The sequence below is a fragment of the Methylobacterium brachiatum genome (assembly GCF_900113845.1).
Classification (GTDB): Bacteria; Pseudomonadota; Alphaproteobacteria; order Rhizobiales; family Beijerinckiaceae; genus Methylobacterium; species Methylobacterium brachiatum.
The window spans coordinates 170,889-281,502 of sequence record NZ_FOQW01000002.1; the positions used below are offsets into that span (position 1 = coordinate 170,889).

Sequence of the window (110,614 nt, forward strand, 5' to 3'; positions counted from 1 at the left end):
CGCCGACATCTACATGGATACGGTGGCGGCCAAGCTGCCCCTGTCCGTCACGACCTTCACCGACGACCTCGGACGCCAGCCGCCCGATCTCGTGGCGGCGATCCAGCGCAATCTTGCGCGCCGCGGCTTCTATTCCGGTCCGGCCGACGGATCGGCGACGCCGCAGACGCTCGCGGCCGTGCGGGCGTTGGCCGGCAAGGCTGCCGGAACGGGCGGCGGAAACACCGGGAGGCCTGTGGGCAACACGCCGCCGGCACCGCCATCCGGGCCGAAGCCGACCGTCGAGGAACTCATCGCGCTCGCCAAGAGCGCGACCACCAACGCTGCCGACGAGGCGAAGCTCCGCGACCTGGCGGAAGGCGGCACGATGGTCGCGCAGTACCTCTACGCGCAGCTTCTGTCCCCGACCAACACGGTTCAGCGGATCACCGCCCCCGATGCCGCCCGGGCGATACAGTATTTCGAGCGGCTGGCGCGCGAGGCGTCCTTCGCCCCCGCCGCGACCTCGGCCGCCTTCCTGTACGATATCGGCGCCCCGAACCTGCCGCGCGATCCCGAGAAGGCGGCGGACATGACGATCCGCGCCCTCGAGCTGAAGGACGCGGACATCCTGAAGAACATCGAAGAGGACAAATGGGGCGCCGGCTTCTGGGCCGCCCTGCAACAGCGCCTCGCCCAGCGAAACCTCTACCAGGGCCGTATCCTCGACCAGCGCAACGACCGGACCGTCCAGGCGGCGCGCAGTCTCCTCGGCAAGCAATAGGCGGCGGGCATCATGGCTCTCGATCGTGTGACGGCTCGGATCCGGACGGCCCGGTATCGGCTCGCCCTGCTGCTCTGCGCCATCGCGGTCGGCCCTCTCCTGCCGGAGGCCGCGCAGGCCCAGATCCGTGTGCGCCAGGCCGATTGCTTCCTCGAGGCCGACGGCAAGACCTACATCGACGGTCCCTGCGAGTTCCTGACCGACCCCCGCAGCTACGGGAATGGCGGCTTCCGCCTCGCCAGCTACGAGAACGGCTATCTGCGCTACGGCGCGGTTGTCACGGTGACGGCTCCCGGCAGCGGCATGGCAAACTGGACCGAGAGGCCCGGATCAAAGCCCGACGATGGCCCCTCCGACATCGTCAGATCCCCCGGCGGCGCCTGCTGGACCGGATCGCGCGTGCGGGCCTGTGCCTGGAAGATCGGGGAAGGCCGTCCGGGCTTCACGGCCGCGGCCGCACCACCCGATCCCGGCACGGCCCGTACCGCCGATTGCCTGCTGGAAGTCGGGGGCGAAACCCGCATCGACGGGCCCTGCCAGTTCCGGCCGGATACCGGGCGCGACGGCGGGCGCGGGTTCGAGGTGCGCTCCTATGTCGGCGGCAAGCTGGACATGATCGCCCAACTCATCCGCGATCCTAAGGCACCGCTGGAGGCCACCGGTTTCTGGAACCGCCGTTCCGGCGCGCTCCGGGCAGCCGATCCCCTCGGCGGCCTATCTCCGAACGGCCCGTGCTGGGAGAACGGCGATGTCCGGCTCTGCGTCTGGCAGCCGGGCCAACCCCGCGGCGCCTGGAACCGGCGCGCCGGCGACCGGTCGGCCGAGGCACGATCGGCGCCTCCCCCGGCGCCGCCCCCGCCTGCGCCCCGCGACACCGCGGAGGCGAAGGATCCGCCGCCCGGCACGTTCCTGAAGCTGTCCTTCATGGGCCGCTGCGAGTCCCTGGTGATGGACGGGGAGGACCTCACCGCCATCTGCGTCCCGGCGGCACAGAACACCTCCGTCATCGGCAGCGCGAAGGCCGGGTTCATCTTCGGCACCACCGACGGCAAAGCCATGGCGTTCATGGCGTCAACGAAGGGCTTCGTCGAAGGCGGCACCCTGCACCAACCCATCGACGAGCTCGTCTACGCCGAGCGCGACCAATCGAAGATCAAGGTCAAGGGCACCTGCGAGATGCCCAATCCGATGGGCGGCCCCGTGGTCATCACGTGCAACGCCCAATCGGCGAACAGCACCTATGCGGTCCGGTTCCGCACCGACGGCAGCAAGCCGACCCTGGAGCAATCCGCACCGAAGTGAGCGTCCCGCCACGGACAGCGAGCACCCCGACCGCGTCACATCCGAGGAGCAAACCCATGGGACGAAGCATCCTGAGGACGGCCGTAGCTGCGGGCGTCTCGGTGGCGCGGTCCGGCCTCGCCGGTGTCCTCGCGCTCAGCCTGACGCTGCCGTCCTGGGCAGAGACCGTGAGCATGAACGCCCGCCCGGGCCAGCGGGCCTTCCTCCAGGGCTTCACCCATTATTTCCCGGATCAGGGCTGCCGCTCGCAGGCGGCCTCGATCGAGCTCGTCGCGCCACCGCGGGGCGGACGGATCGAGCAGCGGCGCGAGTTCAAGGTCCTCAGCGGCAAGCTCGATCAGACCGGCGGTTCGATCGACGTCGTGGACGGCTGCGAAGCCGTCAAGAAGGATTCGATGTCGATCTACTATACGGCGCGGCCCGATTTCTCCGGCCTCGACACGCTGTCCGTCGCCGTGACCTTCGGAGACGGTTCGACGGTCCCCTACACGTTCAGGATCAAGGTGGCGGACGTCGAGCGTCGCCAGGCTCCGGCGGTGACCCGAGCGCCGGCCCCGCGCGACGGCGACCCGGGTCGAGCAGCCCAGACGGCGCGCGAAGCCCCTGCGGAGCGAGCGGCCAGCACGGGCGACTTCCTCCGCGATACGGTTCGCCAGGCAACGCCCACGTCCAGACCCGCCGCGGCTGCCGCGCCTCCGAAGGCGGCCGCCCCGACCGAGACGGACGCCCCGATACCGCAGCCTCCTGCGCCGCGCGCAATGATGCCGCCCCCGAGCCCCCGGCCGCCGGCCATGCCCCAGCTCTGAAAAGCCCGGACCTGCGCCGGATGACGGGGTCACCACTCAAAGTCCGCGAAGATCGCCAGATCTTCGCCCAACCGCGATGTCCGGGCGGCACCGTAGATACCGCGCCATCGAATGGAGCCCGGAGATGTCTGCACGCATTCATGTGCCACCGTGCCAGAAGACCGGATGCGAAAGAATGTGGCCGGTCGTCTTCAAACGAGACGCGGCTTTTGCTGTCGTCCTGCCTGACCGGTCCTGCCTGTTCGCGATGCGGCTCGATCTTCAACGGCGAAAACCCATGACGACGATTCCATGGACGTCTCGACAGAGCGGACGGGTCGAGCGCCAGGGCAAGCAAACGACTCGGGAGGAGGTGACGATGCGATGGTTCGACCGTGGGTCCGGCGCCGCCGTGCTGGGTGCGGTCTTGGCCCTCAACCTCGCCGCCGCGGGGCGGGTCGCCGCGCAGGCCCAGCAATCGGTGCCGCGCGTCGAGTCCGCCGTGACGGATCTGCGCTTCGTCACTTTGAGCGATCTGCCGCGGGCCCCCGAGCGGCGGGCGGCGCGCGACGCGTGCAACGATGTTGCGGTGCCGGCGCGGTCCGAGGCGGCACGATCGGTCGCCGAGCGCGGCTGGTCGATCACGGGGGAGGCTGCGCTCGGCCGCTACCGGGCGGTCAGCTTCGCTGGCCACCTCGGCCGCGGTCCAAGCGGCACCTGCCTGATCGGTGACGGCAATGTCGGCGTGTTCGACGGGCAGCGTCTCGTCGCCCTAATCTACGGACGCGACGGGGCGCAGCGTATCGGCCGTATCGGCGCGCGCGACGACGGCACCGTCCGAATCTGGGACGGTGATGGACAGCGTCTGCCGGTCGGCGACCTGACGGTGCGTGCGGACGGAAGCCTCCTGCTGGCTTCGCTCCCGAGCGAAGACACCGTCTGTGGGGGACGCGGATCGGTTCCCGCCATCACCACCATGCCGATCGACAAGGCGCGGGCCGCCCTGATCGCCAAGGGCTGGACGCCAGTTCGCGGCGCACCGAGCCCGGATTCCCGAGAGCAGGACCTCGCCCGGCAAGGCATCATCGAGGTCGACAGCTGTTCCGGGACCGGACTGGCCTACTGCGCCTTCGCGTATACCGGCCCGGCGGGCAGGCTCTCGGTGACGACCATCGGCGACGCGGAGATGCCAGAAGTGTCTGCCTACGAGGTGACGTGCCGATGAGCCGATCATCCCGCGGCGGATTGCCGATCCTGGTGACGGCCATGCTCCTGTGCGGCCCCGCCGCAGCCGGGTCACCGGTCCAGCACTATAGCAACGACCGCTTCGGCTTCTCGGTCGATCTTCCGGCCGAACTGATCGCCGAAACACCACCCGATAACGGCGACGGACAGGCCTTCCACGCCCCCGACAACACGTTGCGCGTGACGGTCTCGGGCCTGAACAACGCGCTCGACCAGACTCTGCCGGACTTCATCGCGTCCGACCGCGCGCGCTGCCGGCACCAGCCGCCGGACTACCTCCTGGAGCGGCCGGACCGCATCGTCTTTTCCTGCATGACCGCGGACGGCATCCTCTATCAGAAGACCATCCGGTCGGGCCGCGGGACCGACACGGCTTTCGTCAGCCTGCGCATCCGCTACGCTGCCAGCGAAAAAGCCCGGTGGCAGGCGGCGGTTGTCACCGCGTCGAACACCTTCCGGATCCCGGCTTCAGCGCGGGAGCGATGAGGGCGCGACATTCTCAACGGTTGCGGGCGGCTGAATCGCGTCTGCGATAAGCGACCGACACGCGCCAGGTCCGAAATCCGGCGACATTTTCACCGCCCACCCGGTGACCCCTCCCGCAAATGATGCTTAGGCGGATCATCCCGAGCCGCCGGAGGTGCCGATGAAGCAGATTGAGGCCATCATTGCGTGGACGCCCGCGCGATGGGCCGAGCTGAAGCCCGAGACGGCGGGGCAGGTCGTCGTGGTGTCGGTGCCGGACGAAGCCGGCACCTCCAAACGCTACATGATGCGGGCGGGCGCCAGTTCCTCCGCGCTGGCCGCTTTGTCGGACGAGGCGCGGATCGCCCGGCTGTTCATCGATTTCCAGACGCTCGTGGTCCGCGACGGCCTCGATCCGCAGACGGTCCACCAAGCCTTCCTGGCGATCGACGAGTACCGGTTCCGAATCGCGCCGGACACCGAGGGCGCCGAATTCGAGGACCCGCCCGAGGAGGATTGAAGGCGCCGGTGAGATCGCGGTCGGACTGGGCCGCTGCGCGGTCTCGACGGCAGCCGACGGTTTCAGAGGTCTGCCGTCAGCGACAGTTTGAAGGTGCGCGGCATGCCAAGGATCAGTTTGCCGGCGCCGGTCGAGGCGTAATAATCGCGGGCGGCGATATTCTCGACATTGAAGCTCGCGATCAAAGGTGTGTCGTTGATCGTGAACCGATAGCGCATACCCAGGTCGAAGCGCGTCCAATCCGGGATCTTCTGGGTGTTCGCCTGGTCGTAATACTGCGCGGCCGTGTAGAGCACCCGACCCGCCAGCGAGGCGCCTGGAAGCAGATGGCGCGGCAGGTCAACCTCCGCGGTGAGGTTGAGTTGCACCGCCGGAACGCCGGGCGCGACCTTGCCGTCGAACGCACCGCCGGCGGTTTTAACCAGCCGGCCGTCGAGCAGTGTGATGCCGCCCAGGAGGCGCAGGCCATCGACCGGCGAGCCGAAGACGTTGAAATCGATACCGTGATTGTGCTGCTCACCGGTCAGCCCGTAGATCCGGGTGACCGGGTCCAGGAACGGTGACGGCAAGGCGATATCGTAGAAGGCGAGCGTCAGGCCGAGTTCGCCGAGATCGAACTTGGCGCCCGTCTCGAGTTGGGTGGACACGGTCGGCGGGAAGACCGCGCCGGCATTCCGGGCGTCGCTGGGCGCCGTCGGACCGAGGCTCAGACCTTCGGCATAGCTGGCGTAGAGCGACATCCACGGCACGGGTTTGACCACCAAGCCGGCGAGCGGCGTGACGGCACTCTTGGCGTAGGTGGACGCCAAAGCGGCCGTGACAGGATCGTAATTCCTGGTTTCGACGGATTGCCCGCGGACCCCGACGATCAGATCGATGACGTGCGGGACGACCGATACGGTGTCGACCGCCGCCAATCCCTTCAGCTCAGCCGGTTGTTGCGCGACGATTCTCGGAATGTGGGCGAAGTTCGGCGGCAGGCTCGCCAGGGGCCTGTAGAGGTTGGAGACCACGGACGGTCCGAGGCCGGACGCGTACGGATTGTCGTTGCTGTACGCCGTCCCCACGATGGCGACCGCATGGTGGACGGTGCCGGTCTCGAAGCTGCCGCGGATTCCAACCTCGGCCGTGAGCTGCGACTGTCGATCCGGGAAGAGGATCGTCCGCCCGTTCAAGTCCCCGCGGGCATTGGTGATCGTGAATGTGGGAAAGGTGAAGAACTCGCTCGTCCAGGAGCCGCCGCCGGCCGCGAAGAGCGTCCAGTCCGGCGCGACGTCGTATTCCGCCCGGGCCACGGCAAAGCCGGACTCGGAATCCGTGAAAGCCCAGCGCGGCTGCTGGTTGATCGTGAGGTCCGGTGCCCGCGGGACCGCTATGCCGGGCAGGATGCTGAAGGCTCCCGTCGGGCTGCGGTAGGCGAGGTTGTGATAGCCGGCATCCAGGCTGAAGCGGAACGCCTCGCCCCGGTAATCGAGCCCCAGCGTGGCGCCTCCGTTCCGGATCGCCTGCTGATCGATCGGGGTCTGGCCGTCGCTGTAGAACGCGTTGAGACGCACGCCCAGCGCATTGCCCTCGCCGAACCGGCGACCGACATCGACCTGGGTGCCACCGCTGGCGCGCGACATGTAGGTCGTCGTGACCCGCGTGACCGGGACGTCGCCCGCGCGTTTGGAGATCAGGTTCACGACACCGGCAACGCTGCCGTTCGGCGGAAATCCATACAGGAACGCCGCCGGGCCGTGTTGAACTTCGAACCGCTCGATGCCTTCGATGATCGGCTTACGCGCATCGCTGATGCCGTAGAGGCCGTCGAAGGCGAAATCGCGCGAGTTCAACACGACGCCGCGGACGAAGACGATGTCCTGGCTGCCGAACGGGGGTTGGGCTGTGCGGACCGCGGGGTCGTTGGCGAGCACATCGGCGACGGTGCGGGCACCCTGGTCGCGGGCCAGCTCGGCCGCGTAATTGTTCTGCGTGAACGGCGTCTCGAAGATGCTTCGGTTGCCGAGCAGGCCGACGCGGCCTTGCGCAGCCACCTGCCCGCCCGCGTAGAGCGGCGACGGCTGACCGATCGTGCCGGAGGTTGGCGGCCGGCCGATGCCCGTCTGCGTCACGCTGAGTTCGTCCAGCGTCACCGCGTCTGCAGGCTCCTGCGCGACAGCCGGCGTGGCAACGGTCGCCCCGACAAGTATCGCGCACGCCGACGCCATCGAAACGAGATATCCGTGTCGCGATCCAGGTTCCGCAACCATCATGATTCTTGATACTTCGTAATTTTGAGTAAAACGCGCGGAACCGTCGAAATAATTGATCGAACATGCTCGCGGCATGGCGGCGATATCGCGATCGATACGGAATGAGTCAAGAATTTTATTCGTATTATTGAGTTAGAAAATTTCTAATTATCTGATGATTATAAGTTAATCTAGGCAAAATGTGTATTATAACCGATCAAAAACATAAGCCTACTATCGTAAACACGATCCCGATGACATGAATTGCGGTGTGCCGGTATTCACGGAAGCCGCGCCCTATTTCCCGTGGCTCGGATCGCGCAGCGCACATGTCATCTTCGGATCTCGCAGAGGCTTCACGACCTCCTCGCAGCCGACGCTCGCGCAAGGGTGAGAATAACGAATACACTTCTCCCGAGAACCGCCCTATCTTCCGGTTGTGTCCTGACACCGCCGGAGGCCGGCCATGCCTGTATCCCGTCGTGCCGTCATCGCGGCCGCCGCCCTCGCGCCCCTCGGGGGGCGCCTGACCTGGGCCGCGGAGCCGCTGATCCGGCGGCCGATCCCGTCCAGCGGCGAGATGCTGCCGGCGATGGGGATCGGGACGTCCCGGCGCTACGAGGTCGAGCCCAATGCCGAGGCGGTGGCGCCCCTCAAAGCCGCGGTGCAGAGCTTCGTGTCGCTCGGCGGCTCGGTGATCGACACCGCGCCGAGCTACGGCACGGCCGAGGACGTGCTCGGCCTGATCCTCGCAGAGCCCGGCCTGCGCCAGAAGATCTTTCTGGCCAGCAAGGTCGACACTCAGGGCCGCGACGCGACGCTCGCCGAGTTCGAGCGATCCCTGAGGCGCATGAGGGTCGAGAGCCTCGATCTCGTGGCGGTCCACAACCTGATCGACGTGAACGAGAACCTGGCGGTCCTGCGCGACCTCAAGCGGGACAAGCGGATCCGCTATGTCGGCGTCACCGTCTGGCGGGACGGCCAGCTTGACGCGCTCGAAGCCGTGATGAAGCGCGAACCCCTCGACTTCATCCAGGTGAACTACGCCATCGACAACCGGGCCGCGGCCGAGCGCGTGCTGCCGCTCGCCGCCGAGAAGGGCGTCGCCGTGATGACCAACGTGCCCTTCGGCCGCGACCGCCTGTTCAAGGCGGTGCAGGGCAAGGAGCTGCCGCCGGTGGCGAAGGATCTCGGCTGCACCAGCTGGCCGCAGGTCTTCCTGAAATACGTGCTCGGCCATCCGGCCGTGACCTGCCCGATCCCCGGCATGGCCAAGGTCGCCTATGTCGAGGACAACCTCGCCGCCGCCCGGGGCCCGCTTCCCGACCCGGCCCAGCGCAAGCAGTTGGAGAGCTTCATCGATGCGGTCTGATCGCACCACGCGGCGCGCTGCGCTCGCCCTCGCCGCGGGCTTCTCCTTGGCGGCCGCCCTTCCGGCGCTGGCCCAAGACAGTCCCAAGAAGATCCGAATCGGGGTGATCGGGGCCGGCAATATCGGCGGCACGATCGGCACCCTCTGGGTCAAGGACGGCCACGAGGTGATGTTCGCCTCGCGCCATCCGGACACCCTGGCGCCGCTGATCGCCGAGCTTGGGCCGAAGGCCAAGGCCGGGACGCCCGACGAGGCGATCAAGTTCGGCGACGCGGTGTTCGTGGCGGTTCCGTACAAGGCCTATCCGGACCTCTCCAAGGACTTCGCCTCCGCGCTCGCTGGCAAGGTCGTGCTCGACGCCGGCAACGCAACGCAGAAGCGCGACGGCGCGCTCTACGACGAGGTCCAGGCGAACGGGATCGGGGCGACCTCGGCCAAGTATCTTCCGGGCGCCAAGCTGGTCCGGGCGTTCAACGCCGCCAACTACAAAGTGTTCGCCAAAGCCGGCGCCGATGGCGGCAAGGACCGGCCCGGCGGCCGGATGGCGATCCCGATCGCGGGCGACGATCCGGCCGCGCTGAAGGTGGCCGAGGGCCTCGTCCGCGATGCCGGTTTCGACCCGGTCGTGGTCGGTTCGTTGAAGGACGCCGACAAGTTCGCCATGGGCTCCCCGGGCTTCGGCCACGAGGCGACCGCGCCGGAACTGCGCGAGAAGCTCGGGTTGGGGAAGTAAGGGGCGCGTGGCCGAGGCTTCGACTCCCCGCGGCCCACTGGCGCGCCTGATCGACATCCGGCCCGGCGAGGGCCAGGCGCTCGCCTGGTCCTGGGCCTACATCTTCTCGATCCTGGCCGCCTATTACGTGCTGCGCCCGATCCGCGACCAGATGGGCGTGGCCGGGGGCATCGAGAACCTGCCCTGGCTGTTCACCGCCACGCTGATCGGCATGCTCGCCCTCAACCTGCCCTTCGCCTACCTGGTGAAGCGCATGCCGCGGGCGCGGTTCGTGCCGATCACCTACCGGTTCTTCGCGGCCAACATCGTCGCCTTCGCGCTGACCCTGTACCTGGCGCCTCCCGATTGGGGCATCTGGATCGGGCGGGTATTCTTCGTCTGGCTGTCGATCTTCAACCTGTTCGTGGTCTCGATCTTCTGGGCCACCATCGTCGACGTGTTCTCGAACGACCAGAGCAAGCGCCTGTTCGGCTTCATCGCGGCCGGCGCGACCCTCGGCGCCATCGCGGGCTCGGCCACCACGGCGATCCTCGCCAAGAACGTGCCGACCTGGGGGCTGATGCTCTGCGCGGTGGTGCTCCTCGAAGTCGCGGTGTTCTGCATGCGCGGGCTCGCCGCCCTGTCGGCGCGGCTCCACGCGGTGCCGGGCAGCGCCGACATGGCCCATGACGGCCAGGACCGCACCATCGGCGGCAGCGTGCTGGCCGGCGTCACCCGCACCCTGGCGTCGCCCTACCTGCTCAACATCTCCCTGTTCCTGCTGCTGTTTTCCGTCACCTCGACCTTCCTGTATTTCGAGCAGGCCGGCATCGCCAAGAACAGCTTCCCGGACCGGGGCGCCCAGACCGCGTTCTTCGCCAGCGTCGACCTCGCGGTGAACGTGCTGACTTTGGGCGTGCAGCTGTTCCTGACCGGACGGATCGTGAAGCGCCTCGGCGTCGGGGTCACGCTGGCGCTGCTGCCGGCCTTCAGCGTGCTGGGCTTCGCGGCCTTGGCCGTCTCGCCGACCATCGGGGTGATCGTGGCGTTCCAGGTCCTGCGCCGGGCCGGCAATTTCGCCATCGCCCGTCCGATCCGGGAGGTGCTGTTCACCGTGGTCCCCCGGGAGGACCGCTACAAGGCCAAGAGCTTCATCGACACGGTGGTCTACCGCCTCGGCGATCAGGTCGGGGCGTGGTCCTTCACCGGCATCCAGGGGCTCGGCTTCGGCAGCACCGGCATCGCCGGTGTGGCGGTGCCGCTCTCCGTGGCCTGGCTGCTCAACAGCCTCTGGCTCGGCCGTGCCCAGGATCGGCGGCGGGCGGCTCTGGACGTCGATGGCACCGAGCCCGCGCCGGTGCCGGTCGCGACGCCGCGCCCCGCGATCTAGCGGGTCTCATTGCGGCCCGTTCAGGCGTCGGGGCGGGTGTCGACGGCCCGCCGGATGCGCCATACATCGCCAGGATGTTAAGCGGCGGTTTACCATGAGGCGCGAGGTCTCCGGATCGGCTCAGCAGGGGGCGGGGACGGCATGACGTGTGCGGCGCAGCCGGTTGCAGGCCCGAGACTCCGTGCCCTGGCGCTGCTGGCGCTGCTGGCGGCCGCCCCGGTCCCGGCCGTCGCGGAGGAGCCGCTGTTCATCCGCATCCGTCCATCCCCCGAGGGCGAGCGCGCCGCCCGGGAAGCCCTCTGGGCGCGCCGTCAGGCCCATGCCCGCGCGGTGATCGAATCCGTGTGCACCGGCTGCCTCGGGGCCTGGAAACCAGAGCCGGCGCCGCCGCCGGCTGCGACGCCGGGTCCCGTGCAGGCCAGGATTGCGGACCTGACGGCACCCGCAGGGCTTGAAACCGACACCGGCTCCGGGGCATCCGGGCCAGCTTCCGATCCATCGCTTCCCGAGAGCCAACCATGACGCAAGCGCACCCGACCAGCGGCGCCGAGCCCGAAGTCGATTGCCCCGTGAGCCTCGAGGTTCTGGGCGAGGTCTACCGGGCCGACGAGTTCGACCTGCCGATGATCCTGGAGCAGATCCCGCCGCTCAAGCGCGCCCAGCTGGCCGCCTACCTCTACGGCAAGAGCCACATGCACAAGCTCGGCCTCAAGGTCGCCCGGTCCTGCGACCGGGAGGACCTGATCCGGGTCGCCGGCGAGATCGGCTCGGTGATCCACGGCCAGGCCCATCTGAAGCCCGCCAAGCCGGCGCCGGCCGCCGCCCCGGAGCTGCGCGCCAAGACCCTGCCGGGTCAGAAGAAGGTCAGCCTCGCGGGCGCTCCGGCCAAGCCCGCGATCAGCCTCGGCGGCTCGGCCAAGGTCCGCAACTTCGACTGACTCTACCCGCGTCTGGCGCGGGCCTTGCGCGGCGATCCCCAGCCTGAGACGGGCGCATGCGTTGCGTGCGCCCCGACCTTCGGATAATCGCCCGCGATGAACACCGACCACGACAAGATCCTGATCGTCGATTTCGGCTCTCAGGTGACCCAGCTCATCGCCCGACGGGTGCGGGAGGAGGGGGTCTATTGCGAGATCGTGCCCTTCACCAAGGCCGAGGCCGCGTTCCGCGAGCAGAAGCCGAAGGGCGTGATCCTGTCCGGCGGCCCCGAATCGGTGACCGTCGAGGCGAGCCCCCGGGCACCGCAGCTTGTGTTCGAATCGGGCGTGCCGGTCTTCGGCATCTGCTACGGCCAGCAGACCATGGCGGCCCAGCTCGGCGGCGCGGTCGAGGGCGGGCACCATGCTGAGTTCGGCCGGGCCGAGGTCGAGATCCTGGCCGATTGCCCGCTGTTCAACGGCGTCTGGCACAAGGGCGAGACCTACCCGGTCTGGATGAGCCATGGCGACCGCGTCACGAAGCTGCCGGACGGCTTCACCACCGTGGCGATCTCGAAGAACGCGCCCTTCGCGGCCGTGGCCGACGCGGCGCGCAACTACTACGCGGTGCAGTTCCACCCCGAGGTCGCCCACACCCCGCACGGCGCCCTGCTGATCCGCAACTTCGTGCGCGACATCGCCGGCTGCTCCGGCGACTGGACCATGGGCGCCTATCGCGAAGAGGCGATCGCCAAGATCCGCGAGCAGGTCGGCTCCGAGAAGGTGATCTGTGGCCTCTCGGGCGGCGTCGATTCGGCCGTGGCGGCCGTGCTGATCCACGAGGCGATCGGCGACCAGCTCACCTGCGTGTTCGTCGATCACGGGCTGCTGCGCCTCGGCGAGGCCGAGCAGGTCGTGGCCCTGTTCCGCGACCACTACAACATCCCGCTGGTCCATGTGGAGGCGAGCGGCATGTTCCTCTCGGCGCTGGACGGCGTCAGCGACCCGGAGGTCAAGCGCAAGACCATCGGCCGCCTGTTCATCGACGTGTTCGAGGCCGAATCCAAGAAGATCGGCGGGGCGGCCTTCCTGGCGCAGGGCACCCTCTACCCGGACGTGATCGAGAGCGTGTCGTTCACCGGCGGCCCGTCGGTGACGATCAAGAGCCACCACAATGTCGGCGGCCTGCCCGAGCGCATGAACATGAAGCTCGTGGAGCCGCTGCGCGAGCTGTTCAAGGACGAGGTCCGGGTGCTGGGCCGTGAGCTCGGCCTGCCGGACGCCTTCGTCGGCCGCCACCCGTTCCCGGGCCCGGGCCTAGCGATCCGCTGCCCCGGCACGATCACGCCCGAGAAGCTCGAAGCTCTGCGCAAGGCGGATGCGATCTATCTCGACGAGATCCGCCAGGCCGGCCTCTACGACACGATCTGGCAGGCCTTCGCGGTGATCCTGCCGGTCAAGACGGTGGGCGTGATGGGCGACGGCCGTACCTACGACCACGTCTGTGCGCTGCGCGCCGTCACCTCGGTGGACGGCATGACCGCCGATTTCTACCCGTTCGACATGGCCTTCCTGGGTCGCGTCGCGACCCGGATCATCAACGAGGTGAAGGGCATCAACCGGGTGACCTACGACATCACCTCGAAGCCGCCCGGCACGATCGAGTGGGAGTGACGGGCGGGCGTCCTTGATTCGGATCACCTCGGCTGCAGCCGCGAACGTGTGATGCAATCTTATGCGTCGGGGCGGCTCGGTTCACGCCAACAGTTGAGTCGGAATGCCGAGCGCCGGCCCGGCAGCAGCTAACCGTTGGTCGAGCGTATGCACCGTGGCGCCGTGCTCCGACGCAACAGCGAGGTGCAATGCGTCGCCGCCCCGAAGTCCGAGGGAGTACTGGTCCGCGAACTTCGCCGCCAACCGGAAATGGCTGGTCGTCACGCCAAGGACAGTGAAACTCTCGGCGAACAGTTGGGCGAATATGGCGAGTGCCGCCGCACGCTGTTCCAAGTTGACCTGTTTCGTCCGCACCTTGATGGCCATGGCCGAGGACATTTCGGTGATGGTCCAATCACTGATCAGAAGCTCGGCTTGGTTTTGCTCGGCCAGCCACGTCTGAACACGGGACGTCATCGCTTCATTCGAGAGCGCCGCGACGATCAGCGACGTATCGAGATAGATCATCAGTATCGGTCGCTGTCCCGCATCGACCGCACGAGATCGACGGCGCTCTCGGATTGTGGCGGCATCGCTGCCGTCAGCGCTTGAAGCAGCGCGAGGTCGATCGGCTTCCGCGGCTTCGTTACGGCTGTCAGTCGAGCAACCGGCTTGCCGCGACGGGTGATCTCAATCGAATCGCCTGCCTCGACCCGGTCGACCAGGGCGCTCAGTTGGGCCTTGGCATCTGCCAGCGTGATCGCGTCCATGCCGTGCTCCTGCCTATCGCAGTTCAAGTAGCGTGTTGCGCTTCGCAATTCGAGCAGGCCTGATCCGAGCCTGTCCGGAAAGTGCGACCTGTCGTTACGGCCCGCTCAGCAGCAACTCGGCCGCGATCACCCACATGGTGAGCGCGATCACGCCTTCGAGCACGCGCCAGGCGACCGGCTTGGCGAAGAGGGGCCGGAGGATGGCCGCGCCGTAGCCCAGCGAGAAGAAGAACGCGACCGAGGCCGTCATGGCACCGGCCGCGAAGGCGGGTTCCTGGCCCGGGAAGCGCGTCGAGATCGATCCGATCAGCAGCAGCGTATCGAGATAGACGTGCGGGTTGAGCCAGGTCAGCGCGAGGCATGTCGCCAGCGTCCGTCCGAGGCCGGCCGCGGATCCCGGCGCGGGTCGCAGCGCCTCGGTGGCCGCGAAGGCCGACCGGAGGCTGCGCGCCCCGTACCAGATCAGGAAGGCCGCCCCGGCATACAGCATCGCCGGCCTCAACCAGGGGGCGAGGACGACGAGGCTCCTGAAGCTGGTCACGCCCACCAGGATCAGGAGCGCGTCGGAGGTCGCGCAGGTGGCGCAGACCAGCGCCACGTGCTCGCCGCGCAGGCCCTGGCGCAGCACGAACGCGTTCTGCGCGCCGATCGCCAGGATCAGCCCGGCGCTGACGGAGAAACCGGTCAGGTAGACTTCGAACACGCGCTGTCGCTCATCGAGGGTCGAAGGTTCACGCCGCCGTCACTTCACATCGTCGTCTCGAGCGCGGCGAAGCAGACGAGGGCAGCACGCGATCGCGGGACGTAGCGCCACACGGGGTTGCTTCGCTGCGCTCGCAATGACGGTGAGGATGGCAGATCTCTCAAAGCCAAGGCCGCAGGGGAAGCGCGATCGCGTCCGGTGGGCCGGCACAAGCGGTCGCTCTGCAGCCCGACGCCCTGCGCGCTCTGCACGCATCGCTCACCGCCCGCATAGGACCGGCTCCAGGGCTGCCATGGCGGGCCGGTAGGCGGCGAGGTGCAGGCCGTCCCGGAGCGCGCCGGGCTTGGCGTACCCGGTGTCGCCGTCGCGGAGCATCGCGAACGGGTCCGCAAAAATGCAGCCGAGGCGGGTGCACAGGGTGTGCAGGCGTTGCGAGTAATCCGGTACGGCCGCGGCATCGAGGAAGCGAGCGCTCTCGCGACCGATGGGGGGGAGGGCGGTGACGACCACCCGAGGGCTCAAGGCCTGCAGGCGCTTCACGATCGCTTCCGCACTCACCGCGAAGCGTGCCGCCGCCTCGGCCGAGCGCGGATTGTTCTTGAGCAGGATGTCGTTGGTCCCGATCGTCAGCGCAGCGACTTTCGGATCGTGGCGGAAGGTCAGGCCGGCGAGGTGATCCTGATAGGCCGCGGCAGTCGCACCGCTGAAGCCGCCATTGATGAAGTCCAAACCGCAGGGTCGCTGGCCGCCGGGCTGCAGCTCCACCTGGGAGTCGCCGGCCCAGAACATGTAATCGGCCGGCGCCTCATCCAGGCTGACTTGGACGGCGATGCCGCGCATCACCGCGTAGGCGCGGGCATCCGCGGCGGGCTTGTGCAGGTGCCAGCCGGCAAGTCCGCCGAGCGCCAGCAGAACGAGGCCCGCGAGGACTGCGAAAAGGAGCCGCCTCACGGTTCGGCGCCGGCGCGGTCGACCTGCGCCTCGGGCCGCGAATCCGTCGTCGCGTAATACGGCTTGATGTCGAGGAGCGGTGTTCCGTCCAGGCAATCGAGCCCGCGCACGCGTAGACTATCGCCCTCCCGGGCGATCAGCTCGACCACCGACAGGGCGATCGGGTTGGGTCGGGCCGGGGAGCGCAGCGAGAAGGTCCCGCGCGGTCCGTCGGCGTGGCGCGGCTGCTGCACGATGAGGCCCCGGGTCGCCCGATCCATCCAGTAGAGCAGGATCAGATGGGTGCAGCCCGTGATGGAGCGCAGGCCGGGCGCGTAGGCCGCATCCACCTCGACGGTGCAGACAGCATCGCTCTGCAGGCCGTTCTTCGGGCAGTCCTGCCGCGCCTGCCAGGGGGTGCGCAGCCGGCCGATAAAGTGCAGGCCGGCATCGAAGCGCGCGGGCAGCGCCGCCATCTCCTCGCCGGGACGGATCCCGAACTCGTCCGTGCCCATGCATCCTCGCTCCAAGAACGCCGGGTTCTCGGGCAAGCGCCGTCTGGCCGCAAGCCCGGGTCGCGCGGCCGGGCGGGGCGGTGTAGATCCGGGCCGGGGACGGGAGGGTTCATGATCGAGCGGGAATTGCGTCCGATGCGAGCCGTCGCCGATGCCGGCAGCGCGGTCGACCGTCTGGCCGAGCTCTATGACGGCGCCGCCGAGGCCCTCCGGCAGGCGCTGGAGCGCTACCTCGCGGGCGGTCCGCCGCCGGACGCCACCGAGCGGCTCGCCTTCCGCTATCCCGAATTGCGGATCAGCTACCGCCCCGCCGGCCCGCTGCCGCGGGTGCGGCGGGCGACTGCCAAGCTCCAGGCGGCCGGAACCTACGCCACCACGGTGACGCATCCGGCCTTCTTCCGCCATTACCTGACCCGGCAGCTGCAACCGCTGATCGACGATTACGGCATCCAGATCGAGGTCGGCCTGAGCGCGCAGGAAATCCCCTATCCCTACGTCCTGGAGGCGGGGCTCGATGCACGCGGGAGCGCGGTGGACGGCGCCGAGCTCGCCACCTACTTCCCCGTCCCGCTCCTGTCGCTGGTGGGCGACGAGATCGCCGACGGGACCTTCGATCTCGCCCAGGGCGAGCCGCTGCCGCTGGCCCTGTTCGACGCCGTGCGGGTCGATTACTCGCTGCGCCGCCTGGTCCATTACACCGGCTGCGACTGGCGCGAGGTCCAGCCCTGGATCCTGCTGACCAACTATCACCGCTACGTCGACCAGTTCGTCCGCCACGGGCTCGAGCGCCTGGCCTCGGGCGAGGAAGGGTTCGAGCGGCTGGTCCTGCCCGGCGGCATCTCCGTGAGCCGCGCGGAGGCGGCCACGGCCGATCCCGCCGCGGTGATCGCCGCCTCACCGTGGCACCGGCACCAGATGCCGGCCTATCACCTCGTCGCCCGGGGCGCCGACGGGACCATGCAGGGCACGAGCCTGGTCAATATCGGGGTCGGCCCTTCGAACGCGAAGACGATCACCGACCATCTGGCGGTGCTGCGCCCGGATTGCTGGCTGATGGTCGGCCATTGCGGCGGCCTGCGTCAGTCGCAGACCATCGGCGACTACGTGCTCGCCCACGCCTATCTCCGCCGCGACCGGATTCTGGATGAGCTGGTGCCGCCTGACGTGCCTGTGCCGGCGCTCGCCGAGGTTCAGGTCGCGCTCCAGAGCGCCGCCGCCTCGGTAACCGGCGAGCAGGCCGACGCGCTCAAGCGACGCCTGCGGACCGGCACGGTGGTCACCTACGACGATCGCAACTGGGAGTTGCGATTCAGCCAGGAGCGGCGGCGGATCAACCAGTCGCGCGCCATCGCGGTGGACATGGAGAGCGGCACCGTGGCCGCGCAGGGCTTTCGCCTGCGCGTGCCGTATGGGGCGCTGCTCTGCGTTTCCGACAAGCCGCTTCACGGCGAGATCAAGCTGCCCGGTGCCGCCAATGCCTTCTATGACCGGGCGGTCTCCGAGCATCTGCGGGTCGGGCTGGCGGCCCTCGACGCGCTGCGGGCCGACCGGCACGGGCTGCATTCGCGCAAGCTGCGCAGCTTCGACGAGCCGCCGTTCCGATAAAGCGCGTTCCCCCCGCGCATACGGACAAGCTTTCGCGGCCTCTCGGTGCTGCATTGCCGAACAGCGACGGACTGACACGCCACGATCAATCATCGAGCGTGGATACGTGGGATCGATGGCACGTTGAAAAGTCATACTCCTCTCGAGGATTGGACTTTTCAATGAAGCGCTTTGCTTTCGCATCGACGGCACTTTTGGCGGCCTTCGCCTTCGTTCCCGCGAGCGCCGACGCCCGCGGATTCGGCGGCGGCGGCGGGTTTCACGGCGGCGGGTTCGGCGGTGGCGGCTTCCATGGTGGTGGCTTCGGCGGCGGTGGGTTCCGAGGCGGCGGACTGGGCGGTGGTGGACTTGCTGGTGGCGGGTTCCGCGGCGGCGGTCTGGGTGGCGGCGGCTTCCGCGGTGCCGGTCTCGCCGGCGGCGGGTTTCGTGGCGCGGGTGTCGGGGCACCCGGGATCGGTGTCGGCCGGGGCTTTGGCGGTGGCGGTTTCCAGCGCGGCGGAGGCGTCTATGGCGGGCGCGGCGTGATCGGAAACCGCGGCTTCGCCGGTCGGGGCTACGCCAATCGCGGTTATTACGGGCGGGGCTATGGCGGCTACGGGCGCGGCCTCGGTTACGGCTTGGCCGGCGTCGGACTTGGGCTGGGCGTCGGCTACGGCCTGGGTGGTTTCGGCTACGGCTATGACGATAGCTGTGCCGGCGGTTACGGCTACGGCTACGATCCCGCCTATTGCAGCACCTATGGTTACGGCTACTGAGCGCCGCACCTCTTAAAGTGGCCTCTCGACGGAAAAGCCTGGCCGGCAACGGCCGGGCTTTTCCATGTCTGGCTCAGGTCTCCGGACCCGTCAGCCTTCGTCTGCGGCGAAGGCTGCGTCGTGGAGTCCCGAATTGCGAACCATTCCAAACCGGCCCATGCCTGCGGCCGCACGTGGAGCCGGGGGGCGTGGATGAGCGGGGCGGCGACTATTCCGGCGACGGCGGCTTTGCTGGTCCTATGCATGGGTCTGTGGGCGACCGCGCTTCTGCCCGAGATCGTCACCGCGCTGGCCTTCTTCGGGCTGGCGATGCTGCTGCGTCTCGGCAGCGCCGCGACGGTGTTCTCCGGCTTCTCGGCCGCAGCCTTCTGGCTGGTCCTGTCCGGTATGGTGGTGGGTCAGGGCATGACCCGCACCGGCCTCGGCGCCCGGATGGCCCGGGCGCTGGCCGGGCGCCTCTCCGGTTCCTACGCGTACTTCATCGCCGGTCTGGTGACCTTGAGCTTCCTCATCGCCTTCGTAATGCCGTCCAATCTCGGCCGGATCGCCCTGATGATCCCGGTGACGCTGGCGCTCTGCGACGGGTTCGGGCTGGTGCCCGGCCGGCCGGGGCGGACCGGCGCCGTCCTGGCGGTGGGCGTGGCGACCCCGATCCTGTCGGCGGCGATCCTGCCGGCCAACGTGCCGAACCTCGTGATGGCCGGCTCGGCCGAGCAGGTGCTGGGCTTGCACCTCTCCTACCTGTCCTATCTCCTCCTGCACGCGCCGGTCCTGGCCCTGGTCAAGGGCGTGATGCTGGTGGTGCTGATCGTGCGGCTGTTCCCGGATCGCCTCAGCCACGGCGCCCAGGCCCTTCCCGTACTGCCGCCCGTCTCCGCGGCGGAGCGGCGCCTGGCGTTGATCCTGGCCTGCACCCTGGCCCTCTGGGTCACCGACAGCCTGCACGGCCTCGCCCCGGCCTGGGTCGGGCTCGCGGCCGCCGTGATCTGCCTGCTGCCGCGGATCGGGGTCCTGCCGCCCGAGTCGTTCCAGCAGGTGAACCTGCGGACCTGCTTCTATATCGCGGGGCTGCTCGGCTTGGTCGCTCTGGTCAACGAGACCGGGCTCGGGGCGCGGTTGGGCCATGGGCTGCTTGCAGTGGCGCCGCTCACCCCCGATGCGCCGACCCAGAACTTCGTGGTGCTGACCGGCATCAGCACCCTCTTGACGCTGCTGGTCACTGCCAACGGCGCGCCGGCCCTCTACACGGCGCTGGCGGGAGAGATGGTTCAGGCCAGCGGTCTCTCAGCGCTCGCCGTCGTGTCGATCCAGGTGATCGGCTACGCGACCCTGTTCTTCCCCTACCAGGCCCCACCCATCGTCTTCGCCAGCGAGCTCGGCGGCGTGCGCCTGCGGGACGCCACCCGACTCACCCTGGCCTTCGGCCTGGCCTCGCTCGTGGTCGCCGCCCCCCTCGATTACGCCTGGTGGCGGCTGCTGGGGCAACTCAAGTGACAGATCCGCCGCTCTATCAACACGCCCTCTGCATTGCGCCGCAGCATGACACATTGCGGCTTGCCGCCGGAGGCACTAGCGCTACCACCAGATTAGAGACGGTCCAGTTCGCAGCTGCGAGGCTTCAACCCAATGGCACCCACCGCGCGCCCGACAGTGGCACAGCCGCTTTCACCGCATCTCCAGATCTATCGCTGGACCTGGACGATGGCGATGTCGGTGTTTCACCGTATTACCGGCACCGCGCTCTATGGCGGGACTGCGCTGGTGGCGATCTGGCTCGTCGCGCTTGCATCCGGGCCGGTCGCCTATTCCTACGTGGCCGGCTTCTTCGGCTCGATCGTCGGCCGGCTGATCTTGTTCGCCTACACCTGGGTGCTGATGCACCACATGCTCGGCGGGCTGCGCCACCTGGTCTGGGACACCGGCGTCGGGTTCGACCGGGAGAAGCGCCTGAGCATGGCGCGCCTGACGCTGATCGGGTCCGTCGCGCTCACCATCGTCATCTGGGCGGTCGCCCTTCTGGTCCGCTGAGGAGGCCGGCATGGCTAAGGAAGAAATCCGCCAGGACACCCGCGTTTCCATCCGCACCCCGCGCGCCCGCGTCCGCGGCCTCGGCGTCGCCCATCACGGCGCCGGCCATTGGTGGCAGCAGCGGGTGACCGCGGCGGCGAACGTCGTCCTGATGCTGGCCTTCGTGGTGATCGTCGCCAGCATGGCCGGCCGGGGCTACGTCGAAGCGACGCACCTGATTGCCAAGCCCCTGGTCTCGATCATCCTGATCCTGGCGCTGCTGTCGGTGACCATCCACATGCGGATCGGCATGCAGGTGGTCATCGAGGATTACGTGCACGGCCAAGGCACGAAGATCGCCGCGGTGTTCGCCAACAACGCCTACGCGGTCCTGGTGGCCGTGGCCTGCCTCTACGCGGTCCTGCGCATCGGCTTCGGACAGCCGGCCTGAACCCCGCCATCACGCATTTCGAGGAGCCGACCATGGCCGCCAACGGCACAAACGGCAGCGGGCCTGCCTACACCATTCACGATCACGCCTTCGACGTGGTGATCATCGGCGCGGGCGGCGCGGGCCTGCGCGCCACCGTCGGCTGCTCCGAGGCCGGCCTGCGCACCGCCTGCATCACCAAGGTGTTCCCGACCCGCTCGCACACCGTGGCGGCGCAGGGCGGCATCTCGGCCTCGCTCGGCAATATGGGCCCGGACGATTGGCGCTGGCACATGTACGACACCGTCAAGGGGTCGGACTGGCTCGGCGACCAGGACGCGATCGAGTACCTCGTCCGCAACGCGCCGGCCGCCGTCTACGAGCTCGAGCATTGGGGCGTGCCCTTCTCGCGCACGGAAGAGGGCAAGATCTACCAGCGCCCGTTCGGTGGCATGACCACCGATTACGGCAAGGGTACCGCCCAGCGGACCTGCGCGGCGGCCGACCGCACCGGACACGCCATGCTGCACACCCTCTACGGGCAGGCGGTGAAGAACCAGACCGACTTCTTCATCGAGTATTTCGCCCTCGACCTGATCATGGACGAGGAGGGCCGCTGCCGCGGCGTCATCGCCCTCGACCAGGCCACCGGCGAGATCCACCGGTTCCGCGCCCAGCAGACCATCCTGGCCACGGGCGGCTACGGCCGCGCCTACTTCTCGGCGACCTCGGCCCATACCTGCACGGGCGACGGCAACGCCATGGTGCTGCGCGCCGGGCTGCCGCTCCAGGACATGGAGTTCGTGCAGTTCCACCCGACCGGCATCTACGGCGCCGGCTGCCTGATCACCGAGGGCTCGCGCGGCGAGGGCGGCTACCTGACCAATTCCGAGGGCGAGCGCTTCATGGAGCGCTACGCCCCCTCGGCCAAGGACCTCGCCTCGCGCGACGTGGTCTCGCGCTCCATGACCATGGAGATCCGCGACGGCCGCGGCGTCGGCAAGAACAAGGACCACATCTACCTGCACCTCGATCACCTCGACCCGAAGATCCTGCACGAGCGCCTGCCGGGCATCTCGGAGAGCGCGAAGATCTTCGCGGGCGTCGACGTGACCAAGGAGCCGATCCCGGTCATCCCGACCGTGCACTACAACATGGGCGGCATCCCCACGAACTATCACGGCGAGGTGCTCACCCTCCGCGACGGCAACCCCGACACGGTGGTGCCGGGCCTGATGGCGATCGGCGAGGCGGCCTGCGTCTCGGTCCACGGCGCCAACCGCCTCGGCTCCAACTCCCTGATCGACCTCGTGGTGTTCGGCCGCGCCGCCGGCAAGCGCTGCGCCGAGATCGTCGAGCCGAACGGCCGGGCCCAGGAACTGCCCAAGGGCGCCACCGACAAGGCGCTGGAGCGCCTCGACCGCTTCCGTCACGCCAACGGCTCGACGCCGACCGCCGAGCTGCGCGCCGAGATGCAGAAGACGATGCAGAACAACTGCGCCGTGTTCCGCACCGGCGAGGTCCTGGAGGAGGGCAAGGGCCTGATCCACAAGGTCTGGAACGCCGCCGCCGACGTGAAGATCACGGACCGGTCGCTGATCTGGAACACCGACCTCCTGGAGACCCTGGAGTTCGACAACCTGATCGGCCAGGCGGTGGTGACGATGGAATCGGCCGCCAACCGCAAGGAATCCCGCGGCGCCCATGCCCGCGAGGATTTCCCCGATCGCGACGACAAGGAGTGGATGAAGCACACCCTCTCCTGGCTCGACGAGGGCCGGCACCAGGTCAACATCGATTACCGGCCGGTGCACACCTACACGATGTCGAACGAGATCCAGTACATCGAGCCGAAGGCGCGCGTGTACTGAGGCCAACCATCACGATGCACGTGCCGATGCGCGGCGCGTGCATCCCCTCAGACCGGTTTCCGGTTCTGACCGATATTGCCGGATATAATCGCAATGGCCCAGTTCAACCTTCCGAAGAACTCCCAGATCACGCAGGGCCGCACCTGGGCGCCGCCGCCCGGCGCCAAGAACCTGCAGACCTTCAAGATCTACCGCTGGAACCCGGATGACGGGGCCAACCCGCGGATCGATACCTATCAGGTCGATCGCGACGATTGCGGCCCGATGGTGCTCGACGCGCTGCTGTGGATCAAGAACAAGGTCGACTCGACCCTGGTCTTCCGCCGCTCCTGCCGCGAGGGCATCTGCGGCTCCTGCGCCATGAACATCGAGGGCCAGAACGCGCTCGCCTGCACGATGGGCATCGACGAGTGCAAGAGCCCGGACAACGCCCTGCCGGTGATGACCCGCAAGGACAAGGACGGCGCGGTCCGGATCTACCCGCTGCCGCACATGCCGGTGCTGAAGGATCTGGTCCCCGACCTGACCAACTTCTACGCCCAGCACGCCGCGATCGAGCCCTGGCTGCAGACCGAGACGCCCGCCCCCGAGAAGGAGTGGCGCCAGACCCCCGAGGATCGGTCGAAGCTCGACGGCTTGTACGAGTGCATCCTGTGCGCGTGCTGCAGCACGTCCTGCCCGAGCTACTGGTGGAACGGCGACAAGTTCCTCGGCCCGGCGGCCCTGCTGCAGGCCTATCGCTGGCTGATCGATTCGCGCGACGAGAATACCGGCGACCGGCTCGATGCCCTGCACGATCCGTTCCGGCTCTACCGCTGCCACACGATCATGAACTGCGCCAACACCTGCCCCAAGAGCCTGAACCCGGCCAAAGCCATCGCCGAGATCAAGAAGATGATGGTCGAGCGGGTGGTCTGACCGCATACCGGTGAGGCGCCCCGGCCACACCGGGGCGAAAAGGCCGCTCCTCCGCAGCGGAGTCGGGGGCGGCCCAGGCGGTCGCCTTGCGGTCAGCGCATTTGGCACGGAGTCAGGGGTGAAGCGCCATTGCGCGCGCCCCCAAGCCTGATCCGAAGTGGTCCGATGCTGCGCCCGAGCCTGCCGATCTTCGCTGCCCTCTGCCTGAGCGCCACCCTGGGCGCCTGTGCGACGACCCGTCTGGAGAGCCCGAGGGGCCGGGCGCCGTCTCAGGCGTCCCTGGATGCCGTGCAGGCGGTCCCGTCGGGGACCGTGACGGCGGCGCCGCTCGCGCCCCCGCCTGGTGCGAGCGCGAGCCCCGACGCGCCGCCTCCGCCCGGCGCCCAGGCGAATGCCGCGCCGAACGGGCCGACGGTGATCGCTGAGCCGGTGGCGCCCCCCGCGCCGCCGCCGCCGGTGGTCACGAGCGGCCGCGCCTCGGTGGTCGGCAGCTGGGATGCCAAGGACGCCACGGGCGCGAGTTGCAAGGTCACCCTGTCCAGCGCACCGGCCCTCGACCTCTACAAGGCCTCCGCCTCCGGCTGTCCCAACAAGGACCTGGCACGGGTCTCGGCCTGGGACTTCCGCGACGGCGAGGTCTATCTCTACCAGCCGGGCGGCACCGTCGCGGCGCGTCTGCGCCAGGGCAACGGCGCACTCGAGGGGGCGCTGACCAAATCGGGCGCCACGCTCGCTCTGGCGCGCTGAGCCGGACGGCGCGGCCACGCACGTGGAGAGGGATCGGCCGCGACGGGCCGGTCCTGCATAAGGAATATGGTCTGGATTTCCGGCGCCGCGACGACCGCGCGCGCTTGGCGGCCAGCGCACCGCCCTTACATCAGGGCTTCCCACAGCGGTGCGCCCCAAAAATATGTTTTTGAATTGGCTTGAGCGCCGGGTCGATCCGTTCGCGCCCTTCGACGAGACGCGAACCCCGCCGCAGACGGTCCTCGGTTTCGCCGGCTTCTACCTGCGCCCGATTCGGGCGGCCCTGGCGGCCCTGTTCGTCATCGCGGTGGTGGCCGGAACGGTCGAGGCCTCGCTCTACCTGGTGATGCGCTGGTTCATCGACCTGCTCGCCACGGCCGACCGGGCCACCGTCCTGTCCGACCATGCGGTCGGGCTGGGCCTGGTATTCTTGCTGATCGCCCTGGTCCGGCCGCTCTCGATCTGGCTGCACGAGGTGCTGTCCAACCAGCTGATCGTGCCGCAATCGACCAGCCAGATCCGCTGGCGGGCGCATCTCTATACCCTGGGGCACGCGCTCTCGTATTTCCAGGGCGACTTCTCCGGCCGCCTCGCCAACCGGGTGGTGCAGGTCGGCCCGGCGGTGCGGGAGCTGGCAGTCGTGTTCATCGACACGCTGCTCTACGTGGCGATCTACGCCGTGACCGCTGTCGGCCTGTTCGGCTCGATCTCGCCGTGGCTCGCCCTGCCGGTTCTGATCTGGATCGCCGCCTACGCGGCCCTGACGACCTGGTTCGTGCCCCGGGCCCGCGCCCGCTCGCACAAGACCGCCGACACCCGCTCGGTCCTGATCGGCCGGATCGTCGACAGCTACACCAACATCCTGACCGTCAAGCTGTTCGCCCGTGACCGCGAGGAACGGGCCACGGTGCGCGACGCGGTCGAGGTCCATACCGACGCCTACCTGTACCAGTTCCGGCTGGTGACCCTGACCACCAGCCTGCTCGGCCTGCTGAACAGCACGCTGCTGATCGCCACCGGCGCGGCCTGCCTGATTCTCTGGCGCGACGGCGGCATGACCACCGGCGAGGCCTCGGCCGGGCTGGCCCTGATCCTGCGGCTCATCGCCATGTCCGGCTGGGTGATGCAGACGGTCCGCGGCGTGTTCGAGAATGTCGGGGTGATTCAAGAGAGCATGCAGACCATGGCGCGGCCGCACGCGCTGGTCGACGCCCCGGAGGCCCGGGACCTCGTCGTCAGCGGCGGCGAGATCCGGTTCGAGAATGTCGGATTCCATTACGGCCGCGGCGACGCCACCGTGATCGAGGATTTCAGCCTGACGATACGCCCCGGCGAGAAGGTCGGGCTGGTCGGGGTCAGCGGTGCGGGCAAGTCCACCCTGGCGAGCCTGCTGCTGCGCCTCTACGAGGTCGAGAGCGGGCGTATCCTGGTGGATGGCCAGGACATCGCCACCGTGACGCAGCAATCCCTGCGCGAGGCCATCGCCATGGTCAGCCAAGACACGTCGCTGCTGCACCGCTCGATCCGCGAGAATATTGCCTACGGCCGTCCGGGCGCCACACAGGAGCAGATCGAGCGCGCCGCGAAACTGGCCCATGCCGACCGGTTCATCGCCGATCTCATCGATCACAAGGGCCGCCGGGGTTACGACGCCCAGGTCGGCGAGCGCGGCGTCAAGCTCTCCGGCGGCCAGCGCCAGCGCATCGCCATCGCCCGAGTGATGCTGAAGGACGCACCGATTCTGATTCTCGACGAGGCGACCTCGGCCCTCGACAGCGAGGTCGAGGTGGCGATCCAGGACTCGCTCGACACGCTGATGGCCGGCAAGACCGTGGTGGCGATCGCCCACCGCCTGTCCACCATCGCGGCGCTCGACCGCCTCGTGGTGATCGACCGCGGCCGAATCGTCGAGGAGGGCACCCATGCCGAGCTGGTCGCCCGCGGCGGCGTCTATGCCGGGCTCTGGGCCCGCCAGTCGGGCGGCTTCCTGGACGGCGGAGCGGCGCAGTTCGACGACGCCGTGGCGTAGCGATGCGGCCGAACTGGCATTCGGCAACATATGACAACGATCGTGACCTAACCGCCTCGCGAGGCCCTCTCTGGCAGCTTGACTTGGGGGTGGCACACGGTCTCATTGCTCAGATTAGAACGATAATGCTTTGATCGCGGCCCGGCCGGGAAATCAGGGCAGGGCACCTGCGGCCCTCACGCCAACGCACGGAGTTCCGAATCTTGGCGACCACCTCCGCCACTGCTCCCGCGACCCGGGATGGCAGCGCCCGAACGGACGGCCCCCACGAGGGCAGCCGCCGTGATTTCCTGTTCCTCGCCACCGGGGCCGGACTCGCGGTCGGGGCCGCCGCTACGGTCTGGCCGCTGATCTCGTCGATGGCGCCCGATGCCGAGACGATCGCGGCCGGCGCGCCGATCGATGTCGATCTGACACCGATCCAGGACGGCCAAATCATCAACGTGTTCTGGCGCGGCAAGCTGATCTTCGTGCGCAAGCTCACGGCCAAGGAGGTGACCGACATGCAGGCGGTCCCGCTCACGGCCATGATCGACCCCGCGCCCTTCCCGACGCGGGTCAAGAACGGCCACGACCAGTGGCTGGTCGTCTACGGCAACTGCACGCATCTCGGCTGCGTGCCGATCGGCCACCAGGGCAATTTCGAGGGGTGGGCCTGCCCCTGCCACGGCTCGCAGTTCGACGCCGTCGGGCGCGTCCGCCACGGACCGGCACCGATCAACCTGCCGATCCCGCCCTACGCCTTCGAGACGGATACCAAGATCCGGATCGGCGAGGGTGGCAAGGAAGCGGCGTGAGAAGGACGCGGACATGAGCGGAACTGCCAGCACCTACGTCCCGAAGAGCCGCGTCGCCAAGTGGTTCGAGGCCCGGCTGCCGATCGCCGGGCTCGTGCACTCGTCCTTCATCGCCTATCCCGTCCCGCGAAACCTCAATTATTTCTGGACCTTCGGGGCCATCCTGGCCGCCTTCCTGGGGATCCAGATCGTCACCGGCGTCTGGCTGGCGATGCACTACGAGCCCTCGGCGACGGGCGCGTTCAATTCCGTCGAAAAGATCATGCGCGACGTCAATTACGGCTGGCTGCTGCGCTACGCGCACGCCAACGGCGCATCGATGTTCTTCGTCGCCGTCTATCTGCACATGTTCCGGGCGCTGTATTACGGGTCATACAAGGCCCCGCGCGAGGTGCTCTACATCCTCGGCGTGATCATCTACCTGCTGATGATGGCCACGGCCTTCCTCGGCTACACGCTGCCCTGGGGTCAGATGAGCTTCTGGGGCGCCACGGTCATCACCAACATCCTGGCGGCGATCCCGGTGGTGGGCGACACCATCCAGACGCTGCTCTGGGGCGGCTACTCGGTGGGCAATCCGACCGTGAACCGCTTCTTCTCGCTGCACTACCTGCTGCCCTGGATGATCGCCGGCGTGGTCGTGCTGCACGTCTGGGCCCTGCACGTCACCGGCCAGAACAACCCGGCCGGCATCCCAATCAAGTCGGGCAAGGACGCTGTGCCGTTCACGCCCTACGCAACCATCAAGGACGTGTTCGCGACCTGCGTGTTCATGATCCTGTTCGCCTGGTTCCTGTTCTACCAGCCGAACTACCTGGGCCATGCCGACAACTACATCGCGGCCAACCCCGCGGTGACGCCGGCGCATATCGTCCCCGAATGGTACTTCCTGCCGTTCTACGCGATCCTGCGCGCGGTCCCGAGCAAGCTCGGCGGCGTCATCCTGATGTTCTCGGCGGTGCTCATCCTGGCCTTCGCGCCGTGGCTGGATACGTCGCGGGTTCGGTCCTGCAACTACCGGCCGATCTACCGGCAGTTCTTCTGGGTGTTCATCGGCGCGACGCTGCTGCTCGGGTGGCTCGGCTCGCAGCCGCCGGAGGGGGGCTACGTCCTCGCCGCGCAGGTCTGCACGGCCTACTACTTCGCGCACTTCCTGATCGTGATGCCCCTCTGCGGCCTGTTCGAGACGCCGAAGGCGCTCCCCGGGTCGATCCTGGAGAGTGTCACGGGGCCGGGCAAACAGGTGAGTGGATCGGGTATGCCGGCGGGCGCCGCCGCCGCTCCGACCACCAAAGGCTGACGGGCTGACGACGGAACCATGATGATGACCCGCGTCCTCTCGACCACCGCCGCCGTCGCTCTCGCGGCGCTCCTGTTCGGCGCCGCGCCGGCCTCTGCGGAGGACGGGCATGGCGGCCCGATCCCGGGCCGCGTGAACTGGAGCTTCGCCGGCACGTTCGGCCGGTTCGACACCGCGCAGTTGCAGCGCGGCTTCCAGGTCTACAAGGAAGTCTGCTCCTCCTGCCACTCGATGAAGCTGGTCGCCTTCCGCAATCTCGCCCAGGAAGGCGGCCCGCATTTCTCCGCCGCGCAGGTCAAGGCCCTGGCCGCGACCTATCAGGTCAAGGACGGCCCGAACGATGCCGGCGAGATGTTCGACCGGCCGGGCCGGCCGGCCGACACGTTCCCGCCGCCCTTCCCGAACGACCAGGCCGCGGCGGCTGCCAACGGCGGCAAAGCGCCGCCCGATTTCTCGGTGATCGCCAAGGCGCGGACCTATTCCCGCGGCTCGCTCTACTTCCTGACCGACTGGCTGCCGTTCGTCGGATATTCCGAGCACGGGCCCGACTACATCCATGCCCTGCTCAACGGCTACGAGGAGCCCCCGAAGGACTTCTCCGTTCCCGATGGCGGCCACTACAACAAGTACTATCCCGGCCACATCATCGCGATGCCGCCGCCGATCACGGACGGGCAGGTCACCTACGCCAAGGGCGAGGATGGCCAGCCCGTGGTCCCCGAGACCGTGGACCAGTACGGCAAGGACGTCTCGGCCTTCCTGATGTGGGCGGCCGAGCCGCACATGATGGACCGTAAGGCTCTGGGCTTCCGGGTCATCCTGTTCCTGATCGTCATGTCGGGGCTGCTCTACTACGTGAAGAAGAAGATCTGGGCCGATGTCGGCGGCGAGGTCCACGGCCTCCAGCCGGAGCTGCACAAGACCTTCTGAGCCGGCTCCGCACCGACTTTGCCGGATGGGCCTCCTTCGGGGGGCCCATCTTTTTTGGGCGGGGGCTGCGTGCTACCGCTCGGCGAGCGCGGCCGTCCGCCTTCCGGCGGGGCAGATCCCATTCCCCCCTCATCCAGAGGTGCCCGCGCCGGCGGGCCGCGAAGGAGGGGTCCAGGGATCGCTTCGCGCTATGGAGGCTCCTTCGCGGCCTCCGCTTCGCCCCGGCACCTCAGGATGAGGTGGCGGATGGGACATCCGACGCCCCGGCGGCGGCGCCACGACAGTAGGACAAGCGGCATGACGGCAGCGGTGCTCGGGGTGATGGGCGGGTCCGGCGTCTACGATCTGCCGGGGCTCGAGGACGTGCGCGAGGAACGCGTCGCCTCGCCCTGGGGCGAACCCTCGGACGCCCTGCGCATCGGGCGGATCGGGAATACCCGGATCGTGTTCCTGGCCCGCCATGGCCGGGGCCACCGGTTGTCGCCGTCCGGCATCAATTACCGCGCGAATATCGATGCGATGAAGCGCGCCGGCGTCACCGACCTCGTGGCGCTCTCGGCCTGCGGATCGTTTCGCGAGGACTTACCGCCGGGCCTGTTCGTGCTGGTCGACCAGTTCGTCGACCGGACGCATGGGCGCGCCTCCTCGTTCTTCGGCGACGGCTGCGTCGCGCATGTCTCCGTCGCGCACCCGGTCGGCCCGGCGCTGCAGGCGCGGATCGCCACGGCCGCCAAGGCCGAGGACATCGCGGTCCATCGCGGCGGCACCTATGTCTGCATGGACGGGCCGCAATTCTCATCGCTCGCCGAATCCCGCGCCTACAAGGCGCAGGGCTTCGACGTGATCGGCATGACCAACATGCCCGAGGCCAAGCTCGCCCGCGAGGCCGAGATCACCTACGCCACGATCGCGATGGTCACCGACTACGATTGCTGGCACCCCGGCCACGATGCCGTGGACGTCGCCGCGGTGATCGCGGTCGCCCGGACCAATGCCGACAAGGCGGCCCGCTTGGTGGCGCGGCTCGCCCGCGACTTCCCGGCCGAGCGTGAGCCGTGCCCGGCGGGCTCGCACCGCGCCCTCGACGGCGCGATCATGACCGCGCCGACCGCCCGCGATCCGGCGCTGCTCGCCAAGCTCGACGCGGTGGCGGGGCGGGTGCTCCAGGGATAGGGCGGCTTCACCCTTTCCATTCCGGACGAACTCACACTAGAACGCGCTCGCGGCCCCTGGCCGGCCCCGACGCAAAGTCCGAAACAAGATGCGCAGCGCCTCCATCAGCCGGAAGACCGCCGAGACCGATATCGCGGTCAGCGTCGGCCTCGACGGGACCGGGCAGTCGAAGATCGCCACCGGCATCGGCTTCCTCGACCATATGCTCGACCTGTTCGCGCGGCACGGCCTGTTCGACCTGGAGGTCAAGGTCGACGGCGACCTGCATATCGACCAGCACCACTCGGCCGAGGATTGCGGCATCGCGCTGGGCCAGGCCTTCGCCAAGGCGCTCGGCGACAAGCGCGGGGTGACGCGCTACGCCGACATCCACCTGCCGATGGACGAGGCGCTGACCCGGGTCTGCGTCGACATCTCGGGCCGGCCGTTCCTCGTGTTCCGCACCACCTTCCGGGTCGAGAAGATCGGCCAGTTCGACACCGAGCTGGTGCGCGAGTGGTTCCAGGCCTTCGCGATGAATGCCGGGCTGACGCTGCACGTCGAGACCCTGTACGGCGACAACGCGCACCACATTGCCGAGAGCTGCTTCAAAGGGCTGGCCCGGGCCTTGCGGAAGTCGGTGGCGATCGACCCCCGCGAGGAGGGGCGCGTTCCCTCCACGAAGGGCTCCCTGTAGACCAAGGTTTCGTCGCGCTCCCGAATGGTCGTTCCGGCCGTCGGCGAACGCTCTCACCGGGAGTTCCGCGATGCGGATGCGCAGCTACACGCTCCACCTGCCGGCCGATGCGCGGCCGGGCGAATCCATCGGCCTGGAGCGGGCGTTGCTCGTGCGGGACGGATTCTCCTGGCCGGCCTTCGCGTTCAGCGTGCTCTGGTTCCTCTATCACCGCCTCTGGATCGCGGCACTGATCGTGCTCGCCGGCCTGATGGCGCTCGCCGGCCTCGGCCATGCCCTCGGGCTGCCCCCGGGTATCGCCACCCTCGTGACCCTGCTGGCCTCCTGGCTGATCGGCCTCGAGGCGTCGAGCCTGCGCCGCTGGACCCTGACGCGCCGGGGATGGCCGGCGCGGGACGCCGTCATGGCCGCCACCGCCGAGGAAGCCGAAGCCAAGGCGCTGGGCCGCTGGCTCGACGCCACCGCGCCGGCGCCCCGCCCGCCGTTCCCGGCCGGCCCGACCCGTCGCAGCGAGCCGGTGATCGGCCTGTTCCCCGCCCAGGAAATTGCCCGGTGAGTGGCAGGTCGAGACGCGCATGAGCACCGAGACGGTCGCGATCATCGATTACGGGTCGGGCAACCTCCATTCGGCCGCCAAGGCGTTCGAGCGCGCAGCCCGTGAGGCCGGGCGCGACGCGCGCATCCGTCTGACCTCCGACCCGGCCGTCGTGGCCGCCGCCGACCGCGTCGTGCTGCCGGGCGTCGGCGCCTACGCGGATTGCCGGCGCGGGCTCGATTCCGTCCCCGGCATGGTCGAGGCCATGACCGAGGTGGCGCAGGTCGCCGGCCGGCCGTTCCTCGGCATCTGCGTCGGCATGCAGCTGCTTGCGAGCCGCGGGCTGGAATACGAGACGACGCCCGGTCTCGGCTGGATCCCGGGCGATGTCGCGCCGATCCGCCCATCCGACCCGGCGCTCAAGATCCCCCATATGGGCTGGAACACGCTGCGGATCGCGCGCGACCACGCGTTGCTCACCGGCATTCCCACCGGTGAGGACGGCCTGCACGCCTATTTCGTGCACAGCTTCGCGCTGGCCGCGGAACGCCCGGAGGATGTCGTGGCCCAGGCCGATTACGGCGGTCCCGTCACCGCAATGGTCGCCCGCGGCAATGTCGCCGGCACACAATTCCACCCCGAGAAGAGTCAGCGCCTCGGCCTGGCGCTCATCGCGAATTTTCTGACCTGGCGCCCCTGAACGCGCTCCGGATTCGGCGAGAAGGAAGACAGCACCCGTGATCCTGTACCCGGCGATCGACCTGAAGGAGGGACGCTGCGTCCGCCTCGTCCAGGGGGACATGGCGCAGGCCAAGATCTTCGGCGACGATCCGGCCGCGCAGGCCGCGACCTTCGAGGAGCAGGGCTTTCCCTGGCTCCACGTGGTCGATCTGGACGGCGCCTTCGCGGGCGCGCCGCGCAACGCCGCCGCAGTGGACGCGATCCTGGCCCGGGTCGGCATCCCGGTGCAGCTCGGCGGCGGCATCCGCGAAATGAAGACGCTCGAGGGCTGGCTCGCCAAGGGCGTCGCCCGGGTGATCATCGGCACGGCCGCGGTGCGCGATCCCGCCTTCGTCCGCGAGGCGGCGCGCCTGCATCCCGGCAAGATCGCGGTGGGCATCGACGCCAAAGATGGGCGCGTGGCCGTCGAGGGCTGGGCGCAGACCTCCAGCATGACCGCCGAGGAGCTCGGCCGTCGCTTCGAGGATGCCGGCGTCGCGGCGATCATCTACACCGACATCGCCCGCGACGGCATCCTGAAGGGTCTCAACGTCGAGATGACCCTGGCGCTGGCCCAGGCCGTGCGCATCCCGGTGATCGCGTCGGGAGGCCTCGCCTCCATCGACGACGTGCACCGGCTGCTCCAGCCCGATTGCGCCCTCATCGCCGGCGCCATCACCGGACGGGCCCTCTATGATGGCCGCATCGACCCGCAGGCGGCGCTCGCCGCCATCGCGCAGGCCCGCGGCCCGGCGGCGTGATAGGCTTTTGCGATCGAAGGACCTCGACTCGGAGGCTGTGATGGCCTGCCGCGGAACGGCTTACCAAGACGACTTTTACATCTGGACACAGGAGCAGGGCGCCCGCCTGCGGGCGGGCGATGTCGCGGGGCTCGACTGCCCGAACCTCGCGGATGAGATCGAGAGCTTAGGCCGGACTCAGTTCGGGAGCTTGGTCGATGCTCTGCGGGGATTACTAATGACCATGCTGACGATCGATCGCCGCCCCGGTTTGCAGAACCGATGCAAGGCGATCGAGATCGCGATGCACCGGAATCACGTCTCCGACGAACTGCAAGACAGCCCGAGTCTCAGGAACCGGCTGAGCGACGCTATCGAGCGGGCCTATCGCTCCGCCCGCCTCGAAGCCGCGGACGCCACAGGCTTGGCGTTGAGGCACTTCCCAGAAGCCTGCCCGTACACGTATCAGGACATCATGGATCGTCCGTTCGCGATCGATCCCGAATCCTGATCGGACCGCCGAGGGCTCGTGCTCAAAACCCGCATCATCCCCTGCCTCGACGTGAAGGACGGCCGCGTCGTGAAGGGCGTCCGCTTCGAGGGGCTGCGCGATGCCGGCGATCCGGTGGAGGCGGCGAAGGTCTACGACGCGGCCGGCGCCGACGAGCTCTGCTTCCTCGACATCACCGCGAGCCGCGAGGCACGGGGCACGCTGCTCGATATCGTCAGCCGCACCGCCGAGGCCTGCTTCATGCCGCTCACCGTCGGCGGCGGCGTGCGTACCGTCGAGGATGTGCGCGCGTTGCTGCTCGCCGGCGCCGACAAGGTCGCGATCAACACCGCGGCCGTGAAGGACCCGGACCTCGTCGCCCGGGCGGCGGAAAAATTCGGCGCGCAGTGCATCGTGGTGGCGATCGACGCCAAGCGGGTCTCTGGTCCTGGCGAGCCCGCCCGGTGGGAGATCTTCACCCATGGCGGCCGCGACCCGACCGGGATCGACGCCGTCGCCTTCGCCCGCCTGGTCGCCGAGAAGGGCGCCGGAGAGCTGCTGGTGACCTCCATGGACAAGGACGGCACCCGTTCCGGCTACGACTTGGCCCTCACGCGGGCGATCAGCGACGCCGTGACCGTGCCGGTCATCGCCTCGGGCGGGGTCGGCGGTCTCGACGACCTCGTGGCCGGCGTAGCCCAGGGCGGGGCGAGCGCCGTGCTCGCCGCATCGATCTTCCATTTCGGGCAGGCGAGCGTCGCCGAGGCGAAGGCCCATATGGCGGCCGCCGGCCTCGCGATGCGACTCGACGGCCCGGCATCATCCGCGAGGGCGCCCCTGTGACCAGCATTCTTCTCGCCAACGCGACCCTCCTCGATCCCGCGACGGGGCGCGAGACGCGCGGTGCCGTGCTGGTGCAGGACGGCCGCATCGCCGACATCGCCGAGGGCGCCGCGCCCGGGGCTCCGGCGGGCGCCGCCCGGATCGACTGCCGCGGGAGAATCCTGACCCCGGGCCTGATCGACATGCGCGCCTTCGTGGGCGAGCCGGGGGCCGAGCATCGCGAGACCCTGGCCTCGGCCAGCGCCGCGGCGGCGGCGGGCGGCGTCACGACCCTGGTCTGCATGCCCGACACCAACCCGGTGATCGACGGCCCGGCGATCGTCGATTTCGTGCTCCGCCGCGCGCGCGATACCGCCTGCGTCCATGTCCTGCCCGCCGCCGCGATCACCAAGGGCCTGGCCGGCAAGGAGATGACCGAGTTCGGCCTCCTGCAGGAGGCCGGCGCGGTGGCCTTCACGGACGGGCTGCACGCCGTGGCGAATGCCCAGGTGATGCGCCGCGCCCTGACCTACGCCCGGGATTTCGACGCCCTGCTGATGCAGCATGTCGAGGATGCCGACCTCGTCGCCGAGGGGGTGATGAACGAGGGCGAGCTGGCCTCGCGCCTCGGGCTGATGGGCATCCCCCGCGAGGCCGAGACCGTGATGCTGGAGCGCGACATCCGCCTCGTGCGGCTGACCGGCGCCCGCTACCACGCGGCGATGATCTCGACCGCCGATTCGGTGGAGATCGTGCGTCGGGCCAAGCAGGACGGGTTGCCGGTGACCTGCGGCGTCTCGGTCAACAACCTCGTGCTGAACGAGAACGATATCGGCCATTACCGCACCTTCTGCCGGCTCTCGCCGCCGCTCCGCGACGAGGCCGACCGGCATGCCATGGTCCGGGCGCTCGACGAGGGCGTGATCGACGTGGTCGTCTCCGACCACAATCCGCAGGATGTCGAGACCAAGCGGCTGCCCTTCGCGGAAGCCGCCGACGGCGCCCTCGGGATCGAGACCCTGCTCGGCGCGTCCCTGCGCCTGGTCCATACCGGCGACCTCGCGCTGAACAAGCTGATCGCGGCGCTGACCGTGAACCCGGCCCGGATCCTCGGGCGCGAGGCCGGACGCCTGGCGGTCGGCGCGCCGGCCGACCTCGTGCTGATCGATCCCGATCTGCCCTACGTGCTCGACAAGCGCCGGCTGAAGTCGCGCTCCAAGAACTCGCCCTTCGACGAGGCGCGGCTCCAGGGTGCCGCGGTGCTGACCCTGGTTTCCGGGCAGATCGTGCACGCGATCGACGATCTCGCGGCGGCGGCCTGATGCTGGCCGATCTCGCGACGCCGGCCGCCCTCGGTGGCCTGGCCCTCGGCTACGCCCTGGGCTCGATCCCGTTCGGGCTGATCTTCACGCGCTTCGCCGGTCTCGGCGACGTCCGGGCGATCGGCTCGGGCAATATCGGCGCGACCAACGTGCTGCGCACCGGCCGGAAGGGCCTCGCCGCCGCAACCCTACTGGGCGACGCCCTGAAGGGGACGGCCGCCGTGCTGATCGCCCGTCAGCTGGGCGGCGAAGGCCCGGCGCTGGCTGCCGGGCTCGGGGCCTTCCTTGGCCATCTCTTCCCGGTCTGGCTCGGGTTCAAAGGCGGCAAGGGGGTGGCGACCTTCATCGGCGTGCTGCTGGCCTTCAGCCCCCCGGCTCTGGCCGCCTTCGCGGTGATCTGGCTCGGCCTCGCCTTCGCGCTGAAATACTCGTCGCTCGCCGCCCTGGCGGCCTCCGCGGCGACGCCGCTGGTGCTGTGGGCGCTCGGCGCGCCGACGCAAGCTGCGCTGTTCCTGCTGCTCGGCGTGCTGTTATGGTGGAAGCACGCGCCCAACATCCGGCGACTCGCGGCGGGCACCGAGGGGCGCATCGGCCAGAAAGGCTGAGCGTACGCGCCGGATGGCGCGATCCCGGGGGTGCGTCATGCAGCTCACCGATGCGCAACGCCTCGACTGGCTGCGCCTGATCCGGACCGAGGGTATCGGCCCACGCAGCTTCCGCTCCCTGATCAACCGCTTCGGCGGCGCGGCGGCAGCGCTCGAGGCGCTGCCGGATTTGAGCCGTCGTCAGGGCCGGCGCATCGAGCCGTTCAGCCGGGCGCGAGCCGAGGACGAAATCGCCGCCCTGGCGCGCCTCGGCGGGCGCCTGCTCGCCACCGGGGAAGCGACGTATCCCCGTCTGCTCCAGCTCACCGACGCGGCGCCGCCGCTGATCGCCCTGCGCGGCGCGCCACAGATCCTGAACCGGCCTTCGGTGGCGCTGGTCGGATCGCGCAACGCCTCGACCGCGGGCCTTGCCTTCACGGAGCGCCTGGCCCGGGGCCTTGGGCAAGACGGACTTGTCGTCGTGTCCGGCCTCGCCCGCGGGATCGATGCGCGGGCGCACAAAGCCACCCTGCAGACCGGCACCATTGCCGTCATGGCCGGCGGCCAGGATCGGATCTACCCGGCGAGCCATGTCGGTCTGGTGGACGCGATCCTGGGGGAGGGCGGGGCGGTCCTGGCCGAGATGCCGATGGGCTGGGAGGCGCGCGGCCGCGATTTCCCCCGGCGCAACCGGATCATTTCCGGTTTGGCCTACGGTACGATCGTCGTGGAGGCGGCGCGCCGGTCCGGCTCCCTGATCACGGCGCGCTACGCCCTGGAGCAGAATCGCGAGGTCTTCGCGGTCCCGGGCTCGCCCCTGGATCCGCGGGCCGAGGGCACCAACGACCTGATCCGCCAGGGGGCAACCCTGGTGGCCGACGTGGATCACGTCCTCGACGTGATCGGCCCGATCATCGAGCGCGGCCCCGATCCCGACGCCGCCCCCGCGCGGCAACGGCCCGACCTGGCCGAGCAGCCGGATTTCTGGGACGAGATCGATCTGGAGGGACGGGCGAGCCTGCTAAACGGTGGCGCAGACCCTGATCTCGTTTTCGACGCCCCGGTCGTCGAGCCGGACGAGCCCATGGACGATCGTCAAAAAATCATCGCCCTGCTGGGGCCGAGCCCGGTCGGCACCGACGAGCTCGCGCGCAGTGCCGGCGTCGGCGCCCGCGTGGTGCAGACCGTGCTGCTGGAGCTGGAGCTCGACGGCCGCATCGAGCGGCACGGCAGCGGCGCGGTCTCGCTGGTCAGTCGCTGACGGGGTCCGCGTCGGCATCGGCGAGGTTGCGCATCACGTCGAGGCAGCCCTGCAGGATGTAGGCGGCGGCGAGCTTGTCCACGAGCTGGCCGCGCCGCGCCCGGGACGCATCCGCCTCGATCAGCGCCCGGGTCACGACGGCGGTGGACAGGCGCTCGTCGAAGAACACGTGCGGGATGTCGATGATCGGCTTCAAGTTGCGCACGAAGGCGCGGGTCGACTGAACGCGAGGCCCCTCGCTGCCATCCATGTTGAGCGGCAGGCCGATCACCAGCCCGCCGACCGCGTGCTGCCGGCAGAGCGCGGCGAGGCGCTGGGCGTCGGGGGTGAACTTCACCCGGCGGATCGTCTCGAGGGGCGTGGCGATCTGCCGGCCCAGATCCGATAGGGCGAGCCCGATCGTCTTGGTGCCGAGATCGACCCCGATCAGGCGCGCGCCGCCCCGTGAGGCGGCCGCGAAGGTACGGATCTCGTCGAAATTCATGGCCAGGCCCTACGCCAGCCCGGCGCCCCGCGCCAGCGTCGCCTCCGCGATCCCGTCGAACCGGGCCGGAAGCGGCGTCGCGCCCGGACCCAGGACGATGGCGGCGGAGGGTCGGGTCACGCGGTCGAAGAAGTCGGCGAGGTTCTCGCCGCCGAAGCGCACGGTCTCGAGATCGGGGGCAAGCAGCCAGATGTCGTACTCGTCAGTCGTCCCGGCAACGTCCCAGAACAGGAAGCTGCCATCCTCGCCCGCGCCGAAGAAGCAGGCGCGCTCGATCACCGCCGGGTCGCCATCCTCGACGTCGAAGCGGTGCGGTTCGCCGTCACCCTCCAGCATCGCCACCGCGTTGCCCACGCTGACGGCGATCACCCCGGCCTGGGTCGCGAGATCGCTGGCCTCGAACGGCGCCGGCACGGCGATGCGGAACTGCTCGGCGGCCAGGCCGATGCCGCAGGTCTCGCAGAAGCTCCGGTAGGAGGCCGGCAGGGGGAAGCCGAGCTCCGCGGCGGCGCGGTCGAGACTCGCCGGCTGCGCAAGGAAGCCCGCCGACAGGCTCGTGAACACCTGCTCCCACATCAAACCCGCTCCCTCGTCCACAGCGTTAACGCTCTCCGCAGATCGACCCAGATGCACCCGGATCCGTTCGCGAATAGGTAGGTTAAAACTTCGTTAATCCACGTTTCGGGTATCGCCATGCCGACGATAGGCCAGCCCAGCGCCCCACGCCCGTCCCGCCGCAAGCAGCCCATGACCCGCAAGCAGTGCTGGATGCTGGTCCTGGCCTTCGAAGTTCTGGTCTTCGGTGTCTCGCAATCGGTCTTCCGGCCGGCGCGGCAGGCCGGGATCACGATCGAGATGTCGGTGACGCCGAACCACGTGGTGACCTGATCCACCCGGTCTAGCTGGATCTCTTCCCACGGCGCGGCCATGCAGACCACCGCCCGCGTTGCGGCGCGTCGAAGCGCAGTGCTATAGCCCGGCCCGGCGCCGGGGATGCCTCCCGGGCAGGGACGAACGGGACGGCATGTCGGTCGACGAGAAGACGGTTCGGCGCATCGCGCATCTGGCGCGGATCGCAGTCACCGACGACGAGGTCGGTCCGCTGCAGGGTGAGTTGAACGCCATCCTGGCCTTCGTCGAGCAGCTCGGCGCGGTGGACGTGTCCGGCGTCGAGCCGATGACCTCGGTCACCCCGATGGCGATGAAGAAGCGCGAGGACGTGGTCACCGAGGGCGGCCGCGCCGCCGACGTGGTCGCCAACGCCCCCGAGACCGAAGACAATTACTTCCTGGTTCCGAAGGTCGTCGAGTAGGCTGCTTCCGGCCTTCGGCGAAGCATGAATTCTGGCGGCATGCGCGCGGCGGCGCGCGCGAGGACGTGAACAGCGTGGATCCGAACGAACTCACCCTGGCCGAGGCGCGCGACGCCCTCAAGGCGAAGCGGATCTCGGCCCGCGAGCTGACCCAGGCGCATCTCGACGCGATGGCCAAGGCCCGCGTGCTGAACGCCTTCATCCGCGAGACGCCCGATCACGCCCTCAGGATGGCGGACGAAGCGGACAAGAAGATCGGCGCCGGCGAGGCCCGCCCGCTGGAAGGCATCCCGCTCGGGATCAAGGACCTGTTCTGCACCGACGGCGTCAACACCACCGCCGGCTCGAAGATCCTCGAGACCTTCGTGCCGCACTACGAATCCGCCGTCTCGGCCAATCTGTGGCGCGACGGCGCGGTGATGCTGGGTAAGCTCAATCTCGACGAGTTCGCCATGGGCTCGTCCAACGAGACCAGCGCCTACGGCAACGTGGTGTCGCCGTGGCGGCGCAAGGGCTCGGACGCCCAGCTGGTGCCGGGCGGATCCTCCGGCGGCTCGGCCGCGGCGGTCGCGGCGCGGTTGTGCCTGGGCGCCACCGCCACCGATACCGGCGGCTCGATCCGCCAGCCCGCCGCCTTCACCGGCACGGTCGGGATCAAGCCGACCTACGGCCGTTGCTCGCGCTGGGGCACGGTGGCCTTCGCCTCCTCCCTCGACCAGGCCGGCCCGATCGCCCGCACGGTGCGCGACTGCGCGATCCTGCTCGGCTCGATGGCCGGCCCGGATGCCCGCGACACGACCTGCGTCGACCTCCCGGTGCCGGATTTCGAGGCCGCGGTCTCCCGCGGCGTGAAGGGCCTGACCATCGGCATTCCCAAGGAGTACCGGGTCGACGGTATGCCGGCCGAGATCCAGAAGCTCTGGGACGACGGCGCCGCCTGGCTGAAGGCGGCCGGCGCGACGATCAAGGAGATCTCGCTGCCGCACACCTCCTCGGCGCTGCCGGCCTACTACATCGTCGCCCCGGCAGAGGCCTCCTCGAACCTCGCCCGCTACGACGGCGTCCGCTACGGCCTGCGCGTGCCCGGCAAGGACATCGCCGGGATGTACGAGAACACCCGCGCCGCCGGCTTCGGCCGCGAGGTCAAGCGCCGGATCATGATCGGCACCTACGTGCTCTCGGCCGGCTATTACGACGCCTATTACGTGCGCGCCCAGAAGATCCGCACGCTGATCAAGCGTGACTTCGAGCAGGCCTATGCGGCCGGCGTCGACGCGATCCTCACCCCGGCGACGCCGTCCTCCGCCTTCGGGATCGGCGAGAAGGCCTCGGCCGACCCGGTGGAGATGTACCTCAACGACGTGTTCACCGTGACGGTGAACATGGCCGGGCTTCCCGGCATCGCGGTCCCGGCCGGGATCGACGGGCAGGGCCTGCCGCTCGGCCTCCAGCTGATCGGCCGGCCGTTCGACGAGGAGACGTTGTTCGCGGTCGCCCAGGTGATCGAGGAGGCCGCAGGCCGGACGGTGCTGCCCGAGCCCTGGTGGGCATGACGGTCCCGTTCTATCCCTGGACGGTCTGGATCTGGGCCGCGTTCGATCCGGCTCTGATCGTGGTGGCGGTCTATCTCGGCTGGACCGCCAGCCAGTTCGGCAAGGTGTTCATCGCGGCGATCGCGGCGCTCGGCTTCTCGGTGCTGTTCTCCTGGGCGGTGAGCGCGGCCGGGATCCCCTGGCCGGCCCCGATCACCCATGACGGCCCGACCTTCTTCCCAGTGCGGGCGGTCGCCGCCCTGCTCTGGGCGATCTTCGGCTACGGCGCCCGGCGGGCCATCGCCCGGCGCGCTTGATTCTTGCGCGGGGCGACCCGTAAGTGTCTTTCAAGAGTAGGAACGCGGCACACGCCGCGATCCCACCCACGACCTCATCCTGAGGTGACCGCGTCAGCGGGCCTCGAAGGAGCCCTCCAGGCTCCGCGCGATCCCTGGAGCCCTCCTTCGAGGCTGCTGCGCAGCACCTCAGGATGAGGTTGTGGATCGGATCGTGCGGAGACCGCATCACATTTCGGCCCGGACGACCATGAACGCACCTGTCGATCCCAAAAAACTCATCAAGGGCGGCCTGCACGACTGGGAGGTGATCGTCGGCATGGAGGTCCATGCCCAGGTCTCCAGCCGCGCCAAGCTGTTCTCCGGCGCCTCCACCGAGTTCGGCGGCGAGCCGAACGACCACGTCTCGCTGGTCGATGCCGCGATGCCCGGCATGCTGCCGGTGATCAACGCCGAATGCGTCGCCCAGGCGGTGCGCACCGGGCTCGGCCTGAAGGCCCAGATCAACCTGCGCTCGGTCTTCGACCGGAAGAACTACTTCTACCCGGACCTGCCGCAGGGCTACCAGATCTCGCAGTACAAGGACCCGATCGTCGGTGAGGGCGAGGTGCTGGTCGACATGGCGGACGGCACGTCGATCACCGTCGGCATCGAGCGCCTGCATCTGGAGCAGGATGCCGGCAAGTCGCTGCACGACCAGGATCCGACCAAGAGCTTCGTCGACCTCAACCGCTCGGGCGTGGCGCTGATGGAGATCGTCTCCCGGCCGGACCTGCGCTCGTCGGAGGAGGCCAAGGCCTACGTGACCAAGCTGCGCACGATCCTGCGCTATCTCGGCACCTGCGACGGCGACATGGAGAAGGGCTCGCTGCGCGCCGACGTGAACGTCTCGGTGCGCCGCCCCGGCGAGCCGCTCGGCACCCGCTGCGAGATCAAGAACGTCAACTCCATCCGCTTCATCGGACAGGCGATCGAGACCGAGGCGCGCCGCCAGATCGCGATCCTGGAGGATGGCGGCAAGATCGACCAGGAGACCCGCCTGTTCGACCCGGGCAAGGGCGAGACCCGCTCGATGCGCTCCAAGGAAGAGGCGCACGATTACCGCTACTTCCCCGATCCCGACCTGCTGCCGCTCGAGTTCGACCAGGCCTATGTCGACGCCCTCGCGGCCGGCCTGCCGGAACTGCCGGACGCCAAGAAGGCGCGGTTCGTCAAGGATTACGGCCTCTCGCCCTACGATGCCGGCGTGCTCGTGGCCGAGCGGGCCTCGGCCGACTACTACGAGGCCGTGGCCAAGGGCCGTGACGGCAAGGCCGCGGCCAACTGGGTGATCAACGAGCTGTTCGGGCGCCTGAACAAGGAAGGCCTCTCGATCGAATCGACACCGGTCTCCGCCGACCAGTTCGGCGCGATCGTCGACCTGATCGGCGAGGGCGTCATCTCCGGCAAGATCGCGAAGGACCTGTTCGAGATCGTCTGGACCGAGGGCGGCGACCCGCGCGCCATCGTCGACAGTCGCGGCATGAAGCAGGTGACCGATACCGGCGCCATCGAGGCGGCCATCGACCAGATCATCGCGGCCAACCCCGACAAGGTCGCCCAGGCGAAGGAGAAGCCGACCCTGCTCGGCTGGTTCGTCGGCCAGACCATGAAGGCCACGGGCGGCAAGGCCAACCCGGCGGCGGTCAACGCGCTGCTCAAGACGAAGCTCGGGATCGCCTGACCCGCGCTCGGATCGCGACATGATGAGATCCCGCCGCGGCTCAGCCGGGGCGGGTGATGGCAGAGTGGGTCCTGATAAAAGAAACCGTAGCGGCAGCAGCTTGAGGTGGGGCCTTTCGCGTCTTCGAAGACGTGCCGTATCGGCCGCTTCTGCGCCCCTGGAGCTGCCTTCCGTCCGGTTGTCCGTTCAATGCCGCTAGGTTCCGGGCCGAACCTGTCCCTGAACCGTCTCAGCGGCGTCACGCTGCGGTGGAGTCATGCCTGTCTCCTCCAGCTTCAAATGACCGATCAAGACCAGCACATCCCTGATGCGCTGAACTATTGATCTGGTTCGTGTCCGCTGTCGCTGAACACATCCGAAGACTGCGCCGGCTTCGGAGTCGCGTCAACTCGGAATTTCCGGCCACGCTCGCTTTTCTCTGCTTTCGTCCGGCGGCAACGCACCGCGGCGTCGCCGGATCAAACACTTATGGCGGCCCGCACCGCAGCGCAAAAATTTAGCTCTCGCCCATCCGGATCGGCCCCATCCTACTTTCCGGCGCCCATGTTGTTCTCGACGAGAAACCGGATCCCGCGCGCGAAGGACTCGTCGGTGTCGCCGCGCAGGTCGACGCTGTAGGCCTTCTCCGGGACGTTGCCGGAGAGCTGTTTGACGTAGACGTTGAGGTTCAGGATCAGGTTGGACACCTTCTGAACCTCGCCGGTGATCGCCACGTCGGCGCCGAGCTTGCGCGCGAAATCCTCGGCGCAGCCGTTGCAGCGACGCAGATCCGCGCTCTTGGCGACCTCCTCCTTCACCGGATCGGTCGGCACGACCTCGAACAGGCCTTTCTTCGCGAGAAGGTCGCGCAGCTGGGCGCTGGTGCGGTCCAGCCGCGCCCGGTCGGCCTCGTCGCCCGGCACCGGCGAGAGGTTGGAGAACTGGAAATCGAACACCGCGGCCTTCTCGGGAGCGGCGAAAGCCGGGCCGGCCGCGAGCAACAGGGCGGCCGCGCAGAAAGCGGTCCGGAACATGGGCGTCTCCTCGTCGGCGCGCAGGCGGCGCCGTAGAGAGCCAACGCGGCAAGGCGCGGCGATGTCCCGGAATTCCCCCGATCAGCGCCGATCGGCTTCGACCTGCCCGTCGGCGGCCCTGGCGGTCGGGCCAGCCACCCGATCGCGCAGCCCCATGAACCACGTCGGCAACGGCGCGCGGCCGGTGCCCACCACCACGGTGGCGGTCATGCCGGCCACCAGCGGCACGTCGTCGGGCTTGTGGTCGATCCGGACGCGCACCGGCACGCGCTGGGCGAGCCGCACCCAGGTATAGACCGGGTTCACGTCCGGCAGCCCCTGGGTGCTGGCGGCGGCGTTGGCCGTCGAGATGCCCAGCGTGATGCTCTCCACCGTCCCGGTCAGGTGCGGCGCGTAGCCCATCAGCTTGATGTCGGCGGCGTCTCCGACATGGACATTGGCCATCTTCGTTTCCTCGAAATAGCCGTCGATCCAGAACGAATCCGTATCGACGACGCTGATGTTCGAGGTGCCGGTGCGGGCGTAATCGCCGACGCGCATCAGCAGGTTGGTCACGCGGCCGTTGACCGTGGATTTCACCTGCGTGCGCTCGAGATTGACCTTGGCCTGGCGCAGCTGCGCCTGCGCGCTCTCCAGCGACGCCTCGGCGATCTTGGCGGTGCCGGCGTATTGCTGCTTCTCCTCCACCGAGGTCGAGACGGTGGTGAGCGCCTGGCGGCGGGCCGATTGCGCATTCTTGACCTGAAGGTCGGCCTCGCGGTTCTTCACCTCGGCGTCCGCCGACGTGACCGCGACCTCGAAATCCACCGGGTCGATGACGTAGAGCAGGTCGCCCTTGTGGACGAACTGGTTGTCCTGGACCCGCAGGTCGACGATCTGCCCGGACACCTGCGGGGCGATGTTGGCGACCTGCACGCGCACCCGGCCATCCCGGGTCCACGGCGCCACCACGTAGAAGTCCCACACGAACACGGCCGCCACGAAGGCGACGAGCAGGATCACCCCGGTGGCAGCCAGGCGAACGACCTTCGCCCTGCGGCCGCGACGCGCGGTCAGCCGCGGCGGATCGGCCTGGCTCTGCGCGTCCGTGCGGGAAGCGGCCTTGGGATCGTCCTCATCGGCGGTTGTGGCGGGCATCTAGATGAACGCAATCAGGAGGGCGAGGACACAGACGTAGATGCCGGCCTCGGCCAGCGGGGCGTTGGCGACGTAACGGCTGAAGCGAATGCGGGCGAAGAACCACCGCAGGCAGACGAGGATCCCGAAGGCGATGAGCGCATAGGCGACGAACGAGGAGATCAGCACCCCGCCGATGTGGATATCCTCGTACATGCCGGTCCCGAGCCAACCTCTGCGTCAGAAGCGTGCGATGTTGAGCCGACGCAGGAAGCGTCGATGGCGCGCGATGGTACGGGCTGCCGTCACCAGGTCGCTGGCAGCCCGCGCCGTGGTGAGCCGCACTATCCGGTCCTGCCGTGACGCGGCCCGGATGAGATCCCGCGCACCGGTCTCGAGCACGCGATCATCGCCGGCGGCCAGCCCGGCGCCGGCTCGCTGGATCGCGTCGCGCAGCGGCTCCACCGCCCAGAGCCGCCGAAGCTCGGCATGGGCCCGGGCGGCCGCCGCCTCTAGGCGGGCCAGCGCGAAGGCATGCGAGAGGCTGGCCCGGCGCACGGCGCCGCTTCCGGAGCTGTAGCCAGCGAACTGGAGCAGCCGGTCGGCGTTCAGGCTCGTGCGTGTCGTCGCGTCGCCACCCTCGCCGACCAGGGCATCGGCCAGGGCGCGCTGCGCCGAATCGAGGGCATAGGCGCGCTGACGCTCACGCGTGGTCGGCAGCACCAGGCGCACCACGATCGACAGGATGGTGGCGGCCACCACGACGAGGAACGCGTTCAGCAGGAAGCTCTGCGCATCGTAGCTCTGCGGATTGGACGGGCCGAGCAGCACCGGGAAGAACACGATCACGATGAAGCCGATGCCGAAAGTCTTCGGGTTCAGCGACAGGAAGCAGCCGAAGAAGATCACCGGCGCCATCACGATGGCGAGCATCGGGAAGCCCTGGACCCCGTCGAGGAACACGAACCGGGCGATGCCCGCGAAGGTCGCCGCCAGCGTCATGCCGATCACGACGCCGTTGGCGAATTTCTTCGGATCGGGTGTGGTGGAGGACAGAGCGGCGGTCGCGGCGACCTGCACCAGCGCGAAGGATGCCTCCGGCAGGCCGAGCGCCACGAAGGCGGCGGCGGTGATCGCGAAGCCGATCGCGACCCGCAGGGCCCCGCGCAGGGCGACCGGAAAATCCCGATGTGTCGGCAGGGCTGCGTCCCGAAGCGGCCGATGGCCGTCGGCCAACGCCCGGATGCCGTCCTGCGCGAAGGCCGCCGCACAGACCACATCGAGGGCGCGCTGGAGGACGACGACCTCGTCGAGAGGCCGGTCGCCGTCGCGGATCGCGTCGTCGATGAGGGCGCGCAGGCGTTCGTCGTCCCGTTCGAGGGTCTCGGCATCGGGATCCTCGGCGACGCGGTGGCAGATCTGAAGCGCCTCCTCGACCGCAGGGCTGCGGGTGGGCAGACAGGCGGCCGCCGCCGCGACCGCGCGGATCGCCGCCGCCAGGACGTAGAAAGCCGCGATGCAGCTGCGCGCGCCCGCGGCCCGCCAGGGCCCGTCGTCGAGTTCCCCGGCGATCGCGTTGGCGTCCGGCCGCATCGGCGCGATCGTCCGGATCAGCGCGGCGGTGCGGGACGCGCCGAGATCGCCGTTGGCGAGGGTCTCGCGCGCATAGGCGCGCGTGTCGTCCCAGGCCTTTCGGAGTTGCGGGAGCAAGGTCCGCCACGTGCTCGGAGAGGCGAGGGCATCGTTGATGAAGGTGATCACGATGATGCCCAGCACGATCACGGCGACGCGGGAGACCGCCGCGTCGAACGTGCCCTGCGGCTCGTCGATCTGGCCCAGCGCGATGATCGCCACTGTGTAGCCCGACAGCATCGCGCCGTAGGCGCGCGTATCCTGGAGGTATTGCGCGGTGAACACGCACAGGCCGAGCCAGGTCGTGAACGAGACCAGCAGCAGGACCCGGTCCTGCCCGAACAGCGCCATGAACACGATCGACACGGCGGCGCCGATCAGCGTGCCGAGCAGGCGGTAGACGGCCTTCGAGATCGCCTGCCCGCGCTTCGGCTGCGCCAGGATCGCCACGCAGGTTGCCGCCGACGAGGCGCTGTCGAGCTGCAGCCAGAAGGCCGCAGCGAGCGCCAGCATCATGGCGATCCAGATGCGCAGGGCGAAAGCCCAGGCCGCCGGCTTGGGCACCCAGGCGTCGAGAAAGCCGAGCAGACGGTCGAGAGCCGGGGCGGGGAGCGCAGGCCCGTTCGCGGCGGATGTCTCAGACATGCCGCAAGAGGCCCGTCAACGGCCAAGACCCTTGCCGATCCGCCATCTTCGCAACGGGTCCCGTTCCTGCTCGATACAGATCCAGCAACGAACGAGAAGCGCGGCGGTTCGCGTGAAAGTCAGGCTTTATCGCCGCCTTTCAAGCGCTTGTTGCAGCTGCTCCAGAATTGCGGCCATTTGGGTCCCTGAGCACTCTTCTGAGCATCTGTGAGCGCACGCCACTCGGCCCCGCATTTCTTCTGCCGCTCCCGTGCCGCGCTCTGCCCGGCGCTCGGCGCCTTCGCAGCCGGCTCCTTGGCGGCTGGCGTCTCGCTGGTGGCCGGAGCACTCGCCGGCGCCTCCTTGGCGAGGAGCGGCTGAACCATGAAGAGCGGCGCGCTCAGCACCGCGATCCGCACAAGACGGTCGATCATCGAGAATCCCCCCGGTACCGCAACGATTCCGCACCGCAGTCTCGCCGCACGGTCGCGCTTCAGACAAGGGCGTGGCGGTTTTCGCCAACAGGTCCGGGGCTCGCTCTCCGAAACGTGAGCCGCGCTCGCGCGCCGCCCTTGAGCGCGGCCGGGAAATCGTCTTCACTGCCGGGATTGTCCGAGATCGGCGGGGGATCGCCGCGCCGCCGTGTGATCGGTCGAGGAGCAGGTAGATTATGGCAGCGGTGTCGGGGCGGCCGATCGACGTCCATACCTGGAGCACGCCGAACGGCTGGAAGATCCCGGTGATGCTCGAGGAGTGCGGACTCCCGTACCGGGTCGTCCCAGTCAATATCGGCAAGAACGAGCAGTTCGCGCCGGACTTCTTGGCTATCTCGCCGAACAACAAGATTCCGGCGATCGTCGATCCGGACGGCCCGGGCGGAGAGCCGATCACGGTGTTCGAATCGGGGGCGATCCTGCAATATCTGGGTCGCAAGACCGGCCAGTTCTACCCGGCGGACGAGCGCGCCCGGGTGGCGGTGGACGAGTGGCTGTTCTGGCAGGTGGCGGGGTTCGGCCCGATGCTCGGCCAGACGCACCATTTCAAGATCTACGCGCCGGAGAAGGTGCCCTACGCCATCGAGCGCTTCACCGCCGAGGCCAACCGGCTCTACGGGGTGCTGGAACGCCGGCTCGAAGGACGGGACTACCTGGCGGGCGCGTATTCCATCGCCGACATCGCGACGGTGACCTGGGCGAAGCTGAACTTCAAGCAGGGCGTCGACATCGCCGCCTTGCCGAACGTCACGCGCTGGCTCGAGACCGTCTTGGCGAGGCCGGCCGTCCAGCGCGGCCTCGCGGCGATCTGAGCCTCAGTTCTTGTTGGCGGCCTGCTGGTTCACGTCCGGCACGCGGGTCCAGGTCTGGGATCCGCACAGCACCTTGAGCATGCAGCCCGAGACGCTGAGCTCGGCCTCGCTCTCACGCTCCAGGCTGACGGTGTAAACCTTGCCTTCCTCGATGTTGTAAAGCTCGCCGGTGAACTTCTCCTCGTCGGGCTTCAGGCCGTCGATGAGCTGCAGGCCGATCACCGGGCGGTTGCGCTTCTTCGGATCCGGGTTCTTCAGATCCGTCTTGGCGGCGCCGTTCTCCGCGGTCGGCGCCTTGAGCCACACGACCTTGCCGCAGACGAGCTTCTGGCCCGGACCGCACCGGTCGATCCGGATCTTGGCGCGGCCATCCCCGGTGAGCCAGGTGCCGGACGGATCCTTCCCGGTATCGGCGGAGGCGGTGGAGAGGCCGGCGAGCAGCAGGGTGGCGGACAGGGCGAGGCGCATGGTTCGTCTCCGAGTTTTGGGCACCGAGGGCGCCTGAGAGGCTGACGAAATCGGCTTGCGGCGACTGAGCCGTCGCAATCAGGCGATTTTTCGGCGGTGTTGCGGCGGAGCCACGGCCACGCTTGTTTCATAGCGCGAACGCGCGCAGCTTGAGGCCCGGTAGGGCGCCCGCTATAAGCCTGCCGCCGAAGCGAAATTTTCGCGCCTGAGATGCGCCCGGCAGCCCGGCGCGCACCCTCCGCCTTTTCCACAGACAGACCGGACAGACCATGGCCACCGAGCGCACCTTCTCGATCCTCAAGCCCGATGCCACCCGGCGCAACCTGACCGGCGCCGTGAACGCGGTGATCGAGGAGGCGGGCCTGCGCATCGTCGCCCAGCGCCGCATCCGCATGACCAAGGAGCAGGCCGAGAAGTTCTACGAGGTCCACAAGGAGCGTCCGTTCTTCGGCGAGCTCGTGAGCTTCATGACCTCCGGCCCCGTGGTGGTGCAGGTGCTCGAGGGCGAGAACGCCGTCGCCAAGTACCGCGAAGTCATGGGCGCCACGAACCCGGCCCAGGCCGCCGAGGGCACCATCCGCAAGCGGTTCGCCGAGTCGGTCGGCGAGAACACCGTGCATGGCTCGGACAGCGCCGAGAACGCCAAGATCGAGATTGCGCAGTTCTTCAAGGATTCCGACATCGCCGCCTGAGGCGGATGCCGGGGTGGCGGGCCGGGCACACCGTTCCGCCATCCTGCCACGGCGCCCCCGCGGCGGGGTGAATGCCGCCCTGTGTGTCCGGTCCGCCATTGACGGATCGGCGCCCGGCGGCGTCCAACGGCCGAGGTTACTTGAACCTCAGCCCGGACCCCCAAGACCATGACGATGCGCCGCCTGCCCCTGCTGATCGCGACCGGCCTGATCGCGCTCGGCGCCACTGCCGCTCTCGCGGGCGGATCCCCGGCCCCGTTCCAGCAGTACGAGCCGGATCCGGCGCTCAAGACCGCCACGAAGGGCAATCTCGAGGGCCGCGTGCGCCACGCCTGCACCGTCGTCCAGGCCCGGCTGACCAGCGCCCCCGAGGCGTCCCTGGAGCGTCCCTGCGGCTGCTACGCCAAGCAGACCCTGCGCAGCCTCGACGAGTCCGAGATCGAGGCCTACCGGGCCACCGGCTATTTCAACGATTCCGCCCGCGCGAAGGCCCTGTCGGCGCTGGACAGCTGCAAGCTGCAGCGGCCGATCTGATCATTCCGGGGCGCTGCCCCGGACCCTGCCGAAGGGACCTGTCCCTTCGGGCTCCCGTTACAGGCTGAACAGGACGCCGTCCGGTGCCGCGTCGGCGATGACGACGCGGTCGCCCTCGAGACGGGCGCGGCCGCCGGCCACCAGGGCCAGCACCGCCGGATAGAGCCGGCGCTCCTGGACGATCACCCTTTCGGCGAGGCTGTCGGGATCGTCGCCCTGGCGCACCGGGATCGCGGCCTGCGCCACGATCGGCCCGGCATCGAGCTCCGGCACCACGAAATGCACCGTGCAGCCGTGCAGCCGCACGCCGGCCTCGAGCGCCTGAGCGTGCGTGTGCGTGCCCTTGAACAGGGGCAGCAGCGAGGGATGGATGTTGAGCATCCGCCCCGCCCAGCCGGCCACGAAGCCCGGCGTGAAGATCCGCATGAAGCCGGCGAGGCAGACGAGGTCGATATCGGCGGCCCGAAGCTCCGCATCGAGGGCGGCGTCGAAGCTGCCGCGATCCGGGAAGGCCTTGTGGTCGATCGCCCGGGTTGGGATCCCGGCCTCGGCCGCCCGCGCCAGGCCGGCGGCGTCCGGCCGGTTCGACAGGACCAGCACGATCTCGGCCGGGTAGGCGGGATCCTTCGCGGCCTCGATCAGCGCGACCATGTTCGAGCCGCGCCCCGAGATCAGGACCGCGACGCGGATCTTGCCCGTGGTCGCCATCAGAGCGCGAGACGCCCGCTGAAGGTCACCGGCTCGGGCCCGCGCGCGGTGATCCGGCCGAGGCGCACCGGTGCCTCGCCGGCCCGGGTCAGGGCCTCGTCGACGTCGTCGACCGCGTCGGCGGCGGCGATCACCACCATGCCGATCCCGCAATTGAACGTCCGCAGCATCTCCGCCTCGGCGACGCCGCCCTCTCGGGCGAGCCAGCCGAACACCGGGGGCGGGGTGATCGCGTCGAGGTCGATGGCGATGCCGACATCGTCCGGCAGGACGCGGGGCAGGTTGTCCGGAAAGCCGCCGCCGGTGATGTGGGCGAGCGCGCGGATGCCGTCGGTCGCCTCCAGCGCGGCCAGCAGGGGCTTCACGTAGATCCGGGTCGGCTCCAGCAGGGCATCGCCGAGACTGCGCGACGGGTCGAACGGCGCCGGCGCGTCCCAGCCGAGGCCGGTCTTGGCGACGATCCGGCGGACCAGCGAGAAGCCGTTGGAATGGACCCCGGAGGAGGGGAGGCCGAGCACCACATCCCCGGGGCGGATGCCGGGTTTCGGCAGGAGCGTGCCGCGCTCGGCGGCGCCCACGGAGAAGCCGGCGAGGTCGTAATCGGAGCCGTCGTAGAGGCCCGGCATCTCGGCGGTTTCACCGCCGATCAGCGCGCAGCCCGCCTGCCGGCAGCCTTCGGCGATCCCGCGCACGATGTCGGCGCCGACGCCCGGCACCAGCTTGCCGGTGGCGTAGTAATCCAGGAAGAACAGCGGCTCAGCGCCCTGAACCACCAAATCGTTGACGCACATCGCCACCAGGTCGATGCCGATCGTGTCGTGCCGGCCGGTCTCGATAGCGATCTTGACCTTGGTGCCGACGCCGTCATTGGCCGCCACCAGGATCGGGTCACGGAATCCCGCGGCCTTCAGATCGAACAGGCCGCCGAAGCCGCCGATCTCGGCATCCGCCCCCGGCCGGCGCGTCGAGCGCACCAGCGGCTTGATCGTCTCGACCATGGCATTGCCGGCGTCGATATCGACGCCTGCTTCCGCGTAGGTCAGTCCCTGTCCGTCCTTGGCCGTCATGCCAGCGTCGTCCCGGTCATCATCGGGTTCGCCTTAGCGGCTTCCAACGCGCGGCGCGAGTCGGCAGCGTCGAGGCTTGATCGCAAGTCTTGATCGACAGATGACCGATGCCCACTCTGCGACAGGGCGTCGTAGGTTGCGTCAGGGGGCGACATCATGCGGACGCGGGCTGTGATCGGGCTGGGGGCCCTCGTCGCCCTGAGTCTCCTCGTCTACCTGCTGCGGGAGGTCATGCTACCCTTCGTGGCCGGCATCGCGCTCGCGTACCTGCTCGATCCGCTGGCCGACCGGCTGGAGCGCCTCGGGCTCGGCCGGCTGGCGGCGAGCCTCCTGATCCTGGCGCTGTTCGTGGTCGCGCTGATCGTCTCATTGCTGATCCTGATCCCGCTGACCGCCAACCAGATGGCCGCACTGGTCAACGCGCTGCCCGGCATGGTCTCGCGGCTGCAGGGCATCATCGCCGAGCGTGCCGGCCCGCTGCTGGAGCGGATCGGCGGTGACAACGTATTGACCGAGCTGCAATCCTCGGTCGGCACCCTGGCGAGCCAGGGCGGCGCCTGGTTGCTCGCCTTCCTCAAGTCGATCTGGTCCGGCAGCCAGGCCCTGATCTCGATCGCGTCGCTGCTGGTGGTGACCCCGGTGGTCGCCTTCTACATCCTGGTCGACTGGGATCGGATGATGGCCGCGCTCGATAGCTGGGTGCCGCCCCGGCACCGGGCCACGGTGCGCGACCTCGCCCGGCAGATCGACGGCGCGATCACCGGCTTCGTCCGCGGCCAGACCCTCGTCTGCCTCATCCTCGGCAGCTTCTACGCGGTCGGCCTCTGGCTGGTGGGGCTCAATTTCGGCGTGCTGATCGGCCTGATCGCCGGCTTCCTGACCTTCATCCCGTATGTCGGCACGCTCACCGGCTTCCTGCTCTCGGTCGGCGTCGCGCTGGTGCAGTTCTGGCCGTCCTCCGACTGGCTCCATCTCGGTCTGACGGTGGGGGTCTTCCTCATCGGCCAGTTCCTCGAAGGCAACGTCATCGCGCCCAAGCTCGTCGGCGAATCCACCGGCCTGCATCCGGTCTGGCTGATGTTCGCGCTGCTGGCCTTCGGGACCCTGTTCGGCTTCGTCGGCCTGCTGCTGGCCGTCCCGGTGGCCGCCTCGATCGGCGTGCTCGTGCGTTTCGCCCTGGCCCGGTATCTCCAGAGCCGCCTCTACCATGCCGAGCAGCCGGTGCTGATCGACCTCAACGACGAGGCCGGCCGGACCTTGACGGCGACCGGTACCCGGTCATCCTGACCGACCCATCTGAGCAACCCATGCGCGAGAACGCCCCACCCCGGCAGCTGGCCTTCGACCTGCCGCTCGATCCTCGCTACGGCCGCGAGGACTTTCTGGTCGGGCCGGCGAACGAAGCGGCCTACGCGCTGATCGAGGCCTGGCCGGACTGGCCGGACAGCGTGCTCGTGCTGACCGGCCCGTCGGGCAGCGGCAAGAGCCATCTGGCGGCGATCTGGGCCGAGCGGGCCCATGCCTGGACCGCGTCGGCCAGCGAAGTCGGGTCGGATGCGGTCCAGCACCTCGTGTCGAATGGGGCGCTGGTGATCGAGGATATCGACCGGGATGCCGGCCGTAACGAGGCCGCCCTGTTCCACCTGCTCAACCGCGCCCGCGAGCTGGCCTGCCCGGTGCTGCTGACCAGCGCCGCCGGGATCGACGCGCTGGGGCTCGCAACGCCGGATCTGCGCTCGCGGCTGCGTCTCGCACCCAACATCGCGATCGAGGCTCCGGACGACGCCCTGCTGCGCGCCGTCCTGGTCAAGCTGTTCGTGGACCGCCAGCTGGTGGTCGATCTCAGCGTGATCGACGCGCTGGCGTTGCGAATCGACCGCTCCCTGGGCCGGGCCAGGGACCTGGTGGCGGAGCTCGACCGGGACGCGCTCGGGCGCGGCCGGCGGATCAGCCGACCGCTGGCGCTGGCGGTGCTCCGTCGGATGGGCTTCGACGACGAGGCCGACGCGGAGGCGTAAAACGGGAAACCGGTGGCCGTCACGAAAGCGTCGTGAAAGCTACGGGTGTAGAATGCTAAACGCGCCGCGACGGGCAAGGACAGGAATCGGAATGGAATCGACGCAGAAGCCCATGGATCGCGACGCCGCCGAAGAGGCCGCGGAGCCCCGTCGGCCCGACGCGACCAATCCGCCGCAACGCCGCGCCCCCGTGAGGCGCGCCCCGGCCAGGCCTACGGCCGACCAGGGCGCAACGGCCCCGGCCGCGCCGAGCGCCGCGCCCAGGACGGCATCCGCCAGGACGCCCGCTGCCAAGGCCCCATCCGCGAAGAGCGCAACGGTTTCGAACGCCGCCGCAAAGTCCGCGGGTGCCGGCAGCACGGCCGCCCCGGAGGCGGGCACGACCAGCGGAACGCCCAAGGGCGCGCCGCTTGATACCGCGCCGGCGTCCCGGGAGGCGGCCCCAGTGCCGGTCGATACCGCCGACGAGTGGCCCGCTGCCGCAGCCGCCGCGCCTGCGGAACCGGCCGCGAGCGCCGCCCGCGAACCGGTGGTCGAAGCCGGGCGATCGCTGCGCCATTCGCCCGAGCGGTTCGTGAACCGCGAGCTGTCCTGGCTGCAGTTCAACCGTCGGGTGCTGGAGGAGGCCTCCAACCCGAACCATCCGCTGCTTGAGCGCCTGCGCTTCCTGTCGATCTCGGCGAACAACCTCGACGAGTTCTTCATGGTGCGGGTGGCCGGCCTGATCGACCAGGTCCGGGCTGGGCTGACGCTGCCGTCGCAGGACGGGCTCACGCCGTCCGAGCAGCTGAACCGCATCGGCATCGAGGTCTCGCGCCTCGCCGCCGATCAGCAGGCGCGCTGGCGCGAGTTGCGCGTGGAGTTGCAGGCCTCCGAGATCGAGATCGTCGAGCCCGCGGGCCTCACCTCCGATCAGGCCGCCTGGCTGGAGGAGTATTTCCTCAACCACGTCTCGCCGGTGCTGACGCCGCTGGCGATCGACCCGGCGCACCCGTTCCCGTTCATCCCGAATCTCGGCACCACCATCGCGCTGATGCTGGTGCGGCCGCGCGATGGCCGGCTTTTGCGCGCCCTGATCCGGGTGCCCGGCGTCATCGACCGGTTCGTCCGCCTGCCCACCAGCGAGAGCGAGACCGCCGCGCGCCTGATCTCGATCGAGCAGGTGATCGGCATGTTCACCGGGCGGCTGTTCCCGGGCTACCTGGTCAAGAGCAGCGGCGCGTTCCGGGTGGTGCGCGATTCGGATCTGGAGATCGAGGAGGAGGCCGAGGACCTCGTCCTGCATTTCGAGACCGCTCTGAAGCAGCGCCGCCGGGGCGTGGTGATCCGTCTCGAGGTCGAGGTCGGCATGTCGGAGGAGCTGCGCAGCTTCGTCGCCGACGAGCTGGAGATCTCCGCGGACGCGATCTTCCTGATCGAGGGCATGCTCGCCTTGAACGAGCTGTCCCAGATCGTCGGGATCGACCGGCCGGACCTGAAGTTCAAGCCGTACAACCCCCGCTTCCCCGAGCGCATCCGCGAGAGCGGCGGCGACGTGTTCGCGGCGATCCGGCAGAAGGATTTCATCGTCCACCACCCCTACGAATCGTTCGATTCGGTGGTGCAGTTCCTGGCCCAGGCGGCCCGGGACCCGAACGTGGTGGCGATCAAGCAAACGCTCTATCGCACCTCGTCGAACTCGCCGATCGTCGCCGCACTGGCCGAAGCCGCCGAACTCGGCAAGTCGGTCACCGCGCTGGTCGAGCTGAAGGCGCGGTTCGACGAGGAGGCCAATATCCGCTGGGCGCGCAACCTGGAGAAGGCGGGCGCGCAGGTCGTGTTCGGCTTCGTCGAGCTGAAGACGCACGCCAAGCTGTCGCTGGTGGTCCGGCGCGAGGGCGACAAGCTCGTCACCTACTGCCACGTCGGCACCGGAAACTACCACCCGATCACGGCCCGCATCTACACGGACCTGTCGTTCTTCACCGCGGACCCGGCGATCGCGCGCGACGTCTCGCGGATCTTCAACTTCATCACCGGCTATGCCGAGCCGGCCGAGCTGGAACGGATGGCGGTCTCGCCCCTGACCCTGAAGAACCGGTTGCTGGAAAACATCGAGGCAGAGGTCGCCCACGCCAAGGCGGGCCGTCCGGCCGCCATCTGGATCAAGTGCAACTCCCTGGTCGATGCACAGATCATCGACGCGCTCTACGATGCGTCCTCCGCGGGGGTTCAGATCGACTGCGTCGTGCGCGGTATCTGCTGCCTGAGGCCGGGCATTCCCGGTCTTTCGGAGACGATCCGGGTCAAGTCGATCGTCGGGCGCTTCCTGGAGCACGGGCGGATCTACGCTTTCGGCAACGGCGTCGGGCTGCCGCACCCGAAGGCCACGATCTACATCTCGTCGGCCGACCTCATGAGCCGCAACCTCGACCGCCGGGTCGAGGCGCTGTTGCCGATCACGAATCCGACCGTGCATCAGCAGGTTCTCGACCAGATCATGCTGGCCAATCTCCTGGACAACCGCCAAAGCTGGCGGCTGCTCGCATCCGGCGGCTGCGAGCGGATCCAGCCCGCAGAGGGCGAGGAACCGTTCAACGCGCACAAGTACTTCATGACGAACCCGAGTCTTTCCGGACGCGGCAAAGCATCGAAGAAGTCGAGCCCCCGGGCTTTGAGCCGCCGGGCGCAGCGTGGCTAAGTGCCCCGGCGCATGCGCAGACAATTCGACAGGTTTCGCAAGCGGGTTGTGCAGTTCTGCGTGCGAACTCTGCGCCCGGGCAGGAAGCCGGGCGGGCGTAACGTTGCCCTGCTGGTGCCATTGGGCTTAGAGCAGTCGGCGTCGCCAAGGACAGCGGCGCGGTCGACAGCACTTCGTATCATCGACTTGGAGCCGAGTTTGGTGGCAACATCGCCGAACACAGCTCTGGATTGCACCCGTGGCCCGCCGGTCCGGCCGGCCGCGCTCCATCAAGGACTCGGACGTTTGGGCAGCCCTCGCGCCAACCTCACCCTCGCGCATTCTGCGGACAGGCCCTCGCGCGACCCGCAGCCGCCGGTGGCGATCATCGATATCGGCTCCAACTCGGTTCGGCTCGTCGCCTATGATGGCCTGAGCCGCGCGCCGACGCCGCTCTATAACGAGAAGGTGCTGTGCGGCCTGGGCCGCAACGTCCTGACCACCGGCCGGCTCAACGAAGATGCGGTCAACCGCGCGCTGACCGCCCTCGGGCGGTTCCGGGTGCTGTGCGAGACGATGCGGGTCGGCCGGGTGTTCGTGCTGGCGACCGCGGCCGCTCGCGATGCCGAGAACGGACCAGATTTCCTGCGCGCGGCCGAGGCGGCCTGCGGCCAGGAGATCCAGCTGCTGTCCGGCCGGCGCGAGGCGGAGCTCTCCGCGATGGGCGTGATCTCGGGCTTTCACGCACCGAACGGGGTCGTGGGCGACATGGGCGGCGGCTCCCTCGAACTGGTGGATGTGCGCGGCACCGTGGTCGGTCAGGGCGTGACCATGCCGCTCGGCGGCCTCGCCCTGCAGGATCTCTCCGGCGGGTCGATCAAGAAGGCGGCGAAGATCGTGCGCGAGCACATGCGCAAGGCCGAGCCGCAGCTCGAGACCCTGCGCGGACGCACATTCTACGCGGTCGGGGGCACATGGCGGGCGCTCGCGCGCCTGCATCAGGCCGCCCGCGGCTATCCCGTTCACGTGATGCACGGCTACGCGGTGGAACCCACCGACGAGATGAGCTTCCTACAGATCGTCGAGGAGACCGACGTCGCGATGTTGCAGGATGTCGACGCGATCTCGGAGGCGCGTCGCCCGCTCCTGGCCTACGGCGCCGTCGTCCTCGAAGAGATCATCCGGGTCGGACGGCCCCGGGAGATCGCGATCTCGGCCTCCGGGGTCCGGGAGGGGCTGTTGTTCGAGCAGCTCGACCGCGATTCCCGCCTGATCGATCCGCTCCTCGCCTCGGCCGCGGAATTCAACGCCCTGCGCGCCCGCTCACCCCGCCACGGGGAAGAGCTGGTGGCCTGGACGGACCGGTTCGTGGCGACGCTGGACGGGCCCGAGACCGCGGACGAGCGGCGCCTGCGCCATGCGGGCTGCCTGCTCTCGGATGTCGGCTGGCGGGCCCATCCCGATTATCGCGACGAGCAGAGCATCGCGGCGATCCAGAACGCCGCCTTCGTCGGGGTCGATCATCCCGGACGGGCCTATCTCGCCCTCTCGGTGTCGCTGCGGCACAGCGGGCTGGCGCCGGAAAAGGCCAACCCGATTCTCCGTTCCATCGCTGGCCCGCGCCTGTTCGAGCGGGCGCGCCTCCTCGGCGCGCTGCTGCGCGTCGCGTTCCCGATCTCCGCCGGCATGGATGGCGCGCTCACCCGGGCACCGCTCCTCATCGAGGAGGGCCGCGTCACGCTGCGGATACCCCAGGATTGGGCCGCCCTCGCCAGCGACCGCTTGCTGAACCGCGTCCGCGGTCTCGGCCGTGTGGTCGGCCTGGACGGCAGAATCGAGATCGGCGGCACAGCCGGCTGATCGTTTCGCGGCCGCGGACGCCAGCCGGGCGAGTGGCCCGGGACGCATCGCTGCCCGTCCCGATCCCGATTTGTGATGTCGCGCGACTACGCCGGAGCGATCGGCTTTCCGCTTCCCGGCCGTCGTACCCGGTGAACGCCTTCGGCTGCTGCCATCCCGCTGACGTTGCGGATGGCGCTCCACGATTCTGGATCGGCGCGCTGTTGCGGCGGAACGTCCGCCGCCGGTGACCGGTCACTTGCGACGACTTCAAACCACATGAGCGCCCGGAGAAACAACTTAAGATAAAAAATATTTTCTTCGAGATCGATATTTCAGCAGAAACGCCTCGAACAATATGAAACATCAAAGATCATTATAGATCGGAACGAGGGTAGTTTCTTCACTGGCAGAGTCTGTCATTTAGGATCGCGCAGACGTTGCTGTAGTCAGATGCGTGGAAATCGAGACTAAGGTATCAAATCTTCGCGAGGCCCTGCGCGGCCACCGGAGTTTGACCATGCACTGGCTCGGACGTGTCTCGATCAAAACGCTGCTCTGCCTGGTGATCGGTGCTTTGGCATTGATGTTACTGGGCTACACGACAACGGCACTCCTCCAAGCACGGGAACAAGCACAGCAGGCCGACCGGGCCGTCACCCTGGCCCAGGCGAGCCGGCGCCTGCTCAAGACGATCCTGCCGCTGCGTCTCGAGCGCGGCTCGACCCTTGCGCTAAGCAGCGCGGAACCCGCCGGCCCGGAGACGCTGGCCTTGATCGCGACGAACCGGCAGGCCTCGGTCTCGAGCTTCGACCAGGCGCAAATCCTGTTGCGTCAACAGGACGTCCCGGCGGTCACCGCGACGTTGCCGCGGCTGAACGCGACGTACGAGTCCTTGAACGCTTTGCGCCCCCGCATCGACGCGGCCCTGCGCCTTCCGAAAGCGCAGCGTGACGCGACGCTGCTGCCCGCGACGCTGTCCGCGTTCCAGGATCTGCTCGACGCGCTGACCGTCACGACGGACGCCGTCGATAGCGCTATCCCGCGTTCGGATACGATCCTGCAACGCTACCTCGCCCTGAAGCGTGCAGCCTGGGCGACGCGCGTCGCGATCGGTAACGTCGCCCTGAGAATCCAGGCCTCGCTGGCGGCGGGAACGTCGTGGACCCTCCCCGAGACCGTTGCCGCCGCCGAAGAGCGCGCCCGGTTGCAGACCGCCTGGGCCAGCACGAGCGAGGCTGCAACGGAGGTCTCGGACACGGTCCGCGCCGCCTTCCGGAAGGCCAGCGTCGAGAATTTCGAGGGCGAGGCCGCCTCAAAGTCGAAGGCGGTGTTCGACGCGCTCAGCACCGGATCGACGCCGAGCGAGACGTTCGAGAAATTCCGGGAACGGAACACGAGCGCGCAGCCGTCCATCGTCCATCTCGCCTATGTAGCGCTCGACGAGATGGTGGCCCGGGCCGAGAGCCTGGCGGACGAGGCGCGCGGCGTCCTGACCCGGAATGTGGCTGCGTTGGCGGCCGTCATCGTGCTGGTCGGTCTCGGCCTGCTCGCCGTCTTCGGCGGTGTCGTGCGGCCGATCCGGACGATCTCGGCGACGATGCGGATCCTCGCCGAGGGCGATGCGAGCGTGGAAGTCCCGGTCGGCCTGTATCGGAACGAGTTCGGCCCCATGGCGGCGGCCGTGCAGGTGTTCAAGGACAACCTGATCCGCAACCGGCAGCTCGAAGGGGAAGCGACGCAGGCCCGCGTCGCAGCCGAGGCGCAGCGCAAGGCGGGGATGCACCAGATGGCCGAAGCCTTCGAGCGGGCGGTCGGCGGTATCATCGCCCAGGTCTCGGCCGCGGCTGCCGAATTGCAGTCCACGGCCCAAATTCTGACGGCGACCGCGACCCAGACCGCGGACCAGTCGAGCACGGTGGCGGCCGCGGCCGAACAGGCGGCGAGCAACGTCAATACGGTGGCAGCCGCCTCGGAGGAACTCGGCTCATCGGTCCAGGAGATCGGCCGCCAGGTCGATGGAGCCGCCAAGCTGGCCCAGGGCGCGGTCGCCGAGGCGGGGCAGACCGGTGCGATGGTGCAGGAGCTGACCAACGCCGTGTCGCGGATCGGTGACGTGGTCGGGCTGATCTCGTCGATCGCCGGCCAAACCAATCTGCTCGCGCTCAACGCGACCATCGAGGCGGCCAGGGCTGGCGAAGCCGGGCGCGGCTTCGCGGTGGTGGCGTCGGAGGTGAAGGCGCTGGCCGAACAGACCGCGAAGGCGACCCAAGAGATCGCGGCCCAGATCGCCCAGGTTCAGGCGTCCACGGGCCAGGCGGTCACGGCGATCGGTTCGATCACGACGCGCATTCAGGAGATCAGCTCTGTGGCGACCACGATCGCCGCGGCGGTGGAGGAGCAGGGCGCGGCCACGCAGGAGATCGTCCGCAACGTCGGAGAGGCGGCGCAGGGGACCGGCTCGGTCACCCACAACATCACCGGCGTCGCCGAAGCCGCGGATCAGACTGGCAAGGCGACGAGCCGAGTGCTCGATGCCGCCACCGAACTATCGCAGCAATCCGAGCACCTCAGCGCCGAGGTCGCCCGTTTCCTCGACACCGTCCGGGCGGCCTGAACAACCATGTTGACCGATCCCGGCGGTACAGGCCGCCGGGATCGGGGCGATCACCTCACTCGGAGATCATGCCGACGCCGCTTTCGCCGCTGGGCAGCGGCGCCGGCTCGGACTGCGCCTCGACCACGGCCGCGGCCGTGACGTTGACGATGCCCCGGGCGGTGACCGACGGCGTCAGGATGTGGGCGGGCTTGGCCGGGCCGATCAGCAGCGGCCCCACCGGAAGCGCGTCCGCCAGCACCTTGGCGAACTGGAACGCGATGTTGGCCGCATCGAGGTTCGGGAAGATCAGGACGTTGGCCGCCCCCTTGAGCCGCGAGCCGGGCAGCACCCGGTCGCGGACCAGCTCGGAGAGGGCCGAATCCGCCTGCATCTCACCATCGACCATCAGGTCGGGGTCGCGGGCCTGCAGCAGCGCCAGCGCCTCCCGCATCTTCATCGCCGAGGGCGAGTCCGACTGGCCGAAATCCGAGTGGCTGAGCAGGGCGATCTTCGGCGTCAGGCCGAAGCGGCTGACATGGCCGGCGCAGGCCTGGGCGACCTCGGCGATCTCTTCCGCCGTCGGATTCTGCCGGACATGGGTGTCGGCCAGGAAGTAGGCGCCCTCGCTGGTGACGATCAGGCTCATGGCGGCGCATTGGGCGATGCCCGGCGCCAGGCCGATCACGTCGCGGATGATCCGCAGCCGGGTCTCGAACCGGCCCTCCAGGCCGCAGATCAGCGCGTCGGCCTCGCCGCGCCGGACCGCGATGGCGCCGATCACGGTGTTGTTGGTGCGCACCAGGGTGCGGGCCGCATCCGGGGTGATGCCGCGCCGGCCGGCGACATCCAGGTAGGTCTGGACATAGGCCCGGTAGCGGGGATCGTCCTCGGGATCGATCAGCTCGAAATCGCGGCCCTCCTGGATCGACAGGCCGAAGCGCTTGAGCCGCGACTCCACCACCCGCGGGCGACCGACCAGGATCGGCAGCGCGACCTTGTCCTCGACGATGGCCTGGACGGCGCGCAGCACGCGCTCGTCCTCGCCCTCGGCGTAGATCACGCGCTTCGGCTGGGCCTTCGCCTTGGAGAAGAGCGGCTTCATGATGAGGCCGGACCGGTGCACGAACCGGTCCAGGCTCTCGACATAGGCGTTGAAATCCGCGAGCGGCCGGCCGGCCACGCCGGACTCCATCGCGGCCTTGGCCACCGCCGGGGCGATGCGCACGATCAGGCGCGGGTCGAACGGGCTCGGGATCAGGGATTCGGGGCCGAACGGCCGAGCCTCGCCGCCATAGGCGCGGGCGACCACGTCGGAGGGGGTCTCGCGAGCAAGCGCCGCGATCGCCTTCACGGCGGCGCGCTTCATCTCCTCGTTGATGCTGGTCGCGCCGACATCGAGCGCCCCGCGGAAGATGTAGGGGAAGCACAGGACGTTGTTGACCTGGTTCGGGAAGTCCGACCGGCCGGTGCAGATCATCGCGTCGGGACGCTTCTGCTGGGCCAGATCCGGCATGATCTCCGGATAGGGGTTGGCCAGCGCCATGATCAGCGGCTTCTCGGCCATCTTCTCAAGGAGCTCGGGTTTCAGGACGCCGCCGGCCGAGAGGCCGATGAACACGTCCGCGCCCGGGATCACGTCGGCGAGCGTGCGCGCCTCGGTCTCCTGGGCGTAGACGTCCTTCCAGCGGTCCATCAGCTCGGGGCGGCCCTTGTAGACCACACCCTTGATGTCGGTGACGGTGATGTTCTCGCGGGTCGCGCCGAGGGAGACCAACAGGTTGAGGCAGGCGAGCGCCGCCGCGCCGGCGCCCGACGTGACGATGCGAACGTCGGAGAGAGTCTTGCCGGCAAGCTCCAGCGCATTGAGGACCGCAGCCGCGACGATGATCGCGGTCCCGTGCTGGTCGTCGTGGAAGACCGGGATGTTCATCCGCGCCCGGCACTGCTCCTCGACCTCGAAGCACTCGGGCGCCTTGATGTCCTCGAGGTTGATGCCGCCGAAAGTCGGCTCGAGGGCGCAGACCACGTCGACGAGCTTGGACACGTCCTTCTGGTCGACCTCGATATCGAAGACGTCGATCCCGGCGAATTTCTTGAACAGGACCGCCTTGCCCTCCATCACGGGCTTGGAGGCGAGCGGGCCGATATCGCCCAGGCCCAGCACCGCTGTGCCGTTGGTGAGCACCGCCACCAGGTTCTGGCGGATCGTCAGCTCGGCGGCCTGCTGCGGATCGTCGTGGATCGCCATGCAGGCGACGCCGACGCCGGGCGTGTAGGCCAGCGCCAGGTCCCGCTGGTTGCCGAGCGGCTTGGTCGCCTGGATCTCCAGCTTTCCGGGCTGCGGCAGGCGGTGGTAGACGAGCGCCCCGGCCTTGAGGTCCTCGGACATGTTATCGGCCATCGCGCACCTTCCAGCTCGCCTGCTTTCCCGGAGACGACGCGGTCGCAAACCGCGCCGGATCCCATCGTGAGGGGTCTGTTGCACCGGCTGCGCAGGGGGCGCAACCCGCATAACGAGACCCGGATCCACCTCGCCGCGCTGGCGAGGACCTACGGTTTCTCCATAGGCTCTTATTCGTACGGGCGTCCAAAAGTGCGCTTCCCGGAGAGCGGGCGGCGCCTGACGATCGGCCGCTATTGTTCCATCGCCGACAAGGTCGAGATCCTGCTCGGCGGCGACCACCGGCTCGACTGGGCCTCGACCTACCCGTTCGCGGCGATGCGCGGGTTGTTCCCGGATGCAGGCGCCCCGGAGGATTACCATGCGTCGCGCGGCGACGTGGTGATCGGGCACGATGTCTGGCTCGGCTCCGGCTGCATGATCCTGTCCGGCGTGACCGTCGGGCACGGCGCCGTGGTGGCGGCCCGGGCGGTGGTGACCCGGGACGTGCCGGCCTACGCGGTGGTCGCCGGCAACCCGGCCCGGGTGGTGCGCCGCCGCTTCGACGAGGCCACCGTGGCGGCGCTCGTGGAGACGGCTTGGTGGGATCTGCCGCACGATGCGGTGACGCGGCTCGTGCCGCTGCTGCAGAGCGGGCGGATCGCAGACCTGCTCGCAGCGTTGCGCGCCGGCGCGGATTCCCGTACCGGCGAGCCATCCTCCCCGCCGCATGCCCGCGGGGCCGCACACGAAACCGACCCGAGATCCGGACGATGACCGACACGCCTCCCGACCGCCTGGCCGCGAACCCGAACAGCCCGTTCTACGACGAGAAGATGCTGGAGCGCGGCGTCGGCGTGCGGTTCAAGGGCGTCGATAAGACCAACGTCGAGGAATATTGCGTCAGCGAGGGCTGGGTCCGTCTCTCGGCCGGCAAGACCCTCGATCGGGCCGGCAACCCGATGACCGTGAAGCTGAAAGGCACCGTCGAGCCCTATTTCCGCGAGCCCGAGACCGGCGAGGCTTGAGACGCCCTATGCCTCACAACTCCAGGGGGAACGGGGTCGGCTCCCAGTAACGCTCTAATTCCGTACCCTGGACGTTGGCGGCCTCCCAGCCGTGCATGATGCGCGCGAGAGCCGGCCGGTCGCCGGCGTGCAGGGGCTCGGCGACCGCATCGAGTTGCTCCTGCCACCAGCGCAGGCGCAGAGCCGGATGGCGCGGCCAGTTCTGATGCCAGAGATCACGCTCATGCCAGATCTTGCGCGCGGCATCGAGTTCACCCATCGCGATATGGACGAGCATCAGATCTTCGGGTGCTTCGTGCAGCGGACCGTATGTCTCGGGCGGGAGGGTCGCGTAGGATTCCACTGTCTCGTAGTATGACAGTTTTGGCATCGCCGTCGTCTCGATGGCTTCGATAAGGTCGGAGACCATCGTCGGATCGGACCAATGCCAGAACCTATCCGCCGACGTATCTGGCCGACTCAGATTTTCGTAAATGGTCCCTAGCGCAAGATAGTGAAATATTCTGTAGACGAAGAGTGGTGTCACCGACCATCTTGGCCAACAGCAGTTCGCATCGGAGGATCGTTCTACGAAGATACCGCAAGCTAAATGATGGACGGGCGTCTTGCATAAAAAGCGCATGCTCGTCATTTTATAGTTCGGATGACGTTTGATCAGATCTCGATAGATCGGATTAACTTGACGCGCGCTTGTCATAGCTTCGGTTTTATCATAATCATGATATACCTATAGCCTGGACCGAAACGTTTCTGAACGGCGCTTATGATATCGATTGCACGGGTAGGCCTCAAGTCGGCATTCCCCGTTTTGTGGTCGTAGACGCACACTGTTGAAAGCTGAGTTCGCTCCAGTAAGTCGAGGCGCAAAAAACCTTTTGCGCCAGAATTTTGATCAACGCCCGTTGCTGGATCGTATGACGTCCCTCCAACGAAATTTGGATCTTTCCGACCATTGACGTTCTCGGCGATCCGCGCATGAACCTTATTTCCGAAGTCCTGCGCGGTCCTGAAATCATCGGACGCTCGCACCTCAGCTGCGACCGAATCGGCAAGAGCCTGCACCTCCTGGTTCCGCGGGCAAATCTGGTCCAGTTCAGCCTGCCCCCCTGCACCCACCCATATGGCCCGATCATCATATGCGTCCCCTGGAATGTACTCACTCGCAGGCGCTGCGAACACGGCTTTACGACCGTTGCCACCCCGCCCAGCGAGCACCGAGAAGAGCGTTCCTGCCGCCTCCAGGGTCCGCGAGATCCGCTGCCCCAGCTTGCCTGGCAGGCCCCGCGCCGGTTGGCTGAACGCCTCCGACTCGGCGCCGTCCGCGGTCAGCGTGCTCCGACCCAGGATCTCACCGGTCTCGCCGTCGCGGATGGTCTGGGTCAGGCCAGAGGTCTCGAACACCGTGCGCGTTCCGTCGGGCGCGGTGACGGTGTGCTGCGCGTCCCAGTCCGCGCGGGCGTTGGCCCGGATGCGAATCGACAGCACGCGCGACCCGTCTTCGGTCACGGCCTCCTCGGTTTGGGTCTCCGCCTGGCCGCCCGAATTCGCCGACATCCAACGCGCGCCGCCGGACAGAGCGGAAACCCAACGGCCGCCGTCGGCCTGGCCGGCAGGCGCCCGCGGCTGATCGGACCGGTACTTGCGGGCGAGCATCCGCTCGACCCGGATGAACCCGACTTCGACCGCGATTCCGGCAAGTTCCGAGCGGAGCGCGGCGACGTCTCGGTCGTGATGTCGGGTGGTTGATCGCGGTATCGGCCAAGTCCCAGCTAACGGACTAAGAGCCTCCACGCCGCCACGCGCATTGCCACTACAATCCTAACGCTCGGGGCTGTCCTCCGCAGGGACATCGTCAGTGAGCACCGCGTGTCTCGCCGCGATCGCCAAGACATAATTCCGCTTGGCGGCCGCAATCAGGGTCGCAATCTGCGCGGCGCTTCGCGCTTCCCGGATGACGAGGCTGGTGGCGACCTCGGGATGGGTTCGACGCTGCCTTGGGCGTCGCGCATGGTTCGAGAGGCGGAGCGTGGCGCGCTCGCCCTGGCGCGCGAGATAGAAGCTATCACCACGTTCGTTCCGGGCGACGATGGCGAAGCCCTCGGCCTCCAGGAGTCGCGCAGCCAGAGCCAGAGCGGCTGATGGGGGGAGGGTCCTCACGGTCCCGCAGGCTCGATCGTGCCGAGGCTGCGTCGTCCGAGCGCCCGCGCCTTCAGCGCCAGCGCCGGCCGCTCGATCCCGTACCAGGACAGGGCCGCCACCGGCAGCGTCAGCGCGAGGGCAGGCGCGAGCAGTGCGAGGCCGGACGGGTCGGGCCAGAGGGCATGCAGGCTCTGCTGGACCGGCCAGCCGTAGAGATAGATCCCGTAGGACAGGTCGGCTTTTGGATCGAACAGGTCGCGCGCCATCGGTCCGAGCGCCAGCCATACGGCGCCGTAGGCCTCGGCGAGGAAGAGCAGGGCCGGGTAAGCCGGCGTCCGGGCGAGGACCACGGTCGCCACAACCAGGCAGGCGAGGGCGGCGCCGGACACCCGCAGGCGATCACGCCAGAGATACAGGCAGGCCCCGGCCGAGAAGATCAGCGGCAGGCGCAGCGCGGTCTCCAGCCCTTTGGGCAGCTCCGCGCCACGCAGAACTGCGGCTGCCGTCAGGGCAATGCCGAGCCCCGCGAGGATCAGGAGCGCCGGGATCCGTCGCCGGAGGAGGCCGCAGAGGGCGGCGACCAGGACCCCGAGGTAGCAAAAGACCTCGTATTTCAGGGTCCAGATCGTGCCCAGCGGTGCCCGGTAGGGATTCGCCTCGAAGACGCCGGGTAGCGCCGCGTTGCTCTTGAAGGTCGTCAGGGTGCCGCGCATGAACGACCAGAGGCCGGGCTCGCGCAGGTATTCGGCCGGCGGCAGGCGCGTCATCGCGGCCCCGAGGACCAGCGATACGAGAAGCGTCGCGGCGACGAAGCCCGGGAGGATCCGCAGCGCCCGGGCGAGGGCGTAGTCGCGGATGCCGCGCCGGTCGCAGCTCATGGTCACCAGGAAGCCCGAGACCGCGAAGAAGCCGTTCACCGCATGCTCGCCCAGCGTGTAGCCGGTGAGCGCCGCCAGGGGCTCGTCGCCGGCGGCCCCGGTGGCGACGCTGAAGGCGTGCGAGACGACCACCGCCAGCGCCAAAGCCAGGCGCAGGCCGGTGAAGCCGTTGCGGCCCCTGTCGAGTGCGTCCGCGATCGTGGGGCCAGCCATCAGCGCAGACCCTCGCGGGCGAGGGCGTCCTGCCCGCGCAGGAAGGCGAGGGCGCCGGAAGCGGAGCCGCCATAGCGCTCGAGGCCCGACCGGCGCAGGACCAGGGCCGAGAGCGCGGCCTTCGGCAGGTTGGCCATGAGATGCGACACGCTCGGGTCGGGCAGGCCGTATTTGCGGCTGACATAGGCGCGCGACCACGCCTGGTGCCAACGCGACCGGAAGATCCGGCCCGGCTCCGGCGCCGAGGAGCGGCCGCGGCCGTGCAGCGCCTCGGCACCGTGGACGTGGATGAGGGCGCGCCCGGCATCGGCCACCCGCCGGCACAGGTCGTCATCTTCGTAGAACAGGAAGATGTTGTCGTCGAAGCCGCCGAGGTCGAGGAACAGGGTGCGCTCGATCATCAGGCAGGCCCCGGACAGGAACGGCGCGCAGGCATCGCCCTGGGGCAGCGCAAGGCGGCCGCCGGGATTGGTCAGATACGGCGCCAGCAGCGAGCGCGCCTGGTAGAAGAAGCGCCCGTCCGGTTCGACCAGGCGCGGCGCCAGCAGACCCGCATCCGGCCAGGCCCGGGCTGCGGCGAGCAGGGCGTCCACCGCTCCCGGTCGCAGGACCACGTCCGGGTTGACGATCAGCACCCGGTCCGCGGTCTCGGCCGCGGCGACGCCGCGATTGTTGGCGCGGCCATAGCCCTCGTTGCGGGCGCTGCGGATCACCCGAGCGCCGGCGGCTTCGGCGATTGCCGCGGAGCCGTCACGGCTCGCATTGTCCACGACGATGGCCGGCACGTGCTGCCGGGCCAGAGCCGCGAGGCAGGCCGGCAGCACCTCCGCGCTGTCGTGGGCGACCACGATGGCGACGAGGCCGACCATCGCGCGTCTGCCCGTCCGGGCCTTACGCCTTCTTCTCCGGCAGGTTCAGGCGGATATGCAGCTCGCGCAGCTGCTTGGGCGTCGCCTCGGCGGGGGCGCCCATCATCAGATCCTCGGCACGCTGGTTCATCGGGAACAGCACCACCTCGCGGATGTTCGGCTCGTTGCACAGGAGCATGACGATGCGGTCGACTCCCGGGGCGATGCCGCCGTGCGGCGGGGCGCCCATGCGCAGGGCGTTCAGCATGCCGCCGAACTTCTGCTCCAGCACCTCGTGGCCGTAGCCCGCGATGGCGAAGGCCTTCTCCATCACGTCGGGGCGATGGTTGCGGATCGCGCCGGAGGACAGCTCGATGCCGTTGCAGACGATGTCGTACTGGAACGCCTTGATACCGAGGATTCTCTTCGTGACTTCGCCGTCCTGGCCTTCCGTGGCCAGGGCATCGAGGTCGAGGGCCAGGAACTCCTCGCGGTCGATGTTCGGCATCGAGAACGGGTTGTGCGAGAAGTCGATCCGCTTCTCCTCCTCGCTCCACTCGTACATCGGGAAGTCGGTGATCCAGCAGAAGGCGTACTGGTCCTTGTCGCACAGGCCCAGCTCGTCGCCGATCCGGATGCGGGCCTTGCCGGCCAGCGCCGCGGCCTTCGCCTCGGTGCCGGCGGAGAAGAACACTGCGTCGCCGGCCTTGGCGCCGGTCTTCTGCGCGATCAGCGCCTGGACCTCGGCCGGGATGAACTTCGCGATCGGGCCCTTGCCGGTGAGCTGGCCGGCCTCCTCCTCGAACACCACGTAGCCCAGCCCGGGGGCACCCTCGGTGCGGGCCCAGTCGTTCAGCTTGTCGAAGAACGAGCGCGGCTGGCTCGCCGCGCCGGTCGCCGGGATCGCCCGGACCACGCCGCCGGACGCGATCACGCCCTTGAACGCCTTGAACGCCACGTCGTCCCGGGCGAACAGGTCGGAGACGTCGGCGATGATGAGGGGATTGCGCAGGTCCGGCTTGTCGACGCCGTATTTCAGCATCGAATCCGCGAAGGTGATGCGCGGGAAGTCCTTCGTGACGCGCTTGCCCTCGGCAAACTCTTCGAACACCCCGCGCAGGACCGGCTCCACCGCCTGGAACACGTCCTCCTGGGTGACGAAGCTCATCTCGATGTCGAGCTGGTAGAACTCACCCGGCGAGCGGTCGGCCCGGGCGTCCTCGTCGCGGAAGCAGGGGGCGATCTGGAAGTACCGGTCGAAGCCGGCGATCATCGTCAGCTGCTTGAACTGCTGCGGCGCCTGCGGGAGCGCGTAGAACTTGCCGGGATGGACCCGCGACGGCACGAGATAATCGCGCGCGCCTTCAGGGGACGAGGCGGTCAGGATCGGCGTCTGGAACTCGAAGAAGCCGCCGTCGCGCATCCGCCGGCGCAGCGCGTCGATGATCGCCCCGCGCTTCATGATGTTGGCGTGGAGCTTGTCCCGGCGCAGGTCGAGGAAGCGGTAGCGGAGCCGCGTCTCCTCCGGGTATTCGAGGTCGCCGAAGACCGGCAGCGGCAGCTCGCCGGCCGGGCCGAGGACTTCGAGGTCGTCGATATAGACCTCGACCGCCCCGGTCGGCAGCTCGGCGTTCTCCGTTCCGGCGGGCCGGGTGCGCACGCGCCCGTCGATCCGCACGACCCATTCCGAGCGCGCCACCTCGGCCGCCTTGAAGGCCGGCGAGTCGGAATCGACCACGCATTGCGTCAGCCCGTAATGGTCGCGCAGGTCGATGAACAGCACGCCGCCATGGTCGCGGATGCGATGGCACCAGCCGGAGAGCCGGACGGTCTGTCCGACGTCGGACGGGCGGAGCGCCCCGCAGGTGTGGGAACGGTAACGGTGCATGACGGGCTTCTTCTCTGGGAAGGCCGGCACCATTCACGCGAGGCCCCCCAAGTCAAGCATGGGCGGCTGGAATCCGGTGCCGGATCGGGCCGCCGACCTACCGGATCGAGCGGTCGATCCCCATATGATGTCTATGAGGCACAACGCTTTTTCCGATCCGAAGGGCCGCCCCGCCCGGCCCGTCGAAAGCCCGCCCGGCGCCTGGCGCACGCTGCCGCTCGATGGCCGTTTCGACCTCGTCTACGAGGACGCGACCGGCACGTGGAGCAACCGCTCGCTCTCGGCGCGCGAGCTGAAGCTCGGGCCGGGGCGCACCCTGCTGGGCGGTATCGACATGCGACACGGCGGTTATCGCGGCTTCCGGGTCGACCGGATCCGCCGCCTCACCGACGGCGCGACCGGCGAGCGCGTCGAGACCGGCATCCTGGACCGGCTCCTCGGGCGCGCCGAGGCCCAGCGCCGGGCCGACGCGGTGCGGATCCGCCGGCAGACCGAGGCGCGCCGGCGTGCGGCCCTGGCCGGCCCGGCGTAGACGGCGCGACGACGTTGACCGTGTGAAACATGGGGACCTTCGCGTCGGCGGCTCCCCATGACGGCGTCGGTTGCGTATAGCCGGATTCATGGACCTGATTACGACCACCGCCGCGCTGCACGACGTCTGCACGCGTCTCGCCGAGCAACCCTTCGTGACCGTCGACACGGAGTTCATGCGCGAGACGACGTACTACCCGAAACTGTGCCTGATCCAGATCGCGGCGCCGGACGGGACGGGCGTATTGGTCGATCCCCTGGCCACGGGCATCGACCTGCAGCCGTTCATTGACCTGATGGCGGACGAGCGGACCGTGAAGGTGTTCCACTCCGCCCGTCAGGACCTCGAGATCATCTGGCTGATGGGTGGGATCCTGCCGCAGCCGTTCTTCGACACCCAGGTCGCCGCCATGGTCTGCGGCTACGGCGACTCCGTGTCGTACGAGCAGCTCGTCAACGACGTGGCCAAGGCCAAGATCGACAAGTCCTCGCGCTTCACCGACTGGTCGCGCCGTCCGCTCTCGGAGGCCCAGCTCAGCTACGCCCTGTCGGACGTGACGCATCTGGTGAAGGTCTACGAGGTCCTCGTGGCCGAGCTCCTGCGCACGGATCGCGGCGCCTGGCTCGACGAGGAGATGGCGGTTCTCACCTCGCCGGAGACCTACCGGGCGGATCCCACGCAGGCCTGGCGGCGGCTGTCCGGCCGGATGCGCAAGCCCCGCGAGATCGCCGTGTTGATGGAAGTGGCGGCGTGGCGCGAGAGCGAGGCCCAGGCCCGCAACGTCCCGCGTGGTCGCGTGCTGAAGGATGAGGCGGTCATCGACGTCGCCTCTGCGGCGCCGCGCAACGCCGAGGCCCTGGGCCGGCTGCGCACGATCCCAGCCGGGTTCGAGCGCTCGCGCACCGGCACCGATATCCTGGCGGCGGTGGAACGCGGCCTCGCGCGGGATACCGGCGACATCCGCATGCCCGAGCGGATGCGCCGGAGCGGCGGCAACGGCGCGATCGTCGAGCTGCTGAAGGTTCTGCTGAAGGCGGTGTGCGAATCCGAGGCCGTCGCGCCGAAGATCATCGCGACGGTCGACGATCTCGAAGCCATCGCGGATGACGACGCGGCCGAGGTGCCGGCGCTCCAGGGCTGGCGCAGAACCCTGTTCGGCGACAAGGCTCTGGCGCTCAAGCAAGGCCGCCTCGCGCTCTCCGTCGAGAGCGGGCGCATCGTGGTCCGGGAAGTGGAGCCGACGGGCGCCGCCGATCGGCCCGCCGCGCTCGGTTGATCAGGGCGTTCCTGCCCGGAGCGCTGCGATGGGTCGGGCGTCCGGGACGGGGGACCCCGACGGCGGGTCCGTAGCCGGGGCGCGCGCTCCTGCCGGCAACCCACTCAGTTTGTCGGGCCAGCGCGTCACGAGGGCGTGACACGCCGCGGTGGCAGGATTAAGTGGCAAAGGCGATTGCCACTTAATCCTGCCACCGCGTCCCGCGTATGTTCGAGCCGAACGAGATTCTCACGACGCTGACCGGGCGCGGCCTCGTTACGGCCGAGGGGTGCGAAACCGTGCGGGTTCGCTACCGCGTCGTGGTGGAGCGCCGGCAAGGCGGTCTCTTCGCCTATGGCGATCTCCATGGCAGCCATGCCGGGCTGCGGCCGATCTGGCTCGAACCCGATGCGCAGTTGCGCCTCAAGACCGGTCGCCGCCTCGACATCTCGTTGACGGACCTCGTCGGCGATACCGCGGAGTTCGAGAGCACTGGCGCGGTCGGAGCCCTCTGACGGGCGGTCTCGCGCACAGATATCGGTCAACCATCGCGCAATACAGATTTGAGGCGAATCGCCCGCCCCGATTCTTCTGTTTCGCCGTCCGCCTTGAGTCTGCGGCCTGCTGGCAGCGCTTGATGCACTGAACGCTCGGCGTGCCGATTGTCCCACCGCTCGAAACGTCAGGACGATTCGGCAATCACAGCATCGCGATCACCGCCGCTCATTGCGTAGCCGGACCGCTTACAACCCATGCGGCGAGAGAACGCAGCACCCTCAACCTATGAAACAAGCGTCTGGTTTCCGCAGGGGGCGATTGCGCACCGCAACCCCGGGGAGGGTCGGGTGGCGTGCCAAACGGACACAGGTCAAGACCAGCCTACGCAACCGAAGCATAGTTGAACGCGGCATTCTCGCCGGCTGTGCAAGACTTGCATGGGCGTGCGTCACGCCGACGCGAGATCGAACCGTAGACCTCCTGCCGCGCTTGTGCGCCGCAACATTTCTTTTCGCGCAGCAATGACATTCCACCAGGCTTTGTCATGCGAAAAGAAGCTTTCACCGTGTCGTCAGCGTCAGAGAACAGCGAGTTGACGGCGCTCAAAAATCTCTTAAGGTCCGTTCAAGCTTCGGTTTCGAGGGGGCCGCCTCAGGGATGGCGGCTCCTGGCGAGGGGATCTTCTGGTCTCCTCAAGTCCGCTACGCCCGCTACCGAAGCGTCCATCCCTGTCGCAAACAGTCAGGTCGGGGTCCGAGCGACGCCACTCTCTCAGCGCGTCTGAAAGACTCTTAAGACTTGTCGGAGGAACCCATGAGAGCGGTACATCTCCTCGCGCTCGGCGCAGGTGTCGCGGCCATCGCCGCGCCGGCGCTGGCCAACGAAAGCGTCCTGAAGAGCATCGCCAACCCGGCGGAGCAAGCGCTTCAGACCGTCGACTACGCCAATACGCGCTATTCGAAGCTCGATCAGATCAACGCGTCGAACGTGAAGAACCTCCAGGTCGCCTGGACCTTCTCGACCGGCGTGCTGCGCGGCCACGAGGGCTCGCCGCTCGTGATCGGCAACATGATGTACGTCCACACGCCGTTCCCGAACATCGTGTACGCTCTCGACCTCGAGCACGAGGCCAAGATCGTCTGGAAGTACGAGCCGAAGCAGGATCCGTCCGTGATCCCGGTCATGTGCTGTGACACGGTCAACCGCGGCCTCGCTTACGCCGACGGCGCCATCCTGCTGCACCAGGCCGACACCACCCTCGTGTCCCTCGACGCCAAGACCGGCAAGGTGAACTGGTCGGTCGTCAACGGCGACCCGAAGAAGGGCGAGACCAACACCGCCACGGTTCTGCCCGTGAAGGACAAGGTCATCGTCGGCATCTCGGGCGGCGAGTTCGGCGTGCAGTGCCACGTCACCGCTTACGACCTGAAGACCGGCAAGAAGGTGTGGCGCGGCTACTCCGAGGGCCCGGACGATCAGATGATCGTCGACCCGGAGAAGACCACCTCGCTCGGCAAGCCGATCGGCAAGGATTCCTCGCTGAAGACCTGGGAAGGCGATCAGTGGAAGACCGGCGGCGGCTGCACCTGGGGCTGGTTCTCGTACGATCCCAAGCTCGACCTGATGTACTACGGCTCGGGCAACCCCTCGACCTGGAACCCCAAGCAGCGTCCGGGCGACAACAAGTGGTCCATGACCATCTGGGCGCGTAACCCGGATACCGGCATGGCCAAGTGGGTCTACCAGATGACCCCGCACGACGAGTGGGACTACGACGGTATCAACGAGATGATCCTCACGGATCAGAAGATCGACGGCAAGGAGCAGCCGCTCCTGACCCACTTCGATCGTAACGGCTTCGGCTACACGCTGAACCGCGAGAACGGCGCCCTGCTGGTCGCCGAGAAGTTCGATCCGGCCGTCAACTGGGCGTCCAAGGTCGACATGGACAAGGGTTCGAAGAACTACGGCCGGCCGCTGGTCGTGTCGAAGTACTCGACCGAGCAGAACGGTGAGGACACCAACTCCAAGGGCATCTGCCCGGCGGCCCTCGGCACCAAGGATCAGCAGCCTGCTGCCTTCTCGCCGAAGACCAACCTGTTCTACGTGCCCACCAACCACGTCTGCATGGACTACGAGCCGTTCCGGGTGACCTACACCCCGGGCCAGCCCTACGTCGGTGCGACCCTGTCGATGTACCCGGCCCCGAACTCGCACGGCGGCATGGGTAACTTCATCGCCTGGGACGGCGTCAACGGTAAGATCAAGTGGTCCAACGCCGAGCAGTTCTCGGTCTGGTCCGGTGCTCTCGCCACCGCCGGTGACGTGGTGTTCTACGGGACCCTCGAGGGTTACCTGAAGGCGGTCGACGACAAGAGCGGCAAGGAGCTGTTCAAGTTCAAGACCCCGTCGGGCATCATCGGCAACGTGATGACCTACCAGCTCAAGGGCAAGCAGTACGTGGGCGTCCTCTCGGGCGTCGGCGGCTGGGCTGGCATCGGCCTCGCGGCCGGCCTGACCGACCCGAACGCCGGCCTCGGCGCGGTGGGTGGTTACGCGGCTCTGTCGCAGTACACCAACCTCGGTGGTCAGCTGACCGTCTTCGCTCTGCCGAACTAATCGGCCGCAGGGTCTCGGTAGCAAAATGGTGCCGGCGCGGGTTTCCGCGCCGGCATCCTTGTGATTAGAATTTGTTGTAAGAGGCTGCGGCTCAACGCGAGACGAAGGGCCTCGCTCTAGGGAGACTACACGTTGCACAACCTCAGCAACATCGTAACGCGGCCGGTTCTCGCCGCCCTCGCCCTAGCGACCGTTTCCGCGGTTGCCGTACATGCTGAGGATGCCAAGCCTGCCGATCCGGCGCTCGCCAATTCGCTCAACGCGAATGACAAGACCGCCGAGCAGGACCCCGCACTACTGAAGAAGAACGCCGCCGTTAAGGTCGAGGACGGCAAGTATCTCGATGCCGACGGCCATCCGACGTATCACGTCACCAACGACGGCAAGAAGCTCGACTGGTACACCTACTCCGGTTACCGCCGCTATCACGCCGAGTGCCACGTCTGCCACGGTCCCGACGGCATGGGCTCGACCTACGCGCCGGCGCTGAAGGACTCGCTGAAGACCCTCTCGTACGAGGAGTTCATCGGCATCCTGGTCGGCGGCAAGCAGGACGTGAGCGCGTCCGAGCAGAAGGTCATGCCCGCCTTCGGCGATAACAAGAACGTCATGTGCTACTCGGACGACCTCTACACCTACCTCAAGGCGCGCGCCGACGGCGCGGTGGGCCGCGTGCGTCCCTCCGAGCACGAGGACAAGCCCGAGGCCGCCCGGAAGGCCGAGAAGGAGTGCATGGGCGGCTGATGTCCTCCCCTGCATCGTCCTTCACCCGGACGCTCGCCCTCTGCGCCCTGTCGATGACGGTGGCGCAGGGGGCTGCCGCGCAGCACCTGCCGGACACGGTCACGACCGATGTGCTGCGCGTCTGCGGCGATCCCGGCAACATGCCGTTCTCCGAACGCAAAGAAGACGGCTTCGAGAACAAGATCGCGGCGATCATCGCCGACGAGCTGAAGGTCAAGCTCCGCTATTACTGGCTGACGCAAGGCCCGGGCTTCGTGCGCAACACGCTCGGCACCGGCCTGTGCGACCTCATCATCGGCCAGGCCTTCGGCAGCGACCTCGTCCAGACCACCAACCCGTATTACCGCTCGTCCTACACGCTGGTCACCCGGGCAGGTGAACTCGACGGGATCACCGCCCTCGACGACCCGCGGCTGAAGGGCAAGGCGATCGGGGTGATCGCCGGCACGCCGCCGGTGAACCGGATGGGCGATCTCGGCCTGGTCTCGACCATGAAGGCCTACGCGCCCTACCAGCTCGACCCCTCCCGCAAGTTCCAGACGGTGGGCGCCGAGATCATCGGGGCGCTCGCCGCCAAGGAGATCGACGCGGCCGTGCTGTGGGGACCGGCCGCCGGCTGGCTCGCCAAGCAATCCGGCACGCCGATGACGGTCGTGCCTCTGCTTAAAGAGCCACCGCGTCCGCCGATGGCCTACCGGATCGCCATGGGTGTGCGGCTCGGCGAGAACGACTGGAAGCGCTCGCTGAACACCGTCCTGCGCAAGCGCAAGTCCGATATCGACAAGGTGCTGCGCGAGTACGACGTGCCGCTGCTGGACGACGAGGAGAGCAAGCTCGCCGAGCCGAACGAGCGCTGAGCGGGTTCAGGCCCGCTCGATCCCGCTCCGGTCGAGCTTTGCCAACGCATCGATGACCCGCTCGCCGCCGATCACGAGATCGGGGGCGATCTCGGCCAGCGGCACCAGAACGAACGCCCGCTCGCGCACATGGCGGTGCGGCAGCACGAGACGGTCGTCGTCGACGGCCGCGCCCTCATAGGCCAGGACATCGATATCGATCACCCGCGGCCCCCAGCGCTCCTCGCGGACCCGTCCGAGCGCGTGCTCGACGGCCAGGCACGCATCGAGCAAGCCGTGCGGGTCGAGGTCGGTGTCCACGGCCACCGCACCGTTGAGGAACCAGGGCTGATCGGTCTTGCCCCAGGGCGGCGTCCGGTAATCGGCCGAGCGGGCGACCACCCGGATACCCGGCGTGGCACCGAGCCCCGCAACCGCGCGGTCCAGCATCGCGGCCATGTCGCCGATATTGCTGCCGATGCCGAGATAGGCTCTCACGCGTTCTCTCCGCGGTGGCGCGTGATCTCGATGCTGACCCCGTCCAGGATCGCCGGGACCGGCGCGCTCGGCTTGTCGACCCGCACCGTGATCGCTTCGACCGCGCCGAAGCGCTCGAGAATCGTGGCCGCGATCGCCTCGGCCAGAGCCTCGATCAGGTTGAAGCGCCGCTCCGTGGCGATATCCACGACGATCTGCGTGAGATCCGCGTAGCTCACCGTGTGGGCGACGTCGTCCGAGCGGCCGGCCGGCGCGAGATCGAGTCGCGCACCCAACGAGATATAGAAGCGCTGGCCGAGCACCGCCTCCTCGGGCAGCACGCCGTGGCGGCCGAACACCGCGATGCGCGCGACCCCGATCCGGTCCGTGCTCATCGGGCCTCCGGGCGCATCACGGCGTCGACGACCCGCATTGCATCGATATGGGCGGCGACATCGTGCACCCGGACGATGTCGGCCCCCAGGGTCGCCGCGAGGGTGTGGGCCGCCAGGGATCCATGGAGCCGGTCCGCCGGCCGGGTCTCGCGATCGTGCAGGCGGCCGAGCAGCGACTTGCGGGACACTCCGACCAAGACGGGGAAACCGAGAGCCCGGATCTCGGGCAGGCGCCGGAGCGCCTCGAGGTGCTGCGACCAGGTCTTGCCGAAGCCCACACCGGGATCGAGCACGATGTCGCGGTCCGGAATGCCCGCCCGGCGGGCGATGTCCAGCGAGCGCTCGAAGAAGGCCCGCATGTCGGCAACGATGTCGAGGTCGGCGTCGATGGTCTCGCGGTTGTGCATGATCACGACCGGCGCGCCATGCGCGGCCGCCACCGTGGCGATGTCGGGCTCGCGCTGGAGGCCCCAGACGTCGTTGACGATGCGGGCGCCGGCCTCAAGGGCGACGCGGGCCGTGGAGGCCTTGTAGGTGTCGATCGAGATCGGGACCGTCAGACGGGGCGCCACGGCCCGGATCACCGGCAGGACGCGGGCCTGCTCCTCCTCGGCCGGGACGGGAACGTGGCCGGGCCGGGTCGACTCACCGCCGATATCGAGGATCGCGGTACCCTCGGCCACGAGGCGCTCGGCCTGGGCGACGGCTTCGGCCTCGCCGGTGAACAGGCCGCCGTCGGAAAAGGAGTCGGGCGTGACGTTGAGGATGCCCATGACCAGCGTGCGCGACCCGAGGCCGGGCAACAGGTCGGACAGGCCGGGGGAGGGGGGCACGGATCGGGTCCCGTTCTCAGGAGCGGTTCGGGACCCGGTGTGATCGAAACCACAGGCCAGCGCAACGCCGACCGTCACCGTTGCGTCATCAGCCGCGATAGCAGCGGATTTCCGCCTCGGCCTGGGCGCGCCGAAGATCCGCGACCTTGTCGTCGAAGATCTTGGTGGACTTGAACTCGTTCGCCCGGTTGCCGATGCCCTGGCGCATGGACAGGACCGTGCTGGCCTGGACGTACTTGTCGTAGGGCAGGATCGCGGCGAGCTGGTCGAGCGAGCAGGAGCAGCGCTGCATGCTCTCGCGGGTCTGGCCGTTGGCGGCCATGCAGCCGAAGACGTAATCGACCCGCGCGTCGGTGGGATAATCGTTCTCGTCCGCCGCCCAACCGGCGATGGCCGAGAGGGACAGGGCGAGGGCCGCCAGCGCGCCGCGTTCAGCCAGCTTTCTGATCATAGCTCAGCTTCTCCTCAAGCAATTCGCCACCCTCGGCGTTTTTCGACTGCGCCTCGATGGAGACGATCTGGCCGGGAACCTCCGGGGACGTGATGAAGGTGTAGGTCATCTTGTCCATGCCGCGCATGCGCTGTTCCATGGCATCCTTGGCGAAGGGCTGAATCTCGACCCGCCAGCCATCGACTTCGCGTCCGCCCACCGTGACCTTGGTCGGCGTCACAGCCGCGCCCTCGCGCAGACCCTTGCGGATCGCGAGCTTCAGGTAACGCGGATTCGCCTCCAGGACCTTCGCCAGCGAGCGCAGATGGTTCTCGAGGAAGAGCGAGACCACCGGGTTGCCGCTCATATCCTCGAAGGGGCCAGCCGGCATCCGGTTCATGCCGGAGAACATCGTCACGCTGATGTCCCGCCCCTCGGGGCTCTTCCCGGGCTCCAGCTTGAGCGTGACCGTATCCGAGAGCGGCGGGCCGAAGGGGCCCTTGGAAATGCCCGACCGGCGCAGGTAATCGTACGTGATCGTCGAACCGGGAGCGGCATTCTTCATATGCGGCTGGTCGAACAGGAGATCGGCCGCACTGGGCGGGGCCGCCGCGTTGACCTGGGTGACCGCTCCGGGCTTGGGCGCATCCTCGGCAAGCGCCGGCATCGCGGCCAGCACCAGCGCAACGGCTGTCGTGGCGAGAAGCTTCACGAGTTGACTTCCTCCTTGAACGGCGACCGGACGTTGCTGCCGATCGTCCGATAGACGTAATCCGGCGGGGTCTCGGCCGCCTCCTCGACGGCGAGCGCCCGCACCTTGGCGTGGAGCGGCGAGAGCGAGCAAGCCGGGTCCGTGGCCGCGGCATCGCCGGCGAGCGCCAGGGCCTGGCACCGGCAGCCACCCCAATCCTTCTCCCGCCGGTCACAGGAGCGACAGGGCTCCTGCATCCAGTCGGTCCCGCGATAGGCAGTGAAGGCCGGGGAGTCCCGCCAGATCTCCCCGAGGGAGTGGTCGGTGACGTGCCAGAATTCGAGGCCCGGGATCGTCTCGGCCGCGTGGCAGGGCAGGACCTTGCCCTGGGGCGTGACGTTCATGAGCTTGCGGCCCCAGCCGCCGGCACAGGCCTTCGGGTATTTCGCGTAGTAATCCGGCACGACGAGGTCGATAACGAGCTGACCCTTGAGGCGCTCGCGCGCGGCCTCGACGATCCGGATCGAGGCATCGACCTGCGCCTTGTCCGGCATCAGGGCGGCACGGTTGACGTAGGCCCAGCCGTAATACTGCGTGTGCGCCACTTCGAGCCGCTTGGCGCCCATCTTCACGGCGAGGTCGATGAAGCCCTCGACCTCGTGAATGTTGCCGCGGTGGATGACGGAGTTCAGCGTCAGCGGCAGACCGAGCTCGACCACCTTGGCGGCGAATTCGAATTTCTGCGGCTGTGCGTTCTTCAGGCCGCCGATCTTCTCGGCATTCTGCGCGTCGACGCCCTGGACCGAGAGCTGCACGTGGTCGAGCCCGACATCGTAGAGCGCCTGAAGCTTGGACAGCGCGCCGCCGACCCCGGAGGTGATCAGGTTCGAGTAAAGCCCGAGATCCGCGCAGGTCTTGGTGATCTCGACGATGTCGTTGCGGGCGGTCGGCTCGCCGCCCGACAGGTGAACGTGAAGCACGCCGAGGCCGGACGCCTCGGTCAGGATGCGCTGCCAGGTCGCCGTGTCGAGCTCGCCGGACCGGCGATCGAGCTCCAGCGGATTCGAGCAATAGGGGCAGCGCAGCGGGCAGCGATGGGTCAGCTCGGCGAGCAGACCGACCGGCGCCGGCACGTCCGGCCGGTTCGGCGTCAGTGCGTTCATCGCTCCAGGACCCGTTTCTCCGCCAAGCCGTCCAGCATCACGAGGATGTCGGCCTCGATGGCGCGCGGGTCGGCCGCATAGGTCCGACCCAATTCATCGGCGATCGCCGCGACGGTGCGGTTGCCGTCCACCAGCTTGAGCACCGCCACGGCGTTGTCGTCGAGGTCGAAGGTCCGCTCGGGGGCGAGCAGGACGTGTTTGCCGCGGGTCTCGTCGTGGCGCAGGCGGACGCCGCGCGGCAGGCGAGGCCGATCCCCGGCGACCATCTTGCGAACACCGGGCGCCGCCTGAGACGCCGGTGCCTCGGCGACCAGCCCGGTCCCCGGCGTCCAGGCGTCCGGCGGGATCATCCCGGGGGCGACATAGGCGAAGTAGAGAGCGTCGAGCTGCGTCCAGAGCACGTTGCACTTGAACGTCAGCGCGGCCATCGCCTGGCGCTGCAGCTCGGGCGTCGTCGCATGCGTCTTCACGTAGTCGAGGGCGAAGTCGGCGTCGCGCGGCGCCTGGGTGAGGCGCTTGTCGAAATAGGCCAGCGTGTCCTTGGTGATGAAGTCGTAGTTCTTCAGCATTCCGGCGACGCGCTCGGAGATGATGGTCGGCGAGAACATCTCCGTCAGCGACGAGGCAATCGCCTCGAGCAGGCTCTTCTCGGCGACGAAATGGACATAGGCCTCGACGGAGAACTTCGTCGCCGAGAGGATGCCCCGGGTCGAGAGGACGTAGTCGCGCTCGAAGCCGACGCCCTCGGCGAGCTTCAGCCAGCGCTCGATCCCGCCGTCGCCCGGATGGTCGCCGTCGTGATCGACGATGCGCTGCCGCCAGATCCGGCGCAGGGACGCGTCGGTCATACGCGCGAGGACGGCGGCGTCCTTCACCGGGATCATCGCCTGGTAATAGTAGCGGTTGAGCGCCCAGGCCCGGACCTGATCCTTCGAGAGCTTGCCGTCGTGCAGGAGCCGGTGGAACGGATGCAGGTTGTGGTACCGGCGCGCGCCGATATCGCGGAGCGCCGCCTCCAGCTCGTCCGGGCTCAGGAGGCGCTGGCTGTCAGCGGCATCGGGGGTCGGGAAGACTGCGTTCATGGCGTTTCCGGAATCCGTCCTCGGGTCGCGTTTCCTGTATTCCGATCCCGCCCTGGCTGAGGGCGTCGTCGTCATCCCAAAACCGGTCGCTGCCTTTCGAGACGAGAGCCCGGTCGGGTGAATATCCGGGCGTGGTATCGATATAGTGCCGACCGGGCCCGCACCCAACCGCTGGTCGAATGTGCCTCAGAGGGCGAGGCTCAGCCCGTCATGGGCCACTGTCCAACCGGCCGCCTCGACATCGGCCCGTTCCGGCGAGCCCTCGACCAGGACCGGGTTGGTGTTGTTGATGTGGACGAAAACCCGACGCCCGATCACTGTGTGGGCCAGGGCGTCGATCGAACCGTTCGCGCCGCGCATCGGGACATGGCCCATGCGCCAGCCGGTCTTCGTGCCGACCCCGGCCCGGATCATGTCGTCGTCGTGCAGGACGGTGCCGTCGAACAGCAGGGCGTCCACGCCGGCGATCCGGTCGCGCAGCCCGTCCGTGACCCGGGCGCAACCGGGGATGTAGGCGAGGCGACGGCCATTCGCCTCGATCAGGGCGCCCACGGTGGTCTCCGTTTCGGCGCCGATCTCCATGGTCTCGTCTTCGAGCCAGAGCGGCACCTTGCCGGGTACCGGGAACAGCGTGACCGACAGGCCGGGCAGGGGCTCGAAACGCCGGTCCATGGCGACCGCCTGCCGGGCGACGACGCCCTCGGCCATCACGTCGAACACGCGGTTGGCGTTGACCGAATCCAAGATGCCGCGGGTGGCGTAGAGCGTGTAGGGCTGGCTCTCGCGCAGGGTCAGGAGGCCCGCCACATGGTCCACGTCCCCATTGGTCAGGAGGACGGACCGGATCGGCGAATGCCGCAATCCCTCCTGGGGATGCATCTGGGGATTGTCGAAAAGCTGCTGCCGGATATCGGGCGACGCGTTGATCAGGAGCCAGTCGGTTCCGTTTGCGGAGACCGCGATGCTCGACTGCGTCCGGGGTCGCACCCGGTCGGGCTCGGACCGCGCTAAGGCGCAGATGGGGCAGCGGCAATTCCACTGGGGAAGGCCGCCGCCGGCCGCGGAGCCGAGGATCACGACGCGCATGGTGCGGTTCCCGCGATCCCCGGCCCCTGGAAACTCAGTTGAAGGTGTCGATCTCAGCGGACTCGTAGCTGGTCACTTCCATGCCGACGCAGATCTCGGACACAACGGGGGCAGCCCACTTCATGGTGTTTCTCCTTGGCGGTATCCTCACCAAGCGTCACGGGTTCCTAAGAGGCCCCTAAGACACTGATGGCGCTCTGATTTCCGGCGCGCACTCGATATCGGCGATTCAGCTGCGGTCTTCAAGCACTAACTTGCCGGATCCTCCCAAATTTTTCGTGAGACTCGACCTAAATGCCCGGCGCCGCGTCGGAAACGTTACCGAATTCGACTTAAGTATAGTCGGTCATTGACGGAAGTCGGGACCGCGCAGCTCGAGCATGAAGCCCTTGCCCCGGACGGTGACCAATCCCGGGCCGCCAAAGCGCACGAAGTCGGCCATCTTGGAGCGCAGATAGCCGATATAGACGTCCACCACGTTGAGCGAGAGGCCGCCCTGGCTGGCCCAGAGACGGTCGAAGATGTCGGCCCGGGACACCGGCTTGCCGATGCTCTCCATCAGCATGGCGAGCAGGTCGGCCTCCCGGGGGGTCAGGCGCGCGCTGGCCTCGCCGCAGCTCGCTTGGCGGGTGTCGAGATCGAGCATCAACCGGCCGGCGGTGATGCGCGAGCGCGGCGCCTCGGCCTGCTCCCGCCGCATCAGATGCGTGCGCAGGCGCGCCACCAGCTCGTCGAACACGAACGGCTTGACAATGTAGTCGTCGGCGCCGAGCGCCAGCCCCTCGGCGCGGTCGCGGATCTCGTCGCGGGCGGACAGGAACAGGATCGCGCCCGGAAAGCCACCCTCACGCAGCGACCGGCAGACATCGTGCCCGGACCCGTCCGGCAGGTTGATGTCGAGCAGGACCGCGCCGGGCGCCGGATCATGAGCGGCTTTCAGCGCCTCGTCGACGCAGGCGGCGGTGCCGACCTCGAACCCCTCGGCTTCCAGGCCGCGGGCCAGAAGGCCCCGGATATCGATATCGTCCTCGACGATCAGGATCCGCGTCATGCGGCCGGCTCCCTCACCTGCGCGTCGCCGGCCGCGTTCCCGGCCGTGCCGATCTCCCATGCCGGATCGAGCGCCGGCATGTCCAGGCTGACCCGGGCGCCGCGCCCGTCCGGGCCGGCGCCGAGGCGGATAGTGCCGCCATGCTGCTCGACGATCCAGCGCGCCAGGGCGAGCCCGATGCCGAAGCCGGTCTCGTCCGGGCTCGCCCCGGCACCGCGCCGGAACCGCTCGAACAGCTCGGCCTCGGAGGCGCCGAAACCCGGGCCGTCATCCGTGACGGTGATCCGGGCGCGAGCGCCGGGCTCGGCCGACAGCGCGACCTCGACCCGGGTCAGCCCCTTGGCGTGGCGCAGGGCATTGTCCACCAGGCTCTCGACGGTCTGGCGGAGCCACTCGCGGTCGGCCAGGCATTCGACGTCCTGGCTGCCGGGATCGAGGCTGAGCGCCACCCGACGGCGGGCGGCCTCGGAGCCCATATTGTCGACGGCCTCTGCGAGCACCGAGGCGAGGCCCAGGGGGCGCTTGTCGAACTCGATCTCACCGGATTCGGAGCGGGCGACGCGCAGCAGGTCCTCGACGCGCAGCTTCAGCCGCTGCGCCCGCTTGCGGATCGTCGTGAAGACCGGCCCCGGATCGGCGCCCCGGGACACGCCGCGCAGGGCGAGATCGCATTCGCCCAGGATCACGGTGAGCGGCGTGCGCAGCTCGTGGCTGACATCGGCGAAGAAGCGCCGTCGCGAGCGGTCCACGGCCTCAAGCCGGGCATTGGCCGCGCGCAGATCCGCGGTACGCGCCGCCACCGTATCCTCCAGTGCCGCCCGGTCGGCCGCGACCCGGGATTCGCGACGGGCGAGCCGCGCGGCCATGCGGTTGACGTTGGTCATCAGCAGGCCGAGTTCGTCGCGGGTCGCCACCGAGAGGCGGGTGTCGAGGGCGCCGTGGCCGATCGCGCTCGCGGCCCGCCGGACCTCCTCGATCCGCGCCAGGGTCGGCCGGGTCACACTGCGATAGAGCACCGCCAGCAGGACCAGGGCGGCCGCCACCGCGGAGGCCGCCGCCACACGCAGCCGTGCCGAGAGGGCCCGCGCCTGCTCGGACCCCAGCGCCATGCTGCGCCGCTCGGCCTCGATCAGGAACGAGAGCGGCTGGCCGGTCATCGCCCCGAAGCCGTTAAGCGCGCCCTTGATCGCGTCCTGGCGCTTCTCCGGCTCCGTCTGGCGGTTGATCCGGGCCACCTGCCGGTCGAGCACGACCCGGGCGGCGCGCAACTGCGCCATCGGGCGCGTCCGCGCAGCGTATTGCATGCGGTCGGCCGGGTCGTCGCTCGGCGGGAAACTCTGCGCGAGCGCCTCATCCACCGTGGTCAGCGCCCGGTCGGCATTGTCGCGGGCGATCGCCATGGCCTCGGGCTGCCCGTCGGGATTGCCCACAGTCTCGACCGCGGCCAGGCCGAACTGGGTCAGGCGGCCGGACAGTTCGGCGAGCAGTTCCAGGCGTCGCTGCGCCTCCAGCGTACGGTCGACGGTGCGCTCGGCGGCCGCGATCGAGGCCAGAGCCGCGATAGCCGCGAGCATCACCACGACGGCGGTGCCGCCGAGCAGCAGCGCGAAGCGGAGCTTCAGCGAGCGCATCGGCCCCGTCCCGGAGGGAAGCGCCGTGCGCGGTTGCCCCGCGCCGTCACAGATTCTTCGGCAGGCTGCCGCGCGCGGCGCAGCGCCAGCGCTCGACGTGCCAATCCGGGTGGGCGGCCTGCCAGGTCGCCAGCGCGCTCTGCGAATGGCGCAGGCAGATGAACGGATTCGAGCCCTCGTAGGACATCTCGATCCGGTCCTCGCGGCAGGTCGAGGGCTGGGCGACGAGGCAGATGGACAGAAGCAGGAGCATGGGCGTCTCCCTCGTGCATCATCCGGATCGACGGTGACCGTCGCTCGGCGCGGATGATGCAGAGCCTTGCCGGCCTCGTGCGGGCCGGCTTGGGCAGAGCATATGCCGCGTGCGGCCGCTCTGCCCAGAGCGGCGTCAGGACGCGACCCAGATCTCGCCCTTGGCGATGGTGGCGAGGTCGCCGGAATAGCGGCGCAGCGGCCGGTCGAGCAACGCGGCATGCTCCGCGCTCAGGCCCGACAGGGATTTCGCCAGGAGCTTCAGGAACACGAGGTCGTGCGTCCCGGTCTCCACGAAGGTCGGCGACAGCCGCCCGTGCGACCCGACCAGCAGGGTTCCGCGGCGCATGCCGTAGCCCGGATTGTCGCCCACCGCGAGCGCCGCCAGGGTGCCGGCAATCATCCGCGAGCCGGCATAGGCGCCGGCCCGGCCTGCCAGAAGAAGCCCGCGCCGCATCCGGTCGCCGAGATGGGCACCGGCCGTCCCGCGGATGATCAGTGTCGCGCCGTCGAGACCGGCCTTGGCCGCGTAGACGGCCCCGCCGGCATAATCGCCGGCATCGCCCTCGATCGTGATCGTACCGCCGGTGGCGCCGGCACCTGCATAGGGGCCGGCATGGCCCGCCACGGTCAGGCTGCCGCCGGCCATGCCCGCGCCGAGGCGCTGGCCGACATCGCCGGTGACGCGGATAGTGCCCTCGGACAGGGCGGCGCCAACGCGGTCGAGGCGCTCATGGCCGCCCTCGATGGTGAGGGTGTCGGAGCCGTCAAGCGCGACCGTAAAGCAATCGCCGAGACGCATACCGGTGCGGGTCGTCCCGACCTCGAGGCGCTCGGCCTCGGCCTGGGACAGGCGGCTGAGCGCCAGCGGGTTGATGTTGAGGAAGTCGAGCCGCTCGGGCGGGGCCGCGCGCAGGGTGAGGGTGCTCAAGGCTCAGCCCTCCGTCTTGGCGTCGTCGCGCGCGAGCAGGTCGCGCAGATGATAATGGTGGCGGCCGAGATTGCCGCCGTAATTTCCGGCCGTGACCGCGATCAGCCCGTGCTTGCCGCCGATCTCGGTGGCGGCGTGGAGGCCGGCGCGCATCGAGTCGGACACGCCCTGCGAGGTCAGGGCGTCGATCACGATTTCCAGCACGACGCCGCACTCGGCGGGAAGGGCCGAGCCGGCCCGGCCCTTCAGGGTCGGGCAATAGGCGTCGTTGGTGGAGGCCATCATGCCCTTCGTCCGGCCGCCGACCTTGGAGCCCGAGCGGACGATGCCGCCCGGAAACGGCAGGATCGCCCCTGGGACCGCCTTGGCGGCTTCGACCGCCGCCTCGGCGACGATGAGCGTGTCCTTGTGCGTCCGCCCGAGGAACAGCAGGTTGCCGCCGCCGACCGCCCCGTCGACCGCCCGGACCGAATCCTCGCAGAGGAACTCGCCGTCCATCACCGGGATGCGCCAGTAGCGCCGGGCCTTGCCGGAGGCATCGGGCAGGCGCTTGGCGATAGCGAAGCCGTCACCGAAATACCGGATCGCGCCGCCGAGCTTGATCTTGGTCGGCCCGTCCACGCCGGCATAGCAGGCCGTGCCCGGGCAGGTGAGGATGCACTGGCCGACGCGCTTGATCAGCTGTTCCTTTAGGCCGTTCGGCTCGAAGCCGAACAGCAGGATGCGCACGCCGGGCCGGCCGTCCGGAGTCTCATCCGGCGCCAGCTCGGCATCGATGCCGGCCTCGGCACCGCAGCCGATCACCGACGTGGCGAAGCCCGTCATGGTGGTGGCGGCGATCATGGCCCATTTAGCGGTGTCGTTGGTGACGATGATGGCGGTCCCGGCCACGTCGAACGCTTCCGCGAAGGTGTCGACGATCGGGATGCCGTTGAGGCTGAGCTCAGACATGGTTGTTTCCGCCACTCGCCTCGCTGATCACGCCCGGCATGGCACGGCCTCGAAGGTGTCCGCATCCGCGTCGAAGGCCGCATCCGGCACCGCGAAGCTGTCGAGCCCCGCGCCGAACCGGTCCGTCAGGTAGGTATCGGCGCGCTTGGCCATCGCCGGATCCGACTCGACCGAGAGCGACAGCGTCCGGCCCGCACGCCACTCGACCACCTCGCCGTCCTCGACGATCGGCACGCCGTCCTTGAGGACGAGCTTGGCGGCGGTGAACATCGCGGTGCGGTTCGTGTCGTCGCGATAGACCGCGACGTCGGCGCAGGCGCCCGGCCGCAGATGGCCGCGATCGGCGAGGCCCAGGAGCTTGGCCGGGCCGGACCGGGTCAGCTGGGCGATCTCCGAGAGGGTGTATTCCCGCTCCAGGCCGGGAAGGCCGGACCGCTCGCCGACGATGCCCGGCAGCGTCGCGATCTCGCGGTCGCGCTCGGACTTGTCCATCAGCAGATGGATGATCCGCGGATATTGCGTGAACGGGCCGCCATTGGGGTGGTCGGTGGTCAGGATCGTGCGCTCCGGATCGGTGGAGAGCAGCATGATCTCCAGGCCGATCGCCCATTGCAGCGAGCTGGTCGGGCCGCGCGGCCGGTACAGGAACGGCACGACGCCGCCGCCCTCGGCATCGCCGGCATTCAGCACCCACTTCTTCGGCTTGGCACCCTTGCGGCCGGCGAACTGGCGCAGGATGTCGAGCGACACGGTCACCGTCTGGCCGAACACGACCTGCCCGATATCGAGGGTCGCGTTCGGGTTGTCGGCGATGGCCTGCGCGATCCGCTCGGCGGCGGAACGGAAGCCGCCGCCTTCGGTCGCGCCGTAGGCGTAGAATTGCGCGTGGGCGAAGTGGATGCGCCGACCCTCCGCCGCGTCCAGGGTCTCGACGAAGGAATCGTCCGCCCCGGGCAGGCCGAGATTGTTGCAGTGGACGTGCAGCGGGTGCGGGACGCCGATCTCCTCGACCGCGTCGAGGAGCGAGCCCATGATCTGCCGGGTCGAGAGACCGTAGACCGGGATCTCGTCGTCCAGCGACAGGCGCAGGGCGCCGTCCTTGAAGGCGGAGGCGCCGCCGGCATTGATGCACTTCACCCCGAGGCCGCGCGACGTGGCGACCGAGAGCGCGACGAGGTCGCGCACGGCGTTGCCGCCCTGGCGCTCGCGCAGCAACTTCAGCAGCTGGTCGTCGTTGCCCATCACGGTGAGCGCGCCGCGATCCAGCAGCGGGATGTCGGCGAGTTCGAGCTGGGTCGCCAGGGCGTGGGTCGGCGGCATCGCCGGCTCCACCGCCGTGGTGTAGCCCATCCGCGCGTAGGTCGAGCCGATCCAGCCCGCAGCTCCGCCCGCATGGGCGAAGGGATGCCCCTCGGGCGAGGCCTCGCTCAAGTAGAGGTCGGGCAGAAGCAGGCGCGACGTGATCACGTTGCCGCCGGCGATGTGCGAATGCACCTCGACGCCGCCCGCCATCACGACGCAGCCCGACGCGTCGATCACCCGATCAGGCTCCCGGCCCGCCGGCTCGACCACGCGGCCGTCCTCGATCCAGACGTCACCGACGGCATCGCGGGACGCGGTCGGATCGACGACGCGCCCGCCCCGGATCACGCTCAGCATGCGGGCTCACTCCTCGACGCGACGCGACCTTCGGCCAGGCGCTCCGTCAGGGCACCCAGCACCGACGCGGCGGACGGCAGGTCCGTCGGCGCCGAGGCCGGCCAGTAGGTCAGCGCGGCGCGCTGCTCATTCCACAAGACGCCGCCGAGATCGCGGCCGGGACGCCCGACCGCGATCACCACATCGGCGAAAGAGGCCTCGGCCTCGGCGACCAAGGCGACGGACGGCACCGAAGCCAGCCATTCCGGCCGGTCGACGGGCAGAGCGGCGAGCCAGATCACGGCATCGACCTCGCCGGCGGCGACCTGGCGGGCGACATCGAACCGCCAGGGATCATGTTCGGGAACGCGGCGTCCGAAGCCGCTGCGCGGCGCCTGGCCGGTCAACCAAGCGGCCACCGGGACCACGGCGCGGTCCTGATCGGGCCCCGCGACGGCGAGCGTGAAGCAGCGCGTGGTCTCGTTCAGCTCCATGGCGAAGCCCTGAAGCATTTCCACGCCGAGCTCACCGAGTTCGGCGGGATCGTAGAAAAGGACACCGTATTGTGCGGCGGCGATCCGCGCGACGAGCTCGGCCTGCGGCGTGTCACCCGCGAGATGGCCCTTGGCGTAGGCGCGCAGCTCCGCGACCGCCTCAGCCAAGCCGCCTGCGGACGGGCAGGACAGCGCAGCCTTCGAACCCTCGGACCCGGCGCCGAGCGCCAGGAGCGTCCGGTCCGCACCGGCGGCGCGGCCCCGCGTGGGCTTTGCCCCCGTCAGGCGCTTCAGGAGCGGCGTATGCCAGGGCGCCGCGCCGACGACCAGGACGGTATCGGCCCGGCCGACCGCCTCGGCGGGCGTCGAGGTCATGGCGCCGACCCGGCTCAGCGCACCGAGCTCGGCATAGGTGCCGACCGCGCCGGCCGTATCGATCGAGGCGCCGATGCGCCCCGCAAGATCGTAGGCCGCGCGGATCGCGGCGACATCGGCGCTGAGGCCGGCGATCACCGGCGCGCGCGCCTTGGCGAGCAGGGATACGGCCGCCCCGATGGCGGTGTCCGCGTCCGTCGCGCCACCCTTCACCCAGGCTGCCATGCTCCCTCACGCGACGTTATTGTTTGGCTTCGGAGCGGGCGACGGCCGTAAGACCGGACGAAGCGGGTTCACTCCCGAAGGAGAATCCCGCCGGATCGGAATGGCTCGACCGCCCGACTGGTCCGGGCGGGCGGCAACTCGGCGCGCCGTCGCTGGCCTAGGTTTGCATTCATCTGCGCCCCGCGGCAAGGGGGGGCCCACCGTGGTTCGTCCGATCGGCAGCAAGATCCCGTTGCTTCGGGCGCCCACCGCATGGGAAAAGCCCGGCGGTTCGGCGGTGGATTGCGAAGGAATGGGCGTGGGCGAGGTCCCCCAGCGGAACACGGCAACCGCTCCGAGCAGCATCGTCCGAGTCGAGGCGCCGGCACGGCTGCATTTCGGGTTCCTCGACCTGCATGGCGGGCTGGGACGACGCTTCGGCAGCATCGGCCTCGCCATCGACGCCCCGTCCGTCGCGCTGACCGCCCGCCGGTCCGCGCATCTCTCCGTCACCGGCGCGGAAGCTGAGCGGGTCCGGGGCTACGCCCGCGCCGCGGCGGACCATCTCGAACAGCCGGACTCTGTCGCGATCGAAGTCGAGCGGACGATCCCGGCCCATGCCGGGTTCGGATCCGGGACCCAGCTCGCCTTGGCCGTGGCGGCCGCCTTGGCACGCCTCGGCGGCCACGCGTTTTCGGCGACGGCTTTTTCCGCGAGCCTCGATCGCGGCAACCGGTCGGGCGTGGGCCTGAGCGCCTTCACGGAAGGCGGCCTGATCGTCGATGGCGGACGCGGCGGAGACGGCGGCCCGCCGCCGGTGATCGCGCGCCTGTCCTATCCGGAGGCCTGGCGCATCGTCCTCATTCTCGATCAGAGCATGGCCGGCGTGCACGGCACGCGGGAGGTGGAGGCCTTTCGCGACCTGCCGCGCTTCCCGGAGGCGCAGGCGGCGGAGATCTGCCGAATCGTGCTGATGCAGGTGCTGCCTGCGGTCGCGCTCGCGGAACCGCAGGGCTTCGGCGCCGGCATCACCCGGATCCAGGATCTGATCGGCGACCATTTCGCCCCGCATCAGGGCGGCCGCTATGCCAGCGCCGCAGTCGCGCAGGCGCTGGCCCAGGCCGCCGCGCAAGGCGTGCCCGGCTACGGCCAATCCTCCTGGGGCCCGACCGGCTTCGTCCTGATGCCTAGCGAGGCCGAGGCGAGCGCCCTGGTGGAAAGTCTCGACCGCGGCGGGCCGCTGCGCTTCCTCATCGCCCGCGGCCGCAACACCGGCGCATCGATAACCACGGCGGACTGAACTGCCGCCCCCGGACTTGACCGCGGCACCCGCAGCGGGTTTGGACGGTCGGCAGGCGCAGGTTGATGCGCGCCCCACGGGATAGAACGTCATGGCCCGCTCGATCCTCCACATGTTGACGCCGCTCCGGCACATGAGCCCGTTCGACGTGAACATGGCCATCGATGCCGGCTTCGAGACGGTGGTGACCCACACGGAGGTCAGCCTCGCCGACGTCGTCTCGCTGACCCAGGATTCGATCTTCTCGCGCGCGCCCGCCGACGGCACCCGCACGGGCATCTTCATCGGCGGCAAGAACGCCGAGGACGCCCTCGACATGGTCGACCGGGCCAAGAAGGCGTTCGTGCCGCCCTTCGTGAACCATGTCTTCGCCGATCCCGCCGGCTCGTTCACCACCGGCGCCGCCATGGTGGCGCAGGTCTCCCGGGCGCTGCGGCAGAAATTCAACACCGACCTGACCGGCAAGCGCATCGTGATCTTCGGCGGCGCCGGCGTCGTCGCCTACGTGGCGGCGGTGATCGGCGCCCTCCAGGGCGCGCAGACCGTCCTGGTGGGCCATGACGGCGAGGAGCGGGTTTCGAAGATCGCCTTCACGATGAAGTGGCGCTTCGGCATCGAGGTCGGCGCCGTCGACGGCACCACCCCGGAGGATCGCCGCCGCGCCATCCGCGACGCCGACGTGATCCTGTCCGCCGGTCCGGCCGGCATCCCGATCCTCTCGGCTGAGGATCTGAAATCCGCTCCGAAGCTGCTGGTCGCCTCCGACGTGAATGCCGTGCCGCCGGCCGGCATCGCCGGGATCGACGTCAACGCCGTCGACGTGCCGCTTCCGGCCGGCAAGGGCGTGGGCATCGGCGCCCTGGCGGTGGGCAACGTGAAATACCAGACGCAGCGCCGCCTGTTCGACCGGATGCTCGCCTCCGACACGCCGCTCTGCCTCGATTTCCGCGACGCCTATACCCTGGCGGTCGAGATCGCCGGCTGAGCCGACACGGGCGCATCCCGGCATGTCCGAGGCGATCCTGATCGCCGCGCAGGCCGGGCGCGCCCTTGCGGAGGCGGCTCGGCGCGCGGGCCTGCGTCCCTTCGTGGCCGACCTGTTCGGTGATTCCGATACGCTGGCACTCAGCGAAGCCTATCGGCCGCTGCCGGGCCGCTTCGGCAGCCGGATCGTCGCCGACGCGACGCTCGCGGCGATCGACGACCTGGCGGCTTGCGCCGGATCGCGCCTCGGCATCGTCCTCGGCAGCGGGTTCGAGGACACGCCCGACCTCGTCGCCCGCATCGCGGCGCGCGACCGGCTGATCGGCGCCGACGCGGACGCCGTCGCGGCGCTGAAGGACCCGCTCGGATTCGCCGCCCTCTGCGACCGCTTCCGAATCCCGCATCCGGCGATCGCGACGGGTCCGCTGCCCGATCCGTCCGGCTGGCTGCTGAAGCGGATCGGCGGCAGCGGCGGCAGCCATATCCGGCCAGCCACTTGTGGCCCCGCGCCGGAGGGTCATTATGTCCAGGCGCGAGCACTCGGCCGGCCCCACGCCCTGAACTTTTTGGCCGACGGGCGGACGATGCAGGTGCTGGCCGTGACCGAGCAATGGTGCGCGCCGTCGCCGATCCGGCCCTATCGCTACGGCGGCGCCCTGGCCGGGGCTGCCGCGGAGGCTCCGCCCCTTCCCGAACCCCTGCTGCTGGCCGTCGCGGCGGCGGTCGAGAGCCTCATCGCGGCGACGGGGCTGCGCGGGCTCGGCAGTGCCGATTTCCTGGCCGACGAAACCGGCTGGTGGCTCACCGAGATCAACCCGCGGCCCGGCGCGACCCTCGATATCCTGGATCGCCGGAGCACGCCCCTGCTGGCCGCCCATATCGAGGCCAGCCTCGGCGCCATGCCGGCGCTCGGCCCGCAACCGGCGGATGCGGCCGCCGCGCAGATCTGTTACGCGGATCGGGAGCATGCGCCCGTCCCGGATTGTCCGTGGCCGGATCACGTGCGCGACCGCCCGCGCCCCGGCACGGTGGTCCGCCGCGACGCGCCCCTCTGCACGGTGCTTGCCCTTGGGGCCGACCGGCAGGCGGCGCTCGACAGTTTGAAGACGCGGACGGCGCGGCTCCAAGCCGACCTGGCCGCAAAGAAAACGCACCCCGAGGAAACCCTGTGATGAGTGCCAGCCAATCCTATCCCAGCGTCAACGCGCTCACGGCGCCGCTGATCGAGCGGTTCGTGGCCGATGCCGCGACCCTGCGCCTGTCGGTCTCGCAGGCGGCGGGCGGTGCCCGGATGGTCGATGCCGGCGCGCAGGCACGGGGCTCGATCGAGGCCGGACGGCGCATTGCCGAGATCTGCCTCGGCGGCCTCGGCACCGTGAGCATCGCCCCGAGCGGCCCGATCGCCTCCTGGCCGTATTCCGTGATCGTCCACGCGGCCGATCCGGTGCTCGCCTGCCTGGGCAGCCAATATGCCGGCTGGAGCCTGGCCGACGAGGCCGGCGATTCCGGCTTCTTCGCTCTCGGCTCCGGCCCGGGCCGCGCGGTCGCGGCCGTCGAGCATCTGTACGAGGAGCTGGGCTACCGGGATTCGGCCACCAAGACCGCCCTGGTTCTCGAAGCGGCCGGCGGACCGCCGGAGAGCGTCGTCGCCAAGGTCGCCGAAGCCACCGGCCTGCGTCCCGAGGACCTAACCTTCATCTTCGCACCGACGCAGAGCCTCGCCGGCTCGACCCAGGTGGTCGCCCGCGTGCTGGAAGTCGCCCTGCACAAGGCCCACACGGTCGGCTTCGACCTGCACGCGATCGTCGACGGGATTGGATCGGCGCCGCTCTCGCCCCCGCATCCGGATTTCATCAAGGCGATGGGCCGGACCAACGACGCGATCATCTACGGCGGCCGGGTCCAGCTCTTCGTCGATGCCGACGATGCCGACGCCAAGCAGCTCGCCGAGCAGATCCCGTCGACCACCTCGAGCGATCACGGGGCGCCCTTCGCCGAGATCTTCTCGCGCGTGAACGGCGATTTCTACAAGATCGACGGCGCGCTGTTCTCGCCGGCCGAGGCGATCGTCACGTCGGTGCGCACCGGCGCCACCTACCGCGGCGGCCGCCTGGAGCCGACGCTGGTGGAGGCGTCGTTCGCGTAGGCGAGACAGGGCCGTCCGGCCGCGGTTCATCTCGTCAAAGTCAGCGGCCGGGACACGATCAGTCGTCGGTCGCATGAGGCGGAAACTCCCTCTCCCGAACGGGAGAGGGGACCCGCGCCATGCCAAGCAATCCGTGAATCGGCTAGCCGCTTCGGACAGGGAGCGTTTCGCGGGCGGCCCTGGCGACGACACCGCAAAATAATAATGACCGTAGCATTTCCCCAGCGGGGAAGGGCCGTTCCCCAGCGGGGAAGGGCCGTCGAGAGTCTTCCATCCATGCGCATCGCCCTGGCGGCCGATAACGGCAATTGGCACAAGGCCCGGCTCCTGGCGGCCCTGCGGGCGCAGGGCGTCGAGCCGGTGCTGTTCTCGCTGGCCGACGTGATCGTGGCCACCGGGGGCGGCGAGCCCCTGCGGGTCCCGGGTTTTGCCGGCTCACTGCCCGGCGGCGTGCTGCTACGGACCATCGCGGGCGGCACGTTCGAGGCGACCACCATGCGGCTCGGCGTGCTGCACGCCCTGGTCTCGGCGGGCGTCACCGTCTGGAATGCGCCCACCGCCATCGAGCGCTCGGTCGATAAGGCAGCCACCTCCCTGCTGATCGCCCGCGCCGGCCTGCCGACGCCGGAGACCTGGGTGGTCTCGAAGCGCGAGGCCGCCGCCGGGATCGTCGAGCAGGAGAGCCGCCCCGGCGCGCCGCTGGTGCTCAAGCCGCTCTTCGGCTCGCAGGGAGAGGGGCTGGCCCTGATCGAGCGGCCCGAGGACCTGCCGGATGAAGAGGCCGTTGCGAGGGTCTATTACCTCCAGCGCTATGTGCCCCGACGCGACGGCCTGTGGCGCGACTACCGCGTCTTCGTCTGCGACGGCCGGGCGATCGCCGGCATGATCCGCGAGGGCGACGGCTGGATCACCAACGTCCATCGTGGCGGCCGTCCGCTGCCCTGGGCGATGCCGCCGGCTGCCGCCGAGATGGCGGAGGCCGCGGCCGCGGCGGTCGGGGTCGATTATTCCGGAGTCGATCTGGTCGAGGACGGGGAGGGTGGCTTCTCGATCCTGGAAGTCAATTCCATGCCGGCCTGGTCGGGCCTCCAGACCGTGTGCGAGACCGACATCGCCGCCACCGTGGTTCGGGGTTTTCTCGCCGCCGTCCGGGGCGCCAGCGTTCCGCGGCTCGTGGTGGCATGAGCGCCCTCGACCCGGGGCTGATCGGGACGCTCTACCGCGCCGCCTGCCTGGCGGAACTCGAAGCGCTGAAGCCCGGCAATGTCCACGCCTACGCGGCCGGCCATCGCATGGTGGTGGCGGATTTCGTGACCAGCGCCGATGTCTCGGCCCCGGAACTGGCCCGGGCCGGGGCGGGGATCGGCGAACGGGTCCGCGCCGGCGTCGCGGCGACCCTGGCGGCCGTCGGCCAGAACACCAATCTCGGCATCCTTCTGCTCTGCGCCCCGCTGGCCGCCGCAGCCGAGCAGGGGCGATCAGTCGCCGCGGTGCTCGACGCTCTGGAGGCTGCGGATTCCGAAGCGGTGTTCGCGGCGATCCGGCTCGCCAATCCGGGCGGCCTCGGCCGGGCCGAGCGGCACGACGTCACGTCTGACGCCCCGCCCTCCCTGCGCGCGGCCATGACGGAGGCGGCCGGTCGCGACCGCATCGCCCGCGCCTACGACACCGGCTTCTCGGATATCGCCGCGATCGGATTGCCGGCCCTCGCCGAGGCCCGCGCCGCCGGTCTCGATCCGACATGGTGCACCACGGCGATCCACCTGGCCTATCTCCGCTCGGTCCCGGACAGCCACATCGCCCGCAAGGCCGGCCCATCGGTCGCCGAGGCCGTGCGCCGGGAAGTCGATACGATGCTGGCTAACCTTAACCTCGCGGACCGGCCGGTGGACACGTTGCTCGCCCTCGACGCCTCCTTGAAGGCACGCGCCTTGAATCCCGGGACCAGCGCGGATTTCACGGTGGCGACCGTCTTCTGGGATGCCCTGACGGCGGCCGGCGCCGCCCTCGCGTGAACCACGGAAAAGTTCCGGCCTTTCGCGGCCCGCCGTCAAAGAAATTCCTCAGGTCCAGGGCCTTGCGCGGGTTGTGAGCCGCAGGGCCGCACTGTAGGGTCCGGCGCGCTGTCCGGCCCAACCGGCTCGGCCCAACCGGCTCGGCCGGAGGATCGGGCGCCGATAACAAGGATGGCTTCCCGGCCGCTGGCATCGCCCGGCGCCGCGGCCCTATTTCGGAATCCAGGGAGAGACACCGAATGGCGAAGATCACCAAGGTTCAGGTTGGCGAAGCCCTCGTCGGCGACGGCAACGAGGTCGCTCACATCGACCTGATCATCGGACCGCGCGGCTCGCCCGCCGAGACGGCTTTCTGCAACGGCCTCGTGAACAACAAGCACGGCTTCACCAGCCTGCTCGCGGTCATCGCGCCGAACCTGCCGTGCAAGCCGAACACCCTGATGTTCAACAAGGTCACCATCAACGACGCCCGTCAGGCCGTCCAGATGTTCGGCCCGGCCCAGCACGGCGTTGCCAAGGCCGTCCAGGACGCCGTTGCCGAAGGCATCATCCCGGCCGATGAGGCCGACGACCTGTTCATCCTGGTCGGCGTGTTCATTCACTGGGAAGCGGCCGACGACGCCAAGATCCAGAAGTACAACTACGAGGCGACCAAGCTCTCGATCCAGCGCGCCGTGAACGGCGAGCCGAAGGCTTCGACCGTCACCGAGCAGCGCAACTCGGCCCAGCATCCCTTCGCCGCCAATTAGATCGGGGACCGTCCTGGGCAGAGTGAGCCTCCGCCCGCACCGCGGGGCCTGCTCCAGCGACTGGCTTCGATCTTCTTAGGCCGATAGGAACGACCACCGACGGGACGGCGCAAGCCGTCCCGTTTTTCGTTTCCAAAGCACGCTCGAAGCGGAACGCCGCGTGTTCAGCCCGATCTGGCCGTCGATGCGGTCCGGTTGACGCGCTCGGTGGCGCGGCCTAGAGGCTCCCCACCATGCTAAGCTTGTTCCCCACCGGATCGTATTACGCGCCGCTCCCTTAGCGGCGGCCTGCTTATCATGCCCAACCGCTGCGTCGTCGGCGGTTGCTCCTGTTCCTGATCCGCCGACCTCGCGCCTGCCCGAGGTCACCGTGTCAGTCTCCCAAGCCACTCAGCTCCGCCCGGTTATCGGAATTATCGGCTTCGGCGCCTTCGGTCGTCTGACGGCCCGATACCTCGCGCCCCATATGGCGTTGCGCGTCTACGAACCGCGCCCGGCCGAGCCCGAAATCCAGACCTACGGTGCCGTGCGGGCGGACCTGGCGGCGGTGGCTCGCTGCCCGGTCGTCATCCTCGCCGTTCCGGTTTCCAGCTTGGCTGCGGTCGTGTCCACGATAGCCCCGCATCTCCGGCCGGGAACGCTGGTGGTCGATGTCGGCTCGGTGAAGATGGAGCCCGTCGCGATCATGCGGGCGGGGCTGCCCCAGGGCGTCGAGATCCTCGGCACCCATCCCCTGTTCGGCCCGCAGAGCGCCGCCGACGGGATCGCCGGCCTGAGGATTGCCGTGTGTCCGGTCTCTGGACGGCGCGGGCGGCGTGCAGCTGCGTTCCTTCGGAAAGTGCTGAAGTTGAAAGTGATCGTCACGACGCCGGAAGCTCACGACCGCGAGGCCGCAGCGGTCCAAGGCCTGACCCATCTAATCGCGCGGGTGCTCGTCGCCATGGAGCCGCTCCCGACGCACATGACGACGCGCAGCTTTTCACTGCTCATGCAGGCGGTGGACATGGTCCGGCATGACGCGCCCGAGGTCTTCGAGGCGATCGAGCGGTCGAACCCGTTCGCGGCCGAGGTCCGCCAGCGCTTCTTCAGCCTGGCTGCTCACGTCGAGGCCGATCTCGCCCGGGACGGCTAGTCCGCTGCCGGCGAGTGACCGGCCACACGAACCGCCCGGACGCAGGCCGGAGCGTGCTGGGCGAACCGGGCCGCCCAAAAGAAAAGGGGCCGCCTCGCGGCGACCCCCTTCCTCGTCTCGACGGGTGGCGTGGACTTAGAAGTCCATGCCGCCCATGCCGCCGCCCGGCATGGCCGGAGCAGGGCTGTCCTTCTTCGGCGCGTCGGCGACCATCGCCTCGGTGGTGACCAGCAGGCCGGCGACCGAAGCGGCGTCCTGCAGAGCGGTGCGCACGACCTTGGCCGGGTCGACGATGCCGGCCTGGATCATGTCGACATACTCTTCGGTCTGGGCGTTGAAGCCGAAGGTCTCCGAGGAGGTGTTGTCGGTGATCTTGCCGACCACGATCGAGCCTTCCACGCCCGCGTTCTGGGCGATCTGACGGATCGGGGCTTCCAGCGCCTTCAGCACGATCTTGATGCCGGCCTGGACGTCGGGGATGTCGGACTTCAACGCGGCGACCGCCTTCTTGGCGCGCAGCAGCGCGGTGCCGCCGCCCGGGACGATGCCTTCCTCGACCGCCGCGCGGGTGGCGTTGAGGGCGTCGTCGACCCGGTCCTTCTTCTCCTTGACCTCGACCTCGGTCGCGCCGCCGACGCGGATCACCGCGACGCCGCCCGCGAGCTTGGCCAGGCGCTCCTGGAGCTTCTCACGGTCGTAATCCGAGGTGGTCTCCTCGATCTGCGCCTTGATCTGCGCGATCCGACCCTCGATGTCCGACTTCTCGCCGACGCCGTCGATGATCGTGGTGTTCTCCTTCTCGATGCGGACGCGCTTGGCGCGGCCGAGCATCGGGAGCGTCACGTTCTCGAGCTTGATGCCCAGATCCTCGGCGATCATCTGGCCCTTGGTCAGGATCGCGATGTCCTCGAGCATCGCCTTGCGGCGATCGCCGAAGCCCGGCGCCTTCACGGCCGCGACCTTCAGGCCGCCGCGCAGCTTGTTCACCACGAGGGTGGCAAGCGCCTCGCCCTCGATGTCCTCGGCGATGATCAGCAGCGGCTTGCCGGTCTGGACCACGGCCTCGAGCACCGGCAGCATCGCCTGAAGCGAGGACAGCTTCTTCTCGTGGATGAGGATGTAGGGATCCTCGAGCTCGGCGACCATCTTCTCCGCATTGGTGATGAAGTACGGGGAGAGGTAGCCGCGGTCGAACTGCATGCCCTCGACGACGTCGAGCTCGGTCTCGGCGGTCTTGGCCTCCTCGACGGTGATGACGCCCTCGTTGCCCACCTTCTGCATGGCGTGGGCGATCATCTCGCCGATCTCCTTGTCGCCATTGGCGGAGATCGTGCCGACCTGGGCGACCTCGTCGGAGGTCGAGACCTTCTTGGCGCGCGCGATGATGTCCTTCACCGCAGCGGCGGTGGCGAGGTCGATGCCGCGCTTCAGGTCCATCGGGTTGATGCCGGCGGCGACGTACTTGGCGCCTTCGCGGACGATGGCCTGGGCCAGCACGGTCGCGGTGGTGGTGCCGTCACCCGCGATGTCGTTGGTCTTCGAGGCCACTTCGCGCACCATCTGGGCGCCCATGTTCTCGAACTTGTCGGCGAGCTCGATCTCCTTGGCGACGGTGACGCCGTCCTTGGTGATGCGCGGGGCGCCGAAGCTCTTCTCGATCACGACGTTGCGGCCCTTCGGACCCAGCGTCACCTTCACCGCGTCGGCGAGGATGTCGACGCCGCGCAGCATCTTATCGCGCGCGTCGGCGGAGAAACGAACGTCTTTCGCTGCCATGGTTTGCCTCTTGTGGTTGGGTTGAACCCCAAGGCCTCGGACGGCCTCAAAGGGCGGGGAAAGGCGATCCGATCAGAGAGCGACGACGCCCATGATGTCGGATTCCTTCATGATCAGGAGGTCCTGACCGTCGATCTTGACCTCGGTGCCGGACCACTTGCCGAACAGGACGCGGTCGCCGGCCTTGACGTCGAGCGCGTTGACGCGGCCCTGCTCGTCGCGAGCGCCGGGGCCGACGGCGACGATCTCGCCTTCCTGCGGCTTCTCCTTGGCGGTGTCCGGAATGATGATGCCGCCCTTGGTCTTCTCCTCGCTCTCGATGCGACGGACGACCACGCGGTCGTGCAGCGGACGGAACTTCATGAGCTGCCCTCTTGCTTCAGGTCTGCAGTTGGCGTTGATGCGGCCTGCGGGACCGCTTCCAAACCCGACTGTTAGCACTCTGTCTTGGCGAGTGCCAATGACGGCGGCGAGATAGCCCTCGCCTGGTTCCGAGTCAAGGCTGTCGCACCCGCGCGCGACGGCGCGATGACGCGACATCAGCCTTCATTTCCCACGGACAACGCGCTCTCATGCTGAGCCTGCACGGACCCGACGGCGCGGTTGCGCTGGACCTCGGCGGACCGATTTCCGGCAACGCCGTCTGGCTCGACCTGAACGATCCGAGTTCCGAGGAAGCCGCCGCCGTCGAGGCGGCGACCGGTCTGCGCGTGCCGTCCCGGGCGGCGCTGTCGGAGGTTGAATCCTCCAGCCGGCTGCGGCGGGTGAAGGGCGGCCTGTCGCTGTCGACGCCGATGATCACCTTCGAGCGCAGCGAGTCGCAGCTGAAGCCGCTCGGTTTCCTCCTGTCGAAGGACCACCTCGTCACCATCCGGTTCCACGAGCTGCGCGCGGTCGACTCGGCCCAGAAACGGATCGCCGACGGCGACGGCAGCGTATCCCCGAGCGAGATCTTCCTGGTCATCCTGGAGGAGCTGGTCGACAGCCTGGCGGATGCCCTCGAGGACATGGCCTCGGAGCTCGACCAGCTCTCGACGCGGATCTTCGACTTCGACCTGCGCGGCGCGAATCGCCGCCGGATGGAGAGCCCGCCGCCGCGCCGGCGCGACCTGGCGCTGCGGCGGATCCTGCGCGGGATCAGCAACCGCGGCAAGGTGCTGGGGAAGATCCGCGCCAGCTTGCTCGGCCTCGAGCGGATCGTGCCGTTCGTGTCGGCCGCCTGCGACGGGCTCGGGCTGCCCGAGGATGGGCGCTTCGAAACGATTCGGCGGGATATCGAATCCCTCGACGAGTTCGAGACGCGGCTCGCCGAGAACGTTCAGTTCCTCCTCGACGCGACGCTCGGGCTCATCAACATCGAGCAGAACAACGTTTTTCGCGTCCTCACCGTCGTTTCGGTGGTGGGCGTACCGCCGACCCTGATCGCCTCGATGTACGGCATGAACTTCAAACACATGCCCGAACTGGACTGGGCCTACGGCTACCCTTACGCGCTCGGCCTGATCCTGTTCAGCGCCCTGGCGCCGATCGTGTACTTCCGGATACGCGGCTGGTTCTGATATTCGCACCTAAGTTTAGATTGTTTGCCGGAGGTTCCCCGGAAGTCTCGGAATACTAGAAGTACAAGAGTTCAAAAATTCGCATTTCTGTCTTGCGCGCCGTAATCTAAGCCGGCACCGTTTCTGAATTCGGGAAGTTAGGTCAAAATTAACGTACTATGCGCTAGGTTTCCGCTCGAGAAGCGCGAGCAGTGATATGTTCAAAAAATCGGTTTACAGCGAGTCGCAGGCCAAGCTCGACGCCTTGAATCGGTCGCTGGCCATCATCGAGTTCTCGATGGACGGCCAGGTTCTCGACGCCAACGAGAACTTCCTCAAATTGATGAAGTACACGCTCGCGGATGTCCGCAACAAGCACCATCGCATCTTCGTCGACCCGGCCTTTGCCAAGAGCGCGGAATACACGGATTTCTGGGCGAAGCTGAAAGACGGGCAATACGTCACCGGCGAGTTCCTGCGCCTCGACAAGGATGGGTCGGAGGTTTGGCTGGAAGCGACCTACAATCCGGTGCTCGATGCCCGCGGCCAGCCGGTGAAGGTGGTCAAGTTCGCCGCCGACATCTCGGCCAAGAAGAATGACATCGACCGGCTGATGTCGATGATCGACAACATGCCGGTTGCGGTCATGACCGCCGATCCGCTCAACGATTTCAAGATCAATTACCTGAACACCACCTCGCGCAAGACCTTGGCCCCCTTGGAGCAATACCTGCCGATCAAGGTCGACGAGATGGTCAACAACTCGTTCGACGTGTTCCACAAGAACCCCCACCACCAGCGCAACATGCTGGCGGATGCGAGCCGGCTGCCGCACCGGACCAAGATCAAGGTCGGCCCGGAGACGCTCGACCTGCAGGTCACCGCCGTCAACGATCGGAAGGGCCGGTATATCGGCCCGATGCTGACCTGGGCGGTCGTGTCCGCGCAGGTGAACATGGCCACCGACGTGAGCCGCGTCGTCGACGCCGTCGGGTCGGCGGTCCGCGACATGCAGCACTCGGCCGAGGGGCTGACGCAGTCGGCGGATTCCGCCCGTCAGAAGGCCTCGTCGGTCGCATCGAATTCCGAGCAGATGAACGGTGCGATCCAGGAGATCTCCGGCCAGGTCGGGCGGGTTTCGGAGCGCGCTCGGCAGATCGCCATCCAGGCCGAGACCACGGACGCGACGATGCGGCAGCTGGCCGAGAACGCGCGCGAGGTCGACGCGGTCGTGAGCATGATCAAGTCGATCGCCGGCCAGACCAACCTGCTGGCGCTGAACGCCACGATCGAGGCGGCCCGGGCCGGTGCCGCCGGGCGGGGCTTCGCGGTGGTCGCCAGCGAGGTCAAGGCTCTGGCCGAACAGACCGCCAAGGCCACGGGGGAGATCACCCAGCAGGTGGCGGCGATCCAGAACGCCACCGGCGAGGCGGTCGGGGCGATCGAGATGATCACCGCCGCCGTGGCCGAACTCTCGACGCTGACCCTGGCGATGGCCAGCGCCGTCGAGGAGCAGGCGGTCTCGACCCACGAGATGTCGGGCAATATCGGCGGGGTCTCGCAGGCTGCCAATGCCACCGGTCAACTGGCGGAGGCCGTCCTGGGCGTCGCCGAGAGCCTGGCCGTCCACTCCTCGGATCTCGCGGAGAGCATCGACCGGTTCATGAAATCCGCCTGAGCCAACGGACGGGGGCAGGCCGCGGCATGAAACCCGCAAGCGGCTTCCCCCGTTCCGTGGTTCGACCCGTCCGGACGGAGCTGAACCGATCGCCTACGCCCTGACCAGAACCCTGCGGCCTGCCCTCATCACCCTCGCGTGCTGCGCGCCGGCCTTCGCCCTTGCCGAACCGGCGCGCCTCGCGCCGCCGGCCGGAAGCGTGTCGATCGCCAGCTTCGCCGCGCGGGGAGCGCAGATCTATACCTGCATCGCCGGGGAGGGGGCCCCGGTCTGGAGCGCCGCCAAGCCCGACGCGGACCTTGCCCAGCCGGATGGGCGCGTCGTCGGGCGCCATTTCGAGGGTCCGACCTGGGAGATCCAGGACGGGTCCCGGGTGGTCGGGTCGGTGATCGACCAGGCCCCGGCACCGCAACCGCACGCCGTCGCCTGGCTGATGCTCTCCGCCCGCGCCACCGGATCGGGAATGCTCGCGGGGACACGCTACGTGCTGCGCAGCGACACGGATGGCGGGGAGAAGCCGGCGGGCGGCTGCACGCCGGGACAGACAGTGCGCGTGCCCTACACCGCGACCTACACGTTCTATCGCTGAGCGCGCGTCAGTCCCGGGCGAGTTGTGCCCGGCCGATGGCGAAGACCCGTCCGTCCCCGAGCAGATGCGCCGTGAACCCGTTCGGGAAGAGGCCTTCGATCGCCCGGTCGCGGACATTCAGCCCGCCCGCATAGGCGCCGAAGGCCGGCATTACGAGCCGGGTGCCGTCGGTGACGAAGCAGCGCCGGCGGACCGCCCGGCCGCGCATCGCGACCTTGCCGCAGGGATGGAGATGGCCCGCGATCTCGCCGATCACGGGTTCCGCGCTCGGCTCGTGGCGCAGGACCAGGCCGCCGAGGGTCAGCGCGTCGGCATAGCGGCCGCCCACGCCCTCGCTGACCGCGGCATCGTGGTTGCCGGCGATCCAGACCCAATCCCGTCCCTCCTGCAGGGCCGCCACCATGGCCCGGTCGCCGGGCTCCATCCGCTCCGGCCCACGGTCGTCGTGAAACGAATCGCCCAGGGCGACCACGCGGGCGGGATCGTGGCGGGTCACGGCCTCGTGCAGGCAGGCCAGGGTCTCGCGGGTATCGTAGGGCGGCAGGAACTGGCCGGTGCGGGCTGCGTAGGACGACCCCTTCTCCAGGTGGAGGTCGGAGACGATCAGCGTGCGATGCTCCGGCATCCATACGCCGCCGCACAGATCGAGCATCAGGGTCTCGCCCGCCAGCAACAGGGTCGGGTGCTTGTGAGTCTTCTCGAGTCTCAGGCCGGCCGCCAAGATCGCATCCTCGGAATCGTCGGGGGAGGGCGGATCGCCGGTCAGGACAGAGCTTCCTGAAGAAGCTCGGCCTCCGCCTCGGCCAGGATCTCGTCGGCACCCTCGCCGTAGACCCGCTCACGCCCGATCTCGAGCATGACGGATACGGAGAGCGGCGAGACCCGGTCGAGAGCCCTGTGGATGATTCGCCCCTGGATGCGCTCTAGCATCATGCCGAGGCGCCTCACGTCGAGGAGTCCGGTTGCCGCATCCTGCCGCGCGGCCCGGAGCAGCAGGTGGTCGGGCTGGTGCTTGCGCAGCACGTCGTAGATCAGATCGGTGGAGATCGTGACCTGCCGGCCGGACTTCTTCAGGCCCGGATGGTGGCGCTCGATCAGGCCGGCGATCACCGCGCATTGCCGGAAGGTGCGCTTCATCATCGCCGATTCGTCGAGCCACGCCTCCAGGTCGTCACCCAGCATGTCGACCGCGAACAGGTCGCCGATGAAGTCGGGATCGAGCGCGGCCCGCTCGGACACGTCCCGGGTGGTCCAGATCGCGATGCCGTAATCGTTCGCCGCGAAGCCGAGGGGGCGCAGCCCGTCGCGTTCCAGCCGGCGGGTGAGCAGCATGCCGAGCGTCTGGTGGGCCAGCCGGCCCTCGAACGGGAAGGCCGTGAGGTAATGGCGCTTGCCCCGGGGAAAGGTCTCGACGAGCAGGTCGCGCTCGCCCGGCAGGACCGAGCGGCGGCGCTGCTGCTGCAGGTACTCGCCGATCTGCTTCGGAAGGCGGTCCCATTCGAACGGGTCGGCGATGATCGCCCGGACCCGCTCGGCCAGGAAGGTCGAGAGCGGAAACTTCGCGCCCGCATATGAGGGGATCGCCGGATCGGTGCCGAGCGGCGCGCGGGTCACCAGAGCCTCGTCCTCGGCCAGGCCCTCGAACCGCAGGGTCTCGCCGGCGAACAGGAAGGTGTCGCCGATCGTGAGCGTGTCGGCGAACTCGTCCTCGATCTCGCCGAGCACCCGTCCGCCCTTCGGCAGGACCGTGCCGGGCTTGCTCCGGAGCGTCCGGCCGAGCCGCACCCGCACCCGCGCCGCCTCGACGATCGTGCCGACATTCATCCGGTAGGCCTGGGCCGTCCGGGCGTCGCGCACCCGCCACAGCCCGTCGGGCCCGCGCAGGATCTTGGCGAAGCGCTCGTAGGCCCGCAGCGCGTAGCCGCCGGTGGCCACGTAATCGACGACCTGCTCGAAGGATTCCCAGGTCAGCCCCGCATAGGGCGACGCGGAGACAATCTCCTCGTAGAGACCCAGCGGATCGAAGGCGTCGGCGCAAGCCATGCCGAGCACGTGCTGGGCGAGCACGTCGAGGGCGCCGAGCCGGGCGTCTGGGGTGTCCTGCGCGGCCTCCTCGACGGCGTCCAGGGCCGCCTGGCATTCCAGCATCTCGAAGCGGTTGCCCGGCACCAGATAGGCCTTCGACGGCTCGTCCATCCGGTGGTTGGCCCGGCCGATCCGCTGCATGATCCGGCTCGCACCCTTGGGCGCCCCGACATTGACCACGAGATCGACATCGCCCCAGTCGATGCCGAGATCGAGGGTCGCGGTGCAGACGATCGCCCGCAGCTGGCCCGCCGCCATCGCGGCCTCGACGCGCCGGCGCTGCTGCGCATCGAGCGAGCCGTGGTGGATCGCGATCGGCAGGGCGTCGTCGTTGAGCCGCCAGAGCTCCTGGAACGTGTACTCGGCCTGGAGTCGGGTGTTGACGAAGACCAGCGTGGTGCGGTGCGCGCGGATCAGGTCGTAGATCGCCGGCATCGAGTGCCAGGCCGTGTGACCCGAGATCGGCAGCGACCGCCCGAGATCCAGCATGCGCAGGTCGGCCTTGGCGCCGCCCCGGACGGTGACGAGGTCGGCCATGGCGGGCGGCGAATCTGCGCGCTGCGGCACCAGATACTTGCGCAGCTCGTCCGGCTCACGGACCGTCGCGGACAGGCCGATCGACGCCAGGTCCGGGCTGAGGCGGTGCAGCCGGGCAAGTGCCAGGGCCAGCAGGTCGCCGCGCTTCGAGGTCACGAGGGCGTGCAGCTCGTCGAGGATCACGCAGCGCAGCCCGGAGAAGAACGCGGCGGCGTCGCGATGGGCGATCAGCAGCGCCAGCTGCTCGGGCGTCGTGAGCAGGATGTCAGGCGGGCGGCTGATCTGCCGGGTGCGCTTGTGCGCGGGCGTATCGCCGGTCCGGGTCTCGACCCGCACCGGCAGCGCCATCTCGGCGATCGGCGTGTCGAGGTTGCGGGCGATGTCGACGGCGAGCGCCTTCAGCGGCGAGACGTAGAGGGTGTGCAGCCCCTTCGGGGCCTTGGGCTCGGCTTTGGCGGCTGCCCGTTCCGAGAGGGCGACGAGGCTCGGCAGAAACCCCGCCAGCGTCTTGCCAGCCCCCGTGGGTGCCACCAGGAGAGCCGAGCGGCCCGCCCGGGCGATCCGCAGCAGGTCGAGCTGGTGCGACCGGGGCGTCCAGCCACGCGCCGCGAACCACGCCCGGAAGGCCGGCGGCAGGATCTCTTGGGCGTCGCTCAGGCCAGGGCCATCAGGAAGCGGTCGATCAGCTCGAGGGCGCGCTCGCTCATCGCGCTCGGGTAGCGGGCGAAGACGTGGCATCCGCCGGGATAGATCGCGGTGTGGCCGCCATTACCGGCCGCCGCCCAGCGGGCCGACATGTACAGCGTGTCGTCGAGGAGCGGATCGGCGGTGCCGATGGTGAACAGGGCCGGCGGCAGGCCCTTCAGGTCGGCGTAGATCGGCGAGACGTCCGGCCGGCGCCGGTCGATCCCCTCGCGGACGTAGCCGTCGGCGAATTTGGTCAGATCGCGGGTGTTCACGACGAGGCGCTCGTCGCCCCAGTTGCGCACCGACGGGGTCAGGCCGAGGTCGTAGAACCCGGCATTGAGGTTGGCGCCGCGGAACGCGCGCGGCTGGTCATGCAGGTCGCGCAGGCGCAGCAGCACCATCACGGCGAGGTGGGCGCCGACCGATTCGCCGCCGATCGTCAGCGCATGGATCCCGAACTCGGCCCGGCCCGGCCCGGCGAGCCACAGGGCCGCGGCCTCGCAGTCGAGCAAGGCGGCGGGGTAGGGATGTTCGGGGGCGAGCCGGTACTCCACCGACAGCACGACGAAGCCGCAGGCATCGGCGATGCGCTCGAGCCACGGATCCTGCTCGTCGGCGGCGCCCCAGACCCAGCCGCCCCGGTGAATGTGAAGATAGGCGCCGCGCAGCTTCGCCGGAGCCTTCGGGCGGATGACCCGGAGCTTGAGCGGGCCGGCGGGCCCATCGATGGTCAGCCACTCGGCCCGGGCGCTGTGCGGCATCGCCGGCGCGGCCTTGGTGCCGGCGCGACGGCGGGCGCGCACCTCCTCGATGGGCAGCGACCAGGGGTCGGGCAGGGCGGCGTGAGCCGCGACGATCTCGGCATTCAGCCGAAGCGTCTCCGGATCGATCGTCGCCGGGTCGAACAGGGCGTGGTCGATCATGCTGGGTCTCGTCCCGTCGGCTTTGTCCCGCGGCCATTCCCGGCATCTTGGCGGGACGGGTCTCGCTTGCCATCTCGGGTCCGTGGGTGAAACCCGCTAACGCCTGATCCGGGATCCGGTTTCGACGCGGTGTGGTGTGCCGGCCACGGTTCCGCCCGCTTCGTCGCCGATCCGGGTGCCCCTGGCTTCATGAGGACGCGATGCTCGTCGATCACGACCGGCGCCGGCACGGTGCCCCGCCGCCGAATGGCACCTACGACGCGGAAACCTATCCGCCGCGGGCCTCCGCGCTGCGCCGATTCCTCGGCGGCTCGCCCGCCGGCGTGTTCCTGCGCCTGCTGTTCCTGTCGATGCTGGTCGGCGCCGGCATGTCGCTGCTCGGCCTCACGCCGGGCCGGCTGTTCTGGCGGATCTACGATTCGGCCCAGGCGCTGCTGGAGATCGGCCTCGCCTCCCTGCACGATTTCGGCGGCTGGATCGTCGCCGGGGCCGTCGTGGTCATCCCGCTCTGGCTGATCTCCAGGCTGTTCGCGACGGCGCGCTGAGCGCATCGCAAATCGTCCGGGTCGGCTAAGGTTGCGGCATGACGCATCCGCCTGCCGCCGCCCCGGTCCTGCCGACGCACCGTCGCGTCCTGGCCCTGGCCCTGCCGATGACGCTGGCCAACGTCACGACGCCGATGCTCGGCTTCGTCGGCGCGGCCGTCATCGGGCGGCTCGGCGACGCGGCCCTGCTCGGCGCGGTGGCTTTGGGCGCCGTCATCTTCGACGCGATCTTCTGGTCTTTCGGGGCCCTGCGCATGGCCACCGCAGGCCTGACCGCGCAGGCGGTCGGCGCCCGCGACGGCGCCGAGGTCGACCGCATCCTGGCCCGGGCGATCATGGCGGGCGCCCTGATCGGCCTGAGCTTGGTCGCGCTGCAATGGCCGATCGCTCAGGCGGCCTTCGCGGTGAGCGGCGCGAGCGAGGCGGTGATCGCGGGCCTCGCCACCTATTTCCACATCCGCATCCTGTCCGCCCCGTTCGTGCTGGCGAGCTACGGCGTGCTCGGCTCGGTGCTGGGGCGCGGGCGGACCGATCTCGGCCTGCTGCTGCAAGTGGCGATCAATTTGGTCAATGTCGGGCTGACCCTCGCCTTCGTCCTCGGCCTCGGCATGGGGCTCGCCGGCGCCGCGCTGGCGGCGCTCTGCGCGGAGGCGGCCGGGCTGGCGCTCGGGCTGGTCGTGCTGGCGCGGCTCGGCTCGCGGCCGTTCCGGGTGCCTCTGCGCGATCTGCGGGACGCCGCCGCCCTGCGCCGGACGCTCAGCGTCAACCTTGACGTGAT

111 protein-coding genes (2 of these 111 only partly in view) are annotated in these 110,614 nt (G+C 68.9%); 68 read left to right on the forward strand and 43 right to left on the reverse strand.

The annotated features are described in order from the left end of the window. The 6 genes from BMZ47_RS00735 to BMZ47_RS00760 form a co-directional block, all read left to right on the forward strand. On the forward strand, positions 1-763 hold the 3' portion of the coding sequence (locus BMZ47_RS00735; protein WP_091857602.1) for a peptidoglycan-binding domain-containing protein. The gene continues 605 nt to the left of window position 1, outside the view; only the last 763 of its 1,368 coding nucleotides appear in the window; its start codon lies off the left edge, out of view; the stop codon is at positions 761-763. A gap of 12 nt (positions 764-775) precedes the next feature. Beyond that, positions 776-2,065, forward strand: coding sequence for a hypothetical protein (locus BMZ47_RS00740; protein ID WP_091857603.1), 1,290 nt, complete (start codon positions 776-778; stop codon positions 2,063-2,065). Between the two features lie 56 nt (positions 2,066-2,121). After that, complete coding sequence (locus tag BMZ47_RS00745; protein WP_091857604.1) at positions 2,122-2,871, forward strand: hypothetical protein; 750 nt, start codon at positions 2,122-2,124, stop codon at positions 2,869-2,871. A 175-nt stretch (positions 2,872-3,046) separates the two neighbouring features. After that, positions 3,047-4,075 carry a hypothetical protein gene (locus BMZ47_RS00750; RefSeq protein ID WP_244536706.1) on the forward strand — a complete coding sequence of 343 codons (1,029 nt, stop codon included), beginning with the start codon at positions 3,047-3,049 and terminating at the stop codon, positions 4,073-4,075. 20 nt (positions 4,076-4,095) lie between these two features. Continuing rightward, complete coding sequence (locus BMZ47_RS00755) at positions 4,096-4,581, forward strand: hypothetical protein (protein ID WP_091857608.1); 486 nt, start codon at positions 4,096-4,098, stop codon at positions 4,579-4,581. 160 nt (positions 4,582-4,741) lie between these two features. Further along, positions 4,742-5,080 (forward strand): hypothetical protein, encoded by a 339-nt coding sequence (locus BMZ47_RS00760; protein ID WP_091857609.1) that lies wholly within the window; start codon positions 4,742-4,744, stop codon positions 5,078-5,080. Positions 5,081-5,142: 62 nt separating this feature from the next. On the opposite strand, the gene BMZ47_RS00765 is transcribed toward BMZ47_RS00760, so the two are convergent. Next, positions 5,143-7,215 (reverse strand): TonB-dependent receptor, encoded by a 2,073-nt coding sequence (locus BMZ47_RS00765; protein ID WP_244536707.1) that lies wholly within the window; start codon positions 7,213-7,215, stop codon positions 5,143-5,145. Between the two features lie 565 nt (positions 7,216-7,780). Here BMZ47_RS00765 and BMZ47_RS00770 point away from each other — a divergent pair. The 5 genes from BMZ47_RS00770 to guaA all read left to right on the forward strand — a co-directional run bounded on the left by BMZ47_RS00770 (position 7,781) and on the right by guaA (position 13,379). Continuing rightward, on the forward strand, positions 7,781-8,686 hold the full coding sequence (locus tag BMZ47_RS00770; protein WP_091857612.1) for an aldo/keto reductase: 906 nt from the start codon (positions 7,781-7,783) through the stop codon (positions 8,684-8,686). Next, positions 8,676-9,419 (forward strand): NADPH-dependent F420 reductase, encoded by a 744-nt coding sequence (locus BMZ47_RS00775; RefSeq protein ID WP_091857613.1) that lies wholly within the window; start codon positions 8,676-8,678, stop codon positions 9,417-9,419. Before BMZ47_RS00770 ends, BMZ47_RS00775 begins: the two co-directional genes overlap by 11 nt. Positions 9,420-9,426: 7 nt before the next feature. After that, a complete protein-coding gene (locus BMZ47_RS00780) occupies positions 9,427-10,788 on the forward strand; it encodes an NTP/NDP exchange transporter (RefSeq protein WP_091857615.1) in 1,362 nt (453 codons plus the stop codon). A 518-nt stretch (positions 10,789-11,306) separates the two neighbouring features. After that, entirely contained in the window at positions 11,307-11,726 is a 420-nt protein-coding gene (locus tag BMZ47_RS00790) for a hypothetical protein (RefSeq protein WP_007564278.1), read from the forward strand. Positions 11,727-11,822: 96 nt separating this feature from the next. Continuing rightward, the gene (gene guaA, locus BMZ47_RS00795) at positions 11,823-13,379 is read left to right on the forward strand and encodes a glutamine-hydrolyzing GMP synthase (protein WP_007564280.1); all 1,557 of its coding nucleotides are present in this window, start codon (positions 11,823-11,825) and stop codon (positions 13,377-13,379) included. A gap of 81 nt (positions 13,380-13,460) precedes the next feature. On the opposite strand, the gene BMZ47_RS00800 is transcribed toward guaA, so the two are convergent. The 5 genes from BMZ47_RS00800 to tsaA all read right to left on the reverse strand — a co-directional run bounded on the left by BMZ47_RS00800 (position 13,461) and on the right by tsaA (position 16,276). Beyond that, positions 13,461-13,886, reverse strand: coding sequence for a type II toxin-antitoxin system VapC family toxin (locus tag BMZ47_RS00800; protein ID WP_091857619.1), 426 nt, complete (start codon positions 13,884-13,886; stop codon positions 13,461-13,463). After that, positions 13,886-14,128: a type II toxin-antitoxin system Phd/YefM family antitoxin gene (locus BMZ47_RS00805; RefSeq protein WP_091857626.1), complete on the reverse strand. Its 243-nt coding sequence runs from the start codon at positions 14,126-14,128 to the stop codon at positions 13,886-13,888. The genes BMZ47_RS00800 and BMZ47_RS00805 overlap by 1 nt, the downstream gene beginning before the upstream one ends. Positions 14,129-14,222: 94 nt before the next feature. Then, positions 14,223-14,831, reverse strand: a complete 609-nt coding sequence (locus tag BMZ47_RS00810) for a LysE/ArgO family amino acid transporter (protein ID WP_091857628.1) — start codon at positions 14,829-14,831, stop codon at positions 14,223-14,225. Positions 14,832-15,089: 258 nt separating this feature from the next. Next, positions 15,090-15,782, reverse strand: coding sequence for an SGNH/GDSL hydrolase family protein (locus BMZ47_RS00815; RefSeq protein ID WP_091857630.1), 693 nt, complete (start codon positions 15,780-15,782; stop codon positions 15,090-15,092). Continuing rightward, positions 15,779-16,276, reverse strand: a complete 498-nt coding sequence (tsaA, locus tag BMZ47_RS00820) for a tRNA (N6-threonylcarbamoyladenosine(37)-N6)-methyltransferase TrmO (protein ID WP_091857632.1) — start codon at positions 16,274-16,276, stop codon at positions 15,779-15,781. Before tsaA ends, BMZ47_RS00815 begins: the two co-directional genes overlap by 4 nt. Positions 16,277-16,387: 111 nt before the next feature. Here tsaA and BMZ47_RS00825 point away from each other — a divergent pair, with 111 nt between their 5' ends. From BMZ47_RS00825 to dprA, 22 genes are all read left to right on the forward strand, one after another. Further along, positions 16,388-17,881, forward strand: coding sequence for an AMP nucleosidase (locus BMZ47_RS00825; RefSeq protein WP_091857634.1), 1,494 nt, complete (start codon positions 16,388-16,390; stop codon positions 17,879-17,881). Positions 17,882-18,042: 161 nt separating this feature from the next. After that, a complete protein-coding gene (locus BMZ47_RS00830; RefSeq protein WP_091857636.1) occupies positions 18,043-18,636 on the forward strand; it encodes a hypothetical protein in 594 nt (197 codons plus the stop codon). Positions 18,637-18,828: 192 nt separating this feature from the next. Next, entirely contained in the window at positions 18,829-20,130 is a 1,302-nt protein-coding gene (locus BMZ47_RS00835; protein ID WP_091857639.1) for an SLC13 family permease, read from the forward strand. Between the two features lie 132 nt (positions 20,131-20,262). Next, complete coding sequence (gene sdhC / locus BMZ47_RS00840; RefSeq protein WP_091857641.1) at positions 20,263-20,664, forward strand: succinate dehydrogenase, cytochrome b556 subunit; 402 nt, start codon at positions 20,263-20,265, stop codon at positions 20,662-20,664. A 10-nt stretch (positions 20,665-20,674) separates the two neighbouring features. Further along, positions 20,675-21,094, forward strand: a complete 420-nt coding sequence (sdhD, locus tag BMZ47_RS00845) for a succinate dehydrogenase, hydrophobic membrane anchor protein (protein ID WP_007564302.1) — start codon at positions 20,675-20,677, stop codon at positions 21,092-21,094. Positions 21,095-21,126: 32 nt separating this feature from the next. Continuing rightward, positions 21,127-22,944 carry a succinate dehydrogenase flavoprotein subunit gene (gene sdhA / locus BMZ47_RS00850; RefSeq protein WP_091857642.1) on the forward strand — a complete coding sequence of 606 codons (1,818 nt, stop codon included), beginning with the start codon at positions 21,127-21,129 and terminating at the stop codon, positions 22,942-22,944. Positions 22,945-23,037: 93 nt separating this feature from the next. Next, positions 23,038-23,862 (forward strand): succinate dehydrogenase iron-sulfur subunit, encoded by an 825-nt coding sequence (locus BMZ47_RS00855; RefSeq protein WP_007564306.1) that lies wholly within the window; start codon positions 23,038-23,040, stop codon positions 23,860-23,862. A gap of 165 nt (positions 23,863-24,027) precedes the next feature. Further along, positions 24,028-24,609 (forward strand): AprI/Inh family metalloprotease inhibitor, encoded by a 582-nt coding sequence (locus tag BMZ47_RS00860; RefSeq protein WP_091857644.1) that lies wholly within the window; start codon positions 24,028-24,030, stop codon positions 24,607-24,609. Positions 24,610-24,772: 163 nt separating this feature from the next. Beyond that, complete coding sequence (locus BMZ47_RS00865; protein ID WP_091857647.1) at positions 24,773-26,638, forward strand: ABC transporter ATP-binding protein; 1,866 nt, start codon at positions 24,773-24,775, stop codon at positions 26,636-26,638. Positions 26,639-26,841: 203 nt separating this feature from the next. Next, on the forward strand, positions 26,842-27,435 hold the full coding sequence (gene petA, locus BMZ47_RS00870) for a ubiquinol-cytochrome c reductase iron-sulfur subunit (RefSeq protein ID WP_091857649.1): 594 nt from the start codon (positions 26,842-26,844) through the stop codon (positions 27,433-27,435). A 13-nt stretch (positions 27,436-27,448) separates the two neighbouring features. Further along, on the forward strand, positions 27,449-28,735 hold the full coding sequence (locus BMZ47_RS00875; protein ID WP_091857651.1) for a cytochrome b: 1,287 nt from the start codon (positions 27,449-27,451) through the stop codon (positions 28,733-28,735). A gap of 21 nt (positions 28,736-28,756) precedes the next feature. Beyond that, complete coding sequence (locus BMZ47_RS00880; RefSeq protein ID WP_370881351.1) at positions 28,757-29,665, forward strand: cytochrome c1; 909 nt, start codon at positions 28,757-28,759, stop codon at positions 29,663-29,665. Between the two features lie 297 nt (positions 29,666-29,962). Beyond that, entirely contained in the window at positions 29,963-30,838 is an 876-nt protein-coding gene (locus BMZ47_RS00885) for an S-methyl-5'-thioadenosine phosphorylase (RefSeq protein ID WP_007564318.1), read from the forward strand. A gap of 88 nt (positions 30,839-30,926) precedes the next feature. Then, entirely contained in the window at positions 30,927-31,514 is a 588-nt protein-coding gene (gene hisB / locus BMZ47_RS00890; protein WP_091857655.1) for an imidazoleglycerol-phosphate dehydratase HisB, read from the forward strand. A gap of 76 nt (positions 31,515-31,590) precedes the next feature. Next, positions 31,591-32,070: a DUF2628 domain-containing protein gene (locus BMZ47_RS00895; protein ID WP_244536715.1), complete on the forward strand. Its 480-nt coding sequence runs from the start codon at positions 31,591-31,593 to the stop codon at positions 32,068-32,070. Between the two features lie 19 nt (positions 32,071-32,089). Further along, a complete protein-coding gene (gene hisH, locus BMZ47_RS00900) occupies positions 32,090-32,749 on the forward strand; it encodes an imidazole glycerol phosphate synthase subunit HisH (protein ID WP_091857659.1) in 660 nt (219 codons plus the stop codon). Between the two features lie 37 nt (positions 32,750-32,786). Further along, positions 32,787-33,530 carry a 1-(5-phosphoribosyl)-5-[(5-phosphoribosylamino)methylideneamino]imidazole-4-carboxamide isomerase gene (hisA, locus tag BMZ47_RS00905; protein WP_091857660.1) on the forward strand — a complete coding sequence of 248 codons (744 nt, stop codon included), beginning with the start codon at positions 32,787-32,789 and terminating at the stop codon, positions 33,528-33,530. Between the two features lie 40 nt (positions 33,531-33,570). Next, positions 33,571-34,020: a DUF29 domain-containing protein gene (locus BMZ47_RS00910; protein ID WP_091858079.1), complete on the forward strand. Its 450-nt coding sequence runs from the start codon at positions 33,571-33,573 to the stop codon at positions 34,018-34,020. 18 nt (positions 34,021-34,038) lie between these two features. Further along, positions 34,039-34,842, forward strand: a complete 804-nt coding sequence (gene hisF, locus BMZ47_RS00915) for an imidazole glycerol phosphate synthase subunit HisF (RefSeq protein ID WP_007564329.1) — start codon at positions 34,039-34,041, stop codon at positions 34,840-34,842. Further along, a complete protein-coding gene (locus BMZ47_RS00920) occupies positions 34,839-36,143 on the forward strand; it encodes a dihydroorotase (RefSeq protein ID WP_091857661.1) in 1,305 nt (434 codons plus the stop codon). Before hisF ends, BMZ47_RS00920 begins: the two co-directional genes overlap by 4 nt. Continuing rightward, the gene (gene plsY, locus BMZ47_RS00925) at positions 36,143-36,748 is read left to right on the forward strand and encodes a glycerol-3-phosphate 1-O-acyltransferase PlsY (protein WP_091857662.1); all 606 of its coding nucleotides are present in this window, start codon (positions 36,143-36,145) and stop codon (positions 36,746-36,748) included. The genes BMZ47_RS00920 and plsY overlap by 1 nt, the downstream gene beginning before the upstream one ends. 37 nt (positions 36,749-36,785) lie before the next feature. Next, on the forward strand, positions 36,786-37,988 hold the full coding sequence (gene dprA, locus BMZ47_RS00930; protein WP_091857663.1) for a DNA-processing protein DprA: 1,203 nt from the start codon (positions 36,786-36,788) through the stop codon (positions 37,986-37,988). On the opposite strand, the gene ruvX is transcribed toward dprA, so the two are convergent. Both ruvX and BMZ47_RS00940 read right to left on the reverse strand, forming a co-directional pair. Next, positions 37,978-38,472 carry a Holliday junction resolvase RuvX gene (ruvX, locus tag BMZ47_RS00935; RefSeq protein ID WP_091857664.1) on the reverse strand — a complete coding sequence of 165 codons (495 nt, stop codon included), beginning with the start codon at positions 38,470-38,472 and terminating at the stop codon, positions 37,978-37,980. The two genes, dprA and ruvX, sit on opposite strands and share 11 nt — an antisense overlap. A gap of 9 nt (positions 38,473-38,481) precedes the next feature. Beyond that, entirely contained in the window at positions 38,482-39,048 is a 567-nt protein-coding gene (locus tag BMZ47_RS00940) for an SMI1/KNR4 family protein (protein WP_091857665.1), read from the reverse strand. A gap of 171 nt (positions 39,049-39,219) precedes the next feature. Between BMZ47_RS00940 and BMZ47_RS28360 the strand changes: the two genes are divergently transcribed. The 5 genes from BMZ47_RS28360 (at position 39,220) to gatB (ending at position 43,335) form a co-directional block, all read left to right on the forward strand. Beyond that, positions 39,220-39,360, forward strand: coding sequence for a hypothetical protein (locus BMZ47_RS28360; protein ID WP_165486560.1), 141 nt, complete (start codon positions 39,220-39,222; stop codon positions 39,358-39,360). A 136-nt stretch (positions 39,361-39,496) separates the two neighbouring features. Further along, on the forward strand, positions 39,497-39,784 hold the full coding sequence (gatC, locus tag BMZ47_RS00950) for an Asp-tRNA(Asn)/Glu-tRNA(Gln) amidotransferase subunit GatC (protein ID WP_007564343.1): 288 nt from the start codon (positions 39,497-39,499) through the stop codon (positions 39,782-39,784). A 74-nt stretch (positions 39,785-39,858) separates the two neighbouring features. Next, positions 39,859-41,337, forward strand: a complete 1,479-nt coding sequence (gatA, locus tag BMZ47_RS00955) for an Asp-tRNA(Asn)/Glu-tRNA(Gln) amidotransferase subunit GatA (protein ID WP_091857666.1) — start codon at positions 39,859-39,861, stop codon at positions 41,335-41,337. Beyond that, positions 41,334-41,633, forward strand: a complete 300-nt coding sequence (locus tag BMZ47_RS00960) for a hypothetical protein (protein ID WP_007564346.1) — start codon at positions 41,334-41,336, stop codon at positions 41,631-41,633. Before gatA ends, BMZ47_RS00960 begins: the two co-directional genes overlap by 4 nt. A 229-nt stretch (positions 41,634-41,862) precedes the next feature. Beyond that, positions 41,863-43,335, forward strand: a complete 1,473-nt coding sequence (gene gatB, locus BMZ47_RS00965) for an Asp-tRNA(Asn)/Glu-tRNA(Gln) amidotransferase subunit GatB (protein WP_091858082.1) — start codon at positions 41,863-41,865, stop codon at positions 43,333-43,335. Between the two features lie 527 nt (positions 43,336-43,862). Here gatB and BMZ47_RS00970 read toward each other — a convergent pair. The 5 genes from BMZ47_RS00970 to BMZ47_RS00990 form a co-directional block, all read right to left on the reverse strand. Further along, positions 43,863-44,348 carry a DUF3280 domain-containing protein gene (locus BMZ47_RS00970; protein ID WP_091857667.1) on the reverse strand — a complete coding sequence of 162 codons (486 nt, stop codon included), beginning with the start codon at positions 44,346-44,348 and terminating at the stop codon, positions 43,863-43,865. An 81-nt stretch (positions 44,349-44,429) separates the two neighbouring features. Continuing rightward, positions 44,430-45,485 carry an HlyD family secretion protein gene (locus tag BMZ47_RS00975; RefSeq protein ID WP_091857668.1) on the reverse strand — a complete coding sequence of 352 codons (1,056 nt, stop codon included), beginning with the start codon at positions 45,483-45,485 and terminating at the stop codon, positions 44,430-44,432. Further along, complete coding sequence (locus BMZ47_RS00980) at positions 45,486-45,680, reverse strand: DUF1656 domain-containing protein (RefSeq protein ID WP_091857669.1); 195 nt, start codon at positions 45,678-45,680, stop codon at positions 45,486-45,488. Positions 45,681-45,704: 24 nt separating this feature from the next. Then, positions 45,705-47,741 carry an FUSC family protein gene (locus BMZ47_RS00985; protein WP_091857670.1) on the reverse strand — a complete coding sequence of 679 codons (2,037 nt, stop codon included), beginning with the start codon at positions 47,739-47,741 and terminating at the stop codon, positions 45,705-45,707. A gap of 119 nt (positions 47,742-47,860) precedes the next feature. Then, positions 47,861-48,154: a hypothetical protein gene (locus tag BMZ47_RS00990; RefSeq protein ID WP_091857671.1), complete on the reverse strand. Its 294-nt coding sequence runs from the start codon at positions 48,152-48,154 to the stop codon at positions 47,861-47,863. Positions 48,155-48,390: 236 nt separating this feature from the next. Between BMZ47_RS00990 and BMZ47_RS00995 the strand changes: the two genes are divergently transcribed. Then, on the forward strand, positions 48,391-49,026 hold the full coding sequence (locus tag BMZ47_RS00995; protein WP_091857672.1) for a glutathione S-transferase N-terminal domain-containing protein: 636 nt from the start codon (positions 48,391-48,393) through the stop codon (positions 49,024-49,026). Positions 49,027-49,029: 3 nt separating this feature from the next. Here the strand turns inward: BMZ47_RS00995 and BMZ47_RS01000 are convergent, their stop codons facing one another. After that, on the reverse strand, positions 49,030-49,494 hold the full coding sequence (locus tag BMZ47_RS01000) for a DUF2147 domain-containing protein (RefSeq protein WP_007564362.1): 465 nt from the start codon (positions 49,492-49,494) through the stop codon (positions 49,030-49,032). 269 nt (positions 49,495-49,763) lie between these two features. On the opposite strand from BMZ47_RS01000, the gene ndk reads away from it, so the two are divergent. After that, on the forward strand, positions 49,764-50,186 hold the full coding sequence (gene ndk / locus BMZ47_RS01005; RefSeq protein ID WP_050732727.1) for a nucleoside-diphosphate kinase: 423 nt from the start codon (positions 49,764-49,766) through the stop codon (positions 50,184-50,186). Positions 50,187-50,354: 168 nt separating this feature from the next. Continuing rightward, entirely contained in the window at positions 50,355-50,720 is a 366-nt protein-coding gene (locus tag BMZ47_RS01010; protein WP_091857673.1) for a hypothetical protein, read from the forward strand. A 57-nt stretch (positions 50,721-50,777) separates the two neighbouring features. On the opposite strand, the gene purN is transcribed toward BMZ47_RS01010, so the two are convergent. Both purN and purM read right to left on the reverse strand, forming a co-directional pair. Then, on the reverse strand, positions 50,778-51,428 hold the full coding sequence (gene purN / locus BMZ47_RS01015; protein WP_091857674.1) for a phosphoribosylglycinamide formyltransferase: 651 nt from the start codon (positions 51,426-51,428) through the stop codon (positions 50,778-50,780). Beyond that, positions 51,428-52,495 (reverse strand): phosphoribosylformylglycinamidine cyclo-ligase, encoded by a 1,068-nt coding sequence (gene purM / locus BMZ47_RS01020; protein ID WP_007564369.1) that lies wholly within the window; start codon positions 52,493-52,495, stop codon positions 51,428-51,430. The genes purN and purM overlap by 1 nt, the downstream gene beginning before the upstream one ends. Before the next feature lie 156 nt (positions 52,496-52,651). Here purM and BMZ47_RS01025 point away from each other — a divergent pair, with 156 nt between their 5' ends. The 5 genes from BMZ47_RS01025 (at position 52,652) to BMZ47_RS01045 (ending at position 61,628) form a co-directional block, all read left to right on the forward strand. Beyond that, the gene (locus BMZ47_RS01025) at positions 52,652-53,782 is read left to right on the forward strand and encodes an AI-2E family transporter (protein WP_007564372.1); all 1,131 of its coding nucleotides are present in this window, start codon (positions 52,652-52,654) and stop codon (positions 53,780-53,782) included. Positions 53,783-53,802: 20 nt separating this feature from the next. Beyond that, positions 53,803-54,513: a P-loop NTPase family protein gene (locus tag BMZ47_RS01030; RefSeq protein ID WP_091857675.1), complete on the forward strand. Its 711-nt coding sequence runs from the start codon at positions 53,803-53,805 to the stop codon at positions 54,511-54,513. Between the two features lie 91 nt (positions 54,514-54,604). Then, positions 54,605-57,193: an RNA degradosome polyphosphate kinase gene (locus BMZ47_RS01035; protein ID WP_091857676.1), complete on the forward strand. Its 2,589-nt coding sequence runs from the start codon at positions 54,605-54,607 to the stop codon at positions 57,191-57,193. A 285-nt stretch (positions 57,194-57,478) separates the two neighbouring features. Further along, positions 57,479-59,032, forward strand: a complete 1,554-nt coding sequence (ppx, locus tag BMZ47_RS01040; protein WP_091857677.1) for an exopolyphosphatase — start codon at positions 57,479-57,481, stop codon at positions 59,030-59,032. 499 nt (positions 59,033-59,531) lie between these two features. After that, positions 59,532-61,628: a methyl-accepting chemotaxis protein gene (locus tag BMZ47_RS01045; RefSeq protein WP_091857678.1), complete on the forward strand. Its 2,097-nt coding sequence runs from the start codon at positions 59,532-59,534 to the stop codon at positions 61,626-61,628. A gap of 55 nt (positions 61,629-61,683) precedes the next feature. On the opposite strand, the gene BMZ47_RS01050 is transcribed toward BMZ47_RS01045, so the two are convergent. Beyond that, on the reverse strand, positions 61,684-64,011 hold the full coding sequence (locus BMZ47_RS01050) for an NADP-dependent malic enzyme (RefSeq protein ID WP_007564384.1): 2,328 nt from the start codon (positions 64,009-64,011) through the stop codon (positions 61,684-61,686). Between the two features lie 78 nt (positions 64,012-64,089). Between BMZ47_RS01050 and BMZ47_RS01055 the strand changes: the two genes are divergently transcribed. Next, positions 64,090-64,767 (forward strand): CatB-related O-acetyltransferase, encoded by a 678-nt coding sequence (locus tag BMZ47_RS01055; RefSeq protein WP_091857679.1) that lies wholly within the window; start codon positions 64,090-64,092, stop codon positions 64,765-64,767. Then, complete coding sequence (locus BMZ47_RS01060; RefSeq protein ID WP_007564388.1) at positions 64,764-65,018, forward strand: DUF3297 family protein; 255 nt, start codon at positions 64,764-64,766, stop codon at positions 65,016-65,018. Before BMZ47_RS01055 ends, BMZ47_RS01060 begins: the two co-directional genes overlap by 4 nt. A gap of 13 nt (positions 65,019-65,031) precedes the next feature. On the opposite strand, the gene BMZ47_RS01065 is transcribed toward BMZ47_RS01060, so the two are convergent. After that, a complete protein-coding gene (locus tag BMZ47_RS01065) occupies positions 65,032-65,427 on the reverse strand; it encodes a hypothetical protein (protein WP_091857680.1) in 396 nt (131 codons plus the stop codon). A gap of 284 nt (positions 65,428-65,711) precedes the next feature. Beyond that, positions 65,712-66,671, reverse strand: coding sequence for a hypothetical protein (locus BMZ47_RS01070; protein WP_091857681.1), 960 nt, complete (start codon positions 66,669-66,671; stop codon positions 65,712-65,714). Positions 66,672-66,884: 213 nt separating this feature from the next. On the opposite strand from BMZ47_RS01070, the gene BMZ47_RS28760 reads away from it, so the two are divergent. Continuing rightward, positions 66,885-67,157, forward strand: a complete 273-nt coding sequence (locus BMZ47_RS28760; protein ID WP_208600997.1) for a hypothetical protein — start codon at positions 66,885-66,887, stop codon at positions 67,155-67,157. 14 nt (positions 67,158-67,171) lie between these two features. On the opposite strand, the gene BMZ47_RS01080 is transcribed toward BMZ47_RS28760, so the two are convergent. The 3 genes from BMZ47_RS01080 to aspS are packed head-to-tail and all read right to left on the reverse strand — an operon-like array spanning position 67,172 to position 70,984. Further along, entirely contained in the window at positions 67,172-68,248 is a 1,077-nt protein-coding gene (locus BMZ47_RS01080; protein ID WP_091857683.1) for an acyltransferase family protein, read from the reverse strand. Next, the gene (locus BMZ47_RS01085) at positions 68,248-69,117 is read right to left on the reverse strand and encodes a glycosyltransferase family 2 protein (protein ID WP_091857684.1); all 870 of its coding nucleotides are present in this window, start codon (positions 69,115-69,117) and stop codon (positions 68,248-68,250) included. The genes BMZ47_RS01080 and BMZ47_RS01085 overlap by 1 nt, the downstream gene beginning before the upstream one ends. A 22-nt stretch (positions 69,118-69,139) precedes the next feature. Continuing rightward, a complete protein-coding gene (gene aspS / locus BMZ47_RS01090) occupies positions 69,140-70,984 on the reverse strand; it encodes an aspartate--tRNA ligase (protein ID WP_091858085.1) in 1,845 nt (614 codons plus the stop codon). A 133-nt stretch (positions 70,985-71,117) separates the two neighbouring features. Between aspS and BMZ47_RS01095 the strand changes: the two genes are divergently transcribed. From BMZ47_RS01095 to xoxJ, 6 genes are all read left to right on the forward strand, one after another. Next, on the forward strand, positions 71,118-71,516 hold the full coding sequence (locus BMZ47_RS01095) for a hypothetical protein (protein ID WP_208600998.1): 399 nt from the start codon (positions 71,118-71,120) through the stop codon (positions 71,514-71,516). Between the two features lie 88 nt (positions 71,517-71,604). Then, positions 71,605-72,792 carry a ribonuclease D gene (gene rnd / locus BMZ47_RS01100; RefSeq protein ID WP_091857685.1) on the forward strand — a complete coding sequence of 396 codons (1,188 nt, stop codon included), beginning with the start codon at positions 71,605-71,607 and terminating at the stop codon, positions 72,790-72,792. Between the two features lie 206 nt (positions 72,793-72,998). Beyond that, positions 72,999-73,286 (forward strand): hypothetical protein, encoded by a 288-nt coding sequence (locus BMZ47_RS01105; protein ID WP_007564406.1) that lies wholly within the window; start codon positions 72,999-73,001, stop codon positions 73,284-73,286. Positions 73,287-74,082: 796 nt separating this feature from the next. Continuing rightward, positions 74,083-75,888, forward strand: coding sequence for a lanthanide-dependent methanol dehydrogenase XoxF1 (xoxF1, locus tag BMZ47_RS01110; RefSeq protein WP_007564409.1), 1,806 nt, complete (start codon positions 74,083-74,085; stop codon positions 75,886-75,888). 132 nt (positions 75,889-76,020) lie between these two features. Beyond that, entirely contained in the window at positions 76,021-76,632 is a 612-nt protein-coding gene (locus BMZ47_RS01115; RefSeq protein WP_007564411.1) for a c-type cytochrome, methanol metabolism-related, read from the forward strand. Then, positions 76,632-77,489, forward strand: coding sequence for a rare earth element methanol dehydrogenase accessory protein XoxJ (gene xoxJ, locus BMZ47_RS01120; protein WP_167368976.1), 858 nt, complete (start codon positions 76,632-76,634; stop codon positions 77,487-77,489). Before BMZ47_RS01115 ends, xoxJ begins: the two co-directional genes overlap by 1 nt. Before the next feature lie 6 nt (positions 77,490-77,495). Here the strand turns inward: xoxJ and folK are convergent, their stop codons facing one another. From folK to BMZ47_RS01200, 16 genes are all read right to left on the reverse strand, one after another. Continuing rightward, the gene (gene folK, locus BMZ47_RS01125) at positions 77,496-77,966 is read right to left on the reverse strand and encodes a 2-amino-4-hydroxy-6-hydroxymethyldihydropteridine diphosphokinase (RefSeq protein WP_091857687.1); all 471 of its coding nucleotides are present in this window, start codon (positions 77,964-77,966) and stop codon (positions 77,496-77,498) included. Continuing rightward, the gene (gene folB / locus BMZ47_RS01130; RefSeq protein ID WP_091857688.1) at positions 77,963-78,340 is read right to left on the reverse strand and encodes a dihydroneopterin aldolase; all 378 of its coding nucleotides are present in this window, start codon (positions 78,338-78,340) and stop codon (positions 77,963-77,965) included. Before folB ends, folK begins: the two co-directional genes overlap by 4 nt. Beyond that, positions 78,337-79,173 (reverse strand): dihydropteroate synthase, encoded by an 837-nt coding sequence (gene folP / locus BMZ47_RS01135; protein ID WP_091857689.1) that lies wholly within the window; start codon positions 79,171-79,173, stop codon positions 78,337-78,339. Before folP ends, folB begins: the two co-directional genes overlap by 4 nt. Before the next feature lie 88 nt (positions 79,174-79,261). Further along, entirely contained in the window at positions 79,262-79,624 is a 363-nt protein-coding gene (locus tag BMZ47_RS01140) for a hypothetical protein (protein WP_091857691.1), read from the reverse strand. Continuing rightward, on the reverse strand, positions 79,605-80,315 hold the full coding sequence (locus BMZ47_RS01145) for a hypothetical protein (protein ID WP_007564423.1): 711 nt from the start codon (positions 80,313-80,315) through the stop codon (positions 79,605-79,607). Before BMZ47_RS01145 ends, BMZ47_RS01140 begins: the two co-directional genes overlap by 20 nt. Next, positions 80,312-81,457, reverse strand: a complete 1,146-nt coding sequence (pqqE, locus tag BMZ47_RS01150; RefSeq protein ID WP_091857693.1) for a pyrroloquinoline quinone biosynthesis protein PqqE — start codon at positions 81,455-81,457, stop codon at positions 80,312-80,314. Before pqqE ends, BMZ47_RS01145 begins: the two co-directional genes overlap by 4 nt. Continuing rightward, entirely contained in the window at positions 81,454-82,539 is a 1,086-nt protein-coding gene (gene pqqC / locus BMZ47_RS01155; protein WP_091857696.1) for a pyrroloquinoline-quinone synthase PqqC, read from the reverse strand. The genes pqqE and pqqC overlap by 4 nt, the downstream gene beginning before the upstream one ends. Before the next feature lie 186 nt (positions 82,540-82,725). Continuing rightward, entirely contained in the window at positions 82,726-83,625 is a 900-nt protein-coding gene (pqqB, locus tag BMZ47_RS01160) for a pyrroloquinoline quinone biosynthesis protein PqqB (protein ID WP_091857698.1), read from the reverse strand. 34 nt (positions 83,626-83,659) lie between these two features. Further along, complete coding sequence (pqqA, locus tag BMZ47_RS01165; RefSeq protein ID WP_007564431.1) at positions 83,660-83,749, reverse strand: pyrroloquinoline quinone precursor peptide PqqA; 90 nt, start codon at positions 83,747-83,749, stop codon at positions 83,660-83,662. Between the two features lie 222 nt (positions 83,750-83,971). Beyond that, positions 83,972-84,676 (reverse strand): response regulator transcription factor, encoded by a 705-nt coding sequence (locus BMZ47_RS01170; protein ID WP_007564433.1) that lies wholly within the window; start codon positions 84,674-84,676, stop codon positions 83,972-83,974. Next, positions 84,673-86,307 carry a sensor histidine kinase gene (locus tag BMZ47_RS01175; protein WP_091857701.1) on the reverse strand — a complete coding sequence of 545 codons (1,635 nt, stop codon included), beginning with the start codon at positions 86,305-86,307 and terminating at the stop codon, positions 84,673-84,675. Before BMZ47_RS01175 ends, BMZ47_RS01170 begins: the two co-directional genes overlap by 4 nt. 46 nt (positions 86,308-86,353) lie before the next feature. Continuing rightward, entirely contained in the window at positions 86,354-86,560 is a 207-nt protein-coding gene (locus BMZ47_RS01180; RefSeq protein WP_007564437.1) for a hypothetical protein, read from the reverse strand. A 135-nt stretch (positions 86,561-86,695) separates the two neighbouring features. Continuing rightward, on the reverse strand, positions 86,696-87,490 hold the full coding sequence (locus BMZ47_RS01185; RefSeq protein WP_091857703.1) for a formylmethanofuran dehydrogenase subunit C: 795 nt from the start codon (positions 87,488-87,490) through the stop codon (positions 86,696-86,698). Positions 87,491-87,493: 3 nt separating this feature from the next. Then, positions 87,494-88,441, reverse strand: a complete 948-nt coding sequence (gene fhcD / locus BMZ47_RS01190) for a formylmethanofuran--tetrahydromethanopterin N-formyltransferase (protein WP_091857705.1) — start codon at positions 88,439-88,441, stop codon at positions 87,494-87,496. Between the two features lie 27 nt (positions 88,442-88,468). Then, on the reverse strand, positions 88,469-90,100 hold the full coding sequence (locus tag BMZ47_RS01195; RefSeq protein WP_091857707.1) for a formylmethanofuran dehydrogenase subunit A: 1,632 nt from the start codon (positions 90,098-90,100) through the stop codon (positions 88,469-88,471). Further along, positions 90,094-91,173, reverse strand: coding sequence for a molybdopterin-binding domain-containing protein (locus BMZ47_RS01200; RefSeq protein ID WP_091857709.1), 1,080 nt, complete (start codon positions 91,171-91,173; stop codon positions 90,094-90,096). The genes BMZ47_RS01195 and BMZ47_RS01200 overlap by 7 nt, the downstream gene beginning before the upstream one ends. A 298-nt stretch (positions 91,174-91,471) precedes the next feature. On the opposite strand from BMZ47_RS01200, the gene BMZ47_RS01205 reads away from it, so the two are divergent. From BMZ47_RS01205 to BMZ47_RS01240, 8 genes are all read left to right on the forward strand, one after another. Beyond that, positions 91,472-92,452, forward strand: coding sequence for a beta-ribofuranosylaminobenzene 5'-phosphate synthase family protein (locus BMZ47_RS01205; RefSeq protein ID WP_091858091.1), 981 nt, complete (start codon positions 91,472-91,474; stop codon positions 92,450-92,452). Between the two features lie 91 nt (positions 92,453-92,543). Further along, positions 92,544-93,437: an NAD(P)-dependent methylenetetrahydromethanopterin dehydrogenase gene (locus BMZ47_RS01210; protein WP_091857711.1), complete on the forward strand. Its 894-nt coding sequence runs from the start codon at positions 92,544-92,546 to the stop codon at positions 93,435-93,437. Positions 93,438-93,459: 22 nt separating this feature from the next. Then, on the forward strand, positions 93,460-94,608 hold the full coding sequence (locus BMZ47_RS01215) for an ATP-grasp domain-containing protein (protein WP_091857713.1): 1,149 nt from the start codon (positions 93,460-93,462) through the stop codon (positions 94,606-94,608). Further along, positions 94,608-95,582 (forward strand): methenyltetrahydromethanopterin cyclohydrolase, encoded by a 975-nt coding sequence (gene mch / locus BMZ47_RS01220; RefSeq protein WP_050732693.1) that lies wholly within the window; start codon positions 94,608-94,610, stop codon positions 95,580-95,582. The genes BMZ47_RS01215 and mch overlap by 1 nt, the downstream gene beginning before the upstream one ends. A 276-nt stretch (positions 95,583-95,858) precedes the next feature. Further along, entirely contained in the window at positions 95,859-96,767 is a 909-nt protein-coding gene (locus tag BMZ47_RS01225; protein ID WP_007568576.1) for an ATP-grasp domain-containing protein, read from the forward strand. Next, complete coding sequence (locus BMZ47_RS01230) at positions 96,764-97,597, forward strand: triphosphoribosyl-dephospho-CoA synthase (RefSeq protein WP_091857714.1); 834 nt, start codon at positions 96,764-96,766, stop codon at positions 97,595-97,597. The genes BMZ47_RS01225 and BMZ47_RS01230 overlap by 4 nt, the downstream gene beginning before the upstream one ends. Positions 97,598-97,836: 239 nt before the next feature. After that, on the forward strand, positions 97,837-98,346 hold the full coding sequence (fae, locus tag BMZ47_RS01235; RefSeq protein ID WP_007568574.1) for a 5,6,7,8-tetrahydromethanopterin hydro-lyase: 510 nt from the start codon (positions 97,837-97,839) through the stop codon (positions 98,344-98,346). A 370-nt stretch (positions 98,347-98,716) separates the two neighbouring features. Beyond that, the gene (locus BMZ47_RS01240) at positions 98,717-99,478 is read left to right on the forward strand and encodes a prephenate dehydrogenase (RefSeq protein ID WP_091857717.1); all 762 of its coding nucleotides are present in this window, start codon (positions 98,717-98,719) and stop codon (positions 99,476-99,478) included. 135 nt (positions 99,479-99,613) lie between these two features. Here BMZ47_RS01240 and groL read toward each other — a convergent pair whose 3' ends face one another. Together groL and groES are read right to left on the reverse strand one after the other, a co-directional pair. Further along, on the reverse strand, positions 99,614-101,254 hold the full coding sequence (gene groL / locus BMZ47_RS01245) for a chaperonin GroEL (protein ID WP_091857722.1): 1,641 nt from the start codon (positions 101,252-101,254) through the stop codon (positions 99,614-99,616). A 72-nt stretch (positions 101,255-101,326) separates the two neighbouring features. Then, entirely contained in the window at positions 101,327-101,617 is a 291-nt protein-coding gene (gene groES / locus BMZ47_RS01250; protein ID WP_007567860.1) for a co-chaperone GroES, read from the reverse strand. A 209-nt stretch (positions 101,618-101,826) separates the two neighbouring features. On the opposite strand from groES, the gene BMZ47_RS01255 reads away from it, so the two are divergent. From BMZ47_RS01255 to BMZ47_RS01265, 3 genes are all read left to right on the forward strand, one after another. Continuing rightward, entirely contained in the window at positions 101,827-102,813 is a 987-nt protein-coding gene (locus tag BMZ47_RS01255; protein WP_091857725.1) for a CorA family divalent cation transporter, read from the forward strand. 196 nt (positions 102,814-103,009) lie between these two features. Then, positions 103,010-104,470 carry a methyl-accepting chemotaxis protein gene (locus BMZ47_RS01260; protein ID WP_091857727.1) on the forward strand — a complete coding sequence of 487 codons (1,461 nt, stop codon included), beginning with the start codon at positions 103,010-103,012 and terminating at the stop codon, positions 104,468-104,470. A gap of 199 nt (positions 104,471-104,669) precedes the next feature. After that, entirely contained in the window at positions 104,670-105,059 is a 390-nt protein-coding gene (locus BMZ47_RS01265) for a DUF3455 domain-containing protein (RefSeq protein WP_167368977.1), read from the forward strand. 7 nt (positions 105,060-105,066) lie between these two features. Here the strand turns inward: BMZ47_RS01265 and pdeM are convergent, their stop codons facing one another. Genes pdeM through BMZ47_RS01280 form a run of 3 tightly spaced genes read right to left on the reverse strand, consistent with a single transcriptional unit; the run spans position 105,067 to position 109,291 of the window. Then, positions 105,067-105,780, reverse strand: coding sequence for a ligase-associated DNA damage response endonuclease PdeM (pdeM, locus tag BMZ47_RS01270; protein WP_091857733.1), 714 nt, complete (start codon positions 105,778-105,780; stop codon positions 105,067-105,069). Between the two features lie 41 nt (positions 105,781-105,821). Then, complete coding sequence (locus BMZ47_RS01275; RefSeq protein ID WP_425285050.1) at positions 105,822-108,419, reverse strand: ligase-associated DNA damage response DEXH box helicase; 2,598 nt, start codon at positions 108,417-108,419, stop codon at positions 105,822-105,824. Continuing rightward, positions 108,335-109,291, reverse strand: coding sequence for an alpha/beta hydrolase (locus BMZ47_RS01280; RefSeq protein WP_091857735.1), 957 nt, complete (start codon positions 109,289-109,291; stop codon positions 108,335-108,337). The genes BMZ47_RS01275 and BMZ47_RS01280 overlap by 85 nt, the downstream gene beginning before the upstream one ends. A 200-nt stretch (positions 109,292-109,491) precedes the next feature. On the opposite strand from BMZ47_RS01280, the gene BMZ47_RS01285 reads away from it, so the two are divergent. Together BMZ47_RS01285 and BMZ47_RS01290 are read left to right on the forward strand one after the other, a co-directional pair. Then, entirely contained in the window at positions 109,492-109,836 is a 345-nt protein-coding gene (locus BMZ47_RS01285; protein WP_050732683.1) for a DUF6460 domain-containing protein, read from the forward strand. 38 nt (positions 109,837-109,874) lie between these two features. Continuing rightward, on the forward strand, positions 109,875-110,614 hold the 5' portion of the coding sequence (locus tag BMZ47_RS01290) for an MATE family efflux transporter (RefSeq protein ID WP_091857738.1). 640 nt of this gene lie beyond the right edge of the window; the window shows 740 of its 1,380 coding nt (coding positions 1-740); its start codon is at positions 109,875-109,877; its stop codon lies off the right edge, out of view.

What these genes read in the sequence shown, in the direction of transcription:
- BMZ47_RS00740 (WP_091857603.1), top strand. Translation starts at nt 776, where the DNA reads ATGGCTCTCGATCGTGTGACGGCTCGGATCCGGACGGCCCGGTATCGG.
- BMZ47_RS00745 (WP_091857604.1), top strand. Translation starts at nt 2,122, where the DNA reads ATGGGACGAAGCATCCTGAGGACGGCCGTAGCTGCGGGCGTCTCGGTG.
- BMZ47_RS00750 (WP_244536706.1), top strand. Translation starts at nt 3,047, where the DNA reads ATGTGGCCGGTCGTCTTCAAACGAGACGCGGCTTTTGCTGTCGTCCTG.
- BMZ47_RS00760 (WP_091857609.1), top strand. Translation starts at nt 4,742, where the DNA reads ATGAAGCAGATTGAGGCCATCATTGCGTGGACGCCCGCGCGATGGGCC.
- BMZ47_RS00770 (WP_091857612.1), top strand. Translation starts at nt 7,781, where the DNA reads ATGCCTGTATCCCGTCGTGCCGTCATCGCGGCCGCCGCCCTCGCGCCC.
- BMZ47_RS00775 (WP_091857613.1), top strand. Translation starts at nt 8,676, where the DNA reads ATGCGGTCTGATCGCACCACGCGGCGCGCTGCGCTCGCCCTCGCCGCG.
- BMZ47_RS00790 (WP_007564278.1), top strand. Translation starts at nt 11,307, where the DNA reads ATGACGCAAGCGCACCCGACCAGCGGCGCCGAGCCCGAAGTCGATTGC.
- guaA (WP_007564280.1), top strand. Translation starts at nt 11,823, where the DNA reads ATGAACACCGACCACGACAAGATCCTGATCGTCGATTTCGGCTCTCAG.
- BMZ47_RS00800 (WP_091857619.1), bottom strand. Translation starts at nt 13,886, where the DNA reads ATGATCTATCTCGATACGTCGCTGATCGTCGCGGCGCTCTCGAATGAA.
- BMZ47_RS00805 (WP_091857626.1), bottom strand. Translation starts at nt 14,128, where the DNA reads ATGGACGCGATCACGCTGGCAGATGCCAAGGCCCAACTGAGCGCCCTG.
- tsaA (WP_091857632.1), bottom strand. Translation starts at nt 16,276, where the DNA reads ATGGGCACGGACGAGTTCGGGATCCGTCCCGGCGAGGAGATGGCGGCG.
- BMZ47_RS00825 (WP_091857634.1), top strand. Translation starts at nt 16,388, where the DNA reads ATGATCGAGCGGGAATTGCGTCCGATGCGAGCCGTCGCCGATGCCGGC.
- BMZ47_RS00830 (WP_091857636.1), top strand. Translation starts at nt 18,043, where the DNA reads ATGAAGCGCTTTGCTTTCGCATCGACGGCACTTTTGGCGGCCTTCGCC.
- BMZ47_RS00835 (WP_091857639.1), top strand. Translation starts at nt 18,829, where the DNA reads ATGAGCGGGGCGGCGACTATTCCGGCGACGGCGGCTTTGCTGGTCCTA.
- sdhC (WP_091857641.1), top strand. Translation starts at nt 20,263, where the DNA reads ATGGCACCCACCGCGCGCCCGACAGTGGCACAGCCGCTTTCACCGCAT.
- sdhD (WP_007564302.1), top strand. Translation starts at nt 20,675, where the DNA reads ATGGCTAAGGAAGAAATCCGCCAGGACACCCGCGTTTCCATCCGCACC.
- sdhA (WP_091857642.1), top strand. Translation starts at nt 21,127, where the DNA reads ATGGCCGCCAACGGCACAAACGGCAGCGGGCCTGCCTACACCATTCAC.
- BMZ47_RS00855 (WP_007564306.1), top strand. Translation starts at nt 23,038, where the DNA reads ATGGCCCAGTTCAACCTTCCGAAGAACTCCCAGATCACGCAGGGCCGC.
- BMZ47_RS00860 (WP_091857644.1), top strand. Translation starts at nt 24,028, where the DNA reads ATGCTGCGCCCGAGCCTGCCGATCTTCGCTGCCCTCTGCCTGAGCGCC.
- BMZ47_RS00865 (WP_091857647.1), top strand. Translation starts at nt 24,773, where the DNA reads ATGTTTTTGAATTGGCTTGAGCGCCGGGTCGATCCGTTCGCGCCCTTC.
- BMZ47_RS00875 (WP_091857651.1), top strand. Translation starts at nt 27,449, where the DNA reads ATGAGCGGAACTGCCAGCACCTACGTCCCGAAGAGCCGCGTCGCCAAG.
- BMZ47_RS00880 (WP_370881351.1), top strand. Translation starts at nt 28,757, where the DNA reads ATGATGACCCGCGTCCTCTCGACCACCGCCGCCGTCGCTCTCGCGGCG.
- BMZ47_RS00885 (WP_007564318.1), top strand. Translation starts at nt 29,963, where the DNA reads ATGACGGCAGCGGTGCTCGGGGTGATGGGCGGGTCCGGCGTCTACGAT.
- hisB (WP_091857655.1), top strand. Translation starts at nt 30,927, where the DNA reads ATGCGCAGCGCCTCCATCAGCCGGAAGACCGCCGAGACCGATATCGCG.
- BMZ47_RS00895 (WP_244536715.1), top strand. Translation starts at nt 31,591, where the DNA reads ATGCGCAGCTACACGCTCCACCTGCCGGCCGATGCGCGGCCGGGCGAA.
- hisH (WP_091857659.1), top strand. Translation starts at nt 32,090, where the DNA reads ATGAGCACCGAGACGGTCGCGATCATCGATTACGGGTCGGGCAACCTC.
- BMZ47_RS00910 (WP_091858079.1), top strand. Translation starts at nt 33,571, where the DNA reads ATGGCCTGCCGCGGAACGGCTTACCAAGACGACTTTTACATCTGGACA.
- plsY (WP_091857662.1), top strand. Translation starts at nt 36,143, where the DNA reads ATGCTGGCCGATCTCGCGACGCCGGCCGCCCTCGGTGGCCTGGCCCTC.
- dprA (WP_091857663.1), top strand. Translation starts at nt 36,786, where the DNA reads ATGCAGCTCACCGATGCGCAACGCCTCGACTGGCTGCGCCTGATCCGG.
- ruvX (WP_091857664.1), bottom strand. Translation starts at nt 38,472, where the DNA reads ATGAATTTCGACGAGATCCGTACCTTCGCGGCCGCCTCACGGGGCGGC.
- BMZ47_RS00940 (WP_091857665.1), bottom strand. Translation starts at nt 39,048, where the DNA reads ATGTGGGAGCAGGTGTTCACGAGCCTGTCGGCGGGCTTCCTTGCGCAG.
- BMZ47_RS28360 (WP_165486560.1), top strand. Translation starts at nt 39,220, where the DNA reads ATGACCCGCAAGCAGTGCTGGATGCTGGTCCTGGCCTTCGAAGTTCTG.
- gatC (WP_007564343.1), top strand. Translation starts at nt 39,497, where the DNA reads ATGTCGGTCGACGAGAAGACGGTTCGGCGCATCGCGCATCTGGCGCGG.
- BMZ47_RS00960 (WP_007564346.1), top strand. Translation starts at nt 41,334, where the DNA reads ATGACGGTCCCGTTCTATCCCTGGACGGTCTGGATCTGGGCCGCGTTC.
- gatB (WP_091858082.1), top strand. Translation starts at nt 41,863, where the DNA reads ATGAACGCACCTGTCGATCCCAAAAAACTCATCAAGGGCGGCCTGCAC.
- BMZ47_RS00970 (WP_091857667.1), bottom strand. Translation starts at nt 44,348, where the DNA reads ATGTTCCGGACCGCTTTCTGCGCGGCCGCCCTGTTGCTCGCGGCCGGC.
- BMZ47_RS00975 (WP_091857668.1), bottom strand. Translation starts at nt 45,485, where the DNA reads ATGCCCGCCACAACCGCCGATGAGGACGATCCCAAGGCCGCTTCCCGC.
- BMZ47_RS00980 (WP_091857669.1), bottom strand. Translation starts at nt 45,680, where the DNA reads ATGTACGAGGATATCCACATCGGCGGGGTGCTGATCTCCTCGTTCGTC.
- BMZ47_RS00985 (WP_091857670.1), bottom strand. Translation starts at nt 47,741, where the DNA reads ATGTCTGAGACATCCGCCGCGAACGGGCCTGCGCTCCCCGCCCCGGCT.
- BMZ47_RS00990 (WP_091857671.1), bottom strand. Translation starts at nt 48,154, where the DNA reads ATGATCGACCGTCTTGTGCGGATCGCGGTGCTGAGCGCGCCGCTCTTC.
- BMZ47_RS00995 (WP_091857672.1), top strand. Translation starts at nt 48,391, where the DNA reads ATGGCAGCGGTGTCGGGGCGGCCGATCGACGTCCATACCTGGAGCACG.
- BMZ47_RS01000 (WP_007564362.1), bottom strand. Translation starts at nt 49,494, where the DNA reads ATGCGCCTCGCCCTGTCCGCCACCCTGCTGCTCGCCGGCCTCTCCACC.
- ndk (WP_050732727.1), top strand. Translation starts at nt 49,764, where the DNA reads ATGGCCACCGAGCGCACCTTCTCGATCCTCAAGCCCGATGCCACCCGG.
- BMZ47_RS01010 (WP_091857673.1), top strand. Translation starts at nt 50,355, where the DNA reads ATGACGATGCGCCGCCTGCCCCTGCTGATCGCGACCGGCCTGATCGCG.
- purN (WP_091857674.1), bottom strand. Translation starts at nt 51,428, where the DNA reads ATGGCGACCACGGGCAAGATCCGCGTCGCGGTCCTGATCTCGGGGCGC.
- purM (WP_007564369.1), bottom strand. Translation starts at nt 52,495, where the DNA reads ATGACGGCCAAGGACGGACAGGGACTGACCTACGCGGAAGCAGGCGTC.
- BMZ47_RS01025 (WP_007564372.1), top strand. Translation starts at nt 52,652, where the DNA reads ATGCGGACGCGGGCTGTGATCGGGCTGGGGGCCCTCGTCGCCCTGAGT.
- BMZ47_RS01030 (WP_091857675.1), top strand. Translation starts at nt 53,803, where the DNA reads ATGCGCGAGAACGCCCCACCCCGGCAGCTGGCCTTCGACCTGCCGCTC.
- BMZ47_RS01035 (WP_091857676.1), top strand. Translation starts at nt 54,605, where the DNA reads ATGGAATCGACGCAGAAGCCCATGGATCGCGACGCCGCCGAAGAGGCC.
- BMZ47_RS01045 (WP_091857678.1), top strand. Translation starts at nt 59,532, where the DNA reads ATGCACTGGCTCGGACGTGTCTCGATCAAAACGCTGCTCTGCCTGGTG.
- BMZ47_RS01050 (WP_007564384.1), bottom strand. Translation starts at nt 64,011, where the DNA reads ATGGCCGATAACATGTCCGAGGACCTCAAGGCCGGGGCGCTCGTCTAC.
- BMZ47_RS01060 (WP_007564388.1), top strand. Translation starts at nt 64,764, where the DNA reads ATGACCGACACGCCTCCCGACCGCCTGGCCGCGAACCCGAACAGCCCG.
- BMZ47_RS01065 (WP_091857680.1), bottom strand. Translation starts at nt 65,427, where the DNA reads ATGGTCTCCGACCTTATCGAAGCCATCGAGACGACGGCGATGCCAAAA.
- BMZ47_RS01070 (WP_091857681.1), bottom strand. Translation starts at nt 66,671, where the DNA reads ATGCTCGCCCGCAAGTACCGGTCCGATCAGCCGCGGGCGCCTGCCGGC.
- BMZ47_RS01080 (WP_091857683.1), bottom strand. Translation starts at nt 68,248, where the DNA reads ATGGCTGGCCCCACGATCGCGGACGCACTCGACAGGGGCCGCAACGGC.
- BMZ47_RS01085 (WP_091857684.1), bottom strand. Translation starts at nt 69,117, where the DNA reads ATGGTCGGCCTCGTCGCCATCGTGGTCGCCCACGACAGCGCGGAGGTG.
- aspS (WP_091858085.1), bottom strand. Translation starts at nt 70,984, where the DNA reads ATGCACCGTTACCGTTCCCACACCTGCGGGGCGCTCCGCCCGTCCGAC.
- BMZ47_RS01095 (WP_208600998.1), top strand. Translation starts at nt 71,118, where the DNA reads ATGAGGCACAACGCTTTTTCCGATCCGAAGGGCCGCCCCGCCCGGCCC.
- rnd (WP_091857685.1), top strand. Translation starts at nt 71,605, where the DNA reads ATGGACCTGATTACGACCACCGCCGCGCTGCACGACGTCTGCACGCGT.
- BMZ47_RS01105 (WP_007564406.1), top strand. Translation starts at nt 72,999, where the DNA reads ATGTTCGAGCCGAACGAGATTCTCACGACGCTGACCGGGCGCGGCCTC.
- xoxF1 (WP_007564409.1), top strand. Translation starts at nt 74,083, where the DNA reads ATGAGAGCGGTACATCTCCTCGCGCTCGGCGCAGGTGTCGCGGCCATC.
- xoxJ (WP_167368976.1), top strand. Translation starts at nt 76,632, where the DNA reads ATGTCCTCCCCTGCATCGTCCTTCACCCGGACGCTCGCCCTCTGCGCC.
- folB (WP_091857688.1), bottom strand. Translation starts at nt 78,340, where the DNA reads ATGAGCACGGACCGGATCGGGGTCGCGCGCATCGCGGTGTTCGGCCGC.
- BMZ47_RS01140 (WP_091857691.1), bottom strand. Translation starts at nt 79,624, where the DNA reads ATGATCAGAAAGCTGGCTGAACGCGGCGCGCTGGCGGCCCTCGCCCTG.
- pqqE (WP_091857693.1), bottom strand. Translation starts at nt 81,457, where the DNA reads ATGAACGCACTGACGCCGAACCGGCCGGACGTGCCGGCGCCGGTCGGT.
- pqqC (WP_091857696.1), bottom strand. Translation starts at nt 82,539, where the DNA reads ATGAACGCAGTCTTCCCGACCCCCGATGCCGCTGACAGCCAGCGCCTC.
- pqqB (WP_091857698.1), bottom strand. Translation starts at nt 83,625, where the DNA reads ATGCGCGTCGTGATCCTCGGCTCCGCGGCCGGCGGCGGCCTTCCCCAG.
- pqqA (WP_007564431.1), bottom strand. Translation starts at nt 83,749, where the DNA reads ATGAAGTGGGCTGCCCCCGTTGTGTCCGAGATCTGCGTCGGCATGGAA.
- BMZ47_RS01170 (WP_007564433.1), bottom strand. Translation starts at nt 84,676, where the DNA reads ATGACGCGGATCCTGATCGTCGAGGACGATATCGATATCCGGGGCCTT.
- BMZ47_RS01175 (WP_091857701.1), bottom strand. Translation starts at nt 86,307, where the DNA reads ATGCGCTCGCTGAAGCTCCGCTTCGCGCTGCTGCTCGGCGGCACCGCC.
- BMZ47_RS01180 (WP_007564437.1), bottom strand. Translation starts at nt 86,560, where the DNA reads ATGCTCCTGCTTCTGTCCATCTGCCTCGTCGCCCAGCCCTCGACCTGC.
- fhcD (WP_091857705.1), bottom strand. Translation starts at nt 88,441, where the DNA reads ATGTCTGAGCTCAGCCTCAACGGCATCCCGATCGTCGACACCTTCGCG.
- BMZ47_RS01195 (WP_091857707.1), bottom strand. Translation starts at nt 90,100, where the DNA reads ATGCTGAGCGTGATCCGGGGCGGGCGCGTCGTCGATCCGACCGCGTCC.
- BMZ47_RS01200 (WP_091857709.1), bottom strand. Translation starts at nt 91,173, where the DNA reads ATGGCAGCCTGGGTGAAGGGTGGCGCGACGGACGCGGACACCGCCATC.
- BMZ47_RS01210 (WP_091857711.1), top strand. Translation starts at nt 92,544, where the DNA reads ATGGCCCGCTCGATCCTCCACATGTTGACGCCGCTCCGGCACATGAGC.
- BMZ47_RS01215 (WP_091857713.1), top strand. Translation starts at nt 93,460, where the DNA reads ATGTCCGAGGCGATCCTGATCGCCGCGCAGGCCGGGCGCGCCCTTGCG.
- mch (WP_050732693.1), top strand. Translation starts at nt 94,608, where the DNA reads ATGAGTGCCAGCCAATCCTATCCCAGCGTCAACGCGCTCACGGCGCCG.
- BMZ47_RS01225 (WP_007568576.1), top strand. Translation starts at nt 95,859, where the DNA reads ATGCGCATCGCCCTGGCGGCCGATAACGGCAATTGGCACAAGGCCCGG.
- BMZ47_RS01230 (WP_091857714.1), top strand. Translation starts at nt 96,764, where the DNA reads ATGAGCGCCCTCGACCCGGGGCTGATCGGGACGCTCTACCGCGCCGCC.
- fae (WP_007568574.1), top strand. Translation starts at nt 97,837, where the DNA reads ATGGCGAAGATCACCAAGGTTCAGGTTGGCGAAGCCCTCGTCGGCGAC.
- groL (WP_091857722.1), bottom strand. Translation starts at nt 101,254, where the DNA reads ATGGCAGCGAAAGACGTTCGTTTCTCCGCCGACGCGCGCGATAAGATG.
- groES (WP_007567860.1), bottom strand. Translation starts at nt 101,617, where the DNA reads ATGAAGTTCCGTCCGCTGCACGACCGCGTGGTCGTCCGTCGCATCGAG.
- BMZ47_RS01255 (WP_091857725.1), top strand. Translation starts at nt 101,827, where the DNA reads ATGCTGAGCCTGCACGGACCCGACGGCGCGGTTGCGCTGGACCTCGGC.
- BMZ47_RS01260 (WP_091857727.1), top strand. Translation starts at nt 103,010, where the DNA reads ATGTTCAAAAAATCGGTTTACAGCGAGTCGCAGGCCAAGCTCGACGCC.
- BMZ47_RS01275 (WP_425285050.1), bottom strand. Translation starts at nt 108,419, where the DNA reads ATGCCACGTCTTCGCCCGCTACCCGAGCGCGATGAGCGAGCGCGCCCT.
- BMZ47_RS01280 (WP_091857735.1), bottom strand. Translation starts at nt 109,291, where the DNA reads ATGATCGACCACGCCCTGTTCGACCCGGCGACGATCGATCCGGAGACG.
- BMZ47_RS01285 (WP_050732683.1), top strand. Translation starts at nt 109,492, where the DNA reads ATGCTCGTCGATCACGACCGGCGCCGGCACGGTGCCCCGCCGCCGAAT.